The sequence below is a fragment of the Streptomyces sp. NPDC004721 genome, from assembly GCF_053601495.1.
In genome coordinates this window covers 57,181-172,523 of the sequence record NZ_JBSGBZ010000017.1, presented here as the reverse complement: position 1 = coordinate 172,523, position 115,343 = coordinate 57,181, and the positions used below count along the sequence as shown (strand labels likewise).

Here is a 115,343-nt window from a genome sequence, read left to right as displayed (position 1 = left end):
GGCTGGCGATGAACGCTGACCCGACCAGTGACCGAATACCCCGGCGCAGGCTCCGCGGCGCGCTTGCGGTGCTGAGCGCCGGCGGGCTGCTGCTGACCTCGTGCACGGCCACCCACCTGCGGCTGAGCGTGGCACCCGCCGGAACGGAGGCCGCCGCCGCCACGGCCCCCGTCCCGGCAGGTCTGCTGCGCTATTACCAGCAGCAACTGGACTGGAAGCCCTGCCCGAAGAAACCGGCCTTCCAGTGCACGACCCTGAAGGCGCCGCTGGACTACGCCCACCCCGACGCGGGCGACATCTCGCTGGCGGCCACCCGCAAACGGGCCACCGGGACCGGCGCGAAACGGATCGGCTCCCTGCTGTACAACCCCGGTGGTCCAGGCTTCCCGGCCATCACCGGACTGTGGGCCGCCGCTGATGCCTTCTCGCCATCGGTGCGCGCCGCCTACGACCTGGTCGCGGTCGACCCGCGTGGGGTCGGCGACAGCACCCCGGTGGACTGCAACACCGACACGGCCAAGGCCCTCCCCAATGCAGGTGTGATCACCACCGCCGGGAAACCGGACTTCGAGGGCATGGACGCGGTGAACGAAAAGACCGCCGATGCGTGCCGACTGCACGCCGGGCGACTACTGCCCCACGTCGGCACCCTGGAAGCGGCACGGGACTTGGACCTCATGCGCGCCCTCGTCGGAGACGAACGGCTGCACTTCCTCGGCCTCTCCTACGGCACCTACCTCGGGGCCACCTATGCCGAACTCTTCCCCACCCGTGTGGGCCGCATGGTCCTGGACGGAGCCGTGGACCCCTCCATCAATGGCTACCACCGCTTCCTGGACTCCGCGCACGGACACCAGGTCGCCTGGGAGTCCTTCGCCGCCGACTGCGCCACCCGCACCGACTGCCCCGTCGGCCACTCTGTCGAGGAAGCCAACCGCACCCTCGACGCCCTGGTGGCCGCACTCGACCAGAACCCGCTCCAGCCAGGCAAGGACGTCACCATCACAGGGCAATTCCTCCTTGCTGTTGTCGCGATAGCGCTGCAGGCGCCCGCGTGGGAGGAGCTGCGCGTGTTGCTGAGCAAGGTGACCCGCCGCGACACCACCGGGCTGCAGAAACTCTCCGCCGCGGACCAGAAAAACTCCGTCGTCGGCGGCTTGGGCTTGACGGCGGTCAACTGCCTCAGCGCCCCGCTCGGCCCGCGGTTCACCCCCGCGCAGGCTGAGGCGGCACTCCCCGATTTCGTCCGTGTCTCACCCCAGTTCGGGGCGTTCTACTCCACTTTCCTCCAGGATTGCGCGCACTGGCCGGTCGAGCCGACCCAGCCCTCGCACCGCATCACCGCACCCGGCACCCCGCCGATCCTGGTCGTCGGCACCACCCGCGACCCGGCCACGCCCTACGTCTGGTCCCAGGCGCTCGCCCGCCAGCTCTCCTCGGGCCGCCTCCTCACCCGGAACGGCGACGGCCACACGGCCTTCTTCCAGGGCAGCACCTGCGTCGACACCGCCATCGACCGCTACCTTCTGAACGGTCAGCTCCCACCCGTGGGCACCGTCTGCACCTGACGCAGGGGCAGAAAGCGAGTCTCGAAGATCGAGGCCCATCGGGCCATTGCGGACTCGCCTGAGAGGCACGGGGAACAGCGGCGTCACTTGCCAGGTCGGCCGGCGTCCGGTCCACGGTGACGACGCTCTTGACGGCGCTGCCCGGCGACTCGTTGCCCGCCTTGTCGTACGCGCGGACCTGGCAGGAGTGCGTCTCGCCGGTGGCGGGCGGGGTGTCGGTATACGAAGTGGAGGCCGTGGTGGCGAGGGGCTTGGCGGGGAAGGAGCCGTTCTGGACGCGCCGGTAGACGCGGTAGCCGGCGAGGTCCATCTCCTTGTTCTTCGCCCAGGTGCGCCTGCCGCCCTTCCGCCACAGCTCAGGCCCGGAGCAAGCCCTAGATGCCCATAGCTTCCCAAGCTGAGAGCGCGAGTTCGATTCTCGTCACCCGCTCCATGGAGAAGGCCCGGGTCATCAACCCGGGCTTTTGCTGTGTACGGCGATCAGTTGGTGCGTGCCGGAGTCATGTCAGGGACCGGCGACGGACTTGATGGTGTACGGAAAGCTTTCCTGTTGCCAGATCACCGTGAACCGGGAGATCGGGCGGGCGCCGACCTGGGGGACCCGGCCGTCCGAGGTGAGCGTCTTCGCGGTGCCGAACGTACCGGAGCGGCTGACCAAGCGGGCGCTGGTCTTCGTGTAACTGTACGGCGGCGTCGACTTGGGAACGACCGTGTGGTACACCAGCATGCCGTCGCCGTCATCATCCAGGGCCAGGTCGGGTCGGTCGCCGAGACCGAGAGTGGCAACGCTGCCGCGGGTGCCGCCTGCGGAGAGCCGGCGGCCGAGCAACTCGAGCTTGCCGTTGTTGTAGCGGGTCCACACGATCATCGAGTCGCCGTCGAGGTCGGTAGCGAGCGCGTGGTGGAAGCCCACGTTGTCCGTGGAGGCCGAGATGCGCAGGGGGGCCGCCAGCGTGCCGGTGCGACTCCAGCGCGAGGCCCAGACCTGCGAGACGGTGCCGCCGCCGGAGTGGTAGGTGATGACCGCGTCGCCGTCCCGGTCGACGCCGACCCGCACCATGCCGAAGCCGCCATACGACGCGATCGGCGACGTAAGCACCTTCGTCGAGGAAACGGATGTCGACGTGATCCGCTTGGCCACGACGTCCGAGGCCCGCGCCCAGGCAACGACGAACCGGCCGCTGCGGTCGACGCCGATGGCCGGCTTCTCGGCCGAGCCCGAGCCGAGGGTGACGGCCGCGCCGACCGTTCCGTCGAGGTTGAGGCGGCGGGCGACCGCGTACCAGCTTCCGTCGCGGATTTCCGTCCACGCTGCCATCGCGCTGCCGCCGGGCGTCACGGCGACCACCGGGGTGGTCGCGGGCGCCGACGTGGAGAGCTTCCGGAGCGGTCCGACGAGGCTGCCGGAGGCCGAGACCCGCCGGCCCATGACCTGACTGTCCTGTTGCCAGACCACCGCCGAATCGCCGGTGTCGTCGGAGTCGGCCTCCGGCCAGGACACCGCGGCACCGTCCGGCGACAGCGTGCGGATCGCGCCCGTCGTGCCGTTCGCGAACTTCACCCTGGTCTGGACCCGCTGGTAGGAGTACGTCGTCGACAGGTCGCCGGCCGTCCAGGCCAGCAGAGCGTCGCCCTGACGGTCAACCGAGACTTGAGGCGAGTCGGCGGCGGACCAGCCGGAGGCCGACACGTTCCATGTCGCCGTCCAGGCGGCCTCGGCGTTCAGGGCCATCGTCGCGGTGAGCGCGATCCCGGCCGCCGCAGCGACGGACACCCCTGCGAATATGCGACGCTTCACTGAACGCCGGTGACGTGCTGTACGCGCAGCCACTGTCATCCCCTTGTCATAGCTGTCGTGGTCGGGACACGGCAGTCACACGGGTGCCCGAAAGGCCAAGCGCAACTGCATGCTCAAACGTCACAGGGTGCACGTCAGTTGTTCCACGTGTGCCGGCCTTCGCCCACACGCCGGCGCGGATGGGTGCCTTGGGAACTGGACCAGGACGCAGCGGTGACTTTCATGAACGGTGGGGCCTCCCCCTGAGCACGACAGGTCGTCCTGGGTCCCGAGCCAGGTACCAGAGGGATGGAACGAGATGTAAACCGAGGCCTCCGCAGCGCAGGGCAACGAGCCGCGTGCCACAGCCGTGCCAGATGCAGGGGTCAGCCGCGGTCAACAAGGGCGACGGGCGGGCCTGGACACACCTGCGAGCTCGACCACGGAGCCCGCAGGTCACGGGCAGGACGCCTCTACCTCTCTCCTAAAGCGGGTGCCGCAGGAATCCTGCCGGGGGCACCAGCACAAACGGCCCGGACCGATCATGGCCCGGGCCGTTTTGGCGGCAGCAGTTGACGGCAGGCGACCCGGACCGCCCTCCGAGGTCGCTCGGCGGCGCCCGTATCAGGCTCCGTCTCACGCGCCGCGGTTTCATGGCCGTCCACGGCAATCCGACGACCTTGACCGGCAAGTGGTAGCCCTGGCTTGTACGCAGGTGGCGGACTCGATCCCCTCAACAGGGCTGTAAGGCGCCCTGCTCAGCCAGCTCATCGCCTTCGCTTGCAGTGAGTGGAGGTCGTCAGACAGTCGCCTTGGCGATGATGCGTTCCATCTCCCCTTGGCCGAAGGCCCGCAGAGTCGTGGAACGGATGTTGCCCACCCCGCCGAGATGCAGGAGTGCTGCGGTGGCAGTTTCGTCGTCGGGTGCCTCGACGATGGCCACGAGGTCGTATGGACCGACGGTCCAGTAGATGTTCAGGAGCTTCGCCCCGATCTTCTGTGCCGCTGCGCCGAAGGTCTCAGCGCGCTTCGCGGTGTCCTTGTAGTCTCGGACCCCCTGATCGGTCCAGTTCAGCAGCGTGATGTACGTCGGCATGTTCTCTCACCTTCACGAGGAAACACATCGCGAGGTCAATCCTGGACATCGGGGCTGACACCTGCACGGGATACGCACCCGAACGAGCGATACGAGCACCTACAGGCGGTCGATCACGGTGGTTGGATCCAGGAGAGGTGCTCGCACAACAGCCACGCCGACCTGCGGTGTGACACTTGACTGCTCCTGAGGTCCGTCCCCCCAGCTACCCCGCTCCACCACTTCCCGGACGCAACCCGCCTGCGTGTCTCACTGCGTGACAACGCCCGCGGCCCATCGGTCCAGGTACGCGAGACACCAGCCCAAGGTCAAGCGCTCGCCCAAGTTGCTTCGGCACGAAGAGGTCGCAGGTTCGAAACCCGCCACCCCCGACAGTGCAGGATCAGGTCAGCCACCTGCTGGTCGTCAGGAGGTGGCTGACCTGTTTGGCCTGCCTGTTCTACGGGGCGGGCCAGGGCCTCTGGCGTTTGTCGTGGATCACTTCAGGACGTTCAGGGAGTTGGTGGCGTCGTCGACGAAGTACACGGCGTCACGGTCCAGGTCGACCGCCAGGCCGAAGAGCGCGCCCGCGCCGGGCGGGGTGCCGCTGTTGTCGAGCTGGCGGAAGGCTACTTGGCGGCCTGCCGGTGTGGTCTCGACGATGTTGCCGTCACCGCCGTTGACGGTCAGGATGTGGCCGTTGGGCGCGATGGCCAGGCCGAGGGGACCGTTGAGCCTGCCGCCCCTGCTGACCACCCGGCCAGTGCCGGCGCTGGATTCCCGAGTCACCGCGCGCGGGATGACGGTGATCCGGTTCTTGACCGTGTCGGCGACGTAGAGCGAGCCGTCCTTGGCGAGGCCGACGCCGGTCGGGCCGATCACCAGGGCGGCGGGGTCGGTCTTCTGGGCGAAGCCCGAGCCGATCTTGGTGGTCTTCAGCCGCTGCGGTGGCTTGTTGTGATGGCGCTTGAGGGTGATGCGCAGGACGGTGCCCCGGTCCACTTCGTTGCCGTCGCCCGCCACGGTGCCCTTGAGCACGTTGGTGACGAACAGGTCGGTACGGTCGCCGTAGCTCGCGGCGGTCATGTCCCACGGTCCGTTGATGCCGTGTCCGGCGAGCGTCTCGCGGACCTTGCCGTGGCTGTCCAGTACGAGCAGGCAGCCCGCCTTGGCCGTGGCGGAGGTGCCATCGGCGGTCGGGAGACTGCCGACCACCACCCACCCGCCGGGCAGGATGCTCAGGGCGGTCGTGAGACCCACACCGCCGGGGCAGCGGCCGGGCAGGTGGGCCGGGTCGATCCGGGCGAACAGCGTGGCGGTGCCGCGCGGGCTGATCTGGACCAGGGTGGTGCCCGTGCCCTGCTGGTTCTGGCTGTTGTTGAAGTTGCTGACCAGTACGTTGCCTCTGTGGAGCTTCCCGACGTCACGCGGGACGACGGCCGTGCCGTAGGGGTTCACGTCGCCGTTCCCGGGGACCGTGGAGGCGATCTCACGCACCGTGTGCAAACGGCCGAGGAACGTCCCACCGGCCGAGGCCGCGCCTGCCGCAGAAGTCACTGAGATCACCACGGCGGCTGTCAGCGCTGACAGCCTTCGCGCCAGCGGTGACAGAAAGTTAGTCCTCATAAGCGGTACGTTAAAAGTGATGGTGGGATTTAGTGCGCACGGACACGCTCCCTCTTCGGGCATTTCGCTCCACAGGCAGCCGAAGTGCGTCAGTTCGGAGGACGTCGCGCAGTCGGCCATTGCTACCGAGGGCGTCCCAGTCCCTGTCGCAGGAGGCCACCCAGGCCGGTTCGCAGATCGGCTCGCAGGTCGGCATCCAGTTGGGTACCCAGACCGGCGCCCAGGTTGCCACCCAGGTCGTGTCGCAGGATCTGACCTGCACCTACACCAACGGAAACGGCACCAAGACGTTCCACCGCGACGGCGTACGCGACGGCGAGCGCACCGGCACCCGGACCGTCTCGCACGTCGGCATCAGCGAGGGCAGCCGGGACGCCTCCCGTGAGGGCACCCGGTCCGGCAGCCGAACCGGCGTCCTCGGTCACGACCTCAACGTCGAGGCCCGCAAGGCCAACCAGTACACCGGCTTCATCCTCAGCGGCTGGAAGGGGGAGCCGTCATACGAGGCCGGGGCCACCAGCTGGAACTCCCCGGCCTCCTTCGGTGACTGGTCGTTCGGTGACTGGTCGTTCGGCAACTGGTCGTTCGGTGACTACAAGTTCGGTGAATACCGGTTCGGCGACTATGCGTTCCAGCCCGTGACCGATGTGCAGTGGGGCAAGTGGGACTCGGCTCCGGGCGAGAACCCGGACGACTGCCTTCGCAGCGCCAACGCCGACAAGATCACGGCTCTCAGCAACGTCATCACGCCCGGCGCGATCACCGGGGGCCCCGTCACGGACGGCGCCATCATCGACGGCGCGATCACGCCAGACAGCATCACCGACGGCGCGATCACTGGGGGCCCCGTCACGGACGGCGCCATCATCGACGGCGCGATCACGCCAGACAGCATCACCGACGGCGCGATCACCGAGGGTGCGACCACGTACGGCAACATCGAGGCCGGCGTAAGGACCTCCAGCGGCCCGGCCAAGCTCTTCGTCAACGACAAGACTCTCTGAGCCGTCGCACCACAGCAGCCGCCCCCGGCCCCACTCGGTGGTCGGGGGCGGCTCCTTGCGGTGCCACCTGCCGGAGGCACCAGGCAAAGGCCCCGGACCGATCATGGTCCGGGGCCTTTGACAGCAGAGTGTGACGGCCATCGCCGTTCCTGCCTCGATCGCTGCCCCGCGATCATCGGCCGCGGGGCAATGGCAGCAGGCCTTGACGGGAGTTTCCTCTGCCGGTGTCGCTTGAGCAGGCGGTCCATGTGGCTCATGGTCTCCCGACCGGCGTCTCGGACGACCCGAACTGGTATGAATCGACCCTCCCCTGAGACACTCGTCACCGGCGGCGACCGGAAACCGCTTGGCCGTACAACCACAGGCTGCTCTCATGCATCCCACTTCTCGTACGACTGTCCGAGGGACGGTCACACGCTCAAAAGGGGATGCAGTGAGCAGTGTCGGAAGATCCCGTTTGGCCGCCGCGACCGCGGTGGTGGTCGCGATGACGGGCACTCTTGTCGCGGTCGCCACCTCTCCGGCGTCGGCGGCGACCTGCGCGACGAACACCTACACCCGGCAGTTCTTCGCGAACACCAGCTTCTCGGGCACGCCGAAGCGCACGGACTGTGACACCGTGATCAACGAGAACTGGGGCACCAACTCGCCCGGGGTCCCCGGCGTCGCCAAGGACAACTTCGGCGTCCGCTGGCAGATCACCCGCGACTTCGGCTCGGGAGGTCCTTTCGCGTTCACCGCCTCCGGCCAGGACGGCATCCGTGTGTACCTCGACGGCGCGCGCAAGATCGACCTGTGGAAGAACGGGTCCAGCACCGTCTCCCGGACCGTCAACCTGACCATCCCCCGCGGCACCCACACCCTCCGCGTCGACTACGTCAACTGGACCGGTGCCGCCGCCGTCAAGTTCGCCTACGCCCCCCGCACCGGCGCCACCGTGGACCGTGTCGCCCCTCTCACACCCACCGGGCTGTCGATAGCCCGTGACGCCGGCCCCGGGCGGAACTTCCTGCGCTGGTCGGCGAACAAGGAGATGGACCTCGCCGGTTACCGCGTCTACCGCCGTACCCCCGCCCAGACGTCCTTCGGCGCTCCCGTCGCCACGGTCACCGGCACGTCCTTCACCGACACCACCGCCGGGGGCACCACCCACCTCTACGAGGTCCGCGCCGTCGACAAGTCCGGCAACATGTCCGCCGGGACCTCCGACGTCTCGGTCACCGGGAACCCGGTCTTCCTGCGCCAGTTCTTCGCGAACACCTCCTTCTCGGGCACGCCGAAGCGCACGGACACCGACACCGTGATCAACGAGAACTGGGGCACCAACTCGCCCGGGGTCCCCGGCGTCGCCAAGGACAACTTCGGCGTCCGCTGGCAGATCACCCGCGACTTCGGCTCGGGAGGTCCTTTCGCGTTCACCGCCTCCGGCCAGGACGGCATCCGTGTGTACCTCGACGGCGCGCGCAAGATCGACCTGTGGAAGAACGGGTCCAGCACCGTCTCCCGGACCGTCAACCTGACCATCCCCCGCGGCACCCACACCCTCCGCGTCGACTACGTCAACTGGACCGGCGCCGCCGCCGTCAAGTTCGCCTACGCCCCCCGCACCAGCGCCACCGTGGACCGTGTCGCCCCTCTCGCACCCACCGGGGCGAAGGTGGTGTACGACAAGGGCACCGACTCCGCCACCTTCTCCTGGGCGCCCAACAAGGAGATGGACCTCGCCTACTACCGGGTCTACCGGCAGACCGCGGTGGGTGACTGGATCCCCATGGTCCTGACCGACAGGACCTCCTGGACCGACACCAAACTGCCCCGCAACGGCAAGCCCATCCGCTACTACATCTGCGTCACCGACCGCGCCGGGAACCTCTCCGAGAGCACACCCGTCCTGACGGTCACCCCGGTCGACACCGTCGCCCCGACGGCACCCGTCATCGCCGTGTCCCACATGGCGAACACCCCCAGCTCCCTGAAGATCAACTGGGACAGCCGGACCGAGGAGGAGATAAGGATCGGCGGCACCATCAGCATCTACCGGTCCACCGGCGACACCCTCGGCGACAGCCCCGAACTCATCGGCACAGCGTCGAAGGACTCGCCGCCGACGTCGCCCTACGCGTACGTGGACGAACTGCCGGCGTTCGACGGCACCACCTACACCTACGCCGCCGTGGTCACCGACGCCGCCGGCAACGCGTCCCCGATGTCCGCGCCGCGTTCGGTGACCCCCGACAGCGTTCCCCCGGCCCCGCTCACCGGCCTGACCGCCACGCCCCGCGCCGACGGCGTCCTGCTGAGCTGGGACGCCCCCGCCGAGAGCGGACTGAGCTACGCCGCCACCCGCGTCGTACGGCGGCCGGACGGCAGCACCGGCTACAACAGTGACGGGTGCTCCGACGCCGTCGACCCCAAGAAGCCCACCGCCCTGCCGAACGCGATGCTGTGCGCCGGACCGGCGGAGGGCGAGACGGTGACCTTCCTCGTCGTAGCGATCGACCAGTGGGGCAACCACATCGGCCTCGACCTGGCCCCCACCGTCACCACCACCGAACTCGACAACAGGCCCGACGACGCCCTCGGCGAGGACTCCGGCGTGCTCACCGTCCTCAACCCCGACGCCGTGACCAGAACCGGCCGCTTGGAGTGGGCCTGCTCCGACATGACGGCCTGCGCCGGCATCACCGAGCACCGCCTGGAGCGCTGGAACGTGGCCACCAGGACGTACGAACCGGTCACCTCCATCGCCGCGGCCCCGAACCGCATCTACCGCGCCGCCGTGCGCCTGCCGCTCGGCGAGACGTCGTACTTCCGGATCACCGGCATCCTCGCCGACGGCACACCGGCCGCCGTGGTGCACTACTCGGCGGCCAGGGGCGACTACGTGTGAGACGCTGCCGCTTCCGTGGTCCGGCAACGGAAGCGTTGACCGTGGTGCGCGCCGTCCCCCACCCGGGGGCGGTGCGTCTGCGGGCAGCGCACGGCTTCCGGCAGTACAGGCGTCGGCCTTCAGGGCGGCGGACCGTACCGTCGTTGAGCTTCGCGCCCGTACTCGGCGTCACGAGCCGCAGCGGAACGTCGACATCCGGGCGAAGGCCGTATCAAGGCGGCATCAAGTGCGCGTAAAGATTGCCGAGGGCAGGCAATGTATTGCCACCCGATCGCATGGCAATATGCAGGCCGGGGAGATCGCCGAGTGAAAGCGGGGCCCGAATGAACTGGTTTGTGGGTCTCGGTATCGCGGGACTGGTCCTGCTGGTGCTCTCGCTGATCTTCGACGGGATCCTGGAAGGCCTGTTCGGCGGGGTGCTGGACGGGTTGTTCGACGGGCTGCTGTCGCTGCCGGTCATCGCCGGATTCGTGTCCATGCTCGGCTTCGGCGGGGCGATCGCGCTCGGCACCACCGGTCTGGGGGTCACGGGGGCAACGGCGATCGGTGTGGTGGCGGGCGTCGCCGCGGGCTGGTTGACGTGGAAACTCAGCCGCGTCCTGATGCGGGAGCAGGGCTCGGCCGCTCCACAGGGCGGCGATCTCGTCGGCGGCTCCGGTTCCGTGGTGACCGCTATTCCAGCCGAGGGGTACGGCGAGGTGCTGGTGTATCTCGCCGGGCAGCCGCTGAAGCTGGCCGCGAAGTGCTCCGTGCCGGTGGCGCGGGGTGCCGAGGTCTGGGTGGAGTCGGTGCTGTCCGCGACCTCGGTCGCGGTCCGGCCGGTCGAAGACTGACCGTCGGAGCGGCGCGCCACACCACGAGACCCACACGCCCGCCCCTTCATCTTCCTTCATCTTCCTTCCGCGTCCGTTCCTGATCCGTTCCAATTCGCCGTCCCCCGGGGAGGGCTGAGGGGATTCCACACATGAGCCCTGTACTGATTGCCGTGATAGGAGTCGTCGTACTCCTGGTCCTGCTGGCCCTCACCGTCGTCACCCGCTACAAGGTCGCAGGTCCCAGCGAGGCGTTCATCGTCACCGGACGGCGCGGCAAGAAGTCCACCGACCCCGAAACCGGCCGTGTCTCCACCGACAACAGTGGCCAGAAGGTCGTGGTCGGCGGCGGTGTCTTCGTCGTGCCCTTCGTCCAGCAGAAGTTCACCCTCGACCTGTCCAGTCGGCACATTCCGGTGGCCGTCCGGGGCGCGGTCACGCTGCGCGGGGTGAAGGCCAACCTGGAGGGCGTCGCCATCGTCAAGGTCGGCGGCACCGAGGACTCGATCCGCGCCGCGGCCCAGCGCTTCCTCCAGCAGCAGGACGGCATCGTCGGCTTCACCCAGGAGGTGCTGTCCGGCGCGCTGCGCTCCATCGTCGGGCGGATGTCCGTCGAGGACATCATCCGGGACCGGGCCGCCTTCGCCGGACAGGTCGCGGAGGAGGCCGAGGCCAGCCTGTCCGGGCAGGGTCTGGTGCTGGACGCCTTCCAGATCCAGGACATCACCACCGAGGGCTCCTACCTGGAGGACCTCGGCCGGCCTGAGGCGGCCCGCGCCAAGCAGGAGGCCGACATCGCCGAGGCCGTCGCCCGGCGCGCTTCCGAACAGGCCCGCCTCAAGGCGGAGGAAGAGATCGCGATCGCCCAGCGCACCTACGCGCTGAAGCAGGCCGAGATCAAGGCCGAGACGGACGAGGCCGCCGCCCGCGCCAACGCCGCCGGCCCGCTCGCCGAGGCCGCCCGGCAGCAGGAGGTCCTGCAGGAGCAGGAGAAGGTCGCCGCCCGGCAGGCCGCGCTGACCGACCGCGAACTGGACACCCAGGTCCGCAAGCCCGCCGACGCCGCCCGTTACCGGGCCGAGCAGGAGGCGGAGGCCCACCGCATCGCCCTGGTCAAGGAGGCCGAAGCGGCCGCCGAGCGGGCACGGCTCACCGGTGAGGGCGAGAAGGCCCACCGTGCGGCGCTCGCCGAGGCCGTTCGTATCGAGGGTGACGCCGACGCGGCCGCGATCGCCGCCAAGGGCGCGGCGGAGGCCGACGCCATGCACAAGAAGGCCGACGCCTTCGAACGGTACGGCGACGCGGCGGTGCTCCAGATGCTGGTCGAGGTGCTGCCGCAGGTCGTCGGCAAGGCGGCCGAGCCGCTGTCGGCCGTGGACAAGCTGACCGTCATCTCCACGGACGGCGCGGGCCAACTCCCGCGCGCGGTCGCCGACAACGTCGCCCAGGGCATGGAACTCCTCAGCTCCACCACTGGCGTCGACCTCGCCCAGCTCCTCCAGGGCCTCTCCGGACGCGGCACGACGAAGATCCCGGCGCAGGTCGAATCATCGGCTCCGACATCGGCCGAACCGTCCCACGACAAGATCGACATCACCGAATAGAACACAGACCGGGGGGACACCGCTGACCACGGAGCCTGGACGCCTGAGTGGCGCCCGGGCTCCGCTGTTTCCCGGCGCCGTTCCCGCGCAGGGCAGCTCAGCAATCGCCCCTGGACGCCATAAGCTTCCCCAGTTCAGAGCATGAGTTTCCTTACTCCGGTCCGTGATGGCCGTCGCCCGTGAGGTGTTCAGGACGCCCGCAGGAAGGCCGATCGCGCCGCCTTGCCGAGGTACGTGAAGCGCGTGTCGCCCGCGAGGTGCTTGTCGAGCGCTTCTTTGATGCCCGGCCACTTCGGGTCGCGGTAGTCGTCGAGGACGACGATCCCGCCGGGTGCCGCGATCTCCTCCGCCCACTCCAGGTCCTTGGCCACGCCCTCGGCCGAGTGGTCGCCGTCCACGATGATCACGCCGTAGCGGCGGTCGGAGACGGCCGCGCGGGTCTCGTGGTCCTCCGAGAAGCCCCGCTGGATCCGGGCGGCGACGCCCGCGGGGCCGGCCAGCGCCAGATTCGTCCGGACGGCGTGCTCGTCGACCGGCGTGCCCGTGGGGTCGGGCCGCTGCTCGGTGCCGGGCTGCAGTTGCACGCCGGCGAAGGGGTCGACGATGGTCAGGCTCGGGCTGCGGCCGTCGCGCTCCAGCATCCGGATGAGTCCGGCGGAGAACATCCCGTACAGCGTGCCGATCTCCAGGACCTCGTCGTTCGGCGGGTCGAGCAGCGGTATCGAGCCGAGCTTGCCGCAGATGTTCATGGTGCCGCCCGCGATCCGGCCCACGCCCAGCGACTCCAGTGCGACCAGCAGCCGGTAGGCCGCGGCGACGTTGCGCTCGGCCGCCTGGCGGTCGCCGCCGCCGAGCGCCGCGACCTCGGCCTGGAGACGGTCCATGGCGCCGGGCACGACGATCCGGGAGATACCGCGGGCGCGGGGGCCGACCAGCAGGTCGAAGGTGTACTGATGCTGTCTCAGCACCTGGATGTCGCGCTGGAGCTCTTCGTTCTGCGACTGCGACCGGGCGACGGCGGAGCGGACCTGCCGCTCGATCCGCTTGTCGAGCAGCTCGGCGACGGGACGGAGCAGGCGCCGGGAGGCCGAACTGCGAAGCAGGGAGCGGCTTTTCATGAAACCGATGACCTCAATCATCTCGCGACGAATTGACCCGGGGTCAGCACGGATCACAGGTAGGGAAAGGCTAGGCGTGCCCCTTTCGGACGGAAGGCCACCGAGTCGTCCGGCGGGAAAACTTCTGCCGAACTCCGCATGACCGTGATGTGGGGACAGGGGGTAAAGGACATTCACCCGCACGATGACGCGCCCCGGAGCAAGCGCGTCTTTCCTGCGACGTGCACGGCCGCCTCCGCGCCGAACCGGCACGGCCCCGCGGGTCGGGGGCCGTACCGGTTCGGCTTGGGCGGGGTTCAGTTGGTGAAGGTGAAGTACTTCCAGGCGCCGTGGGTCGTGGAGTTGACGTTGTCGCCGGAGGAGCCGTTGATGTACGACGAGCGCATGCGGGCTCGGATGCCGGACGTGCCCGGTGCCTCCAGGCTCACGGACGACTTGCCCTTGGTGGACAGGGCGAAGTACTCGGAGCCCGAGTCGTACCAGGAGCCCTGGTAGTACACCTGGAGCTGGAAGCGCTGCTTGCGGCCGGGGTAGTAGTTCATGGTCGTGGTGAACAGCGGGTCGGTCTTCTTGCGGAAGTAGTAGTACGTCGTGGAGCCGATCTTGCCCGTCTTGTAGTGCCTGGAGACGGCGGTGGAGACGTTCACCCGGGCGTACGCGGTCGACTTCACGGTCTTGGCGGTGTAGCGGGCGTCGCCGCTGAAGACGGCGGTGACGGTGGTGTCACGGGTCATGCCGACGGTCGCCGACAGGTTGCCCTTGGAGTTGACCTGGGCCGTCTTCAGCAGCTTCTTCGGCTTGTCGGGGCCGAAGGGGTCCGCGTAGATCGAGACGGTGCGGTTCTTGTACGTCGTGCCGAGGTGCGCGGTGAAGGTGACCTTCTTGCCGTACGAGTACAGCTTGCCGTTGTTGTTCAGGGTCAGCGCGGGCGCCTTGCGGGAGACGTCCACCACGCGCGAGCCGGAGGCGGGCATGTGGGCGGCGTCGCCCGCGTAGGAGACCTTGTAGGTTACCTTGCCGCCGGCGGGCGGGGTGTCCGTGAAGGAGAAGCTGCCGTCCGCCTTGGTCTTGGCGGCGGCCAGCGCCTTGCCGTTCGGCGACTCGACGTCCGTGCGGGTCACCTTCAGGGCGGTGCCCGCGGCGGGCAGCGTCTTCGAGGTCAGCTTGCCGGTGATGGTGAGCTTCTTGGCGCGTTCCGCCTTGGCGGGTGCCGACACCCTGAGTGTGGGCAGTTCCTTGGTGGGATCGGTCAGGGCGCGCAGGGTGTGGGTGCCGTAGGAGTTCACGGAGACGGCGAAGACCCGGCTCGAGTCGGGCGCCCAGGCCAGCGCTCCGTCCACGAGGGTGTCGGCGCCGCTGGTGTTGCCGGTGTTGGGGAAGTCGTACTCCCGCACCGGCACCCGGTCACCGGGCCGGTGGATGTGGACGTCGGGGTCGTACCAGGAGAAGCTGCCGCCCGCGATGGTGCCGTCGGGCGCGACGCGTACGGCGTTCGGGTACGCGCCGACGGGGTAGCCGGCCAGCTCGGTGAGGTCGGTGGTCGAGTAGGCACCGAGGCTGTAGCCGGGGCCCCACGAGGTGAGCACCTGGCTGCCGTCGGGCAGCAGGTCCAACTGCTTCACGCCGCTGCTCATGCCGCCCTCGGCGCGCAGGGTGGCGCCGTCGGCGGAGACGTCGTACACGGCGAGCATGGAGCCGTTGCCCGCCACCAGGACGCCCGGGACGGCCGGGTCGGCGGCCAGCAGCGTCCCGGCTCCCGGGTAGGGGTCGGTGTCGCCGCGCTGGGCGAGGTGAACGACGGGTTCGGGGCCGGAGACGTCGAGCGAGCCGAAGTCGCCGCCGTAGGAGAACCAGATCCGGCCGTCCACCTCCTCCAGGTCGCCGGGCGCCGCGCCGACCGGGTAGCTCGCGGTCTGGGTGTACGTCCCCGTCTCCACCGAGACGATCCGGTTGCCGTTCTTCACGGCGGCGTACACCTGCCCGGCGTCGGCGGACAGCGCGAGGCCGGTCACGCCGGAGAGCCCGGTGAGCGTCGCCTTCACGGTGCCCGTGTAGTCGGTGACGACGATCTTGCCGGCGGTCGGGTCGGAGACGTAGACCCGCTGGTGGGTACCGTCCACGATCATGTCGCCGACCGACTTCACCGGAAGGACCTTCGCGGAGTCGGCCGCAGCCGGACCCGCCACGCCCGTGGTCAGGGCCACGGAACTGAGGACGACCGCGAGTGCCGTCGCGGTCGAGATGCTTCGCCTGCGCACAGTGATGGAACCCCCACGGAAGAAGCCCGGTTGTCACCGGGCGGAAACGGACAGGCCGCGTATCCCCCCTCGCACCGACGACGGGTGCGTGGACGCTGCCGAAGATGGCAGCGTATGGCATGCCAATGACAATTGAGGACTGAAATACCGCAACGCGACGCGACCGGCCGAACCGGCCCTTCTCCAGGTGACCGGGGCTGCGGGCGCGTCACCGCCGTCACTGGTCGGACGCCCGGAGCAGTTGGGAGTCGTACGACCCTCGACCCCGGAGCGTCGTGGCTTCCCGGCCTCAGGACATGGTTCCTCTGCCGCGACGCGCTTACCTCATCGGGTCTCACGGCACTTCGTCCGTGGCGCCGGCCGTCGCCTTGACGTACGCGGCGAAGGCGACGGTCCGCTCGACGCTGCCCGGGCGCGGCGGGTCGTTGAAGTCCAAGCCGAGCCGGCGGTCGTCGAGGACCTGGCGGATCAGGCCCGACCACCGCAGGTCCAGATGATCCGCCGCCCACAGCAGGGCCGCTCTCTTGGACGTCACCCGACCTGTTTCGAGTGTGTGCAGGATGCGGCAGAGGCTGGTGACGGCGTAGCGCTGCGACCAGGCGACGTCGTAGTCGAGCCAGGCGTGGTCGGCGACGAAGTCCCGGGCGTAATCGCGCATCCTGGCGCGCAGGACGTCCGGGCCGACGGGGTCGACGAGTTCCTTGGGGTCCGGTCCGGTGAGGGTCACGCCGCGTTCGCGCAGCGACCATCGCACGACCTCGGTGTTGCAGTGCGTCGCCCATTCCATCGTGCGCGAGCCGTGGTCGATGTACAGCCAGGGTTGACCGAGTCCCTCGAGCCCTCGCAGCGCCGTGCTGTCGGGATATGAACCCTCCAGATGGCGCGTCCAGTGCCCCGTCCGCGCAGGAATCTCGTCGTGCATGACCCGGAGGGCGGCTTCCTGACCCCGGGTGATGGGGCCGCGGACAGGGATCAGGAAGTCGCAGTCGCTGTGGATGTCCGCGTCGCCGACGGCGAAGGAACCCTGGAGGTACGCACCGACGAAGTTGTCGCCGAGGATCCTCGCGGCACGCTCGGTCAGCTCCCGGAGAACCTCGTTGAGCTCGGCGAACTGCGTCGGGCTCGGGTGCAGCACCAGATCGTTGTCGGCCACCCTCGAAGTACACCAACCTCCACGGCAGGCCGTCGACCGAGTTCTTCGGGAAGTGGTGGGCTGTCCGTTGTCAGCCCGTGCTCGTCCATGCGTCCGGGCGAGGCGCCAGCACCGCGGAGACGACCGCGCCGGATGAGGTCACGACGTCGGCCATGAAGCGCAGGCGTCCGATGTCGAGGCGTCGTAGCGCCGGGCCGTGGTCGGCGGCGACGACGAGGGAGGCCGCGAGCAGAAGAAGTTGCCACAGGGCCATCACCGGGCGGCGCGTTACGCGGGGCAACTCCGCCAGGGAGGCGTGCAGTCGCTCGCAGTGGAAGGGGACGTGGCGCTGCTCGTCGGACAGGATCCGACCGGCCACATCCGAAGTGAGCGAGTCGTCGGTGCCGTCGCGCAGGGCCCGGTAATAGCGCAGGGCCACCACTTCCGCGATCATCAGCACCAGCAGTTCCATGCGCAGGCCCATGAGGCGCCGCAGCCGTACGAAGACCGTGTCGCTCCAGTGGCCGGGCAGGGTTGGTACACCACCCGCCGCCAGCAGACGGGCGAGTAGACGGGCGTGGTTCTGCTCCTCGGCGACGAAGAGCCGGACTGCCTGCGCGTAGTCGGGGTCGCCGGCCTCATCCGCTTTGCCGACGAGGTTGGCGCCGTCGCCGTCCTCGCCGACCTGGAAGCGCTGAATACTGGCCCACACCGCCGGGTGCAGCGTCGCGCTCTGCCCCCAGTCCGGGTCGCCCTGGGCGCGCCTGCGCTCGCGCTCGTCCTCGAACTGCCTTGTCCACTTGGCGAAGCCGTCCGTGTGCACCCGGTCTCCCCTCCCCGGGGCACGGCCACCGTGCCCCAGGGAGGGACGACGCCGGCGGACGCCGAACCGTTTCACCGCTGCCGGGAGCAGCGAACCATGGAGGGCGCAGGCGGCCGGGCGCGCTGGTCCAGCCCACGCACCAGCTCCGGCTCCAGTTCCTCGGGGCCGGTCGGACGCCACAAGGTCGTCCACCCAGGCGATGGTGCTTCAGTGCAGCCGCGCATCAGGCTCGTGCGGATCCCCCAACCCGGCTTTCTGCGCGCCAGGTTGGGGGCCCGTCAGTCGGCCTTCCCGTTACGAGCCGGTCGTGACGGTGATGGTGCCCGTCAGGGTGAGCGGGGCGCCTGTGCCGTCCTCTGGGGTGGCCGTGAGTTCCCAGGTGTAGGTGCCGGCGGCGGCGGGCTTGCCGTCCGTGAGGGTGCCGTCCCAGCGGGCCGTGAGGGCGGTGCCGTGTGCGGTGGGGGTGAGGGTGCGCACGATCTTCTTCTTGCTCTTGATGACCAAGTGGGCGCCGGTGGACGGCTTGGAGAGTTGCCACGCCGGGTTCCAGGTGGCGCCGGCCTTCGGGGCGAACGCGGCGTCGGTTCGCGTGGCGGTCGCGGTGAGGGCCTGGGTGGGTACTCCGCTCGGTGCGACGTGTACCGCTCCGTCCGCGTCCAGCCAGGCGACGCCGCCGCCGTACTTGTCGACGTCGTAGTTCTTCACCCAGGGCACGGTGGGCAGGTCGGTGAGCACCCGGGGCGCGGCCGCGGTTCCGGTGTGGAAGTCGGTGAGCAGCAGCTTGCCCGCGTTCGTGTCCTGGTTGACGACGAAGCCGTCGCCGAGCTTTCCGCGCTCGGGCAGCGTGATGTTCTCACCGGTCCGCAGGTCGTACACGCCGAACGGGGTGGACTTGTCGCCCGTGATGTCCCGTCCCAGGCAGTCCCAGTACACCCAGCGCCCGACGGTCTGGACGTCCCGGATCGCGCAGGAGGCGCCGACCGTGTACGAGGTCACCGTGCCGGACGCCAGATCCCGCGCCTCGATCCGGCCGGCGGTGCCGCCCGGGGTCCACAGCTTGGAGCCCCACAGCGCGGCCGACGTGTCCAGCTGCTCCACCACGGCCGCGCCGCCCGGCGCCTCGAAGTCGACGAGCAGACCGCCGTTGTACAGGGCGTACCGTCCGGCGGCGTCGTACAGGCCGCGGCCGGAGGACGCCGGGGTGGGGCGGTCGAACGGTATGACCTCGGCGCGTTCGCCGGACGCGGTCGCCCGCACGAGGACGTCCCGCTGGGCGGCGTCGTCGTGCCGGACGTACACGACGGACCCGTCCCCGGCGCCCAGTGGCTGGCCGTAACTGTCTTCGAGGGGCGCGGTGGCCACCTCGGAGCGCTCCCCCGCCGACGGAGTGCCGGTGAGCGTCACTTTGCGCGTGTGGTACGAGGGACGCGGCGCGCTGTCGATCTCCCTGGTGACCAACTGACCGCCGGCGAGCGCGACACCGCGCACCCTGGCCGGTTCGGCGGGCACCTTGGAGAGGGTCCGCAGGGTCAGACCGCCGTCCGCCGCGACCTCGATCCGACGCACGGCCCAGTCGCCGGTGTCCGCGCCGCCGACCGTGATCGCCCCGCCGCCGGGGACCTGCGTCAGGTCGGGCTGGGCGGCGGCCAGCAGGGTGACCGGCGATCCGCCGCCGAGCGGGGTGGCCTTGAGGGGGCCGCCGCGGGTCAGGGGCGGGTTGTGCTCGTGGGAGGTCGGCGGCCGGAGGGCTGTGAGCAGCCAGTCGCCCGCAAGGCCGATGACCTGGTCGCCCTGCTCCGAGGGCGACATGGCGACGGAGGTCTGCGCTCCGTCGGGGTCGTCGCGGCGGACCACGAAGGCCTGGCGCATGCCCTGCTGGTACCAGGCGATGTGGGTGGGCGAGACGGCTGCCTGGAGAGTCCACGGTTCGTCGAGGCCGACGGCGTGGGTGGTCACGGGGATGAGGGTGCCGGTGGTCAGGTCGAGGACACCGAGCGCGTAGGTGTGGATGAACTTCACCACGGCCAGCCGCCCGTCGCCGGCCGCGACCGGGTACCGGTCGAACCTCATCCCCGACGGCGGCTCGACCGGCGTGTCCGTGGTCACGCCGTCCTCGACGCGGAGGATGTGCAGCTTGTCCGCCTGCCATACCTCGTTGTACGAGATCGTCAGCACGGTCTGCCCGAACGAGCCCACGGTGTACTGGCCGTCCGGAACCGTGAGCGGCGTCGACTTCCCGGTGGCCGGGTCGCGCAGCTGCACGACTCCGCTCGAGTCGACGGGCACGGGCAGGGTGTCCGTGCCGGTGCCGTAGTAGCCCTGCTGGCCCGGCAGTCTGCCGGTGAAGTCCTCGACCGTCCGCTCACTGCCGTCGTAGCCGCGCCACTGGTACGGCGCGGTGGAGCCGTCGCTCGTCTCCCGGCGGTGCAGATAGCCGGTGTCTCCGGAGGCGTACAGCACGTCCTGCACCGGCGTGTATCTGTCCGGCGCGGTCAGCACCAGCTCCGCCGGTTCGGTGTCCCCGGCCCGGGCGACCGTGGGGACGGTGACGACGGGGACGGCGGCAAGGGCGACGACGAGGGTGAGACGGCGGGCAGTATCGCTTAAACGTTCGATTTTCATCTCCACGCTAGGCACAGCGCAGCGCGGGACGGAAACGTCACACCCGTCCGCCGAGCCTCGTCAGCCCAGTGGTTCACTCAGCTCGATGGAGCGCAGGGCTGCCGCCAGAGCCCGTTCGTCGCCGACGTCGAGAGCCGTGTCGGTCAGTTTGATGACGTGTTCGTCGCCGTGCTCCAGGGCCAGTTCGACAACCTCTTCGGGGGTCGGGGTGCCCGGTGGGGTGTATGCGGCAGGGGCGTCCGGCGCGTACATCGCGGTCACCGCCGCGGAGGCCGTCCAGGCGGCCCGCAGGCTCGGTGCCCACAGAAGGCGCGGGAGCGCGGGCAGGACGCGCAGGACGGCGTTGGGCGCCGTGGCCGCGTGGACCAGCATCGTCGCTTCGCCATGCCCGTGGGTGGCGTACCGGTGGGTGGCCGCCCGCACCAGCTCGGTGAGGTGGCGGTGCGCCGCGTCGGGATCCGCGGCCGTGGCCGCGGTCGCCCAGGTCGGCAGGCCCCTGACACGCGCGAGCCGGGCGGGGAAGCCGCCGTCCCGTTCGGCGATGGGCGTCACCGCGTCGAGGGCGGCGGCCGCGCTGTCGGCGCCGGGCAGCGGGACGAGGTCCGTGACGCGGTGGTGGCGGGCCGCCCAGTAGCCGAGGCCGTGGGCGAGTTCGGTCAGCCGTGGCTCGGTGGCCTCGCCGGCGAGGAGCGTGCGGACCGCGTGGCCCACCCGGATCACCGGGTGCGTCGAGCCGCCGTACATGCCGGGCAGGAGCCGGGGCCACCACTCGCCGAGCACGTCGCGCCAGGGGCGCTCGGCGACCTCCCGCCCGAAGTAGCCGATCCAGTCGGCTGCGCGGCGCGGATCACCGAACGCGCGCCGCCACTCGGCGGCCGTGACCGGTTCGACGCCGGACGGGAACTCCTCCAGCCTGGGTGCGTACAGATCGAGCCAGCGGTGCACCGAACGCGCGTGTCCGTGGGCGGCCAGCGCCTCGACGGCCATCGGCGCGTGATTGGTGAGCCGCCCCAGCCGCTCCGGCCCCGAGCTGTGCAGTCGTTGGAGCGCCTCGTCGAGAATTCCCGTCGTATCCATGGCAGGGAAGGTAGGCGGGACTCCGCGGCGGCGTAACGGGCTGAGGGCTTAGGCCCGGACCTAGGACCGGTGCGAAGTGGCCTTCGCCTGTGGTCCGGGCGGCAACGGCGGAAGGGGGGCGTCCGGGGTACACCGCGGACTGCTGGTGCGCACCTGGACGTATCTTCACGGAGAGCCGCGAGGAGAAGGCGGCCCTGCTGCGGCTCACGGTGCGCATGACCAACGAGGTCACCCCAGACGGCGTACCGGCTTGCCCGCCAGGTATGCCTGGATGTCCTCCACGGCGTCGCCGTAGTACGTCGCGTAGTTCGCCTGCGAGACGTAGCCGAGGTGGGGCGTGGCGAGCAGGCGCGGGGCGGTGCGCATCGGGTGGCCGGCGGGGAGCGGTTCGACGTCGAACACGTCCACTCCGGCACCGGCGATCCGGCCCTCGTGCAGGGCGGCGAGCAGTGCGTCCTGGTCGACGATGGCGGCACGCGAGGTGTTGATCAGGTACGCGGTGGGCTTGAGGAGGGCGAGTTCGGCGGCGCCGAGCAGGCCGCGCGTGCGGTCGCTCAGCGCGAGGTGGACCGAGACGAAGTCGCTGCTCGACAGCAACTCCTCCTTGGAGGCGGCGAGTTCCACGCCCACCTCGTCGGTGCGCTCCTTGGTGAGATTCCGGCTCCAGGCGCCGACCCGCATCCCGAAGGCGAGGCCCACCTGCGCGACCCGGCTGCCGATCTTGCCGAGGCCGAGCAGGCCCAGGCGGCGGCCCTGGAGGTCGGCGCCGACGGTGGACTGCCAAGGGCCGCCCGCGCGCAGCGCGTTGTTCTCGGTCACCAGGTCGCGGGCGAGGCCGAGCAGCAGCGCCCAGGTCAGTTCCACCGGCGGGGTGGAGGAGCTTCCGGTCCCGCACACAGTGACGCCGCACCGCTCGGCGGCGGCGTAGTCGATGACCGAGTTGCGCATACCGGAGGCGACGAGCAGCTTCAGGCGGGGCAGGCGGTCGAACAGCGCGGCCGGGAAGGGGACGCGTTCGCGCAGGGTGACGACGATGTCGAAGTCGGCGAGCGCGTTGGCGAGTTCGCCCTCGTCCGAGATGTGCTCGCGGAACGTGACGATCTCCACTCGGTCCTCGACCGGCCTCCAGTCGGCGGAGGCGAGGGCGGCGTCCTGGAAGTCGTCGAGCACGGCGCAGCGCAGTGGCATGTCGGTGGTCTCCGTCCTTGGTTCGGACCGATCAGTCGGTTCGATCACACCACTGTCCGGCAAACCTGGTGGACCAGGGGCGACGAGGGCTCGTACTGTCGAACGCGGGCAGCCACAGGGACGACCACAGTCGAGACGATCAGAGGTGCCATGACGGACGCCACGACGGACGCCACCGAAGCCACCGCTCCCGCCGACGGATTCGCGGACATCCCGACGACCACGCTGGCCGACCTCCTCGGCCGGGCGCAGGTCATGGACATCGGCATCCGCCCGCTGTGGTCGCCGGTGCCCCGCGTGGCCGGGCCGGCGTTCACCGTGCGGTGCCCTCCCGGTGACAACCTCATGCTGCACGCGGCCATTCACCGTGCCGCCCCGGGCTCCGTCATCGTCGTCGAGTCCGGCGACCTGGACTACGCCCTGGCAGGCGGCAACGTCTGCGCCGTGGCCCAGCGCCGCGGCGTCACGGCCTTCGTGCTGGACGGCCTGATCCGCGACCTGGGCGAGGTCCGCGAGGCGGGCTTCCCCGTCTTCGCCCGGGGCGTCATCCCGATCCCGGGCGGCAAGAAGGCCGTGGAGCCGCTGAACACGCAGGTGACCTGTAGCGGGGCGAAGGTGAGCGCCGACGACGTCGTGGTCGCCGACGAGGACGGCGTCGTGGTGGTCCCGGCCGCCCGGCGTGAGGAAGTCCTTGCCGCCGCACGGGCCCGGCTGGCCAAGGAGGCGGACGAGACCCTCGACGCGTGGGAGGAGGCCCACCGCACCCGCGTCAACAGGATCCTGCGCGACCAGGGCTTCGAGGACTGACACCGCCCGGACGGGCCACAGCCGTTCGAGGCAGGGAGACCTCGTTCACCGGGGCCCTGCCCGCCGGATCACCGTCACTTCCACTGGGCGTAGAGCCCGCCCTCGGTGTTGCGGACGGTGATCTGGTTCTCGAAGTGGAGGGGGTCCTTGCCCGGTTTCAAGTCGGTGACGGCGTACCAGACGCCCCATCCGGGGTCGCCGGGCAGCTCGACGAGCTTGCCCCACACCGTCCCGGCCACCGTTTCGACCTCCACGCTGGACGCGGTTCCCTTGCCGCCGTAGTACACGCCGGAGAGGTAGATGCGGCCGTCCTCGGACTCCCCCTGGAGGGAGACGCCGAGGTCGCTCCGGACGATGTTGCCGTCGACCACGCTCCGGAACTGCGGCTCCGGCGAGGCGGGCGACGTCCAGTGCTTGCCCTCCGCCGTGAGCCAGAGCTCGAAGCCGGGGACGGCCGTCACATGCTCACCGGGGGCGACGACACGGGGCGTCGGGGCGGTCTTCTTCGCCTCGCCTGCACGACCGTGGCGGCCCGGGCCTTCGAGACCGAAGCGGCCTGGACCTGCGCCGCCCCCGCCTTCGTGACCGTGCCGTGCGGTGCCTTCGCGGGTACGGCGTACGACACCGTGGCCGTCCCCGCCACGGCGGCGGTGACGGCGGCGCAGGTCAGATACTTCAGCGTCCGTTTCATGAACGGCCAACTCCTGGCGGAACACGGACCCTTGGGGGATCCAGGCTGGGTGTGAGGGTGCCTCTCCACCCGTTCAAACCCCTCCGGGATCCCTTCCGGACGACACCCCCGCGGAATTTCTTCGCGAGCGGCGTTCCGGCCGACGCGCGCCGGGCGCTGTTCCCGCTCCGCTCGGCGCCCGGCGGAGATAATCGAGGCATGATCCCCTCACGGTGCGCCGCGGCCGAGTGCTCGTGTTACCGGTCCGGGCAGGGACCGTTCGCGGACGGCGGCAGCGCCGGATGAACGCCGGTGAGGTGCGGCGGCGGCTGCTGGGCGACCTGCTGGCGGTGGGGGCGCCGTACGGGCTGGCGCTCGCCGGTGGGGACGCGGTGCGGGCGCACGGACTGGTGGACCGGCCCGGCCGGGACGTCGACGTGGCCACCGAGAGCCCGGTCGAGACCGGGGACATCGTCGCGGCGGTGCGGGGCGGCCTGGAGGAGCGCGGCTGGCGGGTGCGGACGTCGGGGACGGAGCCGCTCGCGGCCCGGCTGGTGGTCGGTATCCCGGAGGCCGGAACCGGGGCCGGGGAGGAGTACGCCGTGCAGGTGCTCAAGGAAGTGCTGTGGCGGCCGCTGGAGGCGGGCGAGTTCGGCCCGGTCCTCTCCGTCGAGGACGTCGTCGGCACCAGGGTGCGCGCACTGGCCGATCAGGGGCTCGCCCCCGACCTCGTCGACGTCCACGCCGCCGCCGACCGGTGGAGCCACCCGGAGCTGGAGGAACTCGGCCGCCGCCACGCCGGTGACGCCCTCGACCTCACCGATCTGCAGACCCGGCTCGTCGGCGCCGAATGGATCGACGACCGCGAGTTCGCGGCCTGCGGGCTCGACGACCGGGCCATCGCCGAGCTCCGCAGCTGGGCCCAGGAATGGGCGGACGACATCGGCGAACGGCTCGCGGAGTCCTCGGCGCCACCCGAGGACGAGTGACGCCACCTCCTACGACCGACCGCGCGCCGCCGCCTGTTCCCTCCCCCGTCCGTACCTACGGCAGCCCACAGCCCGCAGCCCGCCGCCCGCAGCCGGGCCCCTCGTCAAGGGATCAGCCGGTGATCACCGTCAGCCCCTCCGGAGCCGACACCTCCGCCGATCCGTCGGCCCTCACCGTGATGTCCAGGCGGCCTCCGGCGACTTGGAGCCCGGTGAGCGTCAGCGGGCCGTACGCACCGGCGAAGCCCGGGTTCACCGTGAGGGTGCCGGCGGGGACGTCCGCGCTCAGGCCGAGGGCCGACTGGAGCACGAGGACCGAGGACGCGGCCGCCCACGCCTGGGGCCGGCAGGACGCCGGATAGGGCGCGGGGCGCGGGCCGGCCTCGATGCCGTGGCCCGCGAAGAGTTCGGGCAGCCGGGCGTCGAAGCCCGCGGACGCCGTCAGCAGGCCGTCCGCCAGCGACGCCGCGGCGTCCGGGAAACCGGACCGGGCCAGGCCGTGCACGGCGATCGCCGTGTCGTGCGGCCAGATCGAACCGATGTGGTAGCCGTACGGGTTGAAGCCCACCGCCTCGCTGCTCAGCGTGCGCAGACCATGGCCCGCGTCCAGGTCGCCGCCGGAGAGCCGGGCGGCCAGGAGCGCGCTCTCCTCGTGGTTCAGCAGACCCGTGCCCAGGAGGTGGCCGAAGCCCGAGGTGACCGTGTCGGCCGGCCTGCCGTCGCCGTCCAGCGCGACCGCCGGGTACGGGCCCCGTTCGTCCTCCACCCAGAAGCGCTCACGGAAGCGCGCGGCGAGCCGGTCCGCCCACTCCTCCCAGTCGTCGGCCCCCGGGCGGCCGAAGGACCGCAGCAGCGCCGCTCCGCCGCGGGCGGCCTCGTAGGCGTACGCCTGCACCTCGCACAGCGCGATCGGCGGCTGGGCGAGGCTGCCGTCGCGGTAGCGGATGGAGTCGCCGGAGTCCTTCCAGCCCTGGTTGGCCAGGCCGCGGCCCGACAGGTCGACGTACTTGAGGAAGCCGTCGCCGCCGGCGTCCCCCTGGTCGCGCATCCACGCCAGCGCCGACTCGGCGTGCGGCAGCATCCGCTCGACCTCCTCCGGTGCCAGGCCCCAGCGCCAGGCGTCGTGGAGCAGCGAGATCCACAGCGGGGTGGCGTCCACCGTGCCGTAGTACACCGGCGGGAGCGAGAACGTGTCGCTGAACGCCGAGGTGTCGCGCCGGACTTCGTGCAGGATCTTGCCCGGCTGTTCCTCGGAGGCCGGGTCGGTGACGCCGCCCTGGCGGCGGGCGAGGGTGCGCAGGGTGCCGGCCGCGAGCTCGGTGCCGAGCGGGAGCAGCATACGGGCGGCCCAGAGCGAGTCGCGGCCGAAGAGGGTCAGGAACCAGGGAGCGCCCGCGGCGAGGAACTGGTCCGGCCGGTCCCCGGGCGAGCGCGGGTCGGTCAGGCGCAGGCGGTCCAGGTCGGCGAGGGACTGCTCCAGCCACCGGTCGAGGCCCCGGTCCGCGCTGCGCAGGACGGGGGTGCGCCACGGTACGGAGTCGGCGGGGGGCGCCGGGAACTGGTCGCCGTCCGCGTGGGCCGCGGTGCAGCGCAGGGTGACCGTCCACGAGGTGCCCGGGTCCAGGGCGATGTCGTACGACAGCCGGCCCGCCGGGACGTCCAGCGTGTCGGGCGCGGGCTCGCTGGTCAGGCGCACGGCGAACCCGTCGCTCGCCCAGGACAGTTCGCTCCCGCCGGAGTTCGTGGCCTGCGGGGGTGCCGCATCCACCTGGCGCCCCGACTTGACCTGCTCCATGGTGGCGAGGTCGGTGGCGGCCGTGACCGTCAGCCGGAAACGGACCGACTGGGTGCCCGCGTTGCTGACTTCGAGGACTTCCTCGAGCCGGCCGGCGGCCGTGGTCCGGCGGCGGTGCAGGGCGACCGCGGGGTCCGCCGTCACCTCTCCTAGCCCGCGCAGGATCGACCGGAAGTCCGCCCGGTCCGCCCCGCGCAGCCCGTGCCCGACCGGCGCCAGCGGGATGCCGTCGGCCGCGACGGTCAGCCGGGAGAGCGCCCGGCGGTCGCCGTGGAAGAAGCCGTCCGCGCCGCCGCCGAGGGCCCCGTCGGCGCGCGAGATCACGAAGGTCGGGGCGTACAGCGTGACGACCGCGTCGTGCAGGAACGGCTGAAGGCCCTCGGTCACCGCGGGGGGCGGCGTGACCGAGCCGTTGGTGTCGGGGGTCTTGACAGTCGAGTCCAAAGGAGTAGAACCTCTCAGCGTTTGATCGTTCCAAAGACACTAAGTGACTCGTCAGAGCGCTGACAATGCTTTTGGAACGCTAAAACACGCTCATCGTTCCCTCTGCATGTCGGAGGCCCGCAATGGCCCGCTCCAGCAACGACCCGCCCGCCAGGGGCGGCCCGGTGACGCTCGCCATGGTCGCCCGCCGGGCCGGGGTCTCCCCGCAGACCGTGTCGAACGCGATCAACTCGCCGGACCTGCTGCGCTCCGAGACCCTGGAGCGGGTCCGCCGGGTGATCGACGAGATGGGCTACCGCCCCAGCCGGGCCGCGCAGACGCTGCGCACCCGCTCCAGCAAGCTGATCGGCTACGGCATCCTGCCCTCCCCGGCCAGCAGCCCCGTCCTCGACCGGTTCCTGCACGCCCTGTCGCAGGCCGCGGACGAGGCCGGCTACCGGATCCTGCTGTTCGCCTGCCAGCCCGGCTCGCCGACCCTGGACGGCTACGAGGAGCTGCTCGACCAGCACGAGGTCGACGGCTTCGTGCTCAGCGGCACCGAGCACAACGACCCGCGCCAGGCGTGGCTCGCCAAGCGGGACGTGCCGTTCGTCGCCTTCGGCCGGATGTGGTCGCGGCGGCAGATCGGCGACTGGATCGACGTCGACGGCGCCTCGGGCACGGACGCCGCCGTGGAGCACCTGATCGGCCTGGGGCATCGAAAGATCGCCTTCCTCGGCTGGGGGCGCGGCTCCTCCGGCGCCGGTGACGACCGCGCCGAGGGCTGGCAGCGGGCCATGAAACGGCACGGGCTGCCGACCCGCGGGCGCCGCGCGCAGAGCGTGAACGACATCGACGCGGCCCGCGCCGCGGTGAAGCCGCTGCTGGACGCGGGGGCGACCGCGGTGGTCGCGGCCAGCGACATGCTGGCGCTCGGCTGCTACCAGACGCTGCGCGAGCGCGGATCCGCCCCCGGCCGCGACGTCGCCGTGGTCGGCTTCGACGACTCGCCGACCGCCGAACTCCTGTCGCCCGCGCTGACCTCCATCGCCCAGCCGCTGGAGGAGGTCGGCCGGGAGTGCGTACGGCTGCTGCTGGCGCGGATGGCCGCTCCCGACGCGCCGCCCGAACGCATCCTGCTGCCGCCGTCCCTGGTCGTCCGGGACAGCACCCGCGCACCCGCTGCGGACGCGGTCGCTCCCGCCGTCTGACGACGGCCCGGCAGACACCGGGCACCAGGGCCGGCGCCGTCCCCACTGGCGCCGTCCCACCCCGAGTTCTCTCCTCCTCCACCCCCCGGTCGTGATTCGCGCCGCCGGGCGGAGCCGCCACTCACATCCCCGATCCCCGGAGGAATCCATGTCCCACCGTACGGCCGCCACGGCCCTCGCCACCTGCGCGGCGCTCCTGGCCACCGCGGGCTGCTCGTCGAGCTTCGGCGGCGACAAGAAGAAGGAGCAGGACACCGGCTCCAGCCAGCACCTGACGGTGCTGATAGCCAGCTCCGGCGACGCCGAGACCAAGGCCGTCAAGGAGGCGGCCGCCGCGTACGCCAAGGAGTCCGGCAACAAGGTGACCGTCGACGTCGCCAAGGACATGAACCAGCAGCTCGCCCAGGCGTTCGCCGGGCACAAGCCGCCGGACGCCTTCTACGTCAACTCCGACCAGTTCGCGAACTACACCAGAGGCGGCTCCCTTTACGCCTATGGCGACAAGGTCAAGGACGCCGACGACTTCTCCGAGCAGCTGCGCGCCTCCTTCACCCACGACGGCAAGCTGGTGTGCCTGCCCAAGGACACCTCCACGCTCGCGCTGGCGGTCAACACCGGCCTGTGGAAGAAGGCGGGGCTGACCGAGAAGGACTACCCGACGACCTGGGACCAGCTGAAGAAGGTCGCGGGCAAGCTGACCGGGCACGGTACGACCGGGCTGGTCGTGGGTGCCGAACACGCGCGGCTCGGCGTCTTCATGAAGGAGGCCGGCGGCTGGATGACCAACGCCGACCAGACGAAGATGACCGCCGACAGCGCGCAGAACGTGCAGGCGCTGACCTACGTGCAGTCCCTGCTGAAGTCCGGCTCCATGAAGTACGCCAACCAGGTCGACACCAACTGGGGCGGCGAGGCCTTCGGCAAGGGCAAGGCCGCCATGACCATCGAGGGCAACTGGCTCGACGGCGCCATGAAGGCCGACTACCCCGACGTCAAGTACCAGGTGGTCCCGCTGCCCGCCGGTCCGGCCGGCCAGGGCACGCTCGCCTTCAGCCAGTGCTGGGGCGTGGCCGCGGAGAGCGCCCACCAGGCGGCGGCCGTGGACCTGGTGACGTACCTCAACTCCAGCGCGCAGCAGCTGAAGAACGCCGACGCCTTCGGCGTGATGCCCTCGCGCACGAGCGCCCTGGCCGAGTACGCGAAGCAGAACCCCGCCGCGAAGGCGTGGGTCGACGGAAGCGCCTACGCGCAGGGCCCGGTGACCCTCGCCGGATTCGACAAGGTTCTCGGCCAGTTCAACACCGACCTCGCGGGGCTGGCCACCGCCGACCCGAAGAAGATCCTCGCCGACCTGCAGCGCAACGGCGAAGCGGCGCTCACGAAGGGCAACTGACCCACCGTGTCCGCGCGTACGCCACACCACCCCCGTCCGGAGCCGCGCTCCCGCGCCGGCCAGGGGTCCCGTACGGCCGGCCCGCCGGGCGAACCTGACACGCCCGGCGGGCCCGGCCCGAAGTCTGCGGCGCCCGCCCGGCGGGTGGGGCGCCGCGCGGAGGGCGCCTGGGGCTGGCTGTTCGTCAGCCCCGCGGTGCTCGTCCTCGGCCTCTTCCTGGTCCTGCCGACCCTGATGGCGCTGTGGGTGAGCCTGCTGCACTGGGACGGGCAGTCCAACCCGTTCAGCGCACAGGCGGATTTCGTCGGCCTGGACAACTACCGGGCGCTGCTCGCCCACGACGGGCTCGACCGCACCCTGTTCGCGACCTCTCTGCGCAACAACGTGTACTACGTGCTGCTGACCGTGCCCCTCCAGACCCTCCTCGCGCTGGCTCTGGCGCTCATCGTCAATCAGCGGCTGCTGCGCGCCCGGGGCGCCCTGCGCACCGCGTTCTTCTTCCCCTCGGTCACCAGCTCGATCGCGGTCTCCACGATCTTCCTCTTCCTGTTCCAGGGCAGCGGAGCCGTCAACACCGCGCTGTCCTGGATCGGGGTGAAGGGCCCGAACTGGTTCAACGACCCGCGTGGAGTGCTGTCCCTGCTGCTCGGCGGCCTGGGCATCGTCGACACCGGCCATCCCTCGGGTGCGCTGGCCAACCACTCCTTCATGGGGCTGTCCTGGTTCGAGTGGCTGTCCGGGCCGTCGGTCGCGATGTGCACGATCATCCTGCTCGCGGTGTGGACGACCTCCGGCACCTTCATGCTGATCTTCCTCGCGGCCCTTCAGGACGTCCCGCGCGAGCTGGAGGAGGCAGCCGCGATCGAAGGCGTCAGCCGCTTCCAGATGCTGCGGTACGTGACGCTGCCCGCGCTGCGGCCCGTGCTGTTCCTCGTCCTCACGCTCGGTCTGATCGCCACCTGGCAGGTCTTCGACCAGGTGTACGTCATGAGCCAGGGCGCGCCCGGCAACACCACGCTCACGCCGGCGTTCCTGTCCTACTCCACCGCTTTCGACGACGCCGACTTCGGTCAGGGCGCGGCCATCGCCTTCGTCCTGCTCGTACTGATCCTGACCATGACGGCCGTCCAGCGCTTCCTGCTGCGCGAGCGCGCCGCCCGTCCCCGGAGGAACCGATGAGCGCCCCATCCACGGCCGCCCGGGCGCAGGGACGTCCGGTGCTCGGACGCTTCCCCCGGCCCGTGCGGATCCTCGGGTACGCGCTGGTGGCGGCGCTCGGGCTGCTGTATCTCATGCCGTTCGCCATCCAGTTGGTCACCGGGTTCAAGACGGACCCGGACGCCGCGGCCCATCCCCTCGGGCTGTTCCCGGTCACCCCGACGACCGCCGCCTACCAGCGGCTGTTCGGGATCAGCCAGGCCGGGGACGGGGTGCCGTTCCTGCGCTGGCTGGGCAACTCGGTGTTCGTCACGGTCGTCGTCACCACCGGGCGGGTGCTGTTCGCGTCGATGGCCGGGTACGCGCTGGCCCGGCTGCGCTTTCCCGGCCGCACGCTGCTGTTCGGGTTCCTCCTCACCGTGATCGCGGTGCCCCCCATTGTGCTGCTGATCCCGAGGTTCCTGGTGCTCAACACCTTCGGGCTGTTCGACACCTACGCCGCCATGATCCTGCCGCTGCTGGTGGACGCGACGCAGGTCTTCATCATGAAGCAGTTCTTCGAGTCGATTCCCCGGGAGGTGGAGGAAGCCGCCCGCGTCGACGGCGCCGGTGTCTTCCGCACCTTCTGGTCGGTCGTCCTGCCGATGGCCCGGCCCGCCCTGATCACCGTGACGATCCTGGCGTTCCAGGGCTCCTGGAACGAGTTCACCCACTACCTCGTGGCCACCCAGTCCAGCCAGTACGAAACCCTGACCACCGGCCTCGCCCGCATGGTCTCGGGCAGCCTGGGCGGCGGCACCCAGTACCCCCTGAAACTGGCCGCGGCCCTCCTGTCGACCCTCCCCGTGGCCATCCTGTTCTTCTGCTTCCAACGCCACTTCGTCCGGGGCGCGAACGCGGGGGCGGTCAAGGACTAGAACAACCCCACCAAGCCACCCACCAAGCGCCGCGGCCATCCGCGGCGCGGCGGGTGGTGCAACCCGCCGCGCCGTCCATAACGTTTCTGCAGGTCAGCAGAGGTGTTCCGTGGTCACCTGGGACGGTGAAACGGGTCGGAGTCCCGCAACTCGCCCTGCCTGGGCGCGGTTGTCCCCCGTGATTGGCAAGGGGCCATCAGGAGGGGATCACCATGGCCATTCCTCAGGTCGCGCGGCTCATCACCGCCATCGGTGCCGCCGGCGCGCTGGTTTTCACCTCGGCGACGGGCGCCAGCGCCTCCGCAGTCGGCTCGACCCCCGTGCGGACCTTCGAGTACAGCGTGGGCGGTGTGACCATGAAGGTCCCCACGGGCTGCATGTTCACGCACATCATCCGCGGCAGCGCACTCCGGATCACCTACCAGAACGCCGGGGTCGACTGCGCCTTCGTGGGAGCGCTCAGCAGTGGCTTCTGCAACTGGCGTATCGACTTCACCTACGCGGACACCGGCAACCGCACCTATCGCACTTCGCGCGGCAGGACGCACGACGAGTGCAAGATCGACCCCATGCGGAGCAACTCTCCTCAGACTCTGCCTCGTTATGGCAAGACATGCGCCCACCTCCACGTCAATGGCGTGCGGCGGGTGAGTCAGTGTCATCACGTCACGAAGTGAGCCGAGTATGAGCGAGCAGCAGCGGCAGCAGGGGAAGGCGGATGGACCGGCGGAGGAGCGGGCCGGCGTCATGCGGCGCTGGGCCGGGGTTTGTGGGTTTGGGGGTGGGTTTGGTGTCGTTGTCGCGTTCTTCGCGTTCTTTCCCGGGTTGCCGCATGTCATCGACTGGGGTGCTCTTCTTCTGGCGCTGGCGGCGGGGCTGCTTGGGCGGTGGGGTGGGAGGGCCTGGGTGAAGAGGGTTCGCGCTTCTCGGTGTTAGGGCGGCGGGACGCGATGGCCAGGGTCAGGGTCACCGCTGTCGAGGCCGCCGCCGTCGCCGTCATCGCCGTTGCGGGGGACGTGAGTTGGGCGACCGTGCCGGCCAGGGTGGCGCCGACGCCCTGGAGGGTGAGCATGCCCGCGGAGTGCAGACCCAGGGCGTGGCCGGCCAGTTCGTCGGGGGTCGAGTTCATCAGGTGCTCCTGCTGGACCAGGCTCGCGCCGAAGCCGACGGAAGCGAGGGTGACCAGGCAGGCGGCCACCGGCACGGGCGGGTGGAGAGCGAAGAGCAGGTACGGACCGGCCAGGAGCAGAAGCAGCGGCGTGGCCGCCCGGCGCCGTACCGCCGGAGGCAGCAGGCGGCCCACCGTCAGGTCGCCGGCCAGCATGCCGAGCGCCGCGCACGCGAACAGCGTGCCCGCCACGGCGGGGGCGTAGGAGACGTAGAGGGACTCGCAGCCGACCACCAGGCCGTTGGGGAGCCACAGGCCCAGGTAGGTCAGACGGCGCCGGCGGGACGACCACAGCAGGGCGTTGGTGCGCCAGGTCGCCGAGACCGAGGGGCGGCCGGAGGCACGGGGCCGCCGGTGGGTCAGGCCGAGGCGGAGCACCGCGGCCGCCAACGAGTACAGCACGGCGGACAGCAGCAGCGAGACCCGCGGTGACAGGGCCGCCACCAGCACCCCGCCCGTCGCGTACCCGGCGATCTGCATGACGCCGCTCATCATGTTGAACACCGAACGCCCCAGCAGATAGCCGTCCTTGGACAGGATCTCGTTCAGCAGCCCCCAGCGGACTCCCCCGCCCAGGGACGCGACCAGCCCCTGCGCGAGGACCACGGCGAAGACCGCCCACAGCGCCAGGCCGGGCACCGCCAGCAGCGCCGTGCCCGCGGCGAAGAACAGGCACACGCCCACCAGCGCACGGCGCGGCGGCAGCCGGTCCGCGCCGGACAGGAAGAGGCTGGCGCCGAGCACCTGGGCCAGCGAGGGGCCGAACATGCTCACCGCGGAGAGCAGCGGCGAGTCCGTCGCCCGGTACACCAGGGTGCCGAGCGCGAGTCCGCTCGCCGTCTGGGCCACCGTCTGCGCGCAGGACGCGAGGAAGAGCGGGGTGAACTCCGGGGTGCGGAAGAGCTGTTGATAACTGCGCATGCGCCGGAGTCTCGGGCGGGCACGGAGCCGGTGGTTATTGTTTCGCACAGGTGCGAAAGGTCGCCGAGGGCGGGAGGGTCCATGGGCTGGTGGCAGGTCAACGCCGACACGCTCGCCGGAAGCCGGTTCCTGCTCTCGCCGCTCGCCGAGACCTTCGCGAGCCTGAAGCTGCTGCACGCGGGCACCGGCGGACATCCCGGCGAACAGGCGTGGCTGCGCGCGCACCTGCCCGCCTACCGGCGGCTCCTCGCCGACGACCCCGTCACCGCGTTCCTCGTCCGCGCCGGACTGGGCCGGGACTGGATCGCCGACTTCCTCACCCCCACGCCACGGGACGAGGAGTCCTTCGAGGAGGGTGTCGAACGGATGCGCGCCACCGACCCGGCGGACGCCCGCGCACACCTGCGGACCTCGCTCGCCGGGCCGCTGCCGGCCGCGCTGGAGCGGGACGACCTGCCCGAGCGCGCGGCCCGGCTCCTGGAGTACGTGTGGGCGAACGCCGTACGGCCCTACTGGGCCCGGCGGCGGCGCGTCCTCGAAGCCGATGTCGCGGCACGGACCGCGCGGGTCAGCCGGGGCGGCTGGGCGGCGGTACTGGACACCCTCCGGCCGGGCACGCGCTGGCTCGGCGAGAGCCGGTTCCAGGTCAACCTGCACGAGTATCCGCCGCGCGAGATCTCCGGCGCCCAGCTCGTCTTCGTACCGGTCACCCCGCAAGCCGGCTGGGTGTCGTGGGACGAAACGCAGCGCCGGTACGCCGTCGTCTACCCCTGCGTCGGCGCCCTCGCCGACACCGACGCGCGCCGCTCCGCCGTGCCCGCGGGCCTCGGCGCGCTGCTGGGCCATACCCGCGCGCAGGTGCTGATCCTGCTCGACTCGCCGCTCAGCACCACCCAGCTGACCGCCGTGACCGGGCAGAAGCTGGGCTCCGTGGGTCGCCATCTGCGCGTACTGCTGGACGCTGGGCTGGTGGAGCGCCGACGAGCCGGACGATCGGTGCTGTACTCCCGGACGGGGGCGGGCCAGGTCCTCATCGAGGCGGCAGCCTCAAGGACAGGCACGGGGACGAGCACACGGGCAGGCGCAGGGACCGGCCCATGATCGGGTGGGGGCAAGGGGGCGGGCGCAAGGACCGCCGCAGGGACCGACGCACGGGCCGACCCGGGAACCGGCACAGGGACCGGCACAGGGACAAGCGCCAGCACGAGCGCAGAGACCGGCGCAGGGTCGAGCCCGGGCCAGGGGACCGCCGCTCGGCGCTGCCGTCCCGCGCGGCTAGCATCCGGTCATGACGACTTCAGACAGCAGCGGTGCCATCACCCCGGACTCCCCCCTGGCCGTGGAGATCGGCGCTCTCCAGGGTGGGTCGGCCGGCCTCGGGCAGTACGCGGGGCAGGTCGTGCTCATCGTGAACGTGGCGTCCAAGTGCGGGCTCACCCCGCAGTACGCCGGACTCGAACAACTGCACGAGCGGTACGCAGGGCAGGGCTTCACCGTGCTCGGGGTGCCGTGCAACCAGTTCATGGGGCAGGAGCCGGGCAGCGCCGAGGAGATCGCCGAGTTCTGTTCCGCCACGTACGGCGTCACCTTCCCCATGACCGAGAAGGTCGAGGTGAACGGGGAGGGGCGGCACGCGCTCTACGAGCGTCTGACCGGCTTCGCCGACGCCGAGGGCCACAGCGGGGACATCCGCTGGAACTTCGAGAAGTTCCTGGTCGGCCGGGACGGCAAGGTCGTCGCCCGGTTCTCCCCGCAGACCGGTCCCGAGGCCGCCGAGCTGGTCGCGGCCGTCGAGGAGCAGCTCGCCTGAATGGTCCGTCCCACGCCCGTCCCACGGGCCTCGCCCGAAGGGCCCGCCCCAGGGGTGTTGACCTTGCCCCTGGGGCAGGGCGGAGCGTCCTTTCCGCCGGGCGGGACAGGCCGCCCGGTGACGGAGGATGAGGGCGTGGACGAGGAGCTGCTCACCATCGGCGCGTTCGCCGCGCGGGCCCGGCTGTCGGCCAAGGCCCTGCGGCTGTACGACCGTCTCGGCCTGCTGGTCCCGGCGCACGTCGACGCGTCCAGCGGCTACCGCTACTACCGCGGGTCCCAGATCGAGCGGGCCCGGCTCGTGGCACTGCTGCGCGAGCTGGACATGCCGCTCGCCCGGGTCGCCGAGGTGGTCGAGGCCGTCGAGGTGGACGGCGCGGACGCGGCCGACCGGCTCGCCGCGTACTGGGCGGCCGTCGAGGCACGGGTGGCCGGCCAGCGGACCCTCGCCGAGTACCTCCGTGGACGACTGTCGGGGAGGAGCTCCGAGATGTACGGCAAGTTCGAGGTGGAAACGGTCGACGTACCCGGCCAGGTGGTGATCACCGAGACCCGGCACACCCTGGCGGACGAGCTGCCCACGTGGATCGGGGCGTCGCTGACCCGGCTGCTGGCGGCGGCCGGCGAGTGCGGGGGTGTCACGGCGGCGCCGTTCGTCGTCTACCACGCCGAGGTGTCCATGGAGAGCGACGGGCCCGCCGAGGCCTGTGTGCCCGTCGCCGACGAGGCGGCCGCCCGAGCCTGGGCCGAGGCGCGGGGCCGGACCTGGGAGACGAAGGTGCGGGTGGAGCCGGCGCAGCGGCTGGCCTACACCCGGATCACCAAGGCCCAGGTGGCCCATCCGCAGATCCTGGCCGCGTTCGGCGCGGTGGAGCAGTGGATCGCCGAACGGGGACTGGAGCAGGCGGGACCCTGCCGGGAGGTGTACTTCGCGGACTGGGACGCGTCGGGGCCGGAGGACCCGGTGTGCGACGTGGCGTTTCCGGTGAGGTGAGCGGACCGACCAGCCCACCCGGCGTCTGAGGACGAGACCTTCCTGAGGACGAGGCCGTGCCGGCAGGAGCGGGGGTCTGGGGACAGCAGTCCCCAGCGCCCCCGCACCCGGCAGCGGTCACTTCAACTCGTCCGGGCACGGAGTGCCCCGCGGCAGCTGGTACGGCGCCGCCAGGCGGTACGTGCCCGCCTTCGGCGCGACCAGCACGGTCCACTTGTCGCCCTCGGCGTCCTGCTCCGTCTCCATGAGGCAGCCGTTGACGTTGTCGTACGTCTTCGGCTCGCCCTCGGCGCGGTGCTTGGAGGCGTCGGTCTCCTGGGGCGGCTTGAGGCTCTTGCCCTGGTCGTCGACGAGGCTCAGCCAGGGCGAGTACGGGATGCGGATGAGGACGCGGCCGGCCTTGCGCACCTGGAGGGTCATCTCGCCCTGCTCGGCGCGTTCGACGACCGCGTCCGGCTCGGCGAGCGACGCCGGGTCGGTGACCTTGAACAGCTGCCAGTTGGCGTCGCCCCAGACCTGCTTGAGGTACGGCATGCCCTCCTGCACCAGCGCGCGCTCGCGCTCGGCGCCGTTGCCGTCGACCTCGCCCTTGGGCAGCACCACGTAGTGCACCGCCCACCGCTGCAGCCAGTCGTGGTAGTTCGCCGAGTTGAGCGTGTCGTCGTAGAAGAGCGGGTTGCGCTGCATGTCGGCCTGCCGGTTCCAGCCGCGGGCCAGGTTGACGTAGGGCGCCAGCGCGGAGGCCTCGCGGTGGGAGCGGGCGGGGACCACCTCGACGCGGCCCTTCTCCGCGCCCACCTGCTGCAACTGGTTGACCAGGGGGGCCAGCTCGCGCGCCCAGGAGGCGGCGGGCGTGGTGTTGACGATGTCGTCGACCGACTTGAACCCTATCCAGCCGACGAAGACGGCGACGGCCAGCACGATCGTGTACCAGGTGCGCGAGCGCGGGACCGCGAACGGCAGCGCAGCCACCAGGACCACCCCGCCGAACAGCATGGCCAGCCGGGTGATGTTGGAACCGATCTGGGAGCTGATCAGCCAGACCAGGACGACCGCCAGGCCGTACACCGCGGACGTGATCCGGACCGTCTTCCACTCCCGGGGGACGAGGACGACGGCGAACACGGCGTAGACCAGGGGCAGGATCACCGAGGCGAACGACATCGGCTGGGTGCCGGAGAACGGGAACAGCCAGGCCGACGCGGCCACCACCGCGGCCGGTGCCAGGCCCAGCGCCCAGGCGCCCGGGCGGCGCTTCTGGAAGAACAGCGCGACCGCGACCAGGCCCACGAACAGGCCCGCCACCGGCGAGGACATGGTGGCCAGCGCGGCCAGCGGGGCCGCGACCAGCGCCTTCGCCCAGCGTTTGAAGCGCCAGCGGTGCGGCCAGCAGAACACGGCCGCGACCGCGCCCAGCGCGAACATCGTCCCCAGCCCGAAGGTCACCCGGCCCGACACCGCGTTGCACAGCAGCCCGAAGACGCCCATCAGCGCGGCCCACAGCGGGTTCCTGACCGAGCGGCTGCGGATGAGGACCAGCGTCAGGAGGCCCGCCGAGGCCGTGCCCGCGATCATCATGGTCGTACGGACGCCGAGGAGGGACATCAGATACGGCGACACCACGCTGTACGACACCGGGTGCATGCCGCCGTACCAGGCGAGGTTGTACGCCGAGTCGGGGTGCCGGCCGACGAACTCGGCCCAGGCGTCCTGCGCCGCGAGGTCGCCGCCGCTGTTGGCGAACGTGAAGAACCAGACGATGTGCAGCAGACCGGCCAGGACGGTGACGGACAGGACCGGGTGCCGCAGCATCCGCTCCCGCACCGCCATGATCGCCGACCGGGCGCGGGACCGTTCGCCGTCCCGATCGCCCCCGGGGTCGCCCACCGGGCCGTCCGGCCGCCCGCGGTCACCGTCCGTGTCAGTCGTGGACGCGCCTATTCGCGCACCGTTCCCCGGGCCCGGCTCGGCGTCGTCGGCGCGTGTCGGATCCGCTGTGGCCACCTGACGGCACTCCCCGTGTCCTGTTCTCTGTTCGCGGCCGCGTCCCGCGACCGGCGACATGCCCGTTTCGTGACGCTAGCACGCACCCCGTCGGATCAGCTCCCGGGTGGGGCTGGTCGACGGGGTGCGCGGGGGCGGCGACGGCCGCCGGATGACGCGAAGGTCAGCCGAGGCGCGTCAGCTTGGCCGGGAAGCCCGGCTCGGCGAGGTCCTCCTGGAGGGCGACGGGGACCTGTACGGCACCGTCCCCGCCGTCACCGAGGGTGAGCATGCCCACCTCCGTGCCGGCCTTCGCGGTGTGCGGCAGTACGTCCTTGGTGACCAGGGACAACTTCACCCGCAGGCCGGCCCAGCCGACCGCGGTGACGTCCTTGGTGACGACGACCGGCGTGTGGCCGCCGAGCTGGTCGTCGACGTACCCGACGACATCGCCCTTCTTCACGATCTTCGCCGAGGTCGGCACGTCCTTCGCGGCGACCAGCGCGGTCTTGCTGACCGCGTTGACCGTGTCGAGGATCGACTGTCCCTTGTGCTGGCCGAGGATCGCGCCGACGATCGTCACCGTCCGGCCGCCGACCTGCTTGTGGGCGGCGAAGAGCAGGTTGCCGCCGGCCGCGGTGGTGGAGCCGGTCTTGATGCCGATCGCGCCGATGGCGTAGGGCAACTCGTTGTAGTTGTTCCAGTACTTCCCGGTCGGATCCGTCCAGCTGGCCGCGCTGGTGATGGCCACCATGGCCGGGATCTTCATGGCCGCGTTGCCGAGCTTCACCTGGTCCTCGGCGGTGGAGACGGTGGTCTCCTTCAGACCCGAGGGGTCGGTGTACGTGGTGTTCGCCATCCCGAGTTCCTTGGCGGCGGCGTTCATCTTCTTGACGAACTCCGCCTCGGAGCCCGCGTCCCAACGGGCCAGCAGACGCGCGATGTTGTTCGCGGACGGGATCATGACCGCCGACAGGGCCTGCTTCTCGGTGAGGAAGTCGCCGACCTTCATGGTGTTGAGCGTGGACTCGCCGGCCTTGTCGTAGCCGCCCTCCTTCTCCGCCGTCGGGTCGATCTCGATCTTCGGGCCTTCCTCGCCGGCCTTCAGCGGGTGGTCGCGCAGGATGACGTACGCGGTCATGGTCTTGGCGACCGAGCCGATGGCGACCGGCTTCTGCTCGCCGAAGTGGTCCATCGTGCCGACGCCGTCCACGTCCATCCAGCCCTGGCCCTCGTCGGGCCACGGCAGCTTCACCTGGTCGCCTTGGAAGGTGTAGGTGTCCTCGGCGGTCAGCGCGAAGGCGGGGTCGGGCAGCGGGCGCACGGCCTGCACGACCGCAAAGACGATCAGCAGGAGGATGACCAGCGGGGTCCAGATCTTGACGCGGCGCACCGCGGTGCGCAGCGGGGTCTCCGGCGGCGGCGGAGTGTTCGTCAGCTCGGCCAGCAGGTCCAGCGGCGGCTTGGGAGGCAGGGGCTGCTGCGTGGTGCGCTCGGGGCCGACCTGCGGGACGGCGGCCGTGGCGTCCGCGGGTACGGGCTTGGACGTGGGCGTGTCCGGCTGCGCGGGCTGCGGCTTGCGGGGCTGCGCGGTGTCGAACTGCTTGAGCGCGACGAACTTGCTGGTCCGCTCGGCGTCGGACTCGGGCGCCCGCTTCTTGTCGCCGCCCAGCTTGAGCATGGTCGTGGGCTGGTCGACCTGGGGCTTGGCGGCGCCGCCGATCTTCAGCATGGTGGTGGGCTGGTCCACGGGCGGCTTCTCGTCCGGGGCCACCCCCTCCGAGCCGCTGTCACCGGCTTCGGGGTCGTCGTCCTCCGCGACCTCGTCGGCTTCGGCACGCTTGCCGTCGCCGTCACGCTCGGCGTCGCCGTCGTCGTCGGCGTCGGCGTCCTCGGCGTCGTCAACGTCGCCGTCGGGGCCCTCGGCGTCAGCCTCGGGCTCAGCGCCGCCCTTCGTGCGCTCGGCAGCCTCAGGGGCGGCCCCGGCCTCGGAACGCTTGGCGTCGTCAGCGTCGTCAGCGTCGGCGTCGGGCCCCTCGCCGTCAGCCTCGGGCTCAGCGCCGCCCTTCGTACGCTCGGCAGCCTCAGGGGCGGCCCCGGCCTCGGAACGCCTGGCGTCGTCGGCCTCGTTGGCGTCCTCCGCGTCGGAAGCGTCCACCGCGGCGTCGTCGGCGACCTCGGACTCAGCCCCGGCCTTTCCCCGCGCGGCAACCTCGGACCCCTCGGCGTCGGCCTCCGGCGCGCCCCCGGCCTTCGTAGGCTCGGCGTCGTCGGCGTCCTCGCCCTCGGCGTCCTTCGCCTCGGAAGCGCCCACCACGGCGTCGTCGGCGGCCTCGGACTCAGCCCCGGCCTTTCCCCGCGCGGCAACCTCGGACCCCTCGGCGTCGGCCTCCGCCGCGCCCCCGGTCTTCCCACGCGCGGCGCCGTCGGCCTCCTCGCCCTCGGCCTCCTCGCCCTCGGCCTCCTCGCCCTCGGCGTCCTCCGCGTCGGAAGCGACCGCGGCCTCGTCGGCGGCCCGGGACCCGGCCCCGGTCTTCCCGCGCGCGGCAGCCTCCGCGCCAGAGGCGCCCTCCGCGGCCTCAGCCTCGGTGTCGGCGTCGGCGTCGGCGTCCTCGGTCCCAGACGCGGCCCCCGCGTCCTCCCCGCGCTTCTCGTCGTCCCCGGCGTCCACCCACGCGGCCACCGCCGCACGCAGGCGCGCGTCACCCGGCGCGCCGGCCTCTGCGGCAGTGCCCGCAGTGTCATCGGCATCGTCTGCGTCGTCGGTGTCATCGGCGTCGTCGGTCTTCGCCGTCGTCTTCACGCCACGCGTCGAAAGCACCCGAGTGGCCGTATCGACCCCGCCGCGCCCCTGGGAGCCACCTGCCGAGCCCGGCTCACGGAACTCCTCCGACTCACCGGACTCCCCCGTCAGCGCGAGCCGCGGGTCGCGGGCCTCGTTCCTGGACTCGGGAACCGGACCCGCGCTCCCCGACGTCTTTTGTACCGACGACTCGCGCTGCTTCGACCTGTCGGGGGACTCGCCCGCCACCGATGCCTCCTCATGTGCCGCACGCCCAACGTGCCGCTACCGAACCGTGAATCACGATCTGAACCGCCACCCGGACGACGCAGTCGGACCCTTGGCCGTACCACTGTCCGAACCATGTACCAGTGTCCTGTGTACGGACCAAACCCATGCGGTAGACGAGAACGACATACCTACCGGTTCCCTTACGAACCGGTCACGCACCCTCGACAGACCATTGTGAGAGGGGTCACCCTGTCATTCATCCACGCGGGGAGGCATGGATGGGCAGGAGCCGCAGAACACTTCCGGAGGAGCTTCTGTTGCTGGCACTGGACCCGGCCACGGGTACCACTGCACAGCCGCAGTCGCTCGACCTAGGTCTGGCCGGAGCACAGCTAGTGGAGCTGGCGCTGGCCGGACGGATAGCCCCAGACGGGGATCGTATCGCCGTGGTGGCACCACGGCCGACAGGAGATCCAACTCTGGACTGCGCGTTGGAGTTGCTGCGAAGGCGCGGCGCTCCGGTACGGGCCGTCCACTGGATCGGCGGGCCGCGTCTCGGGCTCCGCCAGACCTACCTCTCGCATCTGGAGCGGTGCGGCATGGTGCACGCCGTGGCCGGCCAGATGTGCGGGGTGCTGCCGACGACTCGCTACCAGGCGACGGACACCGCCATCAGCCGGGAGATCAGGGCCCGGCTGGACTCGGCGATCCGCACCGGCGTACCGCCGGACCCGCGGACGGCGGCGCTCGCCGCGCTGGCGCACGCGGTCGGCCTCGGCAAGCACCTGTACCCCGGCAACGAGGGGCGGTCGTCACGGTCCCGGCTCAGGGACCTGATCCGGCACGACCCCATGGGCGGCCTCGTGGCGCACGCCGTGATGGACGTCCAGAACGGCGTGGCGGCACAGCCACGCCGCAGCGCGGCCTCGGCCGGCCGCCAGGGCGGGGCGGGCGCCAGGCCCGCGGCGGAACCCGCTCGTGGCGTTCCGATGCAGCCACGCCACGGTTCCATGGCCCGTGCCGTGGCCCACTGAGCCGCACCGTTCGGAACGCCGCACCGTACACAACAACGCCGCACCGCAGTCCCCAGCCCCGGAGCGACGGTCCGGAGCCGCAGGATCGACAGGGGCGGCGGGAACGTACACCTCGTACGCGTCCCGCCGCCCGTTCGGCCATGTCCCGGTGCGGAGTACGTGCCCGAACTGACGTGTACCCGCTGCATATCCGGCGTTTCCCAGCGGTAGTAAGCACCTTGGTGGCAGTCTGCTCAGCAGCAGATACGCAAAGTAGAGGCATGCGGCCGGAGGTGCACGTCCCGTGGCGTCCAATGTCAATCCCACTGTCAGGCGGCGCCGGCTGGGCCAGGAGTTGCGCAGGCTGCGCGAACTCAAGGGCATGACGGCCGAGGAGGTGGCCGAGCGACTGCTGGTGTCGCAGTCGAAGATCAGCCGCCTGGAGAACGGCCGGCGCAGCATCAGCCAGCGCGACGTGCGCGATCTGTGCGGGGTCTACGAGGTGGAGGACCACCGGATCGTCGACTCGCTGATGCAGATGGCCAAGGACTCGCGCCAGCAGGGCTGGTGGCACTCCTTCGGCGACATCCCCTACAGCGTCTACATCGGCCTGGAGACGGACGCGGCGAGCCTGCGGATCTACGACCCTCAGGTCGTCCCGGGGCTGCTTCAGACCCGCCAGTACGCGGAAGCGCTGATCGCCGGCGCCCTGCCGGAGACGGCGCCCGCCGACATCGAGAAGCGGGTGCAGGTCAGAATGCGCCGGCAGGAACGAATCTCCGCCGCCGAGAACCCGTTGCGACTGTGGACGGTCCTGGACGAGGCCGCCCTGCGCCGGATCGTCGGCAGCCCCGCCCTGATGCGGGAGCAGTTGGAGCACCTGGTCGAGCAGTCCCGGCTGCCGCACGTGACCGTGCAGGTCATCCCCTTCGACATGGGCGCGCACCCGGGCCTCAACGGCCAGTACGCGATCCTGGAGTTCCCGGACACGGCGGACTCCAGCGTCGTCTACATCGAGGGCGTCACCAGCGACCTGTATCTGGAGAAGGCGAACGACGTCCAGAAGTACAGCGTGATGTACGAGCACCTGCGGGCGCAGGCCCTGAACGTGGAGCAGTCACGTCAGTTCATCGCGGACATCGCGAAGGGGCACATGCGCTGAACGGAGGGCACGCTACGGGGCGTTGGGCGGAGGAAATCATTCCGCGGCTTGAAAAGGCCGCACCGTACACCTCCACCAAGCCAAGACGGAAGACTCCCTTGGAATATGCCATCCGTAAGGATGAATCGTCACTTCGGACTTGGAGTGCGGCGGGTAGCGTCGATCACGCCATCAAGACACAACGTTGGCGTAAACCACTCCACTCGCAATCCGGAGCAGAAATGGCAATTCGTCAGGGCGTCACGGAGACGTGGACCAAGTCCTCGTACTCCACGGGCAACGGCGCGTGCGTCGAAGTCAAGTCACCGGTGGTCGCGGCCATGGCGGTCCGGGACTCCAAGGTCCCCGCGGGCCCGGTGCTCGACTTCCGCGCCGACACGTGGAACACCTTCGTGGCGTCAGTCAAGGCTTGAGAAGACGACACAACCGCACGACAACTGCAACAAGCGCCAATTGATGAGCCCTCTCGACGAGTTCGCCGTCCTTGCCGAGGGGGCTCCGCTTGTGCCCGGACCCCGACTCCGCCCCGGACCTGACACCGTCCGCCCCTCATTCACATACATGAACCAAGGTCAGTGAGCCGAGAAGGTCAACACGGACGGGGACGGCGACCTGGCGGCGGCCGCGGTACCGGCTCCGGCGGGCGCGGGCGACGACGTGGTGGGGAAGCGGCCGTAGCGGCGCGCGGTCCGGGCGGCTACCGGGCCCCGCGCGGATAGCGTGCCAGCCACCCCGGGGAGGACCCGGTGGGCCCGTGCAGTGCGGGCCCCTGGGTCATCTCCATCGCGAAGTCGTCCGCCAGGACCAGCAGAGTGGGACGGCCCTCCAGCTCGGCCAGCCAGCCCGGCGGGAGCGCCGTCTCGCCGTGCAGGACGCCGAGCAGCCCGCCGGTGAGGGCACCGGCCGCGCCGGAGGACCCGCCGTGGTTCACCGCCAGGCACAGCCCGTGGCGTACGTCCTCGCTCACCAGCGCGCAGTACACGGACACGCCGAGCAGCCCCGCCGCCGTCCCCTCCCCCGCCAGCTCCTCCACCCGGTCCGGGGTCGGCATGCCCTGCCGTACCGTGCCCAGCGCGCGCTGGAGGGCGTCCGACACCGGCTGGTGGCCGGGGTACGCGGCGAGCAGCGCCAGCGACTTCTGCACGGCGCCGTCGAGACCGTCGCCACGGGCGAGGGCGTGCACGATCACGGCGTAGGCGCCGGCGGCGAGGCAGGCGATGGGGTGCCCGTGGGTCTGCGCCGCGCACTCGACGGCGAGCTGCAGGACGAGATGCGGCTCCCAGCCGACGAGAAGCCCGAAGGGCGCCGACCGGGCGACCGCCTCCGGACCGGCCTCGGCGGGGTTCTTGGGCGCCTCCAGGGTGCCCATGGTGTCGTCCCCGAACCCGATCAGCAGCGGCCGGCTGGGGCTGCGCCGGGCGTACAGCCACTCCTCTCGGGCCAGCCAGCCGTCGTCCTTGCGCCGCTCGTCGGGCCCCCAGTCCCGCTGGGTGGCGGCCCACCGCAGGTAAGCGCGGTGCACATCGGTGGGCGGATGCCAGGCCCCGGTGTCGCGGCGGACCTGCGCGCGGATGAGCCCGTCGACGGAGAAGAGGGTGAGCTGTGTGAAGTGCGTGACGGCACCGCGGCGGCCGTGGGCGGGCTCGAGATCGCGGATCCCCTCGGGTCCGTGGGCCTCCCGGATCGCTCCGAGGTCCAGGGACTCCACCGGCGCACCGAGGGCGTCCCCCACGGCCACCCCGAGCAACGTCCCCCGCACCCGGCTCCGGAAGTCCTGCTGCTCGCCACGCCCCCAGACGACCCCGGACGTCGCACCCACGCTGAGACCTCCCCGGCAGTTACCCTTCCGTACGCCCAACAGTTCAGCACTGTAATCGAACAGGGATGGTCAGTTGGGGGGACGAAAAGGTAGGGAAAATGTGATGGGCGCGATCCCGGGAGATCCTTTTCAGCCGTACCAGGTCACGTTGCACACGTAGACGCACTCGTGGCGCGGCACTGGCAGAAAGCTGACGAACCCACGACCGCCGAGAATGTCGAATTCACGCAGCCCGCCTTCCCGGTCGAAGGGCCTGCCGACCTTCACCGAGTCATGGCCGAGCGCAGCCAACTCGGTGGCGATCCGCTCCACCTCGGCGACCACGCCCGGCGGTAGTCCATCCGTGACGTACGCGGCACTGGGGTTGTAGTCCCACGCCCAGTCCGTCACAACCCGGCCTCCGCCTCGGCCGCCTCCCGAATGGTTCGGATCTCGGCGATGGCCTGAGCCGGGTCCTGCTCTCCCGCGTCCACAATCCGTTCCAGCTCACGCAGCCGGACGGCGCGCTCCGGGTGCCGCTCGATCGCCACGAATACCGCCCAGGAGTGCACGAAGGCTCTCAGCGGCGCAAGGCTCTGTGTCTGCTGCGCGTTCGTCGTGGCTTCGAACAGGTGCTGCGTGAGGACGGGGATCCGGCTCGGAGCGATGCGCGCGACCGCCGCCCGCAATGCGTCCGGCGTGAGCTCGGGCATGGGGATCAGCGGTCCGTACGGGCCGTCGGTCTGAGCGCTCACGGTGACCTCCGGGTACTGGTGCGTCGGTCCTCGTACGGTACCGGTGTGGCCGGTGGCGCGACGCAGAGGCAGTGCTTGGCATCCGGCTCATCTCCGGGTCTCCCTACGCGGCCGCTGTGGACGGGCGGCAGTCTCTGCAGCGGCCTGGTTCTGGGGATCTGAACGCTCTCTCGCAGCCGTCGCAGGTCTGGAGAGGGGCCAGGCGGAGGGCGGTCGCGGGGTGAGGTTCATTCATGTGGATGACGCCGCCGGAATGGCCGGACCTGGCGCGTACGGGCGCGTTAGGGTGCTGGCTAGTCATCGGGAAGCGCTCTTCTTCCTCGGTGATCAGGCCCTCGCACTGGGATGGCAGTCCCGGCGAGGGCCGATGCATGTGGGCGGTTGGTGGAACAGACGCTGCACCACGTTCACCTCGCCACACCAGCCGAGCGGGGCATATTCACTCCGCCGGGTGATCGACGGGGGCGGTGGGGGCGGGTTGGGTTCTTTCCCCGGTTCTTTGGTCCTTGGCGTCGGGCGCGGCCGGGTCACCGGTCTCCGCGACGCGGTGCGAGTTCGGCCCAGACCGTCTTGCCGTGGGCGGGGGCCTCGGCGACGCCCCAGCGGTCGGCGAGCGCGGCCACGAGCAGCAGGCCCCGTCCTGATTCCGCGTCCGCGGGCACCGGGTCCGCAACCCTCGGGAGCCGGTCGCCGCGCGCGTCGGTCACCTCGATACGGAGAACGCCGTCCCCGTGCAGCTTCAGCGCCAGTCGGAAGTCCCGCCCCCTGACGCGCCCATGGAACGCCGCGTTCGCGGCCAGCTCCGCCACGATCTGTGCCGCGTCCACGAAGTCCATTCCCCAGTCGTCCAGTTGACGCTCGGCCAGCAGGCGGGCCAGACGCGCACCTCTGCGCGTCGCGGAGAGCTGCACGGCGAAGTGGGCCAACGGAGCAGCGATCGGGAGGGACAATTTCTTACTCATGTCACCCAGAGTCGCCATCTGTCCCTACGCTGAACAGCCATCACCTCGGTACGCAACGCGACTGTACGAACGCGGGGCGGAGTCGTCCGGCTCGTACGTCGGGAGGGGAAGGCATGGAGGACGAAGAGGCCGAGGCCGTACTCAGGACGGTCGGCCGGCAGATCAAGATGTGGCGGGAAGCCGCCGGGCTCAAGCAGGCCGAACTCGGCGCCGCCATCGGGTACGGCGACGAGATGGTCTCGTCCGTCGAGCGCGGACGCCGCATCCCCAAGCCCGACTTCCTCGACAAGGCCGACGAGGTGCTCGGCGCGGGCGGGAAGCTGTCGGTGATGAAGGCGGATGTGGAGCGGGCCCGGTACCCCAAGAAGGTGCGGGATCTGGCGAAGTTGGAGGGGGAGGCCGTCGAGTTGGGGGCGTATGCCAATCACCAGATTCACGGCCTCTTGCAGACTCCGGAGTACGCCCGAGCGCTGTATGCGATGCGGCGCCCCTCCTACGCCGAGGACGAGATCGATCGTCATGTCGCCGCACGCATGGCGCGCAAGGCCGTTTTCGACCGAACGCCCCGGGCGCTGCTCACATTCGTCCAGGAAGAGGTGACACTGAGACGGCCGATCGGGGGCAGGATGGTGCTGCGGCAACAGCTCGAACACCTACTGGAAGTCAGCGCGTTGCGGCATGTCGAGATCCAGGTGATGCCCACCGGATGCGAGGACCACGCAGGCATGGGCGGTTCGCTCCAGGTACTGAAACTCAGAGACGGCAAGACGCTGGGGCACTCAGAGGCCCATTTGCACAACCGTGTGATCAGCGACCCGCGAGAGGTCCAGATCCTGGATATGCGCTATGGAATGATCCGGGCGCAGGCTCTCACGCCTCGGGAGTCGCTGGCCTTCCTCAAAAAAGTGCTGGGAGAAGAGACATGACCGCCACCACCTCGCTGAAGTGGTTCAAAAGCAGCTACAGCAGCAATGACGGCCCGGAGTGTGTCGAGGTCGCCATAGCCACCCCCGTGCCCTCCCCCACCACCGTCCACGTCCGTGACTCCAAGGACCGGGACGGTGCGCGGCTCGCGTTCGGGGGCGCGTCCTGGAGCGCGTTCGTCGAGGGCGTCGCTATTTGACGACCTCGACCCTCGTGCCCTTGGTCGCGAAGGTCCACAGGGCCGTTCCGTCGGGCTTGCCCATGCGGATGCCGCCCGTCTTGGCGTCGGCGGCGGCCGGCGGGGGTGAGGCGCCGTCCACGGCGTTGCTGAAGGCGATGAAGATGCCGGACTTGCCCGCGAAGTACATGATGTGCTCGATCTGCACGCCGTCCGAGCCGGTCGTCGTGGGCACGCGCTTGGAGATCACGTAGGCGCCCGGGTCGGGGCTCACCGTGCCCGGCCACACCGGGAAGGTGAGGGTGGGTTTGTCGCTCTCGTCGACCAGCCACACCCGCTTCTGGGCGAGGGCGTAGACGATCCGGCGGCCCACGCCCGAGTCGGCCGGGACGGCCGGCGGGGCCGGAGGCTTGGGCTTGGCGGAGGCGCTTGCGCTTGCCGAGGGTGCGGGTCGTTGGTGGGCCGTGGCGGCCGTGGGGTGGGGACCCTGGTCGGCCTTCACCGCCAGTACGGCCACTGCCGCGACCGCTCCCACGGTCAGGCCGCTGACCCAGGCCCACGAAGGTATTCGGGCCGCCATGGGCACGCATCTCCTCGGCTGCTACTCGACCCCTCCAGCGGGGGTCGGATCATCGTACTGTGAGCTGCGTCTTCCCCGGTTCAGTCCAGGACCGGCAGCAGGTCCGGCAGGTGGCCGTCCGACGTGGCCGCCGCCCGCCGCCGTTCCTCCGGGACCTCGCCGTAGAGCGTGGTCCTCGGCTTCGCCGGGCGTCCGGCCGCCGCCGCCACCTCGATCAGGTCCTTGACGGACTTGTACGAGCCGTAGGAGGAGCCGGCCATGCGGGAGATCGTCTCCTCCATCAGCGTGCCGCCGAGGTCGTTCGCGCCGGAGCGGAGCATTTCGGCGGCGCCCGCCTCGCCCAGCTTCACCCAGCTCGTCTGGATGTTGGGGATCCAGGGGTGCAGCAGGAGGCGCGCCATCGCCGTGACCGCCCTGTTGTCCCGTACGGAGGGGCCGGGCCTCGCGATGCCCGCCAGGTACACCGGGGCGTTGGTGTGGATGAAGGGGAGCGTCACGAACTCCGTGAAGCCGCCGGTCTGCTGCTGGATGCGGGCCAGGGTGCGCAAGTGGCCCAGCCAGTGGCGGGGTTGGTCCACGTGGCCGTACATCATCGTCGACGAGGAGCGGATGCCCAGTTCGTGGGCGGTCGTCACGACCTCGATCCAGGTGGCCGTGGGCAGTTTGCCCTTGGTCAGGACCCAGCGGACCTCGTCGTCGAGGATCTCCGCCGCTGTCCCGGGGATGCTGTCCAGGCCCGCCGCCCCCGCCTCGGTCAGCCACTCGCGGATCGACATGCCGGTGCGGGTGGCGCCGTTGACGACCTCCATCGGGGAGAAGGCGTGCACGTGCATGCCGGGGACGCGGTCCTTCACCGCCCGCGCGATGTCGAAGTAGGCCGTGCCCGGCAGGTCGGGGTGGATGCCGCCCTGCATGCAGACCTCCACCGCGCCGACGTCCCAGGCCTGCTGGGCCCGGTCGGCGACCTGGTCCAGGGACAGGGTGTAGGCGTCCGCGTCGGTGCGGCGCTGGGCGAACGCGCAGAAACGGCAGCCGGTGTAGCAGACGTTGGTGAAGTTGATGTTCCGCGTCACGATGTACGTGACGTCCTCGCCCACCACCGACTTGCGGACGTCGTCCGCGATCCGGCAGAGCGCGTCCAGGGCCGGGCCGTCCGCGTGCAGCAGCGCCAGGGCCTCGTCGTCGGTGAGCTTCGTCGGGTCGTCGGCGGCCGTGCGCAGGGCCTGCCGTACGTCCGTGTCGACGCGCTCCGGGGCCATGCCGGGGGCGGCCGCCTCGCGCAGGGCGCCCCAGTCGCCGTACACCTCGTCGAAGTCGCCGCGGCGGTCGGCGGTGCGGCCGTCGGTGTCGATGGTGCGGTGCAGGTCGGTGCGGCCGGTGGCGGTGAAGGCCTCGTCCGGCTCCTGCCAGGGGCGGCCCTCGGCCACCGCGTCCGGGCGGGCCAGGCCCGTCTCGGGGTCGGCCAGGGCGCGGACGTGCGGCAGCAGCCGCGGGTCGAGCCAGGGCTCGCCGCGGGTGACGAACTCCGGGTAGACGCAGAGCCGTTCGCGCAGCGCGAAGCCCGCCGCGGCCGACTTCTCGGCGAGCTGCTCGATCCGGGGCCAGGGGCGCTCGGGGTTGACGTGGTCGATGGTGAGCGGGGAGACGCCGCCCCAGTCGTCGATACCGGCGCCGATGAGCCGTTCGTACTCCGCGTCCACCAGGTTGGGCGGGGCCTGGAGGCAGGCGGACGGGCCCATGATGTGCCGGGCGACGGCCACCGTGGCGACCAGCTCGTCGAGTTCGGCGTCGGGCATGCCGCGCATGGCCGTGTCCGGCTTGGCGCGGAAGTTCTGGATGATCAGTTCCTGGATGCCGTGGTGGGCGCGGGCGATCCTGCGCAGCGCGAACAGGGACTCCGCGCGCTCCTCGTACGTCTCGCCGATGCCGATCAGGATCCCGGAGGTGAAGGGGACGGAGGAGCGGCCGGCGTCCTCAAGGACCCGCAGCCGCACGGCCGGTTCCTTGTCCGGGGAGCCGTGGTGGGGGCCGCCCGGCTCGGACCACAGCCGCCGCGCGGTCGTCTCCAGCATCATGCCCATCGACGGGGCGACGGGCTTGAGGCGCTGGAAGTCCGTCCAGGTCATGACGCCCGGGTTGAGGTGCGGCAGCAGGCCGGTCTCCTCCAGGATGCGGATGGAGACGGCCCGTACGTAGGCGATGGTGTCGTCGTAGCCGTGCGCGTCGAGCCACTCGCGCGCTTCCGGCCAGCGGTCCTCCGGCTTGTCGCCGAGGGTGATCAGGGCTTCCTTGCAGCCGAGTTCGGCGCCTCGGCGGGCGATGTCGAGGACCTCGTCGGGGGACATGAACATCCCGTGTCCGGCGCGGCGCAGCTTGCCGGGCACGGTGACGAACGTGCAGTAGTGGCACTTGTCCCGGCACAGCCGGGTCAGCGGGATGAAGACGCTCTTGGAGTAGGTGATGACGCCGGGACGGCCGGCGGCCTCGAGACCGGCGTCCCGCACCCGGGCCGCGGAGGCGGCGAGATCCCGAAGGTGCTCGCCCCGGGCCTGGAGCAGCACCGCCGCCTCGGCGACGTCGAGCGCGACCCCGTCCCGGGCACGTTTGAGGGCGCGACGCAGGGAGTTCTCGGTGGGGCCGGTTCCGGAGGTCGCGGAAGTCGTCATCCTTCGAGCATACGGTCGCGGTCACCAGGGCCGATCAAGGAAGGACCGGCCGGCCGCGCGGGTGGTCCGGCCACGGCCCCGGACGGCGCACTCCGGTCGTGACGGCCGCCTCCGCGGCGCCTACGTTGGGAGGCGTGACCTTCGCGAGCGGCGCCGGGACCGCGGACGGCGGGCAGGAGACCCGGACGATCCGGGGCACGCTGCCGCCGGGCGCCCCCGACTACGTGTACGTTCCCGTCGACGTCCCGGCCGGGGTGCGGGAGATCAGGGTCTCGTACACGTACGACAGGCCGGCCGTTCCCGCCGGCACCCCCGGCAACGCGCTGGACATCGGCGTCTTCGACCCGCACGGCACCGAACCGGGCGGCCGGGGCTTTCGCGGCTGGTCGGGCGGGGCGCGCACGGAGTTCTTCATCCGCGCGGACGACGCGACACCGGGCTACCTCGCGGGGCCGGTCGACGCGGGTGTCTGGCACATCGCGCTCGGGCCCTACACGGTCGCGCCGCAGGGCCTGTCGTACGCGCTCGACGTCACCCTGACGCACGGCGTCCCGGGCACGGCCGTACGGCCGGTGTACCCGCCGCAGTGGGCGAGGGGCCGGGGGCGGGCCTGGTACCGGGGGGACTGCCACATCCACTCCTGGCACTCGGACGGCCGCCGCACCCCCGACGAGATCGCGGCGCGGGCCAGGGCGGCCGGGCTGGACTTCATCAACAGCTCGGACCACAACACCCACGCCTCCCATCCGCACTGGGCGGACCACGCGGGCGACGACCTGCTGATCATGCTGGGTGAGGAGGTGACGACGAGGAACGGCCACGTCCTGGCCCTCGGCACCGACCCCGGCACCTTCGTCGACTGGCGCTACCGGGCGCGGGAGGGCCGCTTCGCCCGCTTCGCCCGCGAGATCCGCCGCGCGGGCGGCCTGGTCGTGCCCGCCCATCCGCACGCCACCTGCGTCGGCTGCGCCTGGAAGTTCGGCTTCGGCGAGGCGGACGCGGTGGAGGTGTGGAACGGCCCCTTCACGCCGGACGACGAGACGGCGGTGGCCGCGTGGGACGCCACGCTCGTGGCAGCGGCGCGGGAGGACCGGCGCTGGCTGCCCGCGATGGGCGGCAGCGACGCCCACCGGCCGCCGGACGCCGTGGGCCTGCCCCAGACGGTCGTCCTCGCCGACGACCTCACGCGGGAGGCGATCCAGGACGGCATCCGTGCGGGCCGCTCGTACGTCGCCGAGTCCAGGAACGTGTCGCTCGCCTTCACCGCGACGGGGGCCGGGGACGAGCCGGCGGGCATCGGGGAGCGGCTGCGGGTGGCCGCGGACACCCCGGTGACGGTCCGCCTGGAGGCCTCCGGTGTGCCGCGCTGCTCGGTCCGGCTCGTGACCGACCAGGGAGTACTCCTCACCAGCGACCCGTTCCCCGTGTCGGGCCCGGGGGTCGTCGAGTGGCGTACGACCCCGGCGTACGCGGCCTATGTGCGCGCGGAGGTGCGTCACGAGACGGCGGTGGGCCCGCTGCCCGGCGTGATGGCGGCGCTCACGAACCCGATCTTCCTGGGGCGTGCGTGACAGACTTGTCCGTATGTCCCGCTACGCCGACATCAAGCACCGGGCCGTCACGACGTTCCAGCGGCGCGTCGCCAACCCGGTCCTGCGACGACTGCCGCTCCAGACGGTTCTGGAGACCACGGGCCGCACCTCCGGCCTCCCCCGCCGTACACCGGTGGGCGGCCGCCGCGTCGGCGACTCCTTCTGGCTGGTCTCGGAGTTCGGGGAGCGCTCCCAGTACGTCCGCAACATTCGTACCAACCCCGAGGTCCGGGTACGCATCCGTGGCCGTTGGTACGAGGGCACCGCGCATCCCCTTCCCGACGATGACCCCGTCACCCGCCTGCGCGGCCTGCCCCGGCTGAACAGTACGGCGGTTCGGGCGCTGGGAACGGATCTGCTGACGGTGCGGGTGGACCTGAAGCAACGCTGAGGCGGTCGGTCAGGTCGGTGTGGCGAGCGCCCTTCGGCGCGCGCAGAGAACGTGCGGAGAGGTTGTGTGGGCCTTGTGCCGCGGGAAGTGCGAGGCTGTGATCGCGGTCTCGGGAGCTGACGCATCTGCCGTGAACAAGGCAAACTGACTCTGATTGTTGACGGTGCGGCAGGGGGCCAGGGGGCAGCAATGGAAGGTGTACCGCGGGTGCCTGAGCAGCGGGGTCCCGCGCAATCGGGGACACTGCGCTTCAGCGTGCTCGGTCCGGTGCGCGCCTGGCGCGGTGAGCAGCCCCTCCCCACCGGATCCCCGCAGCAACGCGCCCTGCTGGCCGCGCTGCTGCTGCGCGAGGGCCGCACCGCGACCGCGGCCGAGCTGATCGACGCGCTGTGGGGCGAGGAGCCGCCGTCGCAGGCGCTGGCGGCGGTGCGGACGTACGCCTCCCGGTTGCGCAAGGCGCTGGACCCCGGGGTACTGGTCAGCGAGTCCGGTGGATACGCCGTGCGCGGGCCGGGCGAGGGCGCGCTGGACCTGGCCGACGCGCAGGAGCACGCGGCCCGCGCCGACAAGGCCCGGTCGGCCGGGGACCTGTGCCGGGCGCGCGAGCTGCTGCGGCGGGCGCTCGCCCTGTGGGACGGGGAACCGCTGGCCGGCGTGCCCGGTCCGTACGCGGAGGCGCAGCGGGTGCGCCTGGAGGAATGGCGCCTGCAACTCCTCGAGTCCTGCCTGGACATGGACCTCGAACAGGGCTGCCACGCGGAGGCCGTCTCGGAGCTGACCGCGCTGACGGCGGCACACCCGCTGCGGGAGCGACTGCGCGAGCTGCTGATGCTGGCGCTGTACCGCAGCGGCCGTCAGGCGGAGGCGCTGGCGGTGTACGCCGACACCAGACGCATGCTGGCGGACGAGCTGGGCGTGGACCCCCGCCCCGGACTGCGCGAACTGCAACAGCGCGTCCTCCAGGCCGACCCGGCCCTCGCCGAGCCGTCGTCCCCGGTGGCCGAACCGGCGGTGGTCGCGGTGCGCCCCGCGCAACTTCCGGCGACCGTGCCGGACTTCACGGGCCGCAGTTCCTTCGTGGCCGAGCTGAGCGAGGTGCTGGCGTCGGCCGAGGGGCGCGTGATGGCCGTGTCGGCGCTGGCCGGGATCGGCGGCGTGGGCAAGACGACGCTGGCCGTCCACGTGGCGCACCAGGCGCGGGCCGCCTTCCCGGACGGCCAGTTGTACGTGGACCTCCAGGGCGCCGGCCCGAGAGCGGCGGAACCGGAGACGGTGCTGGGGTCCTTCCTGCGCGCCCTCGGCACGGCGGACTCGGCGATCCCGGACTCCCTGGAGGAACGCGCGGCCCTGTACCGGTCGGTGCTGGACGGCCGCCGGGTCCTGGTCCTGCTGGACAACGCGCGGGACGCGGCCCAGGTCAGGCCGTTGCTGCCGGGGACGGAGGGGTGCGCGGCCCTGGTCACGTCCCGGGTGCGGATGGTGGACCTGGCGGGCGCGCACCTGGTGGACCTGGACGTGATGAGCCCCGACGAGGCGCTGTCCCTGTTCACGAGGATCGTGGGCGAGGACCGGGTGGCGGGCGAGCGCGAGGCGGCCCTCGACGTGGTCGCCGCCTGCGGCTTCCTGCCCCTGGCCATCCGTATCGCGGCGTCCCGGCTGGCGGCGAGGAGGACCTGGACGGTCTCGGTCCTGGCGGCGAAACTCGCGGACGAGCGGCGGCGGTTGGACGAGCTCCAGGCGGGCGACCTGGCGGTGAAGGCGACGTTCGAGCTGGGCTACGGCCAGTTGGAGCCGGCCCAGGCCCGGGCGTTCCGTCTCCTGGGCCTGGCCGACGGCCCGGACATGTCCCTGGAGGCGGCGGCGGCCGTACTGGACCTGTCGGTGGACGACACCGAGGACGTGCTGGAGTCCCTGGTCGACACGTCGCTCCTGGAGTCGGCGGCCCCCGGCCGCTACCGCTTCCACGACCTGGTCCGCCTCTACGCCCGCGCCTGCGCGGAACGCGACGAACACCCGCCGGGCGAACGCGAGGCGGCGATGTCGCGGCTGCTGGACTTCTACCTGGCCACAGCAGCCGGCGTCTACGCGATCGAACGACCGGGGGACCGGCTGGTGGATCACCTAGAGGCCACGCACTACCCGGGGCTCACGTTCCAGGACCGGCACCGGGCCCAGGACTGGCTGTACTCGGAGGCACACGCCGTGCTGGCGTTCATCCAGCAATGCGCGAGAGGCCCCATGCTCCGCCGTGCGGTGGATCTGCTCTGGGCGGCCAAGGACCTAGCTGAATCGGGCGCCAACTCCAAACAGTACGAAGTGGCCGCCCTCACCCTCCAGGACGCGGCCGACCGAGGGGACGACACGCAGGTCCGGAGCCGCGCGCTCACGACGCTCACCAACGTCCATCTGGTGGCAGGGCGCTTCAGCCAGGCGGACGAGGAAGCCCGACTGGCCATGGAACTGGCGGACATCGCGGGCGACTTGGCACCCAGTTGCTGGGCAGCCAACGACCGGGGCATCATAGCGCTCTACCAGAGCCGTCACGCGGACGGTGAGGCGTATCTGCGGCAGGCCATCGAGAGCTTCCGCCTGGACCGGAACCTCGCGGGCGAGGCCAGCGCGCTCTGCAACCTCTCCCGCATCCACCTGGCCATGGGCCGGGTCGGCAGCGCCGTGGAACTGGCCCAGCAGGGCATCGTCATCTATGACCGGCTGGGCCACACGCTGCGCGGAGCGAACGGCCGCTACGCGCTGGGACTGGCACTCACCGGGCAGGGAGCACTGGATGCCGCCGTCCAGCGGCTGACCGAAGCCCTGGAGGTGTTCCGCGACAGCAGGCAGCGGCTCTGGGAAGGGATGACGCTCTTCCGGCTCGCGGAGGCTCACCTCGCCGGACAACAGCCCGCTCAGGCCGCGGCCCTGGCCGAGCAGGCGCTCTCGGTCCTGCGCGGAATAGGAGGCGAGTGGCGGCGCGGAAACGTCCTGACCGTCCTTGGCCGCGCACTCAACGGACTGGGACAGACCGGTCGAGCGCAGGCATGCTGGCAGGAAGCCCTCGGCATCTACGAGCAACTCGGCTCCGTCGAGGCCTCCGAGGTGCGGCTCCTCCTCACACCCGCGGCTGCCGCGTAGCTCCCGGCGGGGCGTTCATCGTTCGTTTATCGCGGCAAGGCACTCTCAAGTGGTCGATCCGTTGCGTCGGGGGGCAAGCGGGTCAGCGGTGATCAACACCGCTAGGGTGAACGGCCCTGATAGGCCCGTCCGGCGGCCCTCGGGGGAGCCGCCGGACGGGCATCGCCCATCAGTGAACGGGAGTTGCAAGTCAATGAGCGATGCCAAGAAGGACTCCGTGGTGAAGCCGCTCGACAACCACGCCACCGACCTGGAGGACGTCACCACGCTGGACAACCACGCGACCGGCGGCACGGTGACCCCGAAGGACAACCACGCCACGGGCGGCACGGCCACCCCGCAGGACAACCACGCCACGGGCGAGAAGGCCTGACCGGAGACATCTGAACACGGGGATCGGCCGCGGTGGCACCGAGGGGAAGCCACCGCGGCCGAGGCATTCCCGCATGCGCTTCACGCCAATCCGTGGCAAGAACCATTCGATCTACTCGAACATTTTCCCCCTGTAGCTAACGTCACTCGGTGTTCAGACGCCCCTCCCCAGAGGAGTTGGAATGAGCAGGACCAGGAGAATCCTCGTCACCGTCGCCATCGCGACGGCGGCCGCTGGCGGTGCCTCTGCACCGGCCTTCGCCGACACCCACATCACCGCGACGCCGGACAACACCCACATCACCGCGACGCCGAACGACACCCACATCACCGCGACGCCGTAGGACAAGCACACCCCCTGTTCGAGCCCAAAGCAGCACCCCGGTGGGGCCGAGCGCAGGCTCAGCCCCACCGCCGCATGTACGGCAACGCCTCAGGCGCCAACCTCGCCGTTGTCCATCGCGTGCAGGAGGCCGCTGAGTATGTTCGGAGCGGGTCGGTGACCTCGATGCGGATACGGTCACTCGCCTGCCCAACCCGTAGTCATCGAAAGGGCGCTGAACACGGACCGGTCTTTCGAGCGGCGTGGCGAACGCGTCCGCAAGGCACGACAGTTGGGCACGTCGAGCACTTCGCGGATCGGCAAGCTCCTCCTGCACACGAGAGCAGCAACGGCAATGGCAGCGAATGCATCTTGGCTGCCGCTGTATGCCGGTGCGTGGGCGGAGCCGGGAAGTGCCCCGGCCCTCGCCACACGGCTGCGTGCTGTGCAACTCGTCAGGCCACGACTCGTCGCCAGCCACGGCTCGGCAGCCGCGCTCTGGCGGATCGAGACGCTGGGCAGCGGCGCCGGAGCAACGCTGGAGTTCATCGATCCCGGACGCGCCGTGCACGGCAATGAGACAGGCGTGCGGGTGCATCGCATGCTCCTGGAGCGGGCCGAGGTGGTCGAGGGCCTGCAAGGCCTCCGGTTCACCAGCGCGCGCCGCACGCTCACCGACCTCCTCCGGGCCGGCCCAAGGGACGACGCGATCGTCGCCGTGGACTCCGCGCTCGGGTATCGGAAGGTCGACGGTGCCCGCCGTCCACCGCTCACCGACATGGCCTCCGTCGAGGCCACGCTGAAGGCCCGCTGCCGGGGTACGGCGCGGGCGAGAACCTGGCTGCTGCTGTGCGACCCACGCGCCGGTTCGCCGGCCGAGACGATCGCCCGGCTGCGCCTGCACGACGCCGGTCTCCACCCTGAGTCACAGGCCGAGATCATCACCCCGGCCGGACGCCGCGTGCGCCTCGACTTCCTCTTCCGCGAGGCGGGACTTGCCGTGGAGATCGAGGGATACGCCTATCACGGCACCCGCGACTCCCACCGCCAGGACATCGCCCGCTTCAACCAGGTGCTCCAGTGCCCCGAGGTACGAAGCCTCCTCCGCTTCACCGCCGAAGACGTCTTCCACCGCCCATCGTTCATGATCGAGCAGATCCGCACAGCCCTGTTCACGAGCGCGAAGTAACTGCCCACAGGCAGCGGAACAATTGGAGGATTTGGGCCAACCCACAGACCCGCGACCCCAGGTCACAGCTCCCAGCGGTGGCCCGAATCCTCCACTTGCCTCTCCGGATTTGGCCGGGGGCGGTCAGTTCCTGGGCGAGGCCGTGGGGTCCGGTTCGCAGTGGGTGGCCGAGGACAGGAAGGGTTCGCCGAGGGGGACTTCGGTGGTGGCCTTGCCCTTTGCGGGTACCGCGACCACCGGGGACGAGTTCTTCAGGAGCTGGGTGCCCTCGGTGTCGTAGAAGGTGACCCAGGCCTGGAAGTCGGCCTTGCTGTCGTTGGGGTTGGTGACCTCGACGGTCGCGTACGGCCTCTTCTGCGTCGCGCAGCCGATCAGCCTCACCGTGGCGTCCCGCAGGCCGCGGCTCCTGCCGGTGCCGCTGGGGGAAGTGGGCGTGGAGCGGTAGCCGGGACGGCGGTTGTAGGTGCCGCCGGTGCCACTGGTCCCGCCGTCGTCGTCCGAGTCGCCGTAAGAGCCGCCGTAAGAGCCGCTGGACGAACTGCCGTACGGGCCGCTGGACGTCGAACTGTCGTGGTCCTGGTGCGAGTTGCTGCACCCGCCACCACCGCCGCCGCCGTGCCTGCTGCGCCCGTGCCCGTGGCCCTGGGAGAAGCCCGTCAGCGCGAGCACCACCACCGCCGACACCGCCGTGAACCTGATCCTGCGCCCCCGCGTCTGCATGCGATCACCCTATCGGCGTAGCGGCGGCGCACCGGGACTCGCGTGGCAACCGACCCGCACGCGGAGTAGCGTCAGCTGCGTGAGCGGTGACGAAAGCATCGCTGACCAGGACCGACGGCCGTCGTCCGAGGCCCTTTCCGTGTATCCCGTACGACGGCCGTCACCACACCGCCCTGGCGCGGATCAGGTGGTGCGGGCGGTGCCCGTCCCCTTCTCCGCGTCCAGGGCGTACACGCAGCGGTCCTTGCTGCACGCGTACACGACTCCGTCCCTGACCACCGGGGAGCCGGTGATCTCGCCGCCGGTGGCGAGCTTCCAGCGCAACCGGCCGTCGTCGGCCTTGAGCGTGTACAGCAGGTGGTCGGTGGAGCCGAAGTGGATACGGCCCTCGGCGACCGCCGGGGAGCCGACGATCTCGCCGCCCGCCTGGAAACGCCACTTGGGCGTGCCGGTGACCGCGTCCAGGGTGTACAGGCCCCTGCCGCTGCCGACGTGCACGTGTCCGGCGGCGACCAGGACCGGGGCGACGGAGGCGCGGGACTCGGTGGCGATGCGCCAGCGGTCGCGGCCGTCGGTGGCGTCGAGGGCGTAGACGGTGCCGAGGTAGTCGGCGAGGTAGATGCCGCCGCCGCTCACCGCCGGGCCCGGCGCGAAGGCCGGCGGGCACAGGAAGACCGCGGGGGCCTCGAAGTGCCAGCGCACGTGGCCGCTCGCCACGTCCACGGCGAGCACGCGGGTGCCGGCGCAGATGTAGACGTAGCCGTCGGGGGCCGGGGTGACGCGCACCGGTACACCGCCGCAGGAGGCCGCGTCGCCGATCGGGTAGGACCAGCGCTCCTCGCCCGTGCGGGCCTCCAGGGCGCGCAGACGGGCGTCCTGCCAGACGTACACCGTGCCGTCGTGGACGACGGGGCCGGCCTCGGGGGACTCGAAGTCGGTCTGGCAGCCGGCGATCTCCCACAGCTTCTGGCCGCCGGCGGCCTCCCAGGCCTGGACGCCCCCGCCGCGGGTGCCGGTGACGACGGTGCCGCGGTCGGCCGTGAGGGAGTACACCCAGGAGTCGGTCTGCAAGCGCCACAGGTCGGCGCCCTCGCGAGCGTCCAGGGCGAACAGGGTGGGCCCGTCGGAGGCGTGCACCCGGCCGTCGGCGACCGCCATGGACCAGGCCACGTCGCGGGTCTTGAAGCGGCGGCGGCCGGTGGCCACGTCCAGGGCGTGCACCTCGAAGGAGGTGACGTAGACGAGGTCGTCGACGACGGACGGGGTGCCCCAGACGTCGTTGGACATGCGGAAGCGCCACGGCCGCCAGCCGGCCGGGGTCTCCGGCGGCGCCGGCGGCACGGCCGGTACGGCGGGGTCGGCGCCGTTGACGCCGGGGTGCGGCCTGGACCAGGTGGCGGCCAGGCCCGCCTCGGGCGGGGGCGCCTTGACGGCGGCGGCACGGGCGTCGGCGACGCGCGGACCGGGACCGATCGGCACCTGGGCGCCGGCCAGCCGCACGGGACCGGAGTCGGGGACGCCCACCGGCGCGGGCCCGGGCAGCGCCGGTACGGCCGGGCTGTGCGAGGGCGGGGGCGGTACGGGGAGCCGGCCGCCGCCGCGGGGGCCGGGCGCGGCGGGCTGCACGGCCAGGCGGCCGCCGCGGCGGGACTCGATGAGGCCGACGGCCGGCTCGGGCAGCCAGGCGGAGGCCGTACCGCTGTCGTCGGAGCCGGAGCCGAACAGATGCGGGGCGAGCTGGGCCTGGAGGTCGGCCGGCTTGGGCCGGCCGGTCGCCTCCATCTGCATACACGACTCGATCAGCGGACGCAGCTCGTCCGGGAGCCCTTCCAGGTCGGGGCCCTCGCGCAGCAGCATGAAGACCGTCTCGACGGGGTTGGCGCCGTGGAAGGGCGGATGCCCGGTGGCGGCGAAGACCAGCATCGAGCCGAGCGAGAAGACATCGCTGGCGCCGGTGACGCTGCGCGAGTCCTTGGCCTGCTCCGGGGACATGTACGCGGGGGTGCCGACGGCGACGTTCGTCATGGTCAGCCGGGTGTTCGAGACCCCGGAGGCGATCCCGAAGTCGATCACCCGAGGCCCGTCCTCGACGACGAGGACGTTGGACGGCTTCAGGTCGCGGTGGACGAGCCCGGCGCCGTGGATGGACTGGAGCGCCTCGGCGACGCCCGCCGCCAGCCAGCGCACCGCCTGGGCCGGGAGCGGACCGCATTCGGTCACTATCTCCTCGAGGGAGGGCGCCGGGACGTAGGCGGTGGCCAGCCACGGCACGGCGGCGCGCGGGTCGGCGTCGACGACCGCGGCCGTGTAGAAGCCGGAGACCGCCCGCGCGGCCTCCACCTCACGTGTGAAGCGGACCCGGAACAGCTGGTCCTCGGCCAGCTCGGTCCGGACCGTCTTGATCGCCACGCGCCGGCCGGACGCCGAGCGCGCGAGATAGACCAGCCCCATGCCGCCGGCACCCAGCCGTCCCAGCACCTCGAACGGCCCGATCCGCCGCGGGTCGTGCTGCGTCAGCTGATCCACCACTTGCCTGCCACCTCCCCGTACGAGCCGCGCCACCCACATATGTACGCGACCGAAGTGCAGCGTCTCACCACCGCACCGCCGCGGCGGCACGCACCCTGATTCTTCCTGTCCGGCGCACAGGTTGCGAACCCGGCGACACATCGGGATGTCATGCCGCAAAACCCCCTCTTCCCGGCCGGGGAGCGGAATTCACCTCTCCAGCAGGGCGAAGGACGCCCCCTGATTGTCGGCGACGACGGCGACGGTTCCGTACGACGCCCCGAAGGGCGGCACCTGCACCCGCCCGCCGAGCCGGGCCACCGCGCCGAGGGCGGCCTCCGTCTCGGCGACCCGGAAGTGGACGAGGAAGTGCGGCGGCATCTCGGGCGGGAAGACGTCGGAGACGGCGGACCGGCCGAAGTCGGGCTCGGCACCGGGCCCGAACAGGGCGTCGTGGAACAGTCCGCCGTAGAAGTCGTTGGCGGCCTCGGTGTCGCGGGCGTAGAGCTGGGCCCAGGCGAAGGTGCCCGGCTCGTGGCGCCTGCCGAAGCCCTGATGGCTGTCCGGCTGCCACAGCCCGAAGACGGCGCCCTCGGGATCGGCGGCGAGGGCGGCCGTGCCCAGGCCGTCGACCTGGGCGGGCGGCGTCACGACCTGCCCGCCGGCGGCCCGGATCCGCTCGGCCAGCGCCCGGGCGTCCGGGGTGGTGAAGTACACCGTCCAGACGGTGGGCATACGGCCGTCCGTCTTCGGGGAGAGCGCGGCGACGGGCTCCCCCTCCAGCCGGGCGGGTACGGATCCGCCGTACGTCTCCTCCGCGAAGCTCCACCCGAAGAGCTCACCGTAGAACCGCTTTCCCGCCTCGACGTCGGGAAGCTGCGCATCCACCCAGCAGGGGATGCCCTCTGTGCTCGCGGATGCCCTGTTTTCGGCCATGTCGCCAAACTAGCCGGGTCCCGTGCGACCCGCAGACCAGGCACACCAGCCTCTCTGAGCCCACGCACCCCATTTGCACTCGGCCGAATCGCGCTCCGATCACTGCTCGGTAAGCTGACGACATGACAGGACAAGTGCGTACCGTCGACGGCCGCGTGGCCGGTCGACGTGGGCAGGCGACCCGGCAGAAGCTGCTCGACTGCCTCAGCGAGATGCTCAGCTCCTCCCCCTACCGGGACGTCAAGGTCATCGATGTCGCCAGGAAGGCGGGCACTTCGCCCGCGACCTTCTATCAATACTTCCCCGACGTCGAGGGCGCCGTTCTGGAGATCGCCGATCAAATGGCCGCCGAGGGCGCCGGATTGGCCGAGCTGCTGGAAGGCCGGTCTTGGACCGGCAAGTCCGGCTGGCAGACGGCGCAGGAACTCGTGGACGGATTTCTCGAGTTCTGGCATCGCAACGACGCCATTCTGCGCGTGATCGATCTCGGTGCCGCCGAGGGCGACAAGCGCTTTTACAAGATCCGTATGAAGATCCTGAACTCCGTGAACAACTCCCTGACGGACTCGGTCACCGAACTCCAGTCCAAGGGCCGGGTCGACAAGGATGTGAATCCGGCCGCGATCGCCGGTTCGCTGGTCGCGATGCTCGCGGCGGTCGCCTCGCACCAGAAAGGTTTCGTCTCGGGGGTGAAACAGGCCGACCTGAAGCCGAACCTGGCTCTCCTGATCCACCTGGGCATCACCGGCAAGAAGCCGACACGATAGCCCGCGCCCCGGCCTCGGACTCCCTCCAGGCCCCAAGTCCTGTCAGGCAGGCGGCGGTCCACCCAAGTGGACCGCCGCCTGCCGCGTTGGGGGGAGAACCGAATCGCGCGGGGCGGGCTTGGTCGGGGCTAGACGTGGTCGAGCCAGATCACGATGCCCGTCAGGTTGTGGAGGACGGCCGCGACGCCCGCGCGGACGGCGGCCGCGCAGCGACCGGCGGTGAACGACTCCGGGTCGTACGTCGAGGACATGCCGAGGCCCTCGCCCCGGAACGACGCACCCGACCAGTCGACCGCCGTCACGTTGTGGGTGGGTTCGGCCAGCTCCGCGCCGACGACGAGGAACTCCTGCGACAGATGGCTCGCGGTGACCACGGCGAGGGGGTCGACGAGATCGTTGCCCGCGCTGATGACGAGGTCCGGGCCCATGTCGACGGCCCTGCCGATGCCGGGAACGAGGTCGTGGGGGCCGTCCGCGGTCACCGTCCTGAGATCGACGTGCTCGCTCGCGGCCCAGTCCTCGACCGCTGACACCAAGGCCCTGGTCGGACGGTCGTCGCCCGCGGTGAGCAGCACCACGCGGTAGCCCTTCGGCGGGTGCACCCCCTTCCAGGAATCGGGCCGCGGCGTGACCGTGGCCTCCGGGGTGGGCGGGGCGGAGGGGTCGGTGAACCCCGCGCCGAGCATGCCGACGGCGGTGGGCTTCGCGTGCGGCCGTGACCAGTCGTCGCCGGAGCCGCATCCGGCGACCAGCGCGGCGGCCGCGGCCAGCGTGGCAACGGCCCGAAGCGGGGAGCGCAAGGCGATCGTCCTCCGAGTGATGAGGGGGTGCGCCGCCATCCTGCTATCCCGGTCGCCGCAGGTCGCCTCCGCGAGCGCCGTTGCGGGGCTTGTTTCTCAACGGTTCGCCGATGGGCCGGAGTTTGTTCACCGGTGACATGCACCGTGCACGGGAAACCTCAAGGAGCCACCATGTCATCACGGATCCGCCGCGCCCTCGTCGGGATCACCGCGGCGGTGATCGCTTTCCTGGGCCTCGGGCAACCGGCCTCCGCCCACGGCTTCTCGTCGGTCGTGTACGTCCACGTCACGAACGGCGACGGCGGCCGCATACGCACGGTGCTGGAGCTGGAGTACGACCTCTTCGTCGTGTCCGCCGCCGACGCCGAGCACGACGATCCCCTCTTCCGGGCGGGCACCGCCGCGTTCGAGGCCGGGGACACCGAAGGACAGGCAGCGGCACTCGGCTCCCACGCGGAGTCGGCCGTCAGGTACGTCACCGAGCGCTTCTCGGTCGGCACCGGCGGCAAGGCCTGCACACCGTCCCGGGCCGGCGACTTCAGGATCGGCCGGCGGGAGGGCGTGCCGTACGCCGCCGTGCCGCTCGAGTGGACCTGCCCCGGACAGGGCGGCGACCCCGAGGTGCGCAGCACGCTCTTCCCCGACTCCGAGGGCTATGTCCGCGGCACCCGGACGATCGCCACCTACGACCTCGCAGGCCTCTCCGGCAGCGCCGCGCTCGACGCCGACCATCCGTCCTTCTCGATCGGCCAGTCGTGGTACGAGCGGTTCTGGGAGTTCTTCCGTCTGGGCGCCGAGCACCTGCTGACCGGTGTCGACCACGTCCTGTTCCTGCTGGCGCTCATCGCCGGGTCCCGCCGCCTGCGCGAGATCGTGCTCGCGGCCACGAGTTTCACCCTGGCGCACTCGGTGACGTTCCTGCTCGCCGCCCTCGGCCTGGTGCACGTGCCGGAGCGGATCGTGGAGCCCGTGATCGCGCTGTCGATCGCCGTCGTCGCCGGCTGGCACCTGTGGCGGCTGCCACGGCGCGGTAACCGTGCCGCCGCCCTTCCCGACCCGGCGGTCGAGGGCCCGTTGGGCCTGGACCGGGCCGGATGGCTGCGCCTCGGCGTCGTGTTCTGCTTCGGTCTCGTGCACGGCCTGGGTTTCGCGGGAGCACTGGGGATCGACGAGCCGTGGTCCTGGACCCTGCTGTGGTCCCTGCTGGTGTTCAACGTCGGCATCGAGGCAGTGCAGTTGGGGATCATCGCGATCGTCTTCCCGCTGCTGGCACTGCTGTACCGCCGTGCGCCGAGGGCGGGCCTCTGGGCGACCGGCGCACTGTGCGCGGGCGTGGCCGCCATGGGCCTGGTGTGGTTCGTGCAGCGGGTGCTCGAAGGCTGAGAGCGGCCGAAAACGGCCGAGGGTGGCCGAGAACTGCCCAGGTCTACCGCGAAGTTCAGCCAATCCCAAGATCACATTTGCGATTGATTTACCAAATCCGGAGACCTTGATGGCCTCCATTCCATGCACCTCCGTGCACTAAAGGAACGAATCTGATGATTTCGAGACCCTCCTCGCCGGTCTCCGGGTCGGCGCGGCGCCGCGTGGCCACTGGTGCCGCCGCGGCATTCCTGGGCCTGACCGTGGCCCTCGGCAGCGGCCTGGCCTCCCCCGTCCAGGCAGCCGAGACCAGCACGTTCACCGGCATCATCCTCGGCGTCGGCGCCAACGAGTCCCAGCGCACCGTGACCTGGTACTCCTCGGCCGACACCACGCAGAAGGTCCAGCTCGCCCCGGCGGCGCAGCTCGACAACGGGGAGTTCCCGGCCTCCGCCACCGTCTTCGACGCTCTCGGCGGCGAGAACATCTCCACCAGCGGCGGCTACAACCGCCACGCCACGCTCACCGGCCTCCAGGAGCACACGGCCTACTCCTACCGGGTCGGCTCCGAGGGCAACTGGTCCTCGACGTACACCTTCAGGACGCAGGACTTCAAGGGCGACTACGACTTCCTGTTCTTCGGCGACCCGCAGATCGGCTCGTCCGGCAACACCGCCAAGGACCAAGCCGGCTGGCAGGACACCCTGGACGTCGCGCTCGGGGCCAACCCGGACTCCGAGCTGCTGGTGTCGGGCGGTGACCACGTCGAGACGGCCAACACCGAGTCCCAGTGGAACGCCTTCCTCGCCCCCGACCAGCTGCGCCAGTACCCGTGGGCCGCCACCATCGGCAACCACGACGTCGGCGGCAAGGCGTACGAGCAGCACCTCTACACGCCGAACACCGACCGCTCGGCACCGCTGTACTCGAACGGCAACCCGGCTTCCAACACGTCGGGGGGCAACTACTGGTACATCTACAAGGATGTGCTGTTCGTCGACATCAACAGCAACAGCTACGCCACCAGCCAGGGCGGCGGCGGCGACGCGGCGCACATCGACTACGTCACGGACGTCATCAACAAGCACGGCTCCGAGGCCAAGTGGAAGGTGCTCGTCTTCCACCACGCGATGTACTCGCCGGCCTCGCACGCCAAGGACTCCGACGCCAAGGTCCGCCGCAACGACCTGCCGGCCGCGTTCTCCAAGCTCGGTGTCGACCTGGTGCTGGCCGGCCACGACCACGCCTACTCGCGCAGCTACCTGCTGAAGAACAGCGAGAAGCAGAACAAGGACGAGCAGCCCGGCGCCGCCGACGTGTACCCCGGTCCCGGGGGTGTGCTGTACGTGACGGCCAACTCGGCCTCGGGCTCGAAGTACTACGGCATCACCAAGCCGGACAGCAGCGGCACGAGCGGCGCCGGCAACGGTGCCGACCCGCTGAACCCGGACAACTACTGGTTCAACTCGGTCCAGAACCAGGAGAACGTCCGCAGCTACGTCAAGGTCAAGGTGCGCAACGACAAGCTCGTCGTCGAGAACGTCCGCAGCGGCACCTGTGCGGCTCCGAACGCGGCGGTGGAGCTCGGCAAGAGCTCCTGCACCAACACGCCCTCGGGTCAGCCGGTCGGCTCGATCGTCGACAAGGTCACCGTGCACCCGTACCACGGTGACGGCCAGGACATCCAGGTGAACGTCCCGAACGCCGCCCCGGGCGAGTTCGGCTGGACGATCGACGGCTACAACGGCCTGGTGGACCTCGGCACCGCCAAGGAGCACGACGGCGAGTACTTCCAGGCCGGCGGCAGGATCAACCCGATCCTCGTGTCGGACAGCCGCCGCTCGCTCGCCCCGTGGTCGATCTCGGCCAGCGTGGGTGACTTCAAGGACGCCGACAAGGTGTTCTCCGGTGCCTACCTCGGCTGGACGCCGAACGTGCTCCAGGAGGGCGCCGGCGCCAAGGCCAGCGGGGAGGTGGCCTCCGGCTACGACGGCGGCGCGGGTCTGTCCGTCTCGCGCGGGCTCGGCTGGGCCGACCAGGGCCACCCCAAGGGCAAGGCCAAGCTGGGCGCGGACCTGGATCTGAAGATCCCGGGCAGCGTCGACAAGGGCGCCTACCGCGCCACCCTCACGATCACTGCGCTGAGCAGCTGACCGTAACCGCTTGACCCTGGGGGGTGGGCGCCTTCCGGTGCCCACCCCCTCCGCTCGCCCCAGACCCGCACCAGACCGCCCGAGGACCCCGAGATGCCCCTGCCCGCAACGCGCCGGAAGACCACGGTCACGGCCCTCGTCCGTACCGCCGCCCTGACCCTGCTCATGGCCTTCGCCCTCACCGGGCTGCGGGCCACTCCGGCCGCCGCGGAGGGCGGCGACGTCACCTGGACGGTCAGGACGGCGCCGAACAGCTACGGTGCCGACCGGTCCAGCTTCAGCTACGCCGTGAACCCCGGTGGACGCGTCGAGGACGCCATGGTCGTCTCCAACCGCGGCAAGTCCCCGCTCACCCTGGCCGTCTACGCCGCCGACGGCTTCACGACCGACACCGGCCAACTCGACCTGCTCACCAGGGACAAGAAGTCCGTCGGCGTCGGCGCCTGGGTCCACGCCGACCGCAAGAGCGTCGTGCTCCGGCCCGGCAAGTCCGTCCAGGTCCCCTTCACGGTCACCGTTCCCGGCAACGCCACGCCCGGCGACTACGTGGGCGGCGTCCTGACCTCGCTGCGGCAGTCCGACGAGGCCGAGGGCATCAACGTGGACCGGCGCCTCGGCATCCGGGTCAAGCTGCGGGTCGGCGGCGACCTCAGGCCGAACCTGGCGGTCGAGAACCTGCGCGTGGACTACTCCGGCTCGGCCAACCCGTTCGCCGCCGGCGACGCCACCGTCACGTACACGATCCACAACACCGGCAACGCCATGCTCTCGGCCGGGCAGACGGTGTCGGTCGCGGGCCCGTTCGGATGGCTGCGGACCGAGGCGGGCAGGATCCCCTCACCGCCGGAGCTGCTCCCGGGCGAGAGCTGGAAGGTGAAGGTGCCCGTGCACGGCGTGACGCCCGGCGTCAGCCTGACCGCGACCGCCACCCTCACTCCCCTGCTCACCGACGCGTCGGGCTCCACCACCTCGCTCGATCCGGTCCGGGCCACCGCGCACGGCTGGGCCGTCCCGTGGATGCTGCTGCTGATCCTCGTCCTGCTGATCGCGGTCATCGCCGGCGCGGTCGTCCGCGCCCGTCGCGGCCGGGCCCGGCGCAAGCTGCGCGAGGACGCCCGCGTGCGGGAGGCGGTCGAACAGGCGCTGCGCGACAAGCAGGCGGCCGAAGAGGTCCCCGAGGCTCAAGAGGCCCCGGAGGCCGAGGAGGCTCGGAAGAGCTGAGCTCCGGCGTCGGGGGCGATACTCGGGGCATGGAACCGGATCTTCACGAGCTGCTGGCGTCACTTCGCGTCTGGGACCCGGAGTTCACCGAACTGCCCGCCCTCGACCCCGCGACGGCGCCCGCCACCCCGCTGCCCCTCTTCGCGCGGTGGCTGGCGGAGGCGGCGGCGGCCGGGCAGCCCGAGCCGCACACGATGTCGCTGGCGACCACGGACGAGGAGGGCCGGCCGGACGTCCGCATCGTGATGCTGCACGGAGCGGACGCCGCGGGCTGGTCCTTCGCCACCCACGCCGGCAGCCGCAAGGGCCGCCAGCTGGCCGCCCGTCCGCACGCCGCCCTCGCCTTCTACTGGCCGGTCCGGGGCCGCCAGGTCCGCGTCCGGGGCCCGGTCACGGCCGCCCCGCCGGGAGAGGCCCACTCGGACCTGCACGCCCGTTCGACAGGTGCCCTGGCCGCCGCCCTCACCGGCCACCAGAGCGAGGTCCTGGACTCCCTGGACGAGCTGACCCGCGCCTCGGAGTCGGCCTGGGAGCGGGCCCGGAGCGCCCCGGACACCGAGGTCCCCTCCTGGACCCTCTACCGCCTCCAGCCCACCGAGGCCGAGTTCTTCCAGGGCGACGCCCAGCGCCGCCACGTACGGCTCCGCTACCGCCGCACACCGGACGGCTGGGCCCGCGAACTGCTGTGGCCCTGACCCGGCTCAGCCGAAGTCGTACACCGCGAAGTCGGACACCGGCCGGTAACCGATCCGCTGGTAGAGGCCGTTGCTGGTCGGATTGGCGAGGTCGGTGAACAGCAGCACCTCCTCGGCCCCCGACTCCAGCGCGGCCCGGCTGACCTCGACCGTGACGGCGCCCGCGTACCCGCGCCCCCGCAGGTGCTTCGGTGTGTAGACGCCGGCCACCCGCACCTGCCCGGCGACCTTCGGAGCCGTGCCCGCCATGGCGACGGGCGTCCCGTCCGGGTCCTGCCAGAACATGACGCCACCGCGCCGGACGCGCTCGTCCGCCCAGTTCTCCGGGTCCTGGACGGCCGCCTCACCGACGGCGGCGCAGAACTCCTCGTACCACCGCGCCAGTAGCTTCCGGTCCGCCTCCCCCGCCACCCTGGCCCGCCCCGGCGGGACCGGGTGCGGCACGGTCAACTCACCCAGCCGGTAGAGCCGCATCCGCTGGTGCAGGGAGACCTCGGCGCCGGTGAGGCGACGCCAGGCCCCGGCGAACGCGGCGGCGGTGTCGCGGTCCGCGGTGACACCGGACACCCCGCGTCCCTCATCGACCAGCCGCGCCGCCAGCACGGCGGCCTCCTCCTCGGTCAGGGCGGTGAGGAAGGCCGGATGAGGCGGTGTGCGGAGGAAGGCGGCGCGTACGCCCGCCCCGTCTTCCCCGGCCAGCACGCCGAACTCGGGGTCGGCGTCCCCGTAGACCCGCGCGCCGCGCGAGCGCAGGCTCTCCGTCACCGTCAGGTGCACGGTGTGCGGTGCGGGCCGTGAGCGGAGGAACTCTCCTGCGCGCGCCAGGAATTCCTCGACGTCGTCGGTCAGGTACCAGTCGTCGGAAGGCATGCCCCATGGTCCTGCCCACGGCCGTCCGGCGCCTCCGAATTTACGGGGCGTCCGGCTCCGGATCCGTGGCCAGACGCGCGTGCAGGTGCGCGTCCCGGAAGGCGTCGCGGCGCCCCGACTCGAAGATCGCGCCGCGCATCGTGCCCTCGTACCGGAAGCCGCAGCGCTCGGCGACCCGGCAGGACACCCCGTGCCCCACGGCGTGGTCCAATTCCAGCCGGTGCAGGCGCAGTTCGCCGAACGCCCAGCTCGCCACCAGCTTCAGCGCCCGGGTGGCGACCCCGCGTCCACGGGCCTCGGGCAGGACCCAGTAGCCGATCGCCGCGACGCCGAGCCGCAGGCGGATGTCGTTGGCGCCGATGTGCCCGAGCGTCGTGGCACTCCCGGCGTCCGCGATCACGAAGGACGCGCCCGAGCCCTCCCGCGCACGCGCGGCCCGTGCCCGCAGGGAGTCGCGGGCGCCGGTGAAATCCGTGACGGGCACGAGCGGTGTGTTCCAGCGGCAGAACTCCGGGTCGGTGATGCCGCGCAGCCACGCCCGTACGTCGGCGTCGGACTCCGGGTCCCATGGGCGCAGCAGCAGCCCGTGCCCCGAGGTCCGTACGGTCGCGAGGTTCCCGGGGTCACGAAGGTCGGCGGTCACCGGCCCATTAGACACCGCCGCACACCCGGACCGCACAGCCGTTCAGTTGTGAACATACGGTCGTTCACTTGTGATCAACCTGCAACCGATTTCCGCGTTGACCGCGACCCATCAACCAGATGGGCGATTACTCTCGCGCTCATGACCGACTCGACCACCGCCTCCGCGGCGCGGCAGGCCGACCGTCCCGTCTACGTCATCGGCGGCGGTCCGGGCGGGCTGGCCGCCGCGCAGGCGCTGCGCGCGCGGGGGATACGCGCGGTCGTCCTGGAGAAGTCCGACCGGGTCGGGGCGTCCTGGCGGCGGCACTACGACCGGCTGCGCCTGCACACCACCCGGCGCCTGTCCGCGCTGCCCGGACTGCCGATGCCGCGCCGGTTCGGCAGATGGGTCGCGCGCGAGGACGTGGTGCGGTACCTGGAGAAGTACGCCGAGCACCACCGGCTGGAGATCGTGACCGGCGTCGAGGTCTCCCGCGTCGAGCCCGCGCCGGACGGCACCGGCTGGCTGCTGCGCGCCTCCGGCGGACGGGAACTGACCGGCGGCGCGGTGGTCGTCGCCACCGGCCACAACCACACGCCCCGCGTGCCCGACTGGTCCGGCCGGGAGACGTACCAGAGCGGCCCCGGCGAACTCGTGCACGCCCGCGACTACCGCAACGCCGAGCCGTACGCCGGGCGTGACGTGCTGGTCGTCGGCGTCGGCAACACCGGCGCCGAGATAGCCGTGGACCTGGTGGAGGGCGGGGCCGCGCGCGTACGGCTGTCGGTGCGCACCGCCCCGCACATCGTGCGCCGGTCGACCGCCGGGTGGGCCGCCCAGTACACCGGGGTGCTCGTACGGCGGCTGCCGGTCCGGCTCGTCGACGTGCTCGCGAGACCGCTGGCGAGGCTGAGTGTGCCGGACCTGTCGGCGCACGGCCTGCCCCGTCCCCGCACCGGCCTGTACTCGCGGGTCGAGGAGGGCTCGATCCCGGTCCAGGACGCCGGTCTCGTCGACGCGGTCCGCAAGGGCAGGGTCGAGATCGTGGCCGCCGTGGAGGGCTTCGAGAGCGGCAAGGTCCTCCTCGCCGACGGCACGCGCATCCAGCCGGACGCCGTCGTCGCCGCCACCGGCTACGTGCGCGCCCTGGAAGGGCTGGTCGGCCATCTGGACGTGCTCGACTCCCGTGGCAGACCAATCGTCCGCGGCCGCCGCACGCCGAAGAACGCGCCCGGCCTGTACTTCACCGGCTTCACCAACCCCATCAGCGGCATGCTCCGCGAACTGGCGCTGGACGCCGAGAGGATCGCCGGGGCCATCGCGAAGGAGAACGCCCGCAAGGGCGGCCGCCGGGTCTCCCGGCGGCCGGACTGACGACCTCCGACGCCCCGCCGGATGCGTTGCCGCCGGAGGCCTCACACGGCCGCGGGGCTCAGGGCCGCCGGCCGCCGCCGGATCACCAGCGCCATCAGGGCCGCCGCGGCGCACAGCGCGCCCGAGGCGTACCAGACCACGTCGTAGGAGCCGAAGACGTCCCGCGCGAGGCCGCCGAAGTAGGCGACCAGCGCCGCGCCGACCTGGTGGGAGGCGAGCACCCAGCCGAAGACGATCGCGCTGTCCTCGCCGTAGTGCTCCCGGCACAGGGCGAGGGTGGGCGGCACGGTGGCGACCCAGTCGAGTCCGTAGAAGACGATGAAGAAGATCATCGGCGGGTGCACGCTCGGCGCCAGCAGCATCGGCAGGAACAGCAGCGAGACACCGCGCAGCGCGTAGTACACGGCGAGCAGGCGGCGCGGTTCGAAGCGGTCGGTGAACCAGCCGGAGGCGATCGTGCCGGCCACGTCGAACACGCCGATGACCGCGAGCAGCGAGGCGGCCGCCGTGATGGGCATGCCGTGGTCGTGGGCGGCGGGCACGAAGTGGGTCTGGATCAGGCCGTTGGTGGAGGCGCCGCAGATCGCGAAGGTGCCGGCCAGCAGCCAGAAGGGGCCGGTGCGCACCGCCGAGGACAGGACGGCCAGGGTGCGGCGGGCGGCCCCGGGCACGGGCTCCGGCTTCGGTACGAACTCGTCGGCGCCGTACGGCTTGACGCCCACGTCCGCGGGGTGGTCGCGCAGCAGCAGCCAGACGAAGGGGACGACGGCGAGGGCCGCCAGCGACACCGTGACGGCGGCCGGGCGCCAGCCGTGCGACTGGACGGTCCAGGACAGGAACGGCAGGAAGATCAGCTGGCCGGAGGCGGAGGCGGCGGTGAGGATGCCGGTGACCAGGCCGCGCCGCGCGGTGAACCAGCGGTTGGTGACCGTCGCCGCGAAGGCGAGCGCCATCGAGCCGGTACCGAGACCGACCAGCAGGCCCCAGCACAGCCACAGCTGCCAGGCGGCGGTCATCCACACGGTCAGGCCGGAGCCGACGGCGATCACCGTGAGCGCGGCGGCGACCACCCGGCGGATGCCGAAGCGGTCCATGAGCGCGGCGGCGAAGGGCGCGGTGAGCCCGTACAGCGCGAGGTTGATCGAGACCGCGGCGCCGATCGTGCCCCGCGACCAGCCGAACTCCTGGTGCAGCGGGTCGATGAGCAGGCCGGGCAGCGAGCGGAAGGCAGCGGCGCCGGTGATCGTGACGAAGGTGACGGCGGCGACGAACCACGCTCGGTGGACGCGGGCCGCACGGCGGGCGGACGGCGTCCGGGCCGCGGTGGCGGACGCGGGTTCGGTTGTCTGGGTCACGCCATAGAGCTTCCGGTATCGGCCCGGATCTCCTCCACTGGCCCGAAGGACAGCATTCGCTAGGATCGGGCCATGCACAGGACCACGGAGTTCCGCGCGCACCGCGTCGTCGTCCTCGCCCTCGACGGGCTGCTGCCCTTCGAGCTGGGCATCCCGCACCGGATCTTCGGACGGCCCGTGGACACCGCCGGACGGCATCTGTACGAGGTCGTCACCTGCTCGATCCGGCCTCCCGGGCCGGTGGACACGGACGCCGACTTCTCGATCCACGTGCCGCACGGGCCGGAGGTCCTGGCCACCGCCGACACCGTGATCGTCCCGGCCTCGTACGAACTCGGCCCGGTCTACGAGAAGGGGGTGCTGACCGAGGAGCTGGCCGCCGCCCTGGCGCACATCCGGCCCGGCACCCGGCTCGCCTCCATCTGCACCGGCGTGTACGTGCTGGCCGCGGCGGGGTGTCTGGACGGGCGGCGCGCCACGACGCACTGGGCCGACGCCGACCGCTTCCAGCGGGTCTTCCCGCGGGTCGAGGTGGACGCGGACGTGCTGTTCATCGACGACGGCGACGTGCTGACCTCGGCGGGCGTCGCGGCCGGGATCGACCTGTGCCTGCACATGGTGCGCCGCGACCACGGCACCGCGGTCGCCAACGAGGTGGCCCGGCGGACCGTCGTACCGCCGCACCGCGACGGCGGTCAGGCGCAGTACATCCACCGGCCGGTGCCCGACCAGCAGTTGGCCACCACGACCACCGCGCGCGCATGGGCGCTGGGCCGCCTGCACGAGCCCATCCGGTTGCAGGACATGGCCGCGCGGGAGGCGATGTCGGTACGGACCTTCACCCGGCGCTTCCGCGAGGAGGCCGGAGTCAGTCCCGGGCAGTGGCTCACCCAGCAGCGCGTCGAACGAGCCCGGCACCTGCTGGAGTCCACGGACCTGTCCGTGGACCGGGTGGCCCGGGATGCCGGCTTCGGCACGGCCCAGTCGATGCGACAGCATCTCCAGACGGCACTCGGGGTGACACCGACGGCCTACCGGCGGACCTTCCGGGTGAGCGGCTCCACGCGGACCGGGGCGGAGGTCTGAGGCCTGAGGTCTTAGATCCGGAGAGTTGTCCACAGCCTGTGGACAAGTGTCCGGGTGTCCCGCAGGACAGGGCGAGCCCGGCTGGCGGCGCGCCCCTGCCCGCCCCGAACACGGCAGCGCGCGCCGCCATCCGATCCCGGCGCGCCGGTCCCACCCCCCGGACCCTGAAGGGACCGGTCGGCGCCGACATCGCGACCCACGCTCGTCGAGGACTTCCGGTGCCCCAGCCCTCGTCGTCCCCTCGCGGCGAATCGCTGACCACCAGCGTGATCAAGCGAACACGACGCGTCAACACCGCCTTGGCGATTTACCCGTTATGCCCCACCGCAACGGGATGCGCACAGAAGCATGTCCCGGCGCACGGCCTCGCCGCCGGGACACCGGGACACTCGCCCTACACGGCTCCGTACGCCAGACCCCCGTAGACCCCGTAGACCCCGTAGACCCCGTAGGCCAAACCCTCGTACGCCGGGGCCGTGCGACCGCAGTTGCTCGCCGCCACCGTCTCCACCGCGTCCACCGTCGTGGCACAGCGGTCGAGTTCGCACCAGATGCGCTTGCCCACGCCCTCCGGGCACCAGCCCCACCGGTCGGCGAGACCGTCGACGAGGGCGAGGCCGCGGCCGCCGGTCGACTCGTCGCCGGGGCAGCGCGGCACGGGAGCCCGGGCGCTGGCGTCGGTCACCTCCAGGCGCACGGTGACCGCCCCGGCCGGGCCCGCGGACAGGAACAGCCGCAGCACGGCGGGGCAACCGGTGTGCACCACGGCGTTGGTGACCAGTTCGGAGACGAGCAGGACGAGGGTTTCGGCGAGCGGCTCGTCCGCCGCTATCCCCGACCCGGCGAGACGGGAGCGGGCCCACCGCCGGGCTCGCCCCACCTCCGCGGGGTCGGGCCGGATCTCCAGCTGCACTTGAAGCACCTGCACCGCTCACACCATCCGAACCGGCGGACACACAGCCTCGCGCCTCACGAGGCCACGATCGTAGCCATTTTCTGCATGGCCAGAACAACAGCCAGAGCAAGGGTCACGGAACGTGACTCCCTTGGGAGACAGCATGGTTGACGTGCCGTCACCGCAACAAGCGCTTCAGGCATATTCCAGCGCGAAGGAGTACCCGTGCGGCATACTGTGCGACGCTCGTCATGGGATGGCTCGGGCTCGGAACCACTCGCATTCCACACAAGGTACCCGAGCACGAGGGCGGCTCCGGGACGTGACGAGTCACGCGCGGGACACAACCCGACATCAACGCTCCGTGATGAAGCAGTGCCACGATCGGTGACATTCATGCCCGGGAGACCGCGGCGCGGAGCCGTTCCGAACCGCCGATGTCACCGCACGCGGGCACGACGCGCGGCGGCCCCGCGCGCGAGCGGCCGGGCCGTGCCGATGTCCACGAGGTCCGCCGGCGGCCTGTGCCGCGGTGTCCCGCACGGCCCGGAAGGCACCGATCGGCACTCCGAACTGCTCACGCGCCCGGGCGTGTTGCACAACCCTGCCCCTCTGCGCGCGCGGCAACGCCCGCCACGGCGCGAGGCGCCGCGGAGGGGGCTCAAGTGCCAGCTGTGCGAGGGCTTTTCGGCTGCGGTGGTGGGGTGGGGCGGGTACTACTCGGGGACGGTGAAGTAGCGGGCGAGGGCGGGCACGATCTCCTGCTCGCCCACCCTGCCGTCGCCGTCGGTGTCGAGCGCGGCGGCGATGGGCCGGGCAGCCTCCTCGGGCACGCCGAGGACCCGGAGCACGCGCACGGTGTCCTCGATGGTGGCGGAGCCGTCGCCGTCAGTGTCCGCGACGGCCAGGGCGGCGTGCAGGAAGGGACGGGCGATCTCGGCGAACCGCTCGGGGTTGTCGCGCAGGCGCTTGACCGCGCCGGTCACGAACTCCTCCCGGGTGATGCGCTGGTCGCCGTCGCGGTCGGCGATCCCGGCCATGCCCTGCCAGAAGGCCTCCGCGCCCGCGTACAGGGCCTGGCCCTTGTCGGAGCGGGCGGCGGTGGCGAACTCGGCGAGCAGCGAGCGGGCCGCCACGCTGAAGTCCTCGCGGTCGATGTAGCCGTTGCCGTCCTGGTCGAAGGTGGCGAACCGCGCCGCGATCCTGCGCTCGTACTCGCTGCTGACCATGTCTTACGGGCCGCCTTACGTGTGGGGTTGCATCTGGCAGGGAGCGTACGACGCGGAGAGCGGTCCGGGGCACCAAAACCACGGTTGTGTCAAGACCGGGGGAATTCCGGGACAACGGCGCTCGACTCATAACGGCTCGGCTCGTAACGGCTCGGTCCGTGACGACCGGACTCGTGACGGCTCGGCCCGTGACGACCGGACTCGTGACGACCGGACGGCGCTGTCCGCCGGGGCGGCCGGCCGGTCAGGCGGACAGCGGCTCGTCGTCCACCGCGGCCGCGACGTCCGGGTAGACGTCGAAGAGGCGCCGGACACCGAGCGCGCCGAGGACCCGGTTGACGTGGGAGCCGTCGACCGCGCCGCGGGCCGGGAGTATCAGACGCAGCCGGCCCTGGCAGGAGCGGATCAGACGGCGGGCGGCGATGAGCACGCCGACGCCGCTGGAGTCGCAGAAGAAGACCTCGGAGAGGTCCAGGACGAGGTCGTGACGCCCCTGGGCCACCACCTCGTGCACTCTCTGGCGCAGCACCGGCGAGGTCACCAGGTCCAGTTCCCCGGCGACCCGGAGCACGCTCCACTCGCCCTGTTCGTCGTCGGTCACCTTGAACGCCACGGCCCGCCCTCCGTCAGCCGGAACTTCTCCGGAACCGCCCGGAAACGGAACCAGTCTCTACGCTTCTTTCCGCGCGGCTGCCCAGCGGCCGTTCCCTCAAACGCCGTAGAGCAAACCGAGAGCGTTCGGTCAGGGGCTTGTTTCGGTCACCTTCGGTCGCATTCGATCCGAGTTGACCTGAAAGCGAAAGACCAGGCGGGACAGAAGGGTCGAGTCGCCTGACAAAGGTCATAGCACCCCTGGCTTCCCCTACCACCAGCGGCTCTTCAGGGGGCGCACATTGTCATAAAGGGGCGTGCGCTGTCGGACATGCCGACTACATTCGAGAAGACCACGTCGGACACGCTGGACACACACGCCGGACGGGGGCGGGCCGGGACGCGGGCCGCGGCACGGCCGGGCGCGGAGGGGGCCTCATGGCGAAGAAGGACGCACCGCCCCACTGGGACCGCGGAATGCGGCAGCGGCTCGTGCGGGGAGAGGCGGCCGCCCTCGGTGAGCTCTACGACCGTTTCGCCTCGCTCGTGCACGGCCTGGCCCACCGGGTCCTGGGCGACGAGCGGGCCGCCGACCAGATCACCCGCGAGGTGTTCGCCCACGTCTGGGAGCACCCCGACTCCTACGACCCCCGGCAGGGCCCGCTGCGCGCCTGGGTGGCCGGGCTGACCCACCGGCTCGCCGTGCAGCGGCTGCGCACCACCGAGACCGCCGCGCTGGCCCGCGGCGGTCCGGGCTCCGCCGAGGAGCTGGAGCGCAGGGTGTGCCGCGCCTCCGCCGCCGCCCGCGCCGACTACATCGTCCACGCCATGCCGGCCCCGCTGCGCGCCGCCCTGGAACTGGCCTACTTCCAGCGCCGCGACTACCGGCAGACCGCCGCCGACCTCGGCGTCACCGAGGACGAGGCCCGCCGCCGCCTCCGCCTCGGCCTCCAGCTCCTCTCCACCGCCCACCACACGGACACCCCCGGCGCGCCCTCCGGTTACGGAGGCGCCGCATGACCCCGAACGCCCCCCAGAAGCCGAAGGAACCGGCGGAGCCGAAGGACCGGGGCGTACCGGCGCACCACCTGCTGAAGTCGCTGCTCGGGGCATGGGCGCTGGCCGCGTGTTCACCGGAGGAGACGGCGGCCGTGGAAGAGCACCTCGGCGGGTGCGGCGACTGCGCGGAGGAGGCACTGGGGCTGCGGGAGGCGGTCGGGCTGCTGCACCGGCCCGACACCCTCGACCTGGACCCGGGGCTGCGCACCCGGGTCCTGGAGAGCTGTCTCGAGCGGCGGCCGCCGCACCTCCCGGTGCCCGGCTGGGCGGCGCCCTACGACGCCGAGACCGCGCGCCTGGACGCGCTGCTCCAGGACATAGGCGACTCCGAGTGGCACGCGCCGGTGCGGCTGCGGTGGTTCGAGGGCGAGGACGCCACCAGCCGGCACACCACCGTCGCCGGGGTCATCGCGCATCTGATGAGCGTCGACGGGCTGGTCGCGGTGGCGCTCGGCCTGGACGACCCGCTCGGCGACGCGACCACCGCCGCGGACGGCCCCACCCCCGCGGAGCGCACCGAGGCGTACTGGCGGGCCGCGCTCTCCCCGCCGGCGCGTTCGGTGCGGACGCCGTGGCGGGAGCAGACGCACGCCCTGGTGCGGATGGTCTCGTTCGCCGCGAACTGCGTGAAGGCGCCATCGGTGCCGTACGGCGCCTTCGAACTGCCGCTGCCCGACGCGATGCTGGACCGCGCCTTCGAGTGCTGGGTGCACGCCGAGGACATCGCGGAGGCGGTGGACTACCCGTACGACCCGCCGGCCCCGCGCCATCTGCACCGCATGATCGACCTCGCCGCCCGGATGCTGCCGGGTGTGCTGGCCGCCCGGCGGCAGGCCGGGCTCGCCTCCCCCGCTCACGCCCGACACCTGGTGACCGCGGGCGAACCCGGGCGCAGTCTGCGGCTGGAGGTCGAGGGGCTGGGCGGCGGCCAGTGGCTGATCCCGCTCGACTCGCCCGGAGCGGTGGGCTCCGCGGACCACGAGGTGGCCCATGTGGCGCTGGACGGCGTGGAGTTCTGCCGGCTCGCGGCGGGGCACGTGGCCCCGCGGGAGGCGGCGGCCGGTCAGGTCGGCGACCGCGAGGCGATCCGGGACGTGCTGTGCGCGACGGCGTCGCTCAGCCGTATGTGAGACCACCGCCGGCCGGCACCGCGGGCCGGCTCCCCGGGCCGCGCTACGCGAAGACCACCGTCCGGCGCCCGTTCAGCAGGATCCGGCGCTCCGCGTGCCACTTGACCGCGCGCGCCAGCGCCTGGCACTCCACGTCCCGGCCGATCGCGACCAGCTGGTCCGGGGTGACGTCGTGACCCACCCGCTCGACCTCCTGCTCGATGATCGGGCCCTCGTCGAGGTCGGCGGTCACATAGTGCGCCGTCGCGCCGATCAGCTTCACTCCCCGGGCGTGCGCCTGGTGGTACGGCTTGGCGCCCTTGAAGCTCGGCAGGAAGGAGTGGTGGATGTTGATGATCCGGCCGCTGAGCTGCTTGCACAGGTCGTCGGAGAGGACCTGCATGTAACGGGCGAGGACGACCAGTTCGACCTTCTCCTCGCGCACGATCTCGAGCAGCCGCTCCTCGGCCACGGACCTGGTGTCCCTGGTCACCGGGATGTGGTGGAAGGGGATGTCGTACGACCCCACCAGCTCGGCGAAGTCGGTGTGATTGGACACCACCGCCGCGATCTCCACCGGCAGCGCGCCGATCCGGGTGCGGAAGAGCAGGTCGTTCAGGCAGTGCCCGAACCTGCTGACCATCAGCACGACGCGCATCTTCTCGTCGGCCCGGTGGATCTGCCAGTCCATCCCGAAGGAGTCGCCGATCGCCGCGAAGCTGGCGCGCAGCTTGTCCACCGTCACCGGCGCGTCGGCCGAGAAGTGGACCCGCATGAAGAACAGTCCCGTGTCGTGGTCGCCGAACTGCTGGCTGTCCTCGATGTTGCAACCCGTCATGAACAGATAGCTGGACACCGCGTGCACGATGCCCTTCTTGTCCGGGCACGAGAGGATGAGGACGTACTGTTCGGCCTGCGCCGCGGCGGCGCGGGAGGACTGCTCGCTCATGCGGGACAGGGTCTCACGTCCGGGCCCCCGCGCGGCCCTCCGTCCGCTAAGCGGACCGCGTCATGATCCGCAGCACCTCCAGGCTGCGGGGCTGCGTGTCCGGGTCCTCGCCGTCGCTCGCCGCGAGGCGCACATGCGCGTCGCGGGCCGCCCGCACCGCCTCCGGCCAGGCGTGATGGTCGAGGTAGGCGGACACCGGCGCGTCCGGGCCCACCTGGTGCATGATGCGGAGCACCCGCAGGACCGCGGTGTCGACGAGCGCCGCCTCCTGGGAGTCCCGGAAGATCGTGCCGACGTACTTCTCGGCGGACCAGTTGTCCAGCCAGGTGTCCTCGACCAGGCGGTAGACGGCGTCGGTCACGTCGCCGTACCCTTCGACGCCTGCCAGCCAGACGTCCCGCTGGAACACCGGGTCGGAGAGCATGTGCAGCGCGGAGCGCACATTGCTGCGCCAGCGCCACCACGGCATGTCGTTGAGTGGCATGCCGCCCATGGTGGAGGAGCGACGGCCGCGACGGGAAGAGTTCTCCGAACCTTGCACGGTCATCGATCGTACGTTCCCCGCCCCAGGGGCCCCACCTGCCCCCGTAATTCACCCATACGTCACCACTCGTTGACCGAGAGTCATCAACGGGTTGGTGATGTGACGGAATCGTGCGTGAGCATGACCGGCAGGCGAAGCTCCCGTGGCACATTCCTCCCCACACTCACCCGGTCCGTGAGAAGAACCCTGCTGCCGGCATGGGCTCTGCTGGCGTGTGCCTCGCTCGCCGCCGGCTGCGGCATCGTCCCCGGTGCCACGGGGGGCTCCGGGGACGGTTCCGTCACCGTGATGACGTGGGCGCCGGAGAACACCCGGGCGACCAACAAGCCCGGCATGCCCGCCATGGCCCGCGCCTACGCCCGCTGGGTGAACTCCCACGGCGGTATCGCCGGCCGCAAGCTCAACGTCCTGACCTGCAACGAAGGCAACGACGGTGTGGCCGCGGCGAAGTGTGCCCGACGCGCCGTCAAGGAGAACGCGGTCGCCGTCGTGGGCTCGTACAGCCAGTACAGCGACTCCTTCTTCCCGCCCCTGGAGAGCGCCGGCATCCCGTACATCGGCGGTTACGGCGTCACCACCACCGAGTTCACCCGCGCCCTGTCCTACCCCGTCAACGGCGGCCAGCCCGCCTTGCTGGCCGGTCTGGGCAAGGAGCTCGCCGCGCACTGCGGCCCGGTCACCCTGGTGCGGCCCGACAGCATCGCGGGCGACGAGCTCCCCGGACTGCTCAACGCGGGGCTGCGGGCCGGCGGCCACGAACCGGCCCACGACCAGCGGGCCGCCGAGGACGCCACCGAGTACTCCGACCAGGCCGATCTGGCGCTGCGGCAGGCGAGCGCCGACCCGGCGCGGACGGGCTGCGTGATCCCCGTCCTCGGCGAGCGCACGAACATCTTCATGGACTCCTTCCGCCGCGCGCGCGACACCTATCCGCAGGTGCGCACCGCCGCCGTGCTCGGCAGCGTCGACCAGACCGTGATCGACGCCAGTGGCGGGCGGTCCGGTCCGTACGAGGGGTCGTACCTCAGCGGCTGGTACCCGGTGGCGAGCGACTCGCGCTGGGACGGGATGAAGAAGGTGATCAACGAGGCGGCCTTCGGCGACAACCGCGTCGATCCCGAGGACGCCGGGGTGCAGACCACATGGATCGCCTACACGGTGCTCCGGGCCGTCCTCGAGCAGATCGCCGACGGGGAGGTGAGCACCTCCTCCGTGCGGCGCGCCCTCGACGGCGGGCTGGAGGTCCGCACCGGCGGGCTGACCCCGCCGCTGCGGTGGCGCCACTCGGGCCTGCTCGCCGCCACCGGCTTCGCCCGCCTCCCCAACGCCGACGTGTCCCTTCAGACGGTGCGGCAGGGCCGGCTGGTGCCGGCCACGAAGGGCTTCGTCAACGTGGCGAAGACGCTCGAGGACGCAGGCTGAGCCTCACGGCGCCGGCCGGCCCCTACAGCTGGGTCGGCTGGCGCTGGGTGAGGCCGTACGTCTTCGCGATCGCGTTCCACAGCTGGGCGGCCTTGGCCTTCTCCGAGCTGGCGACGCCGCTCTCGCGGTTGCCGGCCCTGGTCTCACCCGTGTCCCGGGCGTGACCCTTCTTGCACACCTTCTTACCGTGGGCCTGGTCGGCCCAGGCCGCGTAGTGCAGGTCGGCCGACTCCGAGGCCTTCCAGGCCTTGTTGAGGGCCGCCGTCAGCTCGGCGTGGGCGGGGAGCTTGTCGACGGACAGCTGTCCCAGGCGGGTGACCAGGCCCTTGCGCTGCTCGGCCGCGCCGCGCAGGTCGGAGGCCGCCTGGCCGAGGTTGTCGCAGTTCCTGACGTCGGCCACCGCCTTGATCACGGAGGCGCGGCTGCTGCCGCTGTCGGCCAGCAGCTTGTCCAGCTCGACCGCCTGCTCCCGGGCCGGGTCGGCGTTGGGCGAGGGAGAGGCATCGTCGGTGGCGGGCGCGGTGGCCGCGACGTTGGTGTTCTTGTCGCGGCTGCCGTCGTCCCCGTCGCCGCCGCTGAGCAGTGCCCCGGCGCCGATGCCGAGGACGGCGATCCCGACGCCCACGGCGGCGATCACCGGCACGCGCGAGCCGGTGCGGCGGCCTCCACGGCCGCCGTCGCCGTCGTACCCGCCGGGCGGGGCGGACGCGGGCCGGGCGTGGGGCTGGTCGGGCGGGCCCTGCGGGATCAGGGGCAGCTGCTGGGTCGCAGGGGCCGCGCCACCGGCGTCGCTGCGGAAGAGGTTGTCGAACTCGGCGGGCGTCTGCCGCCCGCCCCCCTGGGCGTCCACGGGCGCGATGAACTGCGTCGCCTCGGCGTCGGGGTGGTGACCGGGCGCGGCGCCCTGGGGTATCTGCCCCGGGTAAGGGGACGGCCCGCCGCCGGACGCCTCCGGCGGCAGGGCACCCGGCCCCACCGGCGGGATGTACTGCGTCGCCCCCTCGTCCACCGCCGCGCCCGTCATGGGCGGCAGGAACTGGGTGGCCCCTTCGTCCGCGGGTCCACCGGGGACCGGCGGGATGTACTGCGTCGCTCCCTCGTCGGCGCCCGGCATCCCGTGCGCCGCGCCCTGCGGTACGGAGTGGCCGGAGGCGCCGTACGGGTCGGCACCGGCGGGCGGCAGTCCGTGCGCGGGAGCGCCGTAGGGGGCGGCACCGGCGGGCGGCAGTCCGTGCCCGGGGGGCGCGGGGACGCCGTAGGGGTCGGCGCCGGGCTGCTGGTACGGCGGAGCGCCGTGGGAGGGGGCGTTCTCCGGGGGCAGGGGACCCGCGCCCGGGTGCTGGGGGGCCTGGAGCTGCGCGTCCCACTGGCCCTGCTGCTGGTACGGCTCCGGGGAGCCCCAGCCCTGCTGCCAGCCCTGGTCCTGCTGCTGGGGCTGCTGCTGGTCGGGACCCCAGGGCTGGCCCCAGGCCTGACCGCCGGCCGGGGCTGCCGCCGGCGGGGCCTGACCGCCCGGCCGCGCTCCGGTCGGATGGCCGCCCGAACCGCCGGTCATGCCCGGCAGCAAGGGCTCACCGCCGTCGGAGGGCAGCACGATGCCTTCGTGCGCGGGTCGCGCCGAGGGCTCCTCGCCCTGTCCACTCTGCGTCACCGGGACTCCTACGAATGGGGGACCTTCGGAATCGTCGGCTCACGCTACCGGGTCCCCGGAGCCCCGTGCCACGCAGCAGGGGACGAGACCTCCTTCCCTGTGACGGCAGTAACAAAACCCGCCCGTGGCGCGCTGCTTATGTCCCAGGTCTCACGAGGAACACGAGAAGGGAGAACACGGACGCACGGTCACGCCGCCACCCGCGTCTCCAGCCGTGCCCCGAACTCCCGTACCACCGGCTCGTCCCGGAACGGCTCCAGGCACTGCTGGAAGTCCTCCAGGTACCCCGCGCCCCGGTTGGACCGCAACGTCCGCAGCAGCTCCACCGCCTTCAGGCCGGTGCTGCAAGCCTGTTCGACCTCCCGCTGCTGCACCTGCGCTGTGGCGAGCAGCACATAGCCGATGGCCCGTCGCCGCGCCCGCGACGCGGGATGCCCGGCCAGCGACTCCTCCGCCGCCCGCGCCGCCGCCTGCGCCTGCCCCAGGTCCCGGTGGCAGTGCGCCAACTCGTCGGCGAGATAGGCCTCGTCGAAGTGCGCGATCCACGCCGGATCGTCCCCGGAGTGCGGCTGGGCGGCCTCCAGCGCGCTCACCGCCCGCCCGGCGGACAGCTGGGCCGCCCGGGCGTCGCCCATGAGGGCGTGCCCGCGCGCCTCGGCCGCGTGGAACATCGCCTCCGCGCGCGGTGTCACGCGACCGCGCGCGCCCTCCTGCGCCGCACGCGCCAACTGCGCGATCTCCCGCGGGTTGCCGAGCTGCGCGGCGAGATGGCTCATGGAGGCGGCCAGCACGTAGCCACCGTAGCCGCGGTCCCCGGCCGCCTGGGCGAGCCGCAGTGCCTGGATGTAGTACCGCTGGGCCAGGCCCGGTTGGCCGGTGTCGACGGCCATGTACCCGGCCAGCTCGGTGAGTCGGGCGACCTCGGCGAACAGATCGCGGCCCACCGCCTCCCGGTAGGAGCCGGCGAGCAGCCCGGAGACGACGCTGTTGAGGTAGTGCACGACCACCGGGCGCACATGCCCGCTGCCGTGGCTGTGGTCCAGGTCGACCAGCGCCTGCGTCATGGCCCGTACGGCGGCCACGTCGGACTGGCCCACCCGCGACCCCGCCGCCCGCGCCACCTGCGGGTCCGGCGCGGAGATCAGCCAGTCACGGCTCGGCTCGACCAGTGCGGAGGCGGCGACGGCGGAGCCGGACAGGAAGTCCCGGCGGCCCACGTCGCTGCGCCACAGCTCGCAGACCTGCTCGATGGCTCCCAGCACCGTCGGCGAGAACTGAAGGCCCACGCCCGAGGCGAGGTTCTTGCCATTGGCCATGCCGATCTCGTCGATCGTGACCGTACGGCCGAGCTTGCGGCCGAGCGCCTCGGCGATGATCGCCGGGGCCCGGCCGCGCGGTTGCTGCCCGCGCAGCCAGCGTGCCACCGACGTCTTGTCGTAGCGCAGATCGAGACCGTGCTCCGCGCCGCACATGTTGACCCTGCGGGCCAGCCCGGCGTTCGAGCAGCCCGCTTCCTGGATGAGCGCCTGCAGCCGTTCGTTCGGCTGCCGCGCGACGAGAGGCCTGGCGGCCATGGCGTTAACCCCCTGAGGCTGCGGTGCCTGCCCACGCACCGGGTTGACGGCTCTTGCGCGGCCGGAAGGCGATCCGCGCCCCGGCGGAAAATTCCGGCCGTGAAGATCGATGCCCCGTGGACATACCGAAAATGCGGGACATGTGAGGATTGCCGGGGTGAAGGCGAATACCGCCCCCTACCGAACTACCCAGCGTCCGCCGGAGATCCTCCTGCGCGCCCCCACACATGCACCCATGCGCCCCGGGCGCCGAGGAGGTGCTCCTCCCCGGCGCGTCCGACCACCAGACCCGCCCGTAACTCCAGGTGGGCGCGGCAGTTGAGTGGGGCGTGGAAGAGACGATCGCGGGCGCGGAAGCCGCACGAAGCGCCGGTCAGGCGGCCGGTCACATTCCCCAGCAGCGCGGGGAGTCGCTGCTGGAGACAGCCGTTCGCTACACCGAGGAACGCCACTGGGACGTGTTCCCCGGCACCTGGCTGGTGGCGGTCGGCGGGGTGCAGCGCTGCTCCTGCGGGGACCCCCGGTGCTCTGCGCCCGGCGCGCACCCGGCGCGCGAGGGCTGGGCGTCCCTCGCGACCGGCAGCGCGAGCACGGCGCGCCGGATGTGGGAGCTGCAGCCGACGGCGTCGGTCCTGCTGCCCACGGGGCGCACGTTCGACGCGGTCTCCGTGCCGGAGACGGCCGGGTTCCTCGCGCTGGCCCGGCTGGAGCGGATGCGGTCGGCGCTGGGGCCGGTGATCCTGACCCCCGAGCGGCGGATGCAGTTCTTCGTGCTGCCGGGCACGTCCGTGAAACTGCCGGACCTCGTACGGCAGCTGGGCTGGTCGCCGGCCTCGCTCGACCTGGCCGCCCTCGGAGAGGGCGCGTACGTGGTGGCGCCGCCCACGCGGTACGGCTCGCGGGCCGTGCAGTGGGCCTGCCGGCCGACGCCGGCCAATCGCTGGCTGCCGGACGTCGAGGAACTGGTCCCACCGCTGGCGTACGCGTGCGGCAGGGACCGGTAGCCGTTCCGGTACGTGCTCTCCGGCGCCCGCCGGTCCCGCGTGGCGGCCCGCCCTCGCACGGCGCAGCCGCAGATCAGCGCCGTCCCGCACCCCTCGGGCAGGGTTCTCCCCCGTAGGGTTCGTGCTGACGGAGGGAGCAGTCGCAGTGGGTACAAGCGCCGTTCGCGTGCAGGGGCTCTGGAAGCGGTTCGGGCAGCAGGTCGCCGTCGCCGGGATCGATCTCGAACTGCCGGCCGGGAAGTTCATCGGGCTGGTCGGGCCCAACGGGGCGGGGAAGACCACCACGCTCTCCATGGTGACCGGGCTGCTCCGGCCCGACCAGGGCACCGTCGAGGTCGTCGGGCACGACGTGTGGCGGGATCCGGTCGCGGTGAAGGCGCGGATCGGCGTACTGCCCGAGGGGCTGCGGCTCTTCGAGCGGCTGTCGGGCCGCGAACTGCTGTCGTACTCCGGGCGGTTGCGCGGGCTGCCGGGGGACGAGGTGGACCGGCGGGCCACGCAGCTGCTGGACGTGCTGGACCTCGCCGGCGCCCAGCACAAGCTCGTCGTCGACTACTCGACCGGCATGCGCAAGAAGATAGGACTCGCCTCCGCTCTTCTGCACAACCCGGAAGTCCTCTTCCTCGACGAGCCGTTCGAAGGCGTCGACCCGGTGTCCGCGCAGACCATCCGCGGCGTCCTGGAGCGGTACACCGGCTCCGGCGCCACCGTCGTGTTCTCCTCGCACGTCATGGAACTCGTCGAGTCCCTGTGCGACTGGGTGGCCGTGATGGCCGCCGGCCGCATCCGCGCCCAGGGCACCCTCGCCGAGGTGCGCGGCGACGCTCCCACCCTTCAGCAGGCCTTCCTCGAACTCGTCGGCGCGCGGAGCCGGGACACCGGTTCCGACCTGGACTGGCTGGGCGGCGGTTCCCGGTGACCGCCGGCACCCGGGCCCCCTCGATCACGCCCGTCGTCGTACGCCTGAAGCTGTCGCTGTTGCGCAACGGGCTCAGGCAGTCCGCCGGGAGGCGTGCCGCGTTCATCGCCTCGGCCGTCGTCGCGCTGCTGTTCGCCGCTTTGCAGATGACCGGCCTGATCGCGCTACGCGGCCACGCGCACATGTCCTCCGTGGCCGTCCTGGGCGTGGCCGTGCTGGCGCTGGGCTGGGCCGTGATGCCGCTGTTCTTCCCGAGCGGCGACGAGACCCTCGACCCGACCCGTCTGGTGATGCTGCCGCTGCGGCCGCGGCCGCTGGTCGGCGCGCTGCTGGCGGCGTCCCTGGTCGGCATCGGGCCGCTGTTCACGGTGCTGCTGCTGGTGGGCTGCGTGATCTCGGTGACGCGCGGGGCGGCCGCGTCCGTCGTCGCGGTCCTCGCCCTCGTCCTCACGCTGCTGGTGTGCGTGGCCCTCGCGCGGGCCGTGGCCACCGCCAACATCCGGCTGCTGACCAGCCGCAAGGGACGGGACCTCGCGGTGCTCAGCGGACTGGTCATCGCGATCGGGGCGCAGGTCGTCAACTTCGGCATGCAGCACCTGGGGTCGGCGGGCCTGGGCCGGCTCGACCCGGTGGCGGACGTGCTGCGGTGGCTGCCGCCTGCCTCGGCGGTGGGCGCGGTGGACTCGGCGAGCAGGGGCTCCTACGGCGTCGCGGTGGCCCAGCTCGCGCTGACCGCGGCCGCCCTGGCCGCCCTGCTGGCGGTGTGGGCGCGCAGCCTGACCGGGCTGATGACCTCGCCCGACTCCTCGACCCTGCAAGCCGTCGACGCTCCCGCGCGCGATCGGGCCCGCGAGGGCGGCGGCCTGACGCGATGGCTGCCGGCCGGCCGCACCGGCACCGTCATGGAGCGCAGCCTGCGCTACGTCTGGCGCGATCCGAAGACCAAGGCGGCCTGGGTGACCTCACTGGCCATCGGACTGATCGTGCCGGTGTTCAACGCGGTCCAGGGCACCGGCTCGCCGTACTTCGCCTGCTTCGCCGCGGGCATGCTCGGCATCCAGATGTACAACCAGTTCGGCCAGGACACCTCCGCGTTCTGGCAGGTCGCGCTGACGATCTCGGCCCCGCGGGACGCCTACGTCGAGCTGCGCGCGCGGGCGCTGGCCCTGCTGCTGATCACCCTGCCGTACGCCACTCTGGTCACGGTGCTGACGACGGGCCTGCTCGGCGAGTGGCGCCGGCTGCCGGAGGTGCTCGGCCTGTCCTTCGCCCTGCTCGGCGCGATGCTGGCGACCGGGGCGTGGACGTCGGCCCGCTTCCCGTACTCCATCCCGCAGGAGGGCCACAAGAACGTGGCCCCCGGTCAGGCCGGTCTCGCCTTCGTCTCCATCTTCGGCGGCATGGTCGCGGCGGCCCTGCTGTGCGCGCCGTTCATCGTCCTCGTCATCTGGTCCAACGTCAGCGCCACCGGCGACAGCTGGAGCCGGCTGCTGCTGCCGGTGGGCGCGGCGTACGGGGCGGCGATCACCCTGCTGGGCCTGCGCCTGGCGGCTCCGCGCACGGCGGCCCGGCTGCCGGAGATCCTCACGGCGGTCAGCAAGGGCTGAGGCGCGGGCCGCTCAGCGCAGGCGCGCGGTCACCACGTGGACGGTGAAGCCGCACGGAACTCGCCCGTCGGGACCTGCGAGCCAGGCCGCCTCCCGCACGAAGCTCTCCCGCAGCCGGGAGACGGCGGCCGGGTCGAGCGGTCCGACGTCGTAGATACCGGAAAGAGCCGCCCAGACCTGGTCCACCGGGCCGCTCAGGTCGATCGGGACGGTCTCCCGTTCCGGAGCGCCGAACCCGGCCGGCTCCAGGATCGCGCCGAGCCCCTCGCGGCTGTGGGTCCTGCGGTCCCCGAGCGGCGGAATGCGCTGCTCGGCGGGCGCCCGCCGGACGGCGGCCTTCAGCAGGCCGCTGAACAGCTCGTACGCCTCCCCGCCGAGAGGACCGCCGCCGACCACGCAGGCCAGGACGCCGCCGGGCGACAGCACCCGGGCCGTCTCCGCCGCGACCCGGTCGACGTCGCCCATCAGCATCAGCGCCATGTGGCAGACGCAGGCGTCGAAGGCCCCGTCGGCGAACGGCAACCGCTGCGCCCTGGCCTGGGCCAGGGCGGTGGCACGCAGGGACGGGCGGCGCCGGGCCAGGGCCAGTGCCTCGGGCGAGAGGTCCACGCCGGCGAGCCGCCGCCCCTCGGTGCGGGCCAGCAGGTCCAGCAGTACGCCGTCGCCGCAGCCGAGGTCCAGAACCCGCCGGGCGCCGGCCACCCGGTCGCTCAGGATCTCGTAGCTGGAGCGCCCGTCGGGCGCCCGCCCGGCGAGGAAGGCGTCCGCGGTGACCGCCGGGCGCTCGGCGTGGAAGGCCTTCAGGAACGCCTCCTGGACGGCCGTCGCACGGCGGGGGACGTGGGGGCGGCGCTCATCCGGTGAGCACCGCGTCCAGGAACGGTTCGATGGCCATGCGCCACGCCTCCGGCTGGTCGTAGTGGACGAGGTGACCGGCGTCCGCCACCTCCGCGTACTCTCCGCGCGGCAGGACGCGGACCATCTCCTGGGCCTCGGCCCGGCCGAGTTCGCCGTCCAGGCCGCGGACCACGAGGGCCGGGCAGCAGACCTGGGCCAGCTCCTCCCAGTGGGCGTCGTACACCCAGGCCTCGCGGGAGGTCAGCATCTGCCGCGGTTCGAAGACGGGACGCCAGCCGTCCGCGCTCTCGTGCATGACCTCGGCGTAGAACTCGCCGCGTGCCGGGTTCGGGCGCTCCACCCAGGGGTCGTCCTCGCCGAACCACTTCCGCACGTCGGCGAGGGCGGCGAACGGCACCGGCCAGGCCCGGAACCAGTCCTCCCACTCCCGCTGGGAGGCGGCGCCGAGCGCGGAGGCCCGCATATCGCAGATGATCACGGCGCGCACCAGGTCGGGGCGGCGGGCGGCGAGCTGCCAGGCGGTCAGCGCGCCCATCGCGTGCCCGATGACGACGGCCGGGCCGAGGCCGAGCTGTTCGAGGGCGGCCTCGGCGTCCTCCACGTAGGCCTCACGGCTGTAGGCGGCCTGCGGCGGCTTCTCGCTCTGGCCGTGCCCGCGCTGGTCGAGGGCGACGGCGCGGTGCCGCCCGGAGAGCCAGCGGGCGGTGGCGGCCCAGTGCGAGGCGCGGCCCATGAGGCCGTGCAGTAACAGCACTCCGTCGGTCCGGTCGGGGCCGGCGCCGGACCGCCCCGGTGTCCGCTCCCTCGCCTGCCCCGGCACGGCCTTCGGGGGCTCGGCGAACTCCCAGGCCGCGAGCCGTACACCGCCCGACCCGGTCACGTCGATGCGCCGCACCATTGGTCCTGGCACCCCCCTGGAACCGTGTTCAGCTTCCCTATGCCGTCGTGCACATTCCTGTAGCGCGGGCCCTGGGGCCCTCACGCGCAGACACTCAGGCTATCGAATACTTATTCGAAAATTGTGGCTCCGTCACCAACACCCCTCGTTCGAGTGACGCCTGGCCAGGATTGATCGCCGCCCCCCTGGGGAGATCTTCAACGGGAGGCGGACCGCTCGGGGAAAAGGGGTCCGAGGGGGACGACCTTGAGAGCTCGGGGCTCCGGGTCGTCGAAGGGGAGGACAGGCCCCGGCGCCACACAGCGCCGGGGCTCTCCCCACATCTCCGGCACATTCTCCCCCGCCCCTTCAAACCCTATGCATCTCGCGACAGCCTCGCACGCCCGGCGCCCGCGCGCTGCGCTTCGACGCGCTGAACCACGGACGGGGGAAAGGGCGGCCCGGACCGGCGGCCCGCTCAGCGCTTGGCGACGAAGACGTGGGAGGCGACCTCCGTGTCCAGCTCCGCCGCCTCACCGCTGCTGCCGACCAGCACACCGCCCGCCGACTCGGTCACGCTGACCACCGAGCCGGGCTGCACGCCCGCACGGCGCAGCGTGTACATCAGCTGCGCGTCCGTCTGGATCGGCTCGCCGATCCGGCGGACGATCACCGTCTTGCCGTCGGCCCCCGGGTCCAGGTCGGCCAGCGACACCATCCCCTCGTCCAGGAACGGGTCGGCGCCGTCCTTCTCGCCCAGCTCCTCCAGGCCCGGGATCGGGTTGCCGTACGGCGACTCGGTCGGATGCCGCAGCAGCTCCAGCACTCTGCGCTCGACGGCCTCGCTCATCACGTGCTCCCAGCGGCAGGCCTCGGCGTGCACCTGCTCCCACTCCAGGCCGATCACGTCGACCAGCAGGCACTCGGCGAGCCGGTGCTTGCGCATCACGCGCGTGGCCAGCCGGCGGCCCTCGCCCGTGAGCTCCAGATGCCGGTCGGGGGCCACCGCGACCAGTCCGTCGCGCTCCATCCGCGCGACCGTCTGGCTCACCGTCGGCCCGCTCTGGTCCAGGCGCTCCGCGATCCGGGCGCGCATGGGGACGACGCCTTCCTCCTCCAGCTCGAGGATGGTGCGGAGATACATCTCCGTGGTGTCGATCAGTCCGGACATACGTGCCCCTCGATTACCTCGGCCGGAGGCCCGGAGGCTCCCCGGCGCGTGCGCTGGCCCTGGAGTCAATTCTGACGCATCCCACTGACAACCGGGCGGCCCGCGCGAAACGCGGACGACCCGCGAGCTGGGTCCCTCCGCCTCGGCGGAGGAGCCGGCCGGACGTACCGGCAGCTCGCGGGTCGGGTGACTGCTTGAAATTGGGCCGGCCGCACGTCTCTGTCACGCGCTGGTCCGGCACCGCACAGGGTGGGGTGTCGGGCCGCTAGCCCGCAGCCACCTCACGCGTCCGGGTCTCACTCATCTACCGGATCACCTCCCTTCGTGTGTGCACAACACCCTAGGAAGCGGACCGGCGATACTCAACAGGTTTTTCTCACGGAACGCGTGTGCCGTCGCGGCGGGGGCCGCCCCGTGTGGTCAGGCGCGTGCGGTCAGGCGCGGCCGTCCCTCGCCAGGAGCGCCAGGTCCAGACCCGTGGCGATGCGTGCGGCCACGTCCTCGGCGTAGGCCGCGTCGACGCGCTCGAAGGGGGTGCGGCCGGAGCCGCGCAGGAAGGTCACGACGCCGAGGGTGCGGCCGCGGCTGCGCAGCACCGCGCACAGGGCGTGCACGGCGTCGCCCGGCCACTGCCGGGCCTCGGCCCACTCGCGCGCCCGGTCGGCGGGTACGGACCCGGCGGAGGCCCGTACGGAGCCGATGCGGTCGACGCACTGGAGGGCGGGGTGTCCCGTTCCGTAGCGGACGGGCAGCCCGGCCTGCCCGGTGAGCAGGCTGGGCCCGGGGCCGCCGGAGGGGGTGGCCGCGACGCGGACCAGCCGGACCGGGGCCGGCGTCTCCTGGTCGGCCGGGGAGGTGCCGCCCGCCACACGGTCGATCAGGGCGTGGTCGGCGAAGCCGGCGAGGGCGAAGTCGAGGTGGACGGTGGCGGCCTCGGCCGGGTCCTCGCACTCGGCGGCGGCGCGGACGGCCCGGTGCAGCTGGTTGGTGCGGAACCGCAGCAGCGCGGCCTCCTGCTCCCCCTGCTTGGCCTCGGTGACGTCGGCGAAGAGCCAGGCGACGCCGAGCGGTACCGGTTCCTCGGCGAGCGGGGAGGCAAGCCGGACGAATCCGCTGCGCCAGCAGCGCCGCCGGTCGCCCTCCGGAGTGCGTACGCCCACCCAGAACTCGGCGGGGGCGGGCGGGGCGCCCTCGGCCAGGACGTGGGTGAGCGCGCTCTCCAGTTCCTCCAGGCCCTGGGTGAGCAGTTCACCGAGCGGCCGGCCCAGTGCCGCGGTGCGGCCGGTGCCGAGGGCCTGGGCGGCGTAGGCGTTGACGACGGCGGGCCGCAGGTCGGCGTCGACGAGGACGACGCCCCAGAAGGCGTCCTCGAACATGGCCTCGCTGAGCGCGATGGAACGCTCCAGGTCGATCTGCGCGTGCACCTCGCTGAAGGCGCAGTACAGGCCGGCGGGCTTGCCGTCGGGTCCGTGCACGGCCGCGGACTGGGTCCGCACCAGGACGCGGCCGCCGTCCTTGGTGAGCAGCGCGAACTCGTGCACCTGGCGTCCGGGGGCGTGCATGGCGGACATCAGCCGCCCCTCGACCTCCTCGGCGTCCGCGCTGCGCACGGCCCAGCCGGCGAAGCCGTGCCGTCCGACGGCCTCGGCGGCGGTCCAGCCCAGGATGCGCTCGGCCTCGCGGTTCCAGTGGGTGAGGACGCCGTCGGCGTCGAAGGCGCACAGGGCCGCGTCCATGCCGTCGAGGAGGGCGGCCAGCAGATCGGAGCCGTCGTGGGTGTCGGAGGCCCGCGGACCGTCCCGCTCCGGCTCGGGCTCGTCCGGCCCCAGCTCGTCGGTGGCTCCTTTACGCCGGGAAGCACTCACCTGGACCCCCTGCAGGCTGCGTCCGTACGTACGGCGCGTCGTTTCGCTCACTGCCCATCATTCAACTGGAACGTGACCCAACACACACCGGGTTCCCAGAACATTGAAGGAATTGCCGTCCGGGGAAATTCCCGTGCGCCGGGATCGACGCCGCGGACGCGCGCATGCGGGCCGGGCCCCAGCGACCGGTACGCGGCGATCGGCCCGGGTCAGTGCCGGTAGAAGATCCGGTCGGCGTACCGGTCGAAGATCCGGCCGTTCCACTCGTGGCCGCCGTCGACGTTCCCGGAGCGCAGCAGCGGGGGTTCGATGCCGCGGTCGGCGAGGACGGCGGCGGTGGTGGCCATGACCGCCTGGAGGAGGGCGGAGGTGACGACGGTGGACGCGGGAGCGAAGGGGGCCGCGACGTTGTCGAGGGTGAGTTCGGCGTCGCCGACCGCGATCTTGGAGTCGAGGACGATGTCGCAGTGGTCCTTCAGGAACGTCCCCGAGGCGTTCCGGGAGGTGGTCCCGGTCGCGTAGGCCACCGAGGTCACGCCGACGACCCGTACGCCGAGGGCGCGGGCGTGCACGGCCATCTCCACGGGCAGGGCGTTGCGCCCGGACAGCGAGACGACGATCAGGGCGTCGCCGGAGCGGAGGGGGGAGCTGTCCAGGACGGCGGTGGCGAGACCGTCGACGCGTTCCAGGGCGGAGCCGAGGGTGGCGGGCACGACGTCGACGCCGACGGCGCCCGGAACGGCGAGCAGGTTCATCAGGGCCAGTCCGCCGGCGCGGTAGACAAGGTCCTGGGCGGCGAGGGAGGAGTGGCCGGCGCCGAAGGCGAACAGGCGGCCGCCGGCGGCCACGGTGTCGGCGAGGAGCGTCCCGGCGGCCGCGATCTGCTCGGCCTCCTCGTCCCGGACCCGCTGGAGCAGGCCGATGGCGGCGTCGAGGAACTGGCCGGCCGGCGTGCGGTCGCTCATGCGAGGTCCGTCCCTTCGGGGCGACTGTGTGTCGCGGATCACGGTGAGGTCTGGACCAGAGCCGTGTCAATACGGCGCCCGCGACCGGGGTGCGTCAGGGGCTCAGCCGCTCCACGCGCCAGCCGCCGTCCGGCTCGGCGACGTACCGCAGGCGGTCGTGCAGGCGGTTCTCGCGGCCCTGCCAGAACTCCACCGACCGCGGAGCGACCCGGAAGCCGCCCCAGTGCGGCGGCACGGGCACCTGCTCGCCCTCGGGGTAGCGGGCGGCCAGGTCGGCATAGGAGGCGTCGAGTTCCGCGCGGCCGGCGATCACCGTGGACTGGGCGCTGGCCCAGGCGCCGAGCTGGGAGCCGTGCGGGCGGGTGCGGAAGTAGGCGGCGGTCTCGTCGCGGCCGGTCCGGCGGGCCACGCCCTGGACGATGACCTGCCGTGCCATGGGGTGCCAGGGGAAGAGCAGGGAGACGTACGGGTTCCCGGCGAGGTCGCGGCCCTTGCGGGAGTCGTAGTTGGTGTAGAAGACGAAGCCCTGCTCGTCGAAGGACTTCAGCAGCACCGTGCGGGAGCTGGGCCGGCCGTCGGTGTCCGCGGTGGAGACGACCATGGCGTTGGGCTCGAACAGCCGGGCCTCGGTCGCGGCCTGCTGGAACCAGTGGGCGAACTGGGCGACGGGGGTGGCGGCCAGGTCGGCCTCGACCAGCCCCTCGGCCCGGTAGTGCATGCGCATGGAGGCGAGGTCGAAGGGCGCGGTTTCGCCGGCTTCTCGGTCGGTCACGCGGTCATCTTGCCGTATCCACCGGGCGCCTTCGCGGGGTACCCTCGCCCTCCACCGCGGTACTGGGTGGCACTGAGTGCCGCTCCACTCCCCTTTTGTGGCACTCGGGGTTATGGTGCTGCTGTCGTGCTGGTGGGGTGACAGCCGGCCGCACGGGGCATCACAAGGATGCCCACAGGGATGCCCGCCATGGACCGCGAGTCACGGGACGCGACCGTGGATCCGCCGGCGGACGGCCCGATTCCCGACGTCCGGCACCTGATCGCCGTCCCAGCCACCCGGTCACCCAGTCACCCCACTCGTCACAGTCCGGCACACCACCCCAGTAGCCCCAGTCGTCCCTGTCGCACCCTCTGCCGCACAGACCACAAGGAGCCGCCTGATGTCCGACTTCGTACCCGGTCTCGAAGGAGTCGTCGCGTTCGAGACGGAGATCGCCGAACCGGACAAGGAGGGCGGCGCCCTCCGGTACCGGGGCGTCGACATCGAGGAACTCGTCGGTCAGATCTCCTTCGGCAACGTCTGGGGGCTGCTGGTCGACGGCGCCTTCGATCCGGGCCTGCCGCCCGCCGAGCCGTTCCCCATCCCCGTGCACTCCGGGGACATCCGCGTGGACGTCCAGTCGGCGCTGGCGATGCTCGCCCCGGTGTGGGGCCTGAAACCGCTGCTGGACATCGACGTGGAGAAGGCGCGCGACGATCTGGCGCGGGCCGCCGTCATGGCGCTGTCGTACGTCGCCCAGTCGGCGCGCGGGCAGGGCGTGCCGATGGTGCCGCAGCGGGAGATCGACAAGGCCCGTTCCATCACCGAGCGGTTCATGATCCGCTGGCGGGGCGAGCCGGATCCCAAGCACGTGGCGGCCGTCGACGCGTACTGGACGTCCGCCGCCGAGCACGGCATGAACGCCTCCACGTTCACCGCCCGCGTCATCGCCTCCACCGGCGCCGACGTGGCGGCCGCCCTGTCGGGCGCGGTGGGCGCCATGTCCGGCCCGCTGCACGGCGGCGCGCCCTCCCGGGTCCTGGGCATGATCGAGGAGATCGAGCGGACCGGGGACGCGGAGGGCTACGTCAAGAGCGCCCTGGACCGCGGTGAGCGGCTGATGGGGTTCGGCCACCGGGTGTACCGGGCCGAGGACCCACGCGCGCGCGTGCTGCGCCGCACCGCCCGGGAGCTCGGCGCCCCGCGGTACGAGGTCGCCGAGGCCCTGGAGAAGGCCGCCCTGGAGGAGCTGCACAGCCGCCGCCCGGACCGGGTGCTGGCCACGAACGTCGAGTTCTGGGCGGCGATCATGCTGGACTTCGCCGAAGTGCCGGCGCACATGTTCACGTCGATGTTCACGTGCGCGCGTACCGCGGGCTGGTCCGCGCACATCCTGGAACAGAAGCGCACCGGCCGGCTGGTGCGCCCCTCCGCCCGTTACGTCGGCCCCGGTCCGCGCAGCCCGCGGGAGATCGCGGGCTACGACGACATCGCGCGCTGACCGAGCGCTTCACCGCACCCGGCCGGCGCACCCGGCGTCACACGGCCTCACACGCGGCGTCACGCGGGGCTCAGCAGCTCCGCGTGATGCCGCTGGGCGACCAGCGGGTGGGCGCGCAGCTTGCCCTTGAGCTCGTTCAACCCGTACTCCGCGAACAGCGGGTTGCCCGGGTCGTCCGTGACGCCGGGCGCGGTGGAGGCGTGCGGGAAGGGCAGCGGGGCGACGCGGGCGTCCAGGCGCGGGTTGTAGAAGAAGGGCACCGAGAACCGCTCGGTGGCGCCGGGCGGGGAGACGACCCGGTGGTTGGTGGCCACGAGGTAGCCGTCGGTGGCGACCTCCAGCAGCTCTCCGAGGTTGACGACGAACGCGCCCTCGATCGGCGGCACGTCGTGAAAGAGCCCGTCCGCGCGCTGCACCTGGAGCCCGCCGATGCGGTCCTGGAGCAGCAGGGTGAGGAAGCCGTAGTCCTTGTGGGCGCCGACGCCCTGGTCGGTGCCGTCGCCGGCGCTGCCGGGGTAGCGGACGAGCTTGAGGTGCGGGTGGGCGTGCTCGCCGAAGACCGGGTCGTAGAAGTCGGCGGGTGCGCCGATGGCGGTGAGCAGTTCGTGCAGCAGCCTGCGGGCGACGGCACCGAGCCGGTCGATCCAGGCGAGCGTGGCGGTGCGCAGCTCGGGCAGGGCGGCCGGCCACTGGTTGGGGCCCTGGAGCCACCAGTACGCGGGCTCGCCCGGCCCGGGGACGCGGGCGGGCCGCTCGGCGCCTATGTCGAGCTGGTCGCGCCAGTCGCGGGCACCGCCGGTGCGCTCGTCCCCGGTGCGCGTGTAGCCGCGGAAGTGGGGCGAGTTGACGTTGTCCAGGGCGAGGCGGTCGGCCTCGGGGAGCCGGAAGAAGGCGTGCATCGCGTCGAGCAGCGCGTCGGTCTCGGCCCGGGTGACGCCGTGCCCGACGAGCTGGAAGAAGCCCACGTCGTGGGCGGCGCCGTGCAACTGCTCGTGCAGCAGCGCCCGTTCACGGGGGCCGCGGTCGGCCGCGGCGAGGTCGATGATGGGGAGCTGGTCGTACGACGGGGTCGTCGCCGTGTTCGTCATGGGTCACGTCCGCAGGGTGTACGGGTCCCGGGCAGCCGCCAAGGGTGGGCGCGCGGCGCGGGTGCCGGATGAGAGGAACCGGGTGAGAGGTGCGGGCGATCGGGTCGCCACGGAAGGGCCGGGGTCAGGCGGAGCGCCGACAGCCCATGCTCGTGACGCGCACGTAGTCCACGTGGCGGCGTCGCACGAGCAGCAGAAGCATGCGCACAGGGTACTGCGGGGTGCGCGATACGGGTGTGGCCCGGTTCACGCGGTCGCCGGGCCGCGGCCCAGTGCCTCCTCCAGCAGGGCCGCCCACTGGGCCACCACGCGTCCGCGGCGGGCGGTGTCGTCGGTGAGGAGGTTGGCCAGGCCGAGGCCGCGGGCCATGTCGAGGAAGCCCTGGACGGTTTCGCGGGTGCCGGGGCGGGCCTCGTCCGCGCCCAGCAGTTGGACCGCTATGCGGTGCGTCTCGCGGCCGACACGGGCCTCCAACTCCGTGACGCGAGGGCGAAGTTGGTCCTCGTTGGAAGCGGCCACCCACAGATGGAGCGCGGCCCGGAAGAGGGGCCCGGTGTAGAGGTCGACGAGGGCGCCGACCACGGCGCGCCGGTCGTCGGCCGCGCCCTCGGGGAACAGGGCGCGCAGGGCGGTGGAGCGTTCCTCGGCCACGTACTCGACGGCGGCGGTGAACAGGTCCTCGCGGGTGGGGAAGTGGTGCTGGGCGGCGCCGCGGGAGACACCGGCGCGTTCGGCGACCACCGAGACCGTGGACCCGGCCCAGCCGTGTTCGGCGAGGCAGGCCACGGCAGCCTGGAGGAGCCGCTGCCGGGTGGCCCGGCTGCGGTCCTGCTTGGGGGCGCGTTCCGCGCGGTCGTGTGTGGTCACACCGCCCATTCCGGATCCCGTCGTTCGAGGAAGGCCGCCATGCCCTCGCGCGCCTGCGCGGAGGAGAACAGCCGCGCCGAGAGCGCGGTCAGGCCGGCCGCGTCCCGGTCGAAGGCTTCCAGCACCCTAGCCGTGAGCAGCCGTTTCGTCTCGGCCAGAGCCTGAGGGGAGGAGCGGCGCAGACCGTCGAGGATCGGCTCCAGTACGGCGTCGGCGTCGTCCCCGGCCGCCGTCACCAGCCCGGTCCGGACCGCCTCGGCCGCGTCGAACCGTTCCCCGGTGAGGCAGTGGCGGGCCAGCGCGCGCGGGTCGGCGCGGGACAGGAGCGGCAGCGAGATGACCGCGGGGGCCACCCCGATGCGCACCTCGGTGAACGCGAAGGTGGCCTGGTTCGAGGCGATCGCGATGTCGCAGGCCGCGAGCAGGCCGAGGCCGCCCGCGCGGACGTGTCCGGTGACACGGGCGACGACCGGCTTGGGCAGTTCGACGATCTGCCGCAACAGGGCGACCAGCGCGTCGGGCCGGGGAGGGTCGCGCAGGTCGGCGCCCGCGCTGAAGGTGTTGCCGGTGTGGGTGAGGACGACGGCGCGCACGGCGGCGTCCTCGGCGCAGTCGGCGAGCGCGGCGGCGAGTTCCCCGACGAGCGCCGCCGACAGGGCGTTTCGGTTGCCCGGCGAGTCGAGGCCGAGGGTTTCGACGGCACGCGCGCGCGTGCGTGCGATCGTCGTCATGGCCGCTCCCCCGCTTCCCGCGGCTGCTCGGGCCCCTGGTCCCGCAGCCGCCGCCGCAGGATCTTCCCGGAGGCGGCGCGGGGCACCGCGTCGAGGAAGGTGACGCGCCGGACGCGCTTGTAGGGGGCGACGCGTTCGGCGACGTACAGCAGCACCTCGGTTTCCGACGGGCCGTCGGCGGACGGCCGGCGCACCACGTACGCGTGCGGTGTCTCGTTGCCGTCGGGGTCGTGCACGCCGATGACGGCGGCGTCGGCTATGCCCGGGTGGGTGAGCAGCAGGGCCTCCAGTTCGGCGGGCGCCACCTGGAAGCCCTTGTACTTGATCAGTTCCTTGACCCGGTCGACGACGAACAGCCAGCCGTCGCCGTCGACGTACCCGACGTCGCCGGTGTGCAGCCAGCCGTCGTGGTCGATCATCGCGGCGGTGGCGTCGGGCCGGTCCAGGTAGCCCTTCATCACCTGGGGTCCGCGGATCAGGATCTCGCCCGGCTCGCCGATGCCGAGGTCCTTGTCCGGGTCGGCGAGGGAGACGACGCGCATCTCGGTGCCGGCGATGAGCCGGCCGACCGTGCCGGGGGGCGCGTCGTGCATGGCGTCCAGGGGGACGACGTGGGTGCCCGGGGACAGTTCGGTCATGCCGTAGGCCTGGCCCACCGGTGGCAGGCCGAGCCGCCGGGAGCAGGCCGCAGCCAGCCGGGCGTCGAGCGGGGCCGCCGCGCTGATGACGTACTTCAGCGACGACAGGTCGTAGCCCGCCACGGCCGGGTGCTTGGCGAGGGCGAGCACGATCGGCGGGGCCACGTACAGGCCGGTGATGCGGTGGTCCTGGATGGCCGCGAGGAAGGTCTCCAGCTCGAAGCGGGGCAGCACGACGACGGTGGCGCCCTGGCGCAGGGGCGCGTTCATCAGGGCGGTGAGCCCGTAGATGTGGAAGAAGGGCAGTACGGCGAGGATCCGGTCGCCGGGCCCGGCCGTGATCGCCGGTTCGAGCTGGGCGAGGTTCGTGGCGATCTGCCGGTGGGTGAGCATCACGCCCTTGGGGGTGCCGGTCGTCCCCGACGAGTACGGCAGCGCCGCGACGTCCTCGGCCGGGTCGATGTCCACGGCCGGCTCGGGAGCGGCACCCCCGAACATGTCGAGGAGCGAACGGTGCCCGGGAGCGCGGTCGCAGACGAATATCTCCTCCACCCCGCCCGCCAGTTCGGCCGCCCGCCGGGCCGCCCCGAGCAGCGGCGAGACGGTGACGATCCAGCGGGCCGCCGAGTCCTTCAGCTGCTTGGCGAACTCCTCCGGCGTGGCGAGCGGGTGAGAGGTGGTGACCGAGGCACCCGCGCGCGTGGCGGCGTAGAAGGCCACGGGGAACAGGACCGTGTTCGGGCTGTGCAGGGCGAGGACGTCGCCCTTGCGCACGCCGGCCTCGGCGAACGCGGCGGCGGCACGCCGGTGGAAGCGGTCCACCTGGTCGTACGTGAGGGTGGTGCCGTCCGTGCCGTCGATCAGCGCGGGAGCCCCGCCGAACCGGGCGGCTCGGCCCAGGACGGCCTCGTGGATGGGCAGTTCTACGGCCGGGACGTCTGCGTACTCGCTGCGGAACACGGTTCCTCCTCGCACACGGCGGGCGGGTCAGTACGACTTGGGCAGGCCCAGGGTCTGGTGGGAGACGTAGTTGAGAATCATCTCCCGGCTCACCGGGGCGATACGAGCCACGCGCGCGGCCGTTATCAGCGAGGCGAGCCCGAACTCGCGCGTCAGGCCGTTGCCGCCGAGCGTGTGCACGGCCTGGTCGACGGCCCGCACACAGGCCTCACCGGCCGCGTACTTGGCCATGTTGGCGGCCTCTCCCGCGCCCACGTCGTCTCCCACGTCGTACAGGTGGGCCGCCTTCCCGGTAATCAGGCGGGCGAGTTCGAGGTCGATGTGGGCCTGGGCGAGCGGGTGGGCGATGGCCTGGTGGGAGCCGATGGGGGCCTTCCAGACGGTGCGCTCGCGCGCGTACTCCACGGCCCGGCCGAGCGCGTGACGCCCCATGCCGATCGCGAAGGCGGCCGTCATGATGCGCTCGGGGTTGAGTCCGGCGAACAGTTGCAGCAGGCCCGCGTCCTCTCCCCCACTGCCGAAAGCGTGGGAGGTGCCCCCACCGACGAGCGCGCCCGCGGGCAGCCGCACATCGTCCAGGACCAGCTCGAACTGCTTCTCGGCGGCGGTGAGTTCCATGTCGATCGGATGCCGCTGGAAGCCGTCCGCGTCCGGCGGGACGATGAACAGGCAGGGCTTGAGGCGGCCGGTGCGCGCGTCCTCGGTGCGGCCGACGACCAGGACGGCGTCGGCGATGTCGACACCGGAGATGAACACCTTGCGGCCGGTGAGCACCCAGTCGGCGCCGTCGCGGCGGGCGGTGGTCGTGATGCGGTGGGAGTTGGAGCCGGCGTCGGGTTCGGTGATGCCGAAGGCCATGGTGCGGGTGCCGTTCGCCAGCGGGGGCAGCCACGCGCGCTTCTGCTCCTCCGTGCCGAACCGGGCGATGACGGTGCCGCAGATGGCGGGCGAGACGACCATCATCAGCAGGGGGCAGCCGGCTGCGCCCAACTCCTCGAGCACGATGGACAGTTCGGCGATGCCACCGCCTCCCCCGCCGTATGCCTCCGGCAGGTTGACGCCGAGGTAGCCGAGCTTGCCCGCCTCGGACCAGAGTTCGGTGGGAGGGCGTCCCTCGGCGACGGTGCGGGTGAGGTAGGCGCGGCCGTAGCGTTTGCCGAGCGCCGCCACGGCGGCGCGCAGATCCTTGTGTTCATCGGTTTCCAGCGTGGCGCTCACTGATCCTCCCGGGTGGCCTCTACGACGGCGAGCAGGGCACCGACCTCGACCTGGCGGCCGGGTGCGGCATGCAGGGCGCTGAGCGTGCCCGTGACGGGCGCGGAGATCTTGTGCTCCATCTTCATCGCCTCCAGCCACAGCAGCGGCTGTCCGGCCCGTACGGCGTCGCCCACGGCCAGTCCGTCGGCGACGCGCACGACGGTGCCGGGCATGGGCGCCAGCAGCGAGCCGGGGAGACGCTGGGCGACGGGGTCGGGGAAGCGGGGCAGGGCGGTGAGCGCGGTCGGTCCGGCGTACACCCGCTCGCCGTACCGGGCGATCTCGTACCGGCGCCGGATGCCGCCGGCTTCGAGGACGACCAGGCACGCGTCCGCGTGCACCACCCGCACCCCTTCGGCGTCGGCTGCCAGGCCCGCGCGGGTGTGCCGGTAGCGCACCTCGTGTTCCTCGCCCGCCATCAGGTACCGCTTGACCTGCGGCTGCGAGGGCACGTTGCGCCAGCCGCCGAAGCGGGAGCGGCCGTGCGCGTCGGCGAGCGCGGCGGCCAGGGGCGCGTACGGGTCGGGGGCGGGCGCGGTCAGTTCGGCGAGATGGCGGTCGTAGAAGCCGGTGTCCATACGGCCGCTCGCGAACTCCTCGTGCCGCAGGGACCGCACGAGCAGGTCCCGGTTGGTGACCGGGCCGTGGACGGCGGCCCGCTCCAGCGCGCCGGCGAGCTTGCGCAGCGCCTCCGCGCGCGTGGGGGCGTGGGTGACGGCCTTGGCGAGCAGCGGGTCGTAGTGGACGCCGATCGCGTCCCCGTCGCCGTAGCCGGTGTCCAGGCGGACGCCGGGGACGGACAGGCGGTGCAGGGTGCCGGTCTGCGGGGCCCATTCGCGGGCCGGGTCCTCGGCGTACAGGCGGGCCTCGACCGCGTGCCCGCGCGCGGCGGGCGGTTCGGCGTCCAGGGCGTGGCCCTCGGCCACACGGATCTGCAGGGCGACCAGGTCCACGCCGAACACGGCCTCCGTGACCGGGTGTTCCACCTGGAGGCGGGTGTTCATCTCCAGGAAGTGCGGCCTGCCGTCGGCCACCAGGAACTCGACGGTCCCCGCACCGGTGTAGTCGACGGCCCGCGCGGCCAGCACGGCCAGCTCGTGCAACTCCCGTTCGGTGTCCGCGGGAAGTCCGGGCGCCGGGGCCTCCTCGACGACCTTCTGGTGGCGCCGCTGGAGGGAGCAGTCACGCGTGCCCAGCGTCCACACGGTGCCGTGGGTGTCGGCGAGGACCTGCACCTCCACGTGCCGCCCGCCCGCCTCGCCCCCGAGGTACGGCTCGGTGAACACCTCGCCGTCACCGAAGGCGCTCAGCGCCTCCGCGCGCGCGGCCGCCAGTTCGGCGTTCAGGTCCTCCAGCCGCCGTACGATCCTCATCCCGCGCCCGCCGCCGCCCGCGGCGGCCTTCACGAGGACCGGCAGGTCGGCCTCGGTGACCTCGCGCAGGGGCCGCACGCCCATCAGCTCCTTGGCGCGGGTCTTGGACGCCATCGCCTCGATGGCCCGCGGGGGCGGCCCGATCCAGACCAGGCCCGCGTCCAGGACGGCCCGCGCGAAGCCGGCGTTCTCGGCGAGGAAGCCGTAGCCCGGGTGCACGGCGTCCGCGCCGGCCGCCACCGCCGCCTTCACGATCAGGTCGCCGCGCAGATACGTCTCGGCGGGCGTCATGCCCGGCAGGCGCACCGCGGTGTCGGCCGCGCGCGTGTGCAGCGCGTTCTCGTCGCCGTCCGAGTGCACGGCGACCGTCCGGATGCCCAGCTCGGCGCAGGTGCGGAAGACACGGCAGGCGATCTCGCCCCGGTTGGCGACGAGCAGAGAAGAAATCAAGGGATCCCTCACATCCGGAAGACGCCGAAGCCGCCGCGCGCGCCCTCGAAGGGCGCGGTGTGGACGGCCGACAGGCACAGGCCGAGGACGGTGCGGGTGTCGCGCGGGTCGATGACGCCGTCGTCGTACAGCCGCCCGGACAGGAACGCCGGCAGCGACTCGGACTCGATCTGCCGCTCCACCATCACCCGCAGCGCGGCGTCCGCCTCCTCGTCGTACGCCTGCCCCTTGGCGGTCGCCGACTGCCGGGCCACGATCGACAGCACGCCCGCGAGCTGCTGCGGCCCCATGACGGCGGACTTGGCGCTGGGCCAGGCGAACAGGAAGCGGGGGTCGTAGGCCCGTCCGCACATGCCGTAGTGCCCGGCGCCGTAGGACGCCCCCATGAGGACGGACAGGTGCGGGACGCGCGAGTTGGACACCGCGTTGATCATCATCGCGCCGTGCTTGACGATGCCGCCCTGCTCGTACTCCCGGCCGACCATGTAGCCGGTGGTGTTGTGCAGGAACAGCAGCGGTACGTCCCGCTGGTTGGCGAGCTGGATGAACTGGGCCGCCTTCTGCGACTCCTCGCTGAACAGCACGCCCTGGGCGTTCGCGAGGATGCCGACGGGATAGCCGTGCAGGGTGGCCCAGCCGGTGGCCAGGCTCGTCCCGTACAGCGGCTTGAACTCGTCGAAGTCGGAGGCGTCGACGATCCGGGCGATGACCTCGCGCGGGTCGAAGGGGATCCGCAGATCGCCGGGAACGATCCCCAGAAGCTCCTCCTCGTCGTACTCCGGTGGCGCCGCGGCGGGCGGATCGGGGTGCGCCTTGCGGTGGTTGAGCCGGGCGACGACGCGGCGGGCCTGCCGCAGGGCGTCCGGCTCGTCGAGGGCGAAGTAGTCGGCGAGACCGGACACGCGCGCGTGCATCTCGGCGCCGCCCAGGGACTCGTCGTCGCTCTCCTCGCCGGTGGCCATCCTCACCAGCGGCGGACCGCCGAGGAACACCTTGGCCCGCTCCTTGACCATGATCACGTGGTCGGACAGGCCGGGGATGTACGCGCCCCCGGCGGTGGAGTTGCCGAAGACGACGGCGACGGTCGGGATGCCGGCCGCCGACAGCCGGGTCAGGTCCCGGAAGACGGCACCTCCGGGGATGAAGATCTCCTTCTGGGACGGCAGGTCGGCGCCCCCGGACTCGACGAGGCTGACGCAGGGCAGCCGGTTGGCGAGAGCGATGTCGTTGGCCCGCAGCGCCTTCTTCAGGCTCCACGGATTGCTGGCACCGCCGCGCACGGTCGGGTCGTTGGCGGTGATCAGGCATTCCACGCCCTCGACGACCCCGATCCCGGTGACCAGCGAGGCGCCCACGGTGTAGTCGCTGCCCCACCCGGCCAGCGGCGACAGCTCCAGGAACGGCGTGTCGGGGTCGAGCAGCAGCTCGATCCGCTCACGGGCGAGCAGTTTGCCGCGCCGCCGGTGCCGCTCGACGTACTTCGCGCCGCCGCCCGCTAGCGCCTTGGCATGCTCGGCGTCGAGTGCGGCGAGCTTGCCGAGCATGGCCTCGCGGTGTGCCTCGTACTCGGCGGAGCCGGTGTCCAGGGCGGAGGAAAGGACCGTCACAGGAGGGCCTCCGGTATGTCCAGGTGGCGGGAGCGCAGCCATTCGCCCAGGGCCTTGGCCTGCGGGTCGAACCGGCGCTGGGCGGCGGCGCCCTCGCCGAGGATCCCCTCGACGACGAAGTTGAGGGCGCGCAGATCGGGCAGTACGTGCCGTTCCACGGCCAGCGTCCGGCTCTCGGGGACCAACTGCCGGAACGTCTCGGTCGTCAGCGCGTGCGCGAGCCACCGCCAGCCCTGTTCCGAGCGCGCCCACACGCCGACGTTGGCGTCGCCGCCCTTGTCCCCGCTGCGCGCCCCGGCGACGAGTCCGAGCGGGGCCCGCCGCGTGGGACCGTCCGGGAGAGGGTCCGGCAGCGGCGGCCGCTCCACGGCCTCCAGGGCGCGCGTCTCCTCGGGCGGTGGCACGGCGACACGGCGGCCGTCGTGGAGGACGGCCACCTGCTCGACGGCGTCCTGGGGGACGTACACGGCCTCGAAGACGCCGTAGGGCGCGCCCTTCCCGGGAGGCGCCGGCATGTGGAAACCGGGGTATCCCGCGAGCGCCAGCTCCACGGCGGCCCCGCTGAACGCCCGCCCCACCGCCCGCGGGTCCCGGTCCCGTACGACCAGCCGGAGCAGGGCGCTCGCCGTCTCCTCGGTGCCGGCGTCGGCCCGGTCGGTCCGCACCAGGTCCCAGCGCACCTCACCGGGGGGTGACGCGGCGGTGCCGAGCGCGTCCCGCATCTGCTGCCGCACCAGCTCTGCCTTGCGCTCGATGTCGAGTCCGGTGAGGACGAAGGTGACCTCGTTGCGGAAGCCGCCGAGGCGGTTGAGGCCCACCTTGAGAGCGGGCGGCGGGGCCTCCCCGCGCACACCCTCGACGCGTACCCGGTCGGGCCCGTCCTGGCTGAGCCGTACGGTGTCCAGCCGCGTGGTGACATCGGGCCCGGCGTACCGGGCGCCGCCCGTCTCGTACAGCAGCTGGGCGGTCACCGTGCCGATGTCCACCACCCCGCCGCTGCCGGGATGCTTGGTGATCACGCAGCTGCCGTCCTCGTGGATCTCGGCGAGCGGGAAACCGGGGTGGCGCAGCCGGTCGAGGGCGTGGTCGGCGAAGAAGGCGTAGTTGCCGCCGGTGGCCTGGGCGCCGCACTCCAGCAGGTGCCCGGCGACGACGGCGCCCGCCAGCCGGTCGTACTCCCCCGGCCGCCAGCCGAAATGGGCGGCGGCGGGCCCGGTGACCAGGGCGGCGTCCGTGACCCGCCCGGTGACCACGACGTCGGCGCCCGCGCGCAGGCAGGCGGCGATCCCGAAGCCGCCGAGGTAGGCGTGGGCGGCGAGGGGGGTGTCTCCCTCGGGGGCGGAGCCGAGAGCCTGTGGGAGGTCGGCGGTGAGGTCGTCGCCCTCGACATGGGCGACGCGCAGTGGGATCCCGAGCCGCTCGGCCAGTTCCCGCACCCGGTCGGCGAGCCCGGCCGGATTGAGCCCGCCCGCGTTGGTCACGATCTTCACCGACCAGTCGTGAGCGAGTCCGAGGCACTCCTCCATCTGCCGCAGAAAGGTGCGGGCATAGCCGGCGGCCGGGTCCTTGAGCCGGTCCCGGGCCAGGATCAGCATGGTCAGCTCGGCGAGGTAGTCGCCGGTGAGGACGTCCAGTTCACCGCCGGTGAGCATCTCGCGCATGGCGTCGAACCGGTCACCGTAGAAGCCGGAGGCGTTGCCGATGCGCAGGATCATCCGGCCGCTCCCCGGGGCGCCCGGCCGGCGCCGGGCGGGCCGGCGAAGGCCTGGGCGATCTCCAGCCAGCGGTCGGCGTCCGGGCCCTCGGCGCGTACCGCGAGATCGGCGCGGTGGGCGCGCTGGGTGACCAGGAGGCAGAAGTCGAGGGCGGGCCCGGTGACACGCTGCCCGGCGTCCTCGGGGCCGTACGTCCACAGCTCCCCGGAGGGACCGCGGACCTCCACGCGGAACTCCTCCTCGGGCACGGGCAGCCCCCGCACCCCGAAGGCGAAGTTCCGCGCCCGCACCCCGATGCGCACCACATGCTTGAGCCGGTCGGTGGGTGTGCGCACCACACCGAGCGCATCGGCCACGTCCTGCCCGTGCGCCCAGGTCTCCATCAGCCGCCCGGTCGCCATGGAAGCGGCCGACATGGGCGGCCCGTACCAGGGGAAGCGGGAGCCGGGCGGCGCCGCTCGCAACGCCCGGTCGAGAGCGGCCCGCCCCTCCCGCCAGCGCGCCAGCAGCATGTCGGGGGCCAGCCGCGCGCCTTCCGCGGCCCCCTCGTCCACGAACGAACCGGGCGCGGCCAGCGCCTTGTCCAGGAGTTCCCGGAAACCGTCGGAGTCGGTGACGGCGCGGAGGGCGGACCGGTCGGTCCAGGCGAGATGGGCGATCTGATGGGCGATGCTCCATCCGGGCGCCGGCGTCGGTCGCCCCCATTCCCCGGGGCCCAGCCCGGCGACAAGCCGATCTAGTTCGTCACTCTCAGCACGAAGATCGTCGAACACCAGCGTCGGATCGGACATGCGTGGAGCATGGCAGCGGCCCCTGAAACAATCAAGCATGCTTGCATGAATTCATGGTCCCGCCGTGCGGCGCCGAAAACCGGCACCGGTTACGGGTGCGCCTCCGGAAGCGGCGCCTTGCTCCGCGCCACCTGGGTCCGCACCGCCCCCATGCTCGCCGCGATGACCAGGACGATCGCCACGGCCTGGAGGGCGGTGAGGGACTGGCCGAGGATGAGGAAGCCGGCCGTGGCCGCGAGGGCCGGTTCCAGGCTCATGAGGACGGCGAAGGTGGAGGCGGGCAGCCGGCGCAGGGCGAGCAGTTCGAGGGTGTACGGCAGGACGGAGGACAGCAGCGCCACCCCCGCGCCCAGGGCGAACGTCGTCGGGACGACCAGCTTCGACCCGGACTCGGCGATCCCCAGCGGCAGGAACAGCAGCGCGCCGACCGCCATCGCCAGGGCCAGCCCGTCGGCCTGCGGGAAGCGCCGGCCGGTACGGGCGCTGAAGACGATGTACGCCGCCCACATCACGCCCGCGCTCAGCGCGAAGGCGACACCGGCGGGGTCGAGGCTGTCGAAACTCCCGCCGCCGAGCAGGAAGACGCCGGCCAGGGCCAGGGCGGCCCACACGAGGTTGATCAGGCGGCGCGAGGCCAGCACCGACAGGGCGAGCGGGCCGAGCACTTCGAGGGTGACGGCGGGGCCGAGCGGGATGCGGGCGGCGGCCTGGTAGAAGAGGCCGTTCATCCCGGCCATCGCGACACCGAAGACGACGACCGTGCCCCAGTCGGCGCGCGAGTGCCCGCGCAGCCGGGGCCGGCAGACCAGCAGCAGCACGATCGCGGCCACCAGCAGCCGCAGGGTCACCACGCCGAGCGCGCCCGCCCGCGGCATCAGCGTCACGGCCACCGCAGCGCCGAACTGCACCGAGATGCCCCCGGCCAGGACCAGCCCGACCGGGCCGAGCGAGCCGAAACGGCCCGGGGATCCGGGCGAGGGCGCGGTGGCCGGCGCGGAGGCGACCGGGGACGTCGAGGAGGGGGTGGCGGCGCTGGGCGTGGTCACGGGGCGGTCCAGTTACGGGGCTAGGGGTTTGTTCATCGCGATGTACTGATGGGTCCAGGGTAGTGGACGCGGTCAGGGGCGTGAACCCGTACACCACTGTCCACGATGCCCCGCGCGTCCCCACGGTTCACGGGCCGACGTACCCCTCCAGACCCGCGGCGACACCGCACGCCCGTCCGGCGCCCGGTCACGGGTCCCGGTGTGCCTCCAGTCCCTCGGCGGCCCCACGATCACGAGCCGCCGCGCCCCTCCGGTCCTTCCAGTCCCTCCGCCAGGACCTCCGCCAGATGACGTCCCCGTACTCCGGCCAGCTGGTCCAGCTGGGTGCGGCACGAGAAGCCGTCCGCGAGGACCACCGCGCCGTCCGGGGCCCGCCGTACCGACGGCAGGAGCTGTTCCTCGGCGCAGGCGGCCGACACCTCCCAGTGGCCCTTCTCGAAGCCGAAGTTCCCGGCAAGACCACAGCAGCCGCCGGAGAGTTCGCCGGTCAGGCCGGCCGCCTCGCGCAGGTACCGGTCGGCCTCGTCGCCGAGCACGGCGTGCTGGTGGCAGTGGGTCTGGCCGGCGACCGGGCGGTCCAGGCGGGGCGGGGTCCAGCCGGGGGCGTGGCGCCGCAGGGCCTCGGCGAAGGTCAGCACGCGGTCGGCCAGGCGGCGGGCCCGCGGGTCGTCGGGCAGCAGCTCCGGCAGGTCGGTGCGCAGGGCGGCGGCGCAGCTCGGTTCCAGGACGACGACCGGGGTGGCGGTCTCCAGCACCGGTTCCATCAGGTCGAGGGTGCGGCGCAGCACCGCGCGGGCCCGCTCCAGCTGGCCGGTGGAGACGTACGTCAGGCCGCAGCAGACACGGCCCCGGCCCTGCAGGACGGACACGGGGTTCAGCAGCGCCGAGCTTCCGTCGCCCACCGGAGGGCGGCGCAGGCGCAGGGTCGGCGGGAGCGCCACCCGCAGCCCGGCCGCCTCCAGCACGCGTATGGCCGCCCGGCCCACGGACGGCGAGAGGTGCTCGGTGAAGGTGTCCGGCCACAGGACGACCAGAGCGCCCGCTCCCTCCCCGCCGTCCGCCCGTGCGTCCGCCCGCGTGCGCCACCATCGGGTGAACGGCTCGCGCGCCAGTCGCGGGATCCCTCGTTCGGGTGTGATTCCACCGAGCCGTTTCACGGCCGCCGCGAACGGCCGCAGTGCGGCGAGCGCGTTCAGCAGAGGCGCGGTGCGCGTACGGGCGGTCCAGCGCAGCCACACCGGAAGCCACCCCAGGGCGTAGTGGGCGGCCGGGCGTCGCCGTCCGGCGTAGTGGTGGTGCAGGAACTCCGCCTTGTACGTGGCCATGTCGACCCCGACCGGGCAGTCCGAACGGCACCCCTTGCACGACAGGCACAGGTCGAGCGCGTCCCGGACCTCCACCGACCGCCAGCCGTCGGTCACCACCTCACCGGCGAGCATCTCGTGCAGCAGCCGGGCACGCCCGCGCGTGGAGTGCTCCTCCTCGCCCGTGACCCGGAAGGAGGGACACATGACCGCGGCGCCCGACACCTCGGTCGTACGGCACTTCGCGACCCCGACGCACCGGCGCACCGCCGCCGAGAAGTCCCCCTGGTCGGCCGCGTAGCCGAAGGCCACGTCGACCGGGCGGCGCGGCAGCACGGCGAAGCGCAGGTTCGCGTCCAGGGGCGCCGGACGGACCAGCATCCCGGGATTGAGCAGGTCGTCGGGGTCCCACAGTCCCTTGACCTGTTCGAAGAGGGCCACCATCCGCTCCCCGTACATGGTCGGCAGCAGCTCGGCGCGGGCCTGCCCGTCCCCGTGCTCCCCGGACAGCGAACCGCCGTGCGCCACCACCAGCTCGGCCAGCTCCCGCGAGAACCGCCGGAACCGGCCGATCCCGGCCGGGGTCAGCAGGTCGAAGTCGATACGGACGTGGATGCAGCCGTCCCCGAAGTGCCCGTACGGGGCGCCCCGCAGCCCGTGGGCGGCCAACAGCTCCCGGAACCGCCGCAGATACGCGCCCAGCCGCTCCGGCGGCACCGCGCAGTCCTCCCACCCCGGCCACGCCTCTGTGCCGTCCGGCATCCGGGTGGCCGTACCGCTCGCGTCCTCCCGGATCCGCCACAGCGCGCGCTGCGCGGCCGGGTCCTCGACGATCGCGGCGTCCACGGCGTCGGCCGCCCGCGCGATCGCCTCCGCACGCGCGCGTGCCTGCCCCGCCGTCTCCCCGCCCGTCTCCACGAACAGCCAGGCGTCCCCGCGCGGCAGCCCGGCCGCCGCGGACGGCACCAGGTCCCGCGCCATCCCCTCCACCGTCAGCGGCCTGTGCGCCAGCAGTCCGGCCGCGGCGTCGGCGGCGGCGCCCTCGTCGGCGTATCCCAGCACGGCCAGCACGCGCGCGGGGGGCGTCTCGACGAGCCGTACGACCGCTTCCGTCAGCACGCCGAGGGTGCCCTCCGAGCCGCAGAAGGAGCGCGCCACGTCCGCGCCGTTCTCGGGCAGCAGGGCGTCCAGGGCGTACCCGGAGATACGGCGGGGCAGTCGCGGGAAGCCGGTCCGCAGCCGGGCGAGTTCGCTCTCCACCAGCTCCCGCAACCCGTCCGGGGCCCCGGCCCACTCGCGCCCCAGCCGCAGCCTGCGCCCGCGCGCGGTGAGCACCGACAGCTCCCGCACGCTGCTCGCGGTCGTCCCCCAGGCCACCGAGTGGGAGCCGCACGAGTTGTTGCCGATCATCCCGCCGAGCGTGCACCGGCTGTGCGTCGAGGGGTCCGGGCCGAAGCGCAGGCCGTGCGGTGCGGCGGCCTCCTGGAGCCGGTCCAGGACCACGCCCGGCTGGACGACGGCGGTCCGCTCCCCGGGGTCGAGCGCCAGCACCCGGTTCATGTGCCGGGTGAAGTCCAGCACCACCCCCGTCCCGGTCGCCTGGCCCGCGATCGACGTCCCGCCGCCCCGCGCGACCACCGGCACTCCGCGCGCCCGGCAGACCTCCAGCACCGCCGCCACGTCGTCGGCGTCCCGCGGAGCCACCACACCCAGCGGGACCCGCCGGTAATTGGACGCGTCCATGGTGACCAGCGCCCGTGCGGTGGCGTCGAACGCCACCTCCCCGCGCACGGCCCGGCGCAGCTCCGCCCGAAGCTCCGAAAGATCCGCGAGATCGGTCATGCGTCCAGCATGCACGCGATCGATTCGGCGGCCGTCTCACCCGGCGGAATGCGTTTCACCCGGATTTCTCCGACCCGCTACTCTCCCGTTCGTGGCTGAGATCCAGATTCCCTCTGACATCAAGCCCGCGGACGGACGTTTCGGCGCGGGACCCTCCAAGGTGCGGACGGAGGCGCTGGACGCCCTCGCCGCCACCGGCGCATCCCTCATGGGCACCTCCCACCGCCAGGCCCCGGTCAAGAACCTGGTCGGCCAGGTGCGCGAGGGCATCCGCGAGCTGTTCCGGCTCCCCGACGGCTACGAGGTCGTGCTCGGCAACGGCGGCTCCACGGCGTTCTGGGACATCGCGACCCACGGACTGATCGAGAACAAGTCGCAGCACCTCGCCTTCGGCGAGTTCAGCTCGAAGTTCGCCAAGGCCGCCAAGCTCGCCCCCTGGCTCGCCGAGCCCACCGTCGTCTCCTCCGACCCCGGCACGCACCCGGAGCCGCGGGCCGAGGCGGGCGTGGATGTCTACGCCTTCACGCACAACGAGACCTCCACCGGTGTCGCCATGCCCATCAAGCGCGTGGCCGGCGCCGACGAGGGCGCCCTGGTCCTGGTCGACGCCACCTCCGGCGCCGGCGGCCTCCCGGTCGACATCGCCGAGACCGACGTCTACTACTTCGCCCCGCAGAAGTCCTTCGCCTCCGACGGCGGCCTGTGGATCGGCGTGTTCTCCCCGGCCGCGCTCGAACGCGCCGAGCGCGTCCATGCCTCCGGCCGCCACGTCCCGGAGTTCTTCTCGCTGCCCACGGCGATCGACAACTCCCGTAAGAACCAGACGTACAACACCCCGGCGCTGGCCACCCTCTTCCTGCTCAACCAGCAGCTGGAGTGGCTCAACGGCCAGGGCGGCCTCGCCTGGTCCACGGCCCGCACCAAGGACTCCTCCTCCCGCCTCTACGCCTGGGCGGAGGAATCCAAGTACGCGACCCCGTTCGTCACCGACCCGGCCAAGCGCTCCCAGGTCATCGGCACGATCGACTTCTCCGACGAGATCGACGCCGCCGCCGTCGCCAAGGTCCTGCGCGCCAACGGCATCGTGGACACCGAGCCCTACCGCAAGCTCGGCCGCAACCAGCTGCGCATCGCGATGTTCCCGGCCGTCGACCCGGCGGACGTCGAGGCCCTGACGAAGTGCGTCGACCACGTGATCGAGAAGCTGTAACCGTCCCCGCACACGACGGCGAAGGGCGCCCGGCGGTCTCCATCCGCCGGGCGCCCTTCGTGGTCCGCGTCCCTGCCGGTCCGTGCCTCGTGCCGGTCCGGGGCGGACGCTCTCAGTCCAGTTCGATCCGGGCGGCGACCGGCAGGTGGTCGCTGCCGGTGGTGGGCAGGGTGCGGATGTGGGCGACGGCCGCCGAGCGGGCCATGACCTGGTCGATCCGGGCCAGCGGGAAGGCGGCGGGGAAGCTGAGGGCGAACCCCCGCTCCGCCACGTTCAGCCGCGAGGTCAGCGGGGCCAGCCCGCGGTCCTCGACCGTGCCGTTGAGGTCGCCCAGCAGGATCACCGTTCTCAGCTCCTCGGCGGCGACGGCCTCGCCCAGCAGCAGGGCGCTCTCGTCGCGCCGGCCGGACGCGAGGCCGCTCGCCCGGACGCGGAGGGAGGGCAGATGCGCCACGTAGGCAGCGATCCGGCCGTGCGGGGTGTGCACCACGGTCCGCAGCCCGCGGCTCCATGCCTCCGTGATCCCCCGGGGCTTGATGTCGAGGAGCCGGGTGCCGCTGAGCGGATGCCTCGACCAGAGTCCGACG

95 protein-coding genes (1 of these 95 running past the window's edge) are annotated in these 115,343 nt (G+C 72.0%); 41 read left to right on the top strand and 54 right to left on the bottom strand.

Annotated elements, in window-relative coordinates:
• Window positions 1–8 precede the first annotated feature (8 nt).
• Window positions 9–1,568, top strand: coding sequence for an alpha/beta hydrolase (locus ACWEK3_RS18260; protein ID WP_453250104.1), 1,560 nt, complete (start codon window positions 9–11; stop codon window positions 1,566–1,568).
• A gap of 505 nt (window positions 1,569–2,073) precedes the next feature.
• Here the strand turns inward: ACWEK3_RS18260 and ACWEK3_RS18255 are convergent.
• From ACWEK3_RS18255 to ACWEK3_RS18245, 3 genes are all read right to left on the bottom strand, one after another.
• On the bottom strand, window positions 2,074–3,342 hold the full coding sequence (locus tag ACWEK3_RS18255) for a hypothetical protein (RefSeq protein ID WP_453250103.1): 1,269 nt from the start codon (window positions 3,340–3,342) through the stop codon (window positions 2,074–2,076).
• 802 nt (window positions 3,343–4,144) lie between these two features.
• Complete coding sequence (locus tag ACWEK3_RS18250) at window positions 4,145–4,441, bottom strand: GYD domain-containing protein (RefSeq protein ID WP_071364106.1); 297 nt, start codon at window positions 4,439–4,441, stop codon at window positions 4,145–4,147.
• A gap of 477 nt (window positions 4,442–4,918) precedes the next feature.
• A complete protein-coding gene (locus ACWEK3_RS18245) occupies window positions 4,919–5,977 on the bottom strand; it encodes a hypothetical protein (RefSeq protein ID WP_450547540.1) in 1,059 nt (352 codons plus the stop codon).
• A 188-nt stretch (window positions 5,978–6,165) separates the two neighbouring features.
• Here ACWEK3_RS18245 and ACWEK3_RS18240 point away from each other — a divergent pair, with 188 nt between their 5' ends.
• The 4 genes from ACWEK3_RS18240 to ACWEK3_RS18225 all read left to right on the top strand — a co-directional run bounded on the left by ACWEK3_RS18240 (window position 6,166) and on the right by ACWEK3_RS18225 (window position 12,356).
• Window positions 6,166–7,050: a hypothetical protein gene (locus tag ACWEK3_RS18240; RefSeq protein WP_453250102.1), complete on the top strand. Its 885-nt coding sequence runs from the start codon at window positions 6,166–6,168 to the stop codon at window positions 7,048–7,050.
• A gap of 487 nt (window positions 7,051–7,537) precedes the next feature.
• Window positions 7,538–9,940 carry a PA14 domain-containing protein gene (locus tag ACWEK3_RS18235; RefSeq protein ID WP_453250101.1) on the top strand — a complete coding sequence of 801 codons (2,403 nt, stop codon included), beginning with the start codon at window positions 7,538–7,540 and terminating at the stop codon, window positions 9,938–9,940.
• Window positions 9,941–10,263: 323 nt separating this feature from the next.
• A complete protein-coding gene (locus ACWEK3_RS18230; RefSeq protein ID WP_450546485.1) occupies window positions 10,264–10,773 on the top strand; it encodes a hypothetical protein in 510 nt (169 codons plus the stop codon).
• A gap of 131 nt (window positions 10,774–10,904) precedes the next feature.
• Window positions 10,905–12,356 (top strand): flotillin family protein, encoded by a 1,452-nt coding sequence (locus ACWEK3_RS18225; RefSeq protein WP_453250100.1) that lies wholly within the window; start codon window positions 10,905–10,907, stop codon window positions 12,354–12,356.
• A 188-nt stretch (window positions 12,357–12,544) separates the two neighbouring features.
• Here ACWEK3_RS18225 and ACWEK3_RS18220 read toward each other — a convergent pair whose 3' ends face one another.
• The 7 genes from ACWEK3_RS18220 to ACWEK3_RS18190 all read right to left on the bottom strand — a co-directional run bounded on the left by ACWEK3_RS18220 (window position 12,545) and on the right by ACWEK3_RS18190 (window position 22,574).
• Window positions 12,545–13,474, bottom strand: coding sequence for a class I SAM-dependent methyltransferase (locus tag ACWEK3_RS18220; RefSeq protein WP_453250099.1), 930 nt, complete (start codon window positions 13,472–13,474; stop codon window positions 12,545–12,547).
• Window positions 13,475–13,770: 296 nt separating this feature from the next.
• Window positions 13,771–15,732, bottom strand: coding sequence for an Ig-like domain repeat protein (locus ACWEK3_RS18215; protein ID WP_453250098.1), 1,962 nt, complete (start codon window positions 15,730–15,732; stop codon window positions 13,771–13,773).
• Between the two features lie 334 nt (window positions 15,733–16,066).
• Complete coding sequence (locus tag ACWEK3_RS18210) at window positions 16,067–16,885, bottom strand: aminoglycoside adenylyltransferase domain-containing protein (protein ID WP_450546489.1); 819 nt, start codon at window positions 16,883–16,885, stop codon at window positions 16,067–16,069.
• A gap of 70 nt (window positions 16,886–16,955) precedes the next feature.
• Complete coding sequence (locus ACWEK3_RS18205; protein WP_450546490.1) at window positions 16,956–17,687, bottom strand: ferritin-like domain-containing protein; 732 nt, start codon at window positions 17,685–17,687, stop codon at window positions 16,956–16,958.
• A 294-nt stretch (window positions 17,688–17,981) separates the two neighbouring features.
• On the bottom strand, window positions 17,982–20,309 hold the full coding sequence (locus ACWEK3_RS18200) for a FlgD immunoglobulin-like domain containing protein (protein ID WP_453250108.1): 2,328 nt from the start codon (window positions 20,307–20,309) through the stop codon (window positions 17,982–17,984).
• Window positions 20,310–20,369: 60 nt separating this feature from the next.
• On the bottom strand, window positions 20,370–21,386 hold the full coding sequence (locus ACWEK3_RS18195) for a questin oxidase family protein (RefSeq protein ID WP_453250097.1): 1,017 nt from the start codon (window positions 21,384–21,386) through the stop codon (window positions 20,370–20,372).
• 228 nt (window positions 21,387–21,614) lie between these two features.
• The gene (locus ACWEK3_RS18190; protein WP_453250096.1) at window positions 21,615–22,574 is read right to left on the bottom strand and encodes a D-2-hydroxyacid dehydrogenase family protein; all 960 of its coding nucleotides are present in this window, start codon (window positions 22,572–22,574) and stop codon (window positions 21,615–21,617) included.
• Window positions 22,575–22,724: 150 nt separating this feature from the next.
• Between ACWEK3_RS18190 and ACWEK3_RS18185 the strand changes: the two genes are divergently transcribed.
• Entirely contained in the window at window positions 22,725–23,381 is a 657-nt protein-coding gene (locus tag ACWEK3_RS18185) for an RraA family protein (protein ID WP_453250095.1), read from the top strand.
• A gap of 74 nt (window positions 23,382–23,455) precedes the next feature.
• Here the strand turns inward: ACWEK3_RS18185 and ACWEK3_RS18180 are convergent, their stop codons facing one another.
• Both ACWEK3_RS18180 and ACWEK3_RS18175 read right to left on the bottom strand, forming a co-directional pair.
• Complete coding sequence (locus tag ACWEK3_RS18180) at window positions 23,456–23,842, bottom strand: hypothetical protein (protein ID WP_450546496.1); 387 nt, start codon at window positions 23,840–23,842, stop codon at window positions 23,456–23,458.
• Entirely contained in the window at window positions 23,839–24,072 is a 234-nt protein-coding gene (locus tag ACWEK3_RS18175) for a hypothetical protein (RefSeq protein WP_453250094.1), read from the bottom strand. Before ACWEK3_RS18175 ends, ACWEK3_RS18180 begins: the two co-directional genes overlap by 4 nt.
• 281 nt (window positions 24,073–24,353) lie before the next feature.
• Between ACWEK3_RS18175 and ACWEK3_RS18170 the strand changes: the two genes are divergently transcribed.
• The gene (locus ACWEK3_RS18170; protein WP_453250093.1) at window positions 24,354–25,040 is read left to right on the top strand and encodes a hypothetical protein; all 687 of its coding nucleotides are present in this window, start codon (window positions 24,354–24,356) and stop codon (window positions 25,038–25,040) included.
• Between the two features lie 112 nt (window positions 25,041–25,152).
• Here ACWEK3_RS18170 and ACWEK3_RS18165 read toward each other — a convergent pair whose 3' ends face one another.
• A complete protein-coding gene (locus tag ACWEK3_RS18165; protein WP_453250092.1) occupies window positions 25,153–27,279 on the bottom strand; it encodes an amylo-alpha-1,6-glucosidase in 2,127 nt (708 codons plus the stop codon).
• Window positions 27,280–27,401: 122 nt separating this feature from the next.
• On the opposite strand from ACWEK3_RS18165, the gene ACWEK3_RS18160 reads away from it, so the two are divergent.
• The 5 genes from ACWEK3_RS18160 to ACWEK3_RS18140 all read left to right on the top strand — a co-directional run bounded on the left by ACWEK3_RS18160 (window position 27,402) and on the right by ACWEK3_RS18140 (window position 32,614).
• Entirely contained in the window at window positions 27,402–28,469 is a 1,068-nt protein-coding gene (locus ACWEK3_RS18160) for a LacI family DNA-binding transcriptional regulator (RefSeq protein ID WP_453250091.1), read from the top strand.
• Between the two features lie 148 nt (window positions 28,470–28,617).
• Window positions 28,618–29,862, top strand: a complete 1,245-nt coding sequence (locus tag ACWEK3_RS18155; protein WP_453250090.1) for a sugar ABC transporter substrate-binding protein — start codon at window positions 28,618–28,620, stop codon at window positions 29,860–29,862.
• Window positions 29,863–30,006: 144 nt separating this feature from the next.
• Window positions 30,007–31,041, top strand: coding sequence for a carbohydrate ABC transporter permease (locus ACWEK3_RS18150; protein WP_453250089.1), 1,035 nt, complete (start codon window positions 30,007–30,009; stop codon window positions 31,039–31,041).
• Window positions 31,038–31,937 (top strand): carbohydrate ABC transporter permease, encoded by a 900-nt coding sequence (locus ACWEK3_RS18145; RefSeq protein ID WP_450546503.1) that lies wholly within the window; start codon window positions 31,038–31,040, stop codon window positions 31,935–31,937. The genes ACWEK3_RS18150 and ACWEK3_RS18145 overlap by 4 nt, the downstream gene beginning before the upstream one ends.
• A 212-nt stretch (window positions 31,938–32,149) precedes the next feature.
• Complete coding sequence (locus tag ACWEK3_RS18140; protein WP_253266137.1) at window positions 32,150–32,614, top strand: hypothetical protein; 465 nt, start codon at window positions 32,150–32,152, stop codon at window positions 32,612–32,614.
• 158 nt (window positions 32,615–32,772) lie between these two features.
• On the opposite strand, the gene ACWEK3_RS18135 is transcribed toward ACWEK3_RS18140, so the two are convergent.
• Window positions 32,773–34,026 (bottom strand): MFS transporter, encoded by a 1,254-nt coding sequence (locus ACWEK3_RS18135; protein WP_450547488.1) that lies wholly within the window; start codon window positions 34,024–34,026, stop codon window positions 32,773–32,775.
• Between the two features lie 81 nt (window positions 34,027–34,107).
• Here ACWEK3_RS18135 and ACWEK3_RS18130 point away from each other — a divergent pair, with 81 nt between their 5' ends.
• The 3 genes from ACWEK3_RS18130 (at window position 34,108) to ACWEK3_RS18120 (ending at window position 36,829) form a co-directional block, all read left to right on the top strand.
• Window positions 34,108–35,127, top strand: coding sequence for a winged helix-turn-helix domain-containing protein (locus ACWEK3_RS18130; protein WP_450547487.1), 1,020 nt, complete (start codon window positions 34,108–34,110; stop codon window positions 35,125–35,127).
• 187 nt (window positions 35,128–35,314) lie between these two features.
• Entirely contained in the window at window positions 35,315–35,836 is a 522-nt protein-coding gene (locus ACWEK3_RS18125) for a glutathione peroxidase (RefSeq protein ID WP_450547486.1), read from the top strand.
• Window positions 35,837–35,953: 117 nt separating this feature from the next.
• Window positions 35,954–36,829 (top strand): MerR family transcriptional regulator, encoded by an 876-nt coding sequence (locus ACWEK3_RS18120; protein WP_453250088.1) that lies wholly within the window; start codon window positions 35,954–35,956, stop codon window positions 36,827–36,829.
• Between the two features lie 117 nt (window positions 36,830–36,946).
• Here ACWEK3_RS18120 and ACWEK3_RS18115 read toward each other — a convergent pair whose 3' ends face one another.
• On the bottom strand, window positions 36,947–38,833 hold the full coding sequence (locus ACWEK3_RS18115; protein WP_453250087.1) for an MFS transporter: 1,887 nt from the start codon (window positions 38,831–38,833) through the stop codon (window positions 36,947–36,949).
• Window positions 38,834–38,996: 163 nt separating this feature from the next.
• The gene (locus tag ACWEK3_RS18110) at window positions 38,997–41,633 is read right to left on the bottom strand and encodes a D-alanyl-D-alanine carboxypeptidase (protein WP_453250086.1); all 2,637 of its coding nucleotides are present in this window, start codon (window positions 41,631–41,633) and stop codon (window positions 38,997–38,999) included.
• Window positions 41,634–42,103: 470 nt separating this feature from the next.
• On the opposite strand from ACWEK3_RS18110, the gene ACWEK3_RS18105 reads away from it, so the two are divergent.
• From ACWEK3_RS18105 to ACWEK3_RS18095, 3 genes are all read left to right on the top strand, one after another.
• Window positions 42,104–42,859: a GOLPH3/VPS74 family protein gene (locus ACWEK3_RS18105; protein WP_376410160.1), complete on the top strand. Its 756-nt coding sequence runs from the start codon at window positions 42,104–42,106 to the stop codon at window positions 42,857–42,859.
• Window positions 42,860–43,142: 283 nt separating this feature from the next.
• The gene (locus tag ACWEK3_RS18100; protein ID WP_390877271.1) at window positions 43,143–44,000 is read left to right on the top strand and encodes a helix-turn-helix domain-containing protein; all 858 of its coding nucleotides are present in this window, start codon (window positions 43,143–43,145) and stop codon (window positions 43,998–44,000) included.
• A 221-nt stretch (window positions 44,001–44,221) separates the two neighbouring features.
• Complete coding sequence (locus tag ACWEK3_RS18095; RefSeq protein WP_376542750.1) at window positions 44,222–44,413, top strand: DUF397 domain-containing protein; 192 nt, start codon at window positions 44,222–44,224, stop codon at window positions 44,411–44,413.
• Window positions 44,414–44,697: 284 nt separating this feature from the next.
• Here ACWEK3_RS18095 and ACWEK3_RS18090 read toward each other — a convergent pair whose 3' ends face one another.
• The 4 genes from ACWEK3_RS18090 to ACWEK3_RS18075 form a co-directional block, all read right to left on the bottom strand.
• A complete protein-coding gene (locus ACWEK3_RS18090) occupies window positions 44,698–45,819 on the bottom strand; it encodes an ADP-ribosylglycohydrolase family protein (protein WP_453250085.1) in 1,122 nt (373 codons plus the stop codon).
• Window positions 45,820–45,948: 129 nt separating this feature from the next.
• Window positions 45,949–46,209, bottom strand: a complete 261-nt coding sequence (locus ACWEK3_RS18085; RefSeq protein ID WP_390877269.1) for a hypothetical protein — start codon at window positions 46,207–46,209, stop codon at window positions 45,949–45,951.
• Window positions 46,206–46,553, bottom strand: a complete 348-nt coding sequence (locus tag ACWEK3_RS18080) for a hypothetical protein (RefSeq protein ID WP_390723821.1) — start codon at window positions 46,551–46,553, stop codon at window positions 46,206–46,208. The genes ACWEK3_RS18085 and ACWEK3_RS18080 overlap by 4 nt, the downstream gene beginning before the upstream one ends.
• Window positions 46,554–47,080: 527 nt before the next feature.
• Window positions 47,081–47,515, bottom strand: coding sequence for an ATP-binding protein (locus tag ACWEK3_RS18075; RefSeq protein ID WP_453250084.1), 435 nt, complete (start codon window positions 47,513–47,515; stop codon window positions 47,081–47,083).
• Window positions 47,516–47,628: 113 nt separating this feature from the next.
• On the opposite strand from ACWEK3_RS18075, the gene ACWEK3_RS18070 reads away from it, so the two are divergent.
• The gene (locus ACWEK3_RS18070; RefSeq protein ID WP_453250083.1) at window positions 47,629–48,441 is read left to right on the top strand and encodes a helix-turn-helix domain-containing protein; all 813 of its coding nucleotides are present in this window, start codon (window positions 47,629–47,631) and stop codon (window positions 48,439–48,441) included.
• The gene (locus ACWEK3_RS18065) at window positions 48,438–48,638 is read left to right on the top strand and encodes a DUF397 domain-containing protein (RefSeq protein WP_453250082.1); all 201 of its coding nucleotides are present in this window, start codon (window positions 48,438–48,440) and stop codon (window positions 48,636–48,638) included. Before ACWEK3_RS18070 ends, ACWEK3_RS18065 begins: the two co-directional genes overlap by 4 nt.
• On the opposite strand, the gene ACWEK3_RS18060 is transcribed toward ACWEK3_RS18065, so the two are convergent.
• Both ACWEK3_RS18060 and ACWEK3_RS18055 read right to left on the bottom strand, forming a co-directional pair.
• Window positions 48,631–49,197: a hypothetical protein gene (locus ACWEK3_RS18060; protein ID WP_450546655.1), complete on the bottom strand. Its 567-nt coding sequence runs from the start codon at window positions 49,195–49,197 to the stop codon at window positions 48,631–48,633. The genes ACWEK3_RS18065 and ACWEK3_RS18060 overlap by 8 nt on opposite strands.
• 80 nt (window positions 49,198–49,277) lie before the next feature.
• Entirely contained in the window at window positions 49,278–51,863 is a 2,586-nt protein-coding gene (locus tag ACWEK3_RS18055) for a bifunctional FO biosynthesis protein CofGH (protein WP_453250081.1), read from the bottom strand.
• 98 nt (window positions 51,864–51,961) lie between these two features.
• On the opposite strand from ACWEK3_RS18055, the gene ACWEK3_RS18050 reads away from it, so the two are divergent.
• The 6 genes from ACWEK3_RS18050 (at window position 51,962) to ACWEK3_RS18025 (ending at window position 58,861) form a co-directional block, all read left to right on the top strand.
• Window positions 51,962–53,434: a CehA/McbA family metallohydrolase gene (locus ACWEK3_RS18050; protein WP_453250080.1), complete on the top strand. Its 1,473-nt coding sequence runs from the start codon at window positions 51,962–51,964 to the stop codon at window positions 53,432–53,434.
• Window positions 53,435–53,447: 13 nt separating this feature from the next.
• Window positions 53,448–53,846: a nitroreductase/quinone reductase family protein gene (locus tag ACWEK3_RS18045; RefSeq protein ID WP_450546658.1), complete on the top strand. Its 399-nt coding sequence runs from the start codon at window positions 53,448–53,450 to the stop codon at window positions 53,844–53,846.
• 189 nt (window positions 53,847–54,035) lie between these two features.
• Window positions 54,036–56,978, top strand: coding sequence for a BTAD domain-containing putative transcriptional regulator (locus ACWEK3_RS18040; RefSeq protein ID WP_453250079.1), 2,943 nt, complete (start codon window positions 54,036–54,038; stop codon window positions 56,976–56,978).
• Window positions 56,979–57,171: 193 nt separating this feature from the next.
• Complete coding sequence (locus ACWEK3_RS18035; protein WP_141360236.1) at window positions 57,172–57,351, top strand: hypothetical protein; 180 nt, start codon at window positions 57,172–57,174, stop codon at window positions 57,349–57,351.
• 181 nt (window positions 57,352–57,532) lie between these two features.
• Window positions 57,533–57,694: a hypothetical protein gene (locus ACWEK3_RS18030; RefSeq protein ID WP_453250078.1), complete on the top strand. Its 162-nt coding sequence runs from the start codon at window positions 57,533–57,535 to the stop codon at window positions 57,692–57,694.
• 333 nt (window positions 57,695–58,027) lie between these two features.
• The gene (locus ACWEK3_RS18025) at window positions 58,028–58,861 is read left to right on the top strand and encodes an endonuclease domain-containing protein (RefSeq protein WP_453250077.1); all 834 of its coding nucleotides are present in this window, start codon (window positions 58,028–58,030) and stop codon (window positions 58,859–58,861) included.
• A gap of 123 nt (window positions 58,862–58,984) precedes the next feature.
• On the opposite strand, the gene ACWEK3_RS18020 is transcribed toward ACWEK3_RS18025, so the two are convergent.
• The 3 genes from ACWEK3_RS18020 to ACWEK3_RS18010 form a co-directional block, all read right to left on the bottom strand.
• On the bottom strand, window positions 58,985–59,581 hold the full coding sequence (locus tag ACWEK3_RS18020; RefSeq protein WP_453250076.1) for a hypothetical protein: 597 nt from the start codon (window positions 59,579–59,581) through the stop codon (window positions 58,985–58,987).
• Window positions 59,582–59,764: 183 nt separating this feature from the next.
• A complete protein-coding gene (locus ACWEK3_RS18015; protein WP_384432462.1) occupies window positions 59,765–62,110 on the bottom strand; it encodes an outer membrane protein assembly factor BamB family protein in 2,346 nt (781 codons plus the stop codon).
• 189 nt (window positions 62,111–62,299) lie between these two features.
• Window positions 62,300–63,025 carry a VOC family protein gene (locus ACWEK3_RS18010; protein ID WP_453250075.1) on the bottom strand — a complete coding sequence of 242 codons (726 nt, stop codon included), beginning with the start codon at window positions 63,023–63,025 and terminating at the stop codon, window positions 62,300–62,302.
• A gap of 134 nt (window positions 63,026–63,159) precedes the next feature.
• Here ACWEK3_RS18010 and ACWEK3_RS18005 point away from each other — a divergent pair, with 134 nt between their 5' ends.
• Entirely contained in the window at window positions 63,160–63,792 is a 633-nt protein-coding gene (locus tag ACWEK3_RS18005; RefSeq protein WP_450546665.1) for a TetR family transcriptional regulator, read from the top strand.
• A 128-nt stretch (window positions 63,793–63,920) separates the two neighbouring features.
• On the opposite strand, the gene ACWEK3_RS18000 is transcribed toward ACWEK3_RS18005, so the two are convergent.
• Complete coding sequence (locus ACWEK3_RS18000; protein WP_450541211.1) at window positions 63,921–64,592, bottom strand: hypothetical protein; 672 nt, start codon at window positions 64,590–64,592, stop codon at window positions 63,921–63,923.
• Window positions 64,593–64,763: 171 nt separating this feature from the next.
• On the opposite strand from ACWEK3_RS18000, the gene ACWEK3_RS17995 reads away from it, so the two are divergent.
• From ACWEK3_RS17995 to ACWEK3_RS17980, 4 genes are all read left to right on the top strand, one after another.
• Entirely contained in the window at window positions 64,764–65,975 is a 1,212-nt protein-coding gene (locus ACWEK3_RS17995; protein ID WP_453250074.1) for a HupE/UreJ family protein, read from the top strand.
• Window positions 65,976–66,130: 155 nt separating this feature from the next.
• Window positions 66,131–68,107, top strand: a complete 1,977-nt coding sequence (locus tag ACWEK3_RS17990) for a fibronectin type III domain-containing protein (RefSeq protein WP_450541207.1) — start codon at window positions 66,131–66,133, stop codon at window positions 68,105–68,107.
• A 93-nt stretch (window positions 68,108–68,200) separates the two neighbouring features.
• Window positions 68,201–69,328, top strand: coding sequence for a WxL protein peptidoglycan domain-containing protein (locus ACWEK3_RS17985; RefSeq protein ID WP_453250073.1), 1,128 nt, complete (start codon window positions 68,201–68,203; stop codon window positions 69,326–69,328).
• A 29-nt stretch (window positions 69,329–69,357) separates the two neighbouring features.
• Complete coding sequence (locus ACWEK3_RS17980) at window positions 69,358–70,023, top strand: pyridoxine/pyridoxamine 5'-phosphate oxidase (RefSeq protein ID WP_450541203.1); 666 nt, start codon at window positions 69,358–69,360, stop codon at window positions 70,021–70,023.
• Between the two features lie 6 nt (window positions 70,024–70,029).
• Here ACWEK3_RS17980 and ACWEK3_RS17975 read toward each other — a convergent pair whose 3' ends face one another.
• Both ACWEK3_RS17975 and ACWEK3_RS17970 read right to left on the bottom strand, forming a co-directional pair.
• On the bottom strand, window positions 70,030–70,893 hold the full coding sequence (locus tag ACWEK3_RS17975) for a GNAT family N-acetyltransferase (protein WP_450541201.1): 864 nt from the start codon (window positions 70,891–70,893) through the stop codon (window positions 70,030–70,032).
• A 40-nt stretch (window positions 70,894–70,933) separates the two neighbouring features.
• Complete coding sequence (locus tag ACWEK3_RS17970; protein ID WP_450541199.1) at window positions 70,934–71,536, bottom strand: GNAT family N-acetyltransferase; 603 nt, start codon at window positions 71,534–71,536, stop codon at window positions 70,934–70,936.
• A gap of 141 nt (window positions 71,537–71,677) precedes the next feature.
• On the opposite strand from ACWEK3_RS17970, the gene ACWEK3_RS17965 reads away from it, so the two are divergent.
• Window positions 71,678–72,892 carry a flavin-containing monooxygenase gene (locus ACWEK3_RS17965; RefSeq protein ID WP_453250072.1) on the top strand — a complete coding sequence of 405 codons (1,215 nt, stop codon included), beginning with the start codon at window positions 71,678–71,680 and terminating at the stop codon, window positions 72,890–72,892.
• A 41-nt stretch (window positions 72,893–72,933) separates the two neighbouring features.
• Here ACWEK3_RS17965 and ACWEK3_RS17960 read toward each other — a convergent pair whose 3' ends face one another.
• The gene (locus ACWEK3_RS17960; RefSeq protein WP_376541962.1) at window positions 72,934–74,247 is read right to left on the bottom strand and encodes an MFS transporter; all 1,314 of its coding nucleotides are present in this window, start codon (window positions 74,245–74,247) and stop codon (window positions 72,934–72,936) included.
• Window positions 74,248–74,319: 72 nt separating this feature from the next.
• Here ACWEK3_RS17960 and ACWEK3_RS17955 point away from each other — a divergent pair, with 72 nt between their 5' ends.
• Window positions 74,320–75,333, top strand: coding sequence for a GlxA family transcriptional regulator (locus ACWEK3_RS17955; protein WP_450541195.1), 1,014 nt, complete (start codon window positions 74,320–74,322; stop codon window positions 75,331–75,333).
• A 394-nt stretch (window positions 75,334–75,727) separates the two neighbouring features.
• Here the strand turns inward: ACWEK3_RS17955 and ACWEK3_RS17950 are convergent, their stop codons facing one another.
• The 3 genes from ACWEK3_RS17950 to ACWEK3_RS17940 all read right to left on the bottom strand — a co-directional run bounded on the left by ACWEK3_RS17950 (window position 75,728) and on the right by ACWEK3_RS17940 (window position 78,070).
• Window positions 75,728–76,246, bottom strand: coding sequence for an ATP-binding protein (locus tag ACWEK3_RS17950; protein WP_453250071.1), 519 nt, complete (start codon window positions 76,244–76,246; stop codon window positions 75,728–75,730).
• Window positions 76,247–76,944: 698 nt separating this feature from the next.
• On the bottom strand, window positions 76,945–77,457 hold the full coding sequence (locus tag ACWEK3_RS17945; protein WP_453250070.1) for an EF-hand domain-containing protein: 513 nt from the start codon (window positions 77,455–77,457) through the stop codon (window positions 76,945–76,947).
• 244 nt (window positions 77,458–77,701) lie between these two features.
• Window positions 77,702–78,070, bottom strand: a complete 369-nt coding sequence (locus ACWEK3_RS17940) for an STAS domain-containing protein (RefSeq protein WP_225074654.1) — start codon at window positions 78,068–78,070, stop codon at window positions 77,702–77,704.
• Between the two features lie 416 nt (window positions 78,071–78,486).
• On the opposite strand from ACWEK3_RS17940, the gene ACWEK3_RS17935 reads away from it, so the two are divergent.
• Window positions 78,487–79,068, top strand: a complete 582-nt coding sequence (locus ACWEK3_RS17935; protein WP_450541192.1) for an RNA polymerase sigma factor — start codon at window positions 78,487–78,489, stop codon at window positions 79,066–79,068.
• Window positions 79,065–80,237 carry a zf-HC2 domain-containing protein gene (locus ACWEK3_RS17930; protein ID WP_450541190.1) on the top strand — a complete coding sequence of 391 codons (1,173 nt, stop codon included), beginning with the start codon at window positions 79,065–79,067 and terminating at the stop codon, window positions 80,235–80,237. The genes ACWEK3_RS17935 and ACWEK3_RS17930 overlap by 4 nt, the downstream gene beginning before the upstream one ends.
• A gap of 43 nt (window positions 80,238–80,280) precedes the next feature.
• Here the strand turns inward: ACWEK3_RS17930 and purU are convergent, their stop codons facing one another.
• Both purU and ACWEK3_RS17920 read right to left on the bottom strand, forming a co-directional pair.
• A complete protein-coding gene (gene purU, locus ACWEK3_RS17925; RefSeq protein ID WP_450541188.1) occupies window positions 80,281–81,165 on the bottom strand; it encodes a formyltetrahydrofolate deformylase in 885 nt (294 codons plus the stop codon).
• Window positions 81,166–81,211: 46 nt separating this feature from the next.
• Window positions 81,212–81,712: an SCO4402 family protein gene (locus tag ACWEK3_RS17920; protein ID WP_361412590.1), complete on the bottom strand. Its 501-nt coding sequence runs from the start codon at window positions 81,710–81,712 to the stop codon at window positions 81,212–81,214.
• 117 nt (window positions 81,713–81,829) lie between these two features.
• Here ACWEK3_RS17920 and ACWEK3_RS17915 point away from each other — a divergent pair, with 117 nt between their 5' ends.
• A complete protein-coding gene (locus tag ACWEK3_RS17915; protein WP_453250069.1) occupies window positions 81,830–83,131 on the top strand; it encodes an ABC transporter substrate-binding protein in 1,302 nt (433 codons plus the stop codon).
• A gap of 22 nt (window positions 83,132–83,153) precedes the next feature.
• Here the strand turns inward: ACWEK3_RS17915 and ACWEK3_RS17910 are convergent, their stop codons facing one another.
• Both ACWEK3_RS17910 and ACWEK3_RS17905 read right to left on the bottom strand, forming a co-directional pair.
• Window positions 83,154–84,782, bottom strand: coding sequence for a hypothetical protein (locus ACWEK3_RS17910; RefSeq protein WP_453250068.1), 1,629 nt, complete (start codon window positions 84,780–84,782; stop codon window positions 83,154–83,156).
• A gap of 188 nt (window positions 84,783–84,970) precedes the next feature.
• Complete coding sequence (locus ACWEK3_RS17905) at window positions 84,971–86,356, bottom strand: transcriptional regulator (RefSeq protein ID WP_365774930.1); 1,386 nt, start codon at window positions 86,354–86,356, stop codon at window positions 84,971–84,973.
• A 329-nt stretch (window positions 86,357–86,685) separates the two neighbouring features.
• Here ACWEK3_RS17905 and ACWEK3_RS17900 point away from each other — a divergent pair, with 329 nt between their 5' ends.
• The 3 genes from ACWEK3_RS17900 (at window position 86,686) to ACWEK3_RS17890 (ending at window position 89,886) form a co-directional block, all read left to right on the top strand.
• Window positions 86,686–87,360 carry a bifunctional DNA primase/polymerase gene (locus tag ACWEK3_RS17900; protein WP_453250067.1) on the top strand — a complete coding sequence of 225 codons (675 nt, stop codon included), beginning with the start codon at window positions 86,686–86,688 and terminating at the stop codon, window positions 87,358–87,360.
• A gap of 124 nt (window positions 87,361–87,484) precedes the next feature.
• The gene (locus ACWEK3_RS17895; RefSeq protein WP_390723868.1) at window positions 87,485–88,279 is read left to right on the top strand and encodes an ABC transporter ATP-binding protein; all 795 of its coding nucleotides are present in this window, start codon (window positions 87,485–87,487) and stop codon (window positions 88,277–88,279) included.
• A complete protein-coding gene (locus ACWEK3_RS17890; protein WP_453250066.1) occupies window positions 88,276–89,886 on the top strand; it encodes a transporter in 1,611 nt (536 codons plus the stop codon). The genes ACWEK3_RS17895 and ACWEK3_RS17890 overlap by 4 nt, the downstream gene beginning before the upstream one ends.
• A 12-nt stretch (window positions 89,887–89,898) precedes the next feature.
• Here ACWEK3_RS17890 and ACWEK3_RS17885 read toward each other — a convergent pair whose 3' ends face one another.
• From ACWEK3_RS17885 to pdxH, 6 genes are all read right to left on the bottom strand, one after another.
• The gene (locus ACWEK3_RS17885) at window positions 89,899–90,690 is read right to left on the bottom strand and encodes a class I SAM-dependent methyltransferase (protein WP_450541215.1); all 792 of its coding nucleotides are present in this window, start codon (window positions 90,688–90,690) and stop codon (window positions 89,899–89,901) included.
• A gap of 49 nt (window positions 90,691–90,739) precedes the next feature.
• A complete protein-coding gene (locus ACWEK3_RS17880) occupies window positions 90,740–91,642 on the bottom strand; it encodes an alpha/beta fold hydrolase (RefSeq protein ID WP_361412596.1) in 903 nt (300 codons plus the stop codon).
• Between the two features lie 457 nt (window positions 91,643–92,099).
• Complete coding sequence (locus tag ACWEK3_RS17875) at window positions 92,100–92,792, bottom strand: metal-dependent transcriptional regulator (RefSeq protein WP_450541178.1); 693 nt, start codon at window positions 92,790–92,792, stop codon at window positions 92,100–92,102.
• Window positions 92,793–93,226: 434 nt separating this feature from the next.
• Window positions 93,227–94,657, bottom strand: a complete 1,431-nt coding sequence (locus tag ACWEK3_RS17870; RefSeq protein WP_450541176.1) for a PAS domain-containing protein — start codon at window positions 94,655–94,657, stop codon at window positions 93,227–93,229.
• Window positions 94,658–94,866: 209 nt separating this feature from the next.
• A complete protein-coding gene (locus tag ACWEK3_RS17865) occupies window positions 94,867–95,622 on the bottom strand; it encodes an SIS domain-containing protein (protein WP_450541174.1) in 756 nt (251 codons plus the stop codon).
• 94 nt (window positions 95,623–95,716) lie between these two features.
• Complete coding sequence (pdxH, locus tag ACWEK3_RS17860) at window positions 95,717–96,394, bottom strand: pyridoxamine 5'-phosphate oxidase (protein WP_361412600.1); 678 nt, start codon at window positions 96,392–96,394, stop codon at window positions 95,717–95,719.
• 382 nt (window positions 96,395–96,776) lie between these two features.
• Here pdxH and ACWEK3_RS17855 point away from each other — a divergent pair, with 382 nt between their 5' ends.
• Complete coding sequence (locus ACWEK3_RS17855; protein ID WP_361412601.1) at window positions 96,777–97,877, top strand: citrate synthase 2; 1,101 nt, start codon at window positions 96,777–96,779, stop codon at window positions 97,875–97,877.
• Window positions 97,878–97,936: 59 nt separating this feature from the next.
• On the opposite strand, the gene ACWEK3_RS17850 is transcribed toward ACWEK3_RS17855, so the two are convergent.
• The 11 genes from ACWEK3_RS17850 to ACWEK3_RS17800 all read right to left on the bottom strand — a co-directional run bounded on the left by ACWEK3_RS17850 (window position 97,937) and on the right by ACWEK3_RS17800 (window position 113,546).
• Window positions 97,937–98,965: an isopenicillin N synthase family dioxygenase gene (locus ACWEK3_RS17850; protein ID WP_450541172.1), complete on the bottom strand. Its 1,029-nt coding sequence runs from the start codon at window positions 98,963–98,965 to the stop codon at window positions 97,937–97,939.
• Window positions 98,966–99,211: 246 nt separating this feature from the next.
• The gene (locus ACWEK3_RS17845) at window positions 99,212–99,841 is read right to left on the bottom strand and encodes a TetR/AcrR family transcriptional regulator (RefSeq protein WP_453250065.1); all 630 of its coding nucleotides are present in this window, start codon (window positions 99,839–99,841) and stop codon (window positions 99,212–99,214) included.
• The gene (locus ACWEK3_RS17840) at window positions 99,829–100,563 is read right to left on the bottom strand and encodes an enoyl-CoA hydratase family protein (RefSeq protein WP_453250064.1); all 735 of its coding nucleotides are present in this window, start codon (window positions 100,561–100,563) and stop codon (window positions 99,829–99,831) included. The genes ACWEK3_RS17845 and ACWEK3_RS17840 overlap by 13 nt, the downstream gene beginning before the upstream one ends.
• A complete protein-coding gene (locus ACWEK3_RS17835) occupies window positions 100,560–102,161 on the bottom strand; it encodes a 4-coumarate--CoA ligase family protein (protein ID WP_453250063.1) in 1,602 nt (533 codons plus the stop codon). Before ACWEK3_RS17835 ends, ACWEK3_RS17840 begins: the two co-directional genes overlap by 4 nt.
• 27 nt (window positions 102,162–102,188) lie before the next feature.
• The gene (locus ACWEK3_RS17830; protein WP_453250062.1) at window positions 102,189–103,379 is read right to left on the bottom strand and encodes an acyl-CoA dehydrogenase family protein; all 1,191 of its coding nucleotides are present in this window, start codon (window positions 103,377–103,379) and stop codon (window positions 102,189–102,191) included.
• Entirely contained in the window at window positions 103,376–105,241 is a 1,866-nt protein-coding gene (locus ACWEK3_RS17825) for an acetyl/propionyl/methylcrotonyl-CoA carboxylase subunit alpha (RefSeq protein ID WP_453250061.1), read from the bottom strand. Before ACWEK3_RS17825 ends, ACWEK3_RS17830 begins: the two co-directional genes overlap by 4 nt.
• Before the next feature lie 8 nt (window positions 105,242–105,249).
• Window positions 105,250–106,848 (bottom strand): acyl-CoA carboxylase subunit beta, encoded by a 1,599-nt coding sequence (locus ACWEK3_RS17820; RefSeq protein ID WP_450541163.1) that lies wholly within the window; start codon window positions 106,846–106,848, stop codon window positions 105,250–105,252.
• Window positions 106,845–108,563 (bottom strand): acyclic terpene utilization AtuA family protein, encoded by a 1,719-nt coding sequence (locus ACWEK3_RS17815; protein ID WP_453250060.1) that lies wholly within the window; start codon window positions 108,561–108,563, stop codon window positions 106,845–106,847. The genes ACWEK3_RS17820 and ACWEK3_RS17815 overlap by 4 nt, the downstream gene beginning before the upstream one ends.
• Window positions 108,560–109,354, bottom strand: a complete 795-nt coding sequence (locus ACWEK3_RS17810) for a TIGR03084 family metal-binding protein (protein WP_450541160.1) — start codon at window positions 109,352–109,354, stop codon at window positions 108,560–108,562. The genes ACWEK3_RS17815 and ACWEK3_RS17810 overlap by 4 nt, the downstream gene beginning before the upstream one ends.
• 89 nt (window positions 109,355–109,443) lie before the next feature.
• Entirely contained in the window at window positions 109,444–110,400 is a 957-nt protein-coding gene (locus tag ACWEK3_RS17805; protein ID WP_450541158.1) for an EamA family transporter, read from the bottom strand.
• Window positions 110,401–110,630: 230 nt separating this feature from the next.
• Window positions 110,631–113,546: an FAD-binding and (Fe-S)-binding domain-containing protein gene (locus ACWEK3_RS17800; protein WP_453250059.1), complete on the bottom strand. Its 2,916-nt coding sequence runs from the start codon at window positions 113,544–113,546 to the stop codon at window positions 110,631–110,633.
• 91 nt (window positions 113,547–113,637) lie between these two features.
• Here ACWEK3_RS17800 and serC point away from each other — a divergent pair, with 91 nt between their 5' ends.
• Entirely contained in the window at window positions 113,638–114,756 is a 1,119-nt protein-coding gene (gene serC, locus ACWEK3_RS17795; RefSeq protein WP_450541154.1) for a phosphoserine transaminase, read from the top strand.
• A gap of 112 nt (window positions 114,757–114,868) precedes the next feature.
• Here the strand turns inward: serC and ACWEK3_RS17790 are convergent, their stop codons facing one another.
• Window positions 114,869–115,343, bottom strand: the 3' portion of a protein-coding gene (locus tag ACWEK3_RS17790; protein WP_450541213.1) for an endonuclease/exonuclease/phosphatase family protein. 431 nt of this gene lie beyond the right edge of the window; 475 of the gene's 906 nt are visible here — the last part of the coding sequence; its start codon lies beyond the right edge, outside the window; the stop codon is at window positions 114,869–114,871.

What these genes read in the sequence shown, in the direction of transcription:
- ACWEK3_RS18260 (WP_453250104.1), top strand. Translation starts at nt 9, where the DNA reads ATGAACGCTGACCCGACCAGTGACCGAATACCCCGGCGCAGGCTCCGC.
- ACWEK3_RS18250 (WP_071364106.1), bottom strand. Translation starts at nt 4,441, where the DNA reads ATGCCGACGTACATCACGCTGCTGAACTGGACCGATCAGGGGGTCCGA.
- ACWEK3_RS18235 (WP_453250101.1), top strand. Translation starts at nt 7,538, where the DNA reads ATGACGGGCACTCTTGTCGCGGTCGCCACCTCTCCGGCGTCGGCGGCG.
- ACWEK3_RS18230 (WP_450546485.1), top strand. Translation starts at nt 10,264, where the DNA reads ATGAACTGGTTTGTGGGTCTCGGTATCGCGGGACTGGTCCTGCTGGTG.
- ACWEK3_RS18225 (WP_453250100.1), top strand. Translation starts at nt 10,905, where the DNA reads ATGAGCCCTGTACTGATTGCCGTGATAGGAGTCGTCGTACTCCTGGTC.
- ACWEK3_RS18220 (WP_453250099.1), bottom strand. Translation starts at nt 13,474, where the DNA reads ATGAAAAGCCGCTCCCTGCTTCGCAGTTCGGCCTCCCGGCGCCTGCTC.
- ACWEK3_RS18200 (WP_453250108.1), bottom strand. Translation starts at nt 20,309, where the DNA reads ATGAAAATCGAACGTTTAAGCGATACTGCCCGCCGTCTCACCCTCGTC.
- ACWEK3_RS18195 (WP_453250097.1), bottom strand. Translation starts at nt 21,386, where the DNA reads ATGGATACGACGGGAATTCTCGACGAGGCGCTCCAACGACTGCACAGC.
- ACWEK3_RS18190 (WP_453250096.1), bottom strand. Translation starts at nt 22,574, where the DNA reads ATGCCACTGCGCTGCGCCGTGCTCGACGACTTCCAGGACGCCGCCCTC.
- ACWEK3_RS18185 (WP_453250095.1), top strand. Translation starts at nt 22,725, where the DNA reads ATGACGGACGCCACGACGGACGCCACCGAAGCCACCGCTCCCGCCGAC.
- ACWEK3_RS18175 (WP_453250094.1), bottom strand. Translation starts at nt 24,072, where the DNA reads ATGAAACGGACGCTGAAGTATCTGACCTGCGCCGCCGTCACCGCCGCC.
- ACWEK3_RS18170 (WP_453250093.1), top strand. Translation starts at nt 24,354, where the DNA reads ATGAACGCCGGTGAGGTGCGGCGGCGGCTGCTGGGCGACCTGCTGGCG.
- ACWEK3_RS18160 (WP_453250091.1), top strand. Translation starts at nt 27,402, where the DNA reads ATGGCCCGCTCCAGCAACGACCCGCCCGCCAGGGGCGGCCCGGTGACG.
- ACWEK3_RS18155 (WP_453250090.1), top strand. Translation starts at nt 28,618, where the DNA reads ATGTCCCACCGTACGGCCGCCACGGCCCTCGCCACCTGCGCGGCGCTC.
- ACWEK3_RS18145 (WP_450546503.1), top strand. Translation starts at nt 31,038, where the DNA reads ATGAGCGCCCCATCCACGGCCGCCCGGGCGCAGGGACGTCCGGTGCTC.
- ACWEK3_RS18140 (WP_253266137.1), top strand. Translation starts at nt 32,150, where the DNA reads ATGGCCATTCCTCAGGTCGCGCGGCTCATCACCGCCATCGGTGCCGCC.
- ACWEK3_RS18135 (WP_450547488.1), bottom strand. Translation starts at nt 34,026, where the DNA reads ATGCGCAGTTATCAACAGCTCTTCCGCACCCCGGAGTTCACCCCGCTC.
- ACWEK3_RS18130 (WP_450547487.1), top strand. Translation starts at nt 34,108, where the DNA reads ATGGGCTGGTGGCAGGTCAACGCCGACACGCTCGCCGGAAGCCGGTTC.
- ACWEK3_RS18125 (WP_450547486.1), top strand. Translation starts at nt 35,315, where the DNA reads ATGACGACTTCAGACAGCAGCGGTGCCATCACCCCGGACTCCCCCCTG.
- ACWEK3_RS18105 (WP_376410160.1), top strand. Translation starts at nt 42,104, where the DNA reads ATGGGCAGGAGCCGCAGAACACTTCCGGAGGAGCTTCTGTTGCTGGCA.
- ACWEK3_RS18095 (WP_376542750.1), top strand. Translation starts at nt 44,222, where the DNA reads ATGGCAATTCGTCAGGGCGTCACGGAGACGTGGACCAAGTCCTCGTAC.
- ACWEK3_RS18075 (WP_453250084.1), bottom strand. Translation starts at nt 47,515, where the DNA reads ATGAGTAAGAAATTGTCCCTCCCGATCGCTGCTCCGTTGGCCCACTTC.
- ACWEK3_RS18070 (WP_453250083.1), top strand. Translation starts at nt 47,629, where the DNA reads ATGGAGGACGAAGAGGCCGAGGCCGTACTCAGGACGGTCGGCCGGCAG.
- ACWEK3_RS18065 (WP_453250082.1), top strand. Translation starts at nt 48,438, where the DNA reads ATGACCGCCACCACCTCGCTGAAGTGGTTCAAAAGCAGCTACAGCAGC.
- ACWEK3_RS18060 (WP_450546655.1), bottom strand. Translation starts at nt 49,197, where the DNA reads ATGGCGGCCCGAATACCTTCGTGGGCCTGGGTCAGCGGCCTGACCGTG.
- ACWEK3_RS18055 (WP_453250081.1), bottom strand. Translation starts at nt 51,863, where the DNA reads ATGACGACTTCCGCGACCTCCGGAACCGGCCCCACCGAGAACTCCCTG.
- ACWEK3_RS18045 (WP_450546658.1), top strand. Translation starts at nt 53,448, where the DNA reads ATGTCCCGCTACGCCGACATCAAGCACCGGGCCGTCACGACGTTCCAG.
- ACWEK3_RS18040 (WP_453250079.1), top strand. Translation starts at nt 54,036, where the DNA reads ATGGAAGGTGTACCGCGGGTGCCTGAGCAGCGGGGTCCCGCGCAATCG.
- ACWEK3_RS18035 (WP_141360236.1), top strand. Translation starts at nt 57,172, where the DNA reads ATGAGCGATGCCAAGAAGGACTCCGTGGTGAAGCCGCTCGACAACCAC.
- ACWEK3_RS18030 (WP_453250078.1), top strand. Translation starts at nt 57,533, where the DNA reads ATGAGCAGGACCAGGAGAATCCTCGTCACCGTCGCCATCGCGACGGCG.
- ACWEK3_RS18025 (WP_453250077.1), top strand. Translation starts at nt 58,028, where the DNA reads ATGGCAGCGAATGCATCTTGGCTGCCGCTGTATGCCGGTGCGTGGGCG.
- ACWEK3_RS18020 (WP_453250076.1), bottom strand. Translation starts at nt 59,581, where the DNA reads ATGCAGACGCGGGGGCGCAGGATCAGGTTCACGGCGGTGTCGGCGGTG.
- ACWEK3_RS18010 (WP_453250075.1), bottom strand. Translation starts at nt 63,025, where the DNA reads ATGGCCGAAAACAGGGCATCCGCGAGCACAGAGGGCATCCCCTGCTGG.
- ACWEK3_RS17995 (WP_453250074.1), top strand. Translation starts at nt 64,764, where the DNA reads ATGTCATCACGGATCCGCCGCGCCCTCGTCGGGATCACCGCGGCGGTG.
- ACWEK3_RS17990 (WP_450541207.1), top strand. Translation starts at nt 66,131, where the DNA reads ATGATTTCGAGACCCTCCTCGCCGGTCTCCGGGTCGGCGCGGCGCCGC.
- ACWEK3_RS17985 (WP_453250073.1), top strand. Translation starts at nt 68,201, where the DNA reads ATGCCCCTGCCCGCAACGCGCCGGAAGACCACGGTCACGGCCCTCGTC.
- ACWEK3_RS17980 (WP_450541203.1), top strand. Translation starts at nt 69,358, where the DNA reads ATGGAACCGGATCTTCACGAGCTGCTGGCGTCACTTCGCGTCTGGGAC.
- ACWEK3_RS17975 (WP_450541201.1), bottom strand. Translation starts at nt 70,893, where the DNA reads ATGCCTTCCGACGACTGGTACCTGACCGACGACGTCGAGGAATTCCTG.
- ACWEK3_RS17965 (WP_453250072.1), top strand. Translation starts at nt 71,678, where the DNA reads ATGACCGACTCGACCACCGCCTCCGCGGCGCGGCAGGCCGACCGTCCC.
- ACWEK3_RS17955 (WP_450541195.1), top strand. Translation starts at nt 74,320, where the DNA reads ATGCACAGGACCACGGAGTTCCGCGCGCACCGCGTCGTCGTCCTCGCC.
- ACWEK3_RS17945 (WP_453250070.1), bottom strand. Translation starts at nt 77,457, where the DNA reads ATGGTCAGCAGCGAGTACGAGCGCAGGATCGCGGCGCGGTTCGCCACC.
- ACWEK3_RS17935 (WP_450541192.1), top strand. Translation starts at nt 78,487, where the DNA reads ATGGCGAAGAAGGACGCACCGCCCCACTGGGACCGCGGAATGCGGCAG.
- ACWEK3_RS17930 (WP_450541190.1), top strand. Translation starts at nt 79,065, where the DNA reads ATGACCCCGAACGCCCCCCAGAAGCCGAAGGAACCGGCGGAGCCGAAG.
- purU (WP_450541188.1), bottom strand. Translation starts at nt 81,165, where the DNA reads ATGAGCGAGCAGTCCTCCCGCGCCGCCGCGGCGCAGGCCGAACAGTAC.
- ACWEK3_RS17920 (WP_361412590.1), bottom strand. Translation starts at nt 81,712, where the DNA reads ATGACCGTGCAAGGTTCGGAGAACTCTTCCCGTCGCGGCCGTCGCTCC.
- ACWEK3_RS17915 (WP_453250069.1), top strand. Translation starts at nt 81,830, where the DNA reads ATGACCGGCAGGCGAAGCTCCCGTGGCACATTCCTCCCCACACTCACC.
- ACWEK3_RS17905 (WP_365774930.1), bottom strand. Translation starts at nt 86,356, where the DNA reads ATGGCCGCCAGGCCTCTCGTCGCGCGGCAGCCGAACGAACGGCTGCAG.
- ACWEK3_RS17880 (WP_361412596.1), bottom strand. Translation starts at nt 91,642, where the DNA reads ATGGTGCGGCGCATCGACGTGACCGGGTCGGGCGGTGTACGGCTCGCG.
- ACWEK3_RS17875 (WP_450541178.1), bottom strand. Translation starts at nt 92,792, where the DNA reads ATGTCCGGACTGATCGACACCACGGAGATGTATCTCCGCACCATCCTC.
- ACWEK3_RS17865 (WP_450541174.1), bottom strand. Translation starts at nt 95,622, where the DNA reads ATGAGCGACCGCACGCCGGCCGGCCAGTTCCTCGACGCCGCCATCGGC.
- ACWEK3_RS17855 (WP_361412601.1), top strand. Translation starts at nt 96,777, where the DNA reads ATGTCCGACTTCGTACCCGGTCTCGAAGGAGTCGTCGCGTTCGAGACG.
- ACWEK3_RS17850 (WP_450541172.1), bottom strand. Translation starts at nt 98,965, where the DNA reads ATGACGAACACGGCGACGACCCCGTCGTACGACCAGCTCCCCATCATC.
- ACWEK3_RS17845 (WP_453250065.1), bottom strand. Translation starts at nt 99,841, where the DNA reads ATGGGCGGTGTGACCACACACGACCGCGCGGAACGCGCCCCCAAGCAG.
- ACWEK3_RS17840 (WP_453250064.1), bottom strand. Translation starts at nt 100,563, where the DNA reads ATGACGACGATCGCACGCACGCGCGCGCGTGCCGTCGAAACCCTCGGC.
- ACWEK3_RS17815 (WP_453250060.1), bottom strand. Translation starts at nt 108,563, where the DNA reads ATGATCCTGCGCATCGGCAACGCCTCCGGCTTCTACGGTGACCGGTTC.
- ACWEK3_RS17810 (WP_450541160.1), bottom strand. Translation starts at nt 109,354, where the DNA reads ATGTCCGATCCGACGCTGGTGTTCGACGATCTTCGTGCTGAGAGTGAC.
- ACWEK3_RS17800 (WP_453250059.1), bottom strand. Translation starts at nt 113,546, where the DNA reads ATGACCGATCTCGCGGATCTTTCGGAGCTTCGGGCGGAGCTGCGCCGG.